General features: G+C 42.8%; 116 protein-coding genes, 2 tRNA genes and 6 riboswitches (2 of these 124 cut by a window edge). Of the genes, 32 read left to right on the top strand and 86 right to left on the bottom strand.

The genetic code is table 11. From position 1 onward, the window contains the following. On the top strand, window positions 1–449 hold the 3' portion of the coding sequence (locus QYB97_RS08085) for a hypothetical protein (RefSeq protein WP_301165474.1). It extends 7 nt beyond the left edge of the window; the window shows 449 of its 456 coding nt (coding positions 8–456); its start codon lies off the left edge, out of view; it ends in the stop codon at window positions 447–449. Between the two features lie 34 nt (window positions 450–483). Here the strand turns inward: QYB97_RS08085 and QYB97_RS08080 are convergent, their stop codons facing one another. The 14 genes from QYB97_RS08080 to QYB97_RS08015 form a co-directional block, all read right to left on the bottom strand. Continuing rightward, a complete protein-coding gene (locus tag QYB97_RS08080; protein WP_301165473.1) occupies window positions 484–720 on the bottom strand; it encodes a DUF2164 domain-containing protein in 237 nt (78 codons plus the stop codon). A 72-nt stretch (window positions 721–792) separates the two neighbouring features. Further along, a complete protein-coding gene (locus QYB97_RS08075) occupies window positions 793–2013 on the bottom strand; it encodes an ABC transporter permease (RefSeq protein WP_301165472.1) in 1221 nt (406 codons plus the stop codon). A gap of 1 nt (window position 2014) precedes the next feature. Further along, a complete protein-coding gene (locus QYB97_RS08070) occupies window positions 2015–2899 on the bottom strand; it encodes an ABC transporter ATP-binding protein (RefSeq protein ID WP_301165471.1) in 885 nt (294 codons plus the stop codon). Window positions 2900–3068: 169 nt separating this feature from the next. Then, window positions 3069–4355 (bottom strand): isocitrate lyase, encoded by a 1287-nt coding sequence (aceA, locus tag QYB97_RS08065; RefSeq protein WP_301165470.1) that lies wholly within the window; start codon window positions 4353–4355, stop codon window positions 3069–3071. A 53-nt stretch (window positions 4356–4408) separates the two neighbouring features. Further along, window positions 4409–4558: a hypothetical protein gene (locus QYB97_RS08060; RefSeq protein ID WP_301165469.1), complete on the bottom strand. Its 150-nt coding sequence runs from the start codon at window positions 4556–4558 to the stop codon at window positions 4409–4411. Window positions 4559–4728: 170 nt separating this feature from the next. Then, window positions 4729–5553 carry an aldo/keto reductase gene (locus QYB97_RS08055; RefSeq protein ID WP_425589778.1) on the bottom strand — a complete coding sequence of 275 codons (825 nt, stop codon included), beginning with the start codon at window positions 5551–5553 and terminating at the stop codon, window positions 4729–4731. Between the two features lie 87 nt (window positions 5554–5640). Then, window positions 5641–6861 (bottom strand): M20 family metallopeptidase, encoded by a 1221-nt coding sequence (locus QYB97_RS08050; protein WP_301165468.1) that lies wholly within the window; start codon window positions 6859–6861, stop codon window positions 5641–5643. A 24-nt stretch (window positions 6862–6885) separates the two neighbouring features. Continuing rightward, on the bottom strand, window positions 6886–7716 hold the full coding sequence (locus QYB97_RS08045) for a MetQ/NlpA family ABC transporter substrate-binding protein (RefSeq protein WP_301165698.1): 831 nt from the start codon (window positions 7714–7716) through the stop codon (window positions 6886–6888). Between the two features lie 24 nt (window positions 7717–7740). After that, window positions 7741–8403 carry a methionine ABC transporter permease gene (locus QYB97_RS08040; RefSeq protein WP_301165467.1) on the bottom strand — a complete coding sequence of 221 codons (663 nt, stop codon included), beginning with the start codon at window positions 8401–8403 and terminating at the stop codon, window positions 7741–7743. Further along, window positions 8393–9424 carry a methionine ABC transporter ATP-binding protein gene (locus QYB97_RS08035; protein WP_301165466.1) on the bottom strand — a complete coding sequence of 344 codons (1032 nt, stop codon included), beginning with the start codon at window positions 9422–9424 and terminating at the stop codon, window positions 8393–8395. Before QYB97_RS08035 ends, QYB97_RS08040 begins: the two co-directional genes overlap by 11 nt. An 88-nt stretch (window positions 9425–9512) precedes the next feature. Further along, window positions 9513–9623, bottom strand: a riboswitch (SAM riboswitch). 80 nt (window positions 9624–9703) lie between these two features. Continuing rightward, window positions 9704–9825, bottom strand: a riboswitch (SAM riboswitch). Window positions 9826–9929: 104 nt separating this feature from the next. After that, window positions 9930–10373: a YflT domain-containing protein gene (locus QYB97_RS08030; protein ID WP_301165465.1), complete on the bottom strand. Its 444-nt coding sequence runs from the start codon at window positions 10371–10373 to the stop codon at window positions 9930–9932. A gap of 107 nt (window positions 10374–10480) precedes the next feature. Next, the gene (locus tag QYB97_RS08025) at window positions 10481–11680 is read right to left on the bottom strand and encodes an ATP-grasp domain-containing protein (protein ID WP_301165464.1); all 1200 of its coding nucleotides are present in this window, start codon (window positions 11678–11680) and stop codon (window positions 10481–10483) included. Between the two features lie 177 nt (window positions 11681–11857). Further along, window positions 11858–12757: a heme o synthase gene (gene cyoE / locus QYB97_RS08020; protein ID WP_301165463.1), complete on the bottom strand. Its 900-nt coding sequence runs from the start codon at window positions 12755–12757 to the stop codon at window positions 11858–11860. Window positions 12758–12930: 173 nt separating this feature from the next. Next, a tRNA-Arg gene (locus QYB97_RS08015) sits at window positions 12931–13006 on the bottom strand. A gap of 108 nt (window positions 13007–13114) precedes the next feature. Between QYB97_RS08015 and QYB97_RS08010 the strand changes: the two genes are divergently transcribed. After that, window positions 13115–13960 carry a hypothetical protein gene (locus QYB97_RS08010; protein WP_301165462.1) on the top strand — a complete coding sequence of 282 codons (846 nt, stop codon included), beginning with the start codon at window positions 13115–13117 and terminating at the stop codon, window positions 13958–13960. Between the two features lie 151 nt (window positions 13961–14111). On the opposite strand, the gene QYB97_RS08005 is transcribed toward QYB97_RS08010, so the two are convergent. The 7 genes from QYB97_RS08005 to QYB97_RS07975 form a co-directional block, all read right to left on the bottom strand. Beyond that, window positions 14112–15470, bottom strand: coding sequence for an RNA-dependent RNA polymerase family protein (locus tag QYB97_RS08005; RefSeq protein ID WP_301165461.1), 1359 nt, complete (start codon window positions 15468–15470; stop codon window positions 14112–14114). A 699-nt stretch (window positions 15471–16169) separates the two neighbouring features. Beyond that, window positions 16170–17567: a restriction endonuclease subunit S gene (locus QYB97_RS08000; RefSeq protein WP_301165460.1), complete on the bottom strand. Its 1398-nt coding sequence runs from the start codon at window positions 17565–17567 to the stop codon at window positions 16170–16172. Beyond that, window positions 17564–18994, bottom strand: a complete 1431-nt coding sequence (locus QYB97_RS07995; protein WP_301165459.1) for a class I SAM-dependent DNA methyltransferase — start codon at window positions 18992–18994, stop codon at window positions 17564–17566. The genes QYB97_RS08000 and QYB97_RS07995 overlap by 4 nt, the downstream gene beginning before the upstream one ends. A 110-nt stretch (window positions 18995–19104) precedes the next feature. Further along, the gene (gene hsdR, locus QYB97_RS07990; protein WP_301165458.1) at window positions 19105–22314 is read right to left on the bottom strand and encodes a type I restriction-modification system endonuclease; all 3210 of its coding nucleotides are present in this window, start codon (window positions 22312–22314) and stop codon (window positions 19105–19107) included. 731 nt (window positions 22315–23045) lie between these two features. Next, a complete protein-coding gene (locus QYB97_RS07985) occupies window positions 23046–23600 on the bottom strand; it encodes a recombinase family protein (protein ID WP_301165457.1) in 555 nt (184 codons plus the stop codon). A 164-nt stretch (window positions 23601–23764) separates the two neighbouring features. Next, window positions 23765–24793, bottom strand: coding sequence for a hypothetical protein (locus QYB97_RS07980; protein ID WP_301165456.1), 1029 nt, complete (start codon window positions 24791–24793; stop codon window positions 23765–23767). Next, a complete protein-coding gene (locus tag QYB97_RS07975) occupies window positions 24786–25991 on the bottom strand; it encodes an HNH endonuclease (RefSeq protein ID WP_301165455.1) in 1206 nt (401 codons plus the stop codon). Before QYB97_RS07975 ends, QYB97_RS07980 begins: the two co-directional genes overlap by 8 nt. A gap of 213 nt (window positions 25992–26204) precedes the next feature. Here QYB97_RS07975 and QYB97_RS07970 point away from each other — a divergent pair, with 213 nt between their 5' ends. After that, window positions 26205–27491 (top strand): recombinase family protein, encoded by a 1287-nt coding sequence (locus tag QYB97_RS07970; RefSeq protein WP_301165454.1) that lies wholly within the window; start codon window positions 26205–26207, stop codon window positions 27489–27491. A gap of 46 nt (window positions 27492–27537) precedes the next feature. Here the strand turns inward: QYB97_RS07970 and QYB97_RS07965 are convergent, their stop codons facing one another. The 7 genes from QYB97_RS07965 to QYB97_RS07935 all read right to left on the bottom strand — a co-directional run bounded on the left by QYB97_RS07965 (window position 27538) and on the right by QYB97_RS07935 (window position 32850). Then, on the bottom strand, window positions 27538–27720 hold the full coding sequence (locus QYB97_RS07965; RefSeq protein ID WP_301165453.1) for a hypothetical protein: 183 nt from the start codon (window positions 27718–27720) through the stop codon (window positions 27538–27540). A gap of 32 nt (window positions 27721–27752) precedes the next feature. After that, window positions 27753–28370 carry a hypothetical protein gene (locus tag QYB97_RS07960; RefSeq protein WP_301165452.1) on the bottom strand — a complete coding sequence of 206 codons (618 nt, stop codon included), beginning with the start codon at window positions 28368–28370 and terminating at the stop codon, window positions 27753–27755. A 541-nt stretch (window positions 28371–28911) separates the two neighbouring features. Then, window positions 28912–29307, bottom strand: a complete 396-nt coding sequence (locus QYB97_RS07955) for a type II toxin-antitoxin system death-on-curing family toxin (protein ID WP_301165451.1) — start codon at window positions 29305–29307, stop codon at window positions 28912–28914. Next, complete coding sequence (locus tag QYB97_RS07950; protein ID WP_301165450.1) at window positions 29307–29450, bottom strand: hypothetical protein; 144 nt, start codon at window positions 29448–29450, stop codon at window positions 29307–29309. The genes QYB97_RS07955 and QYB97_RS07950 overlap by 1 nt, the downstream gene beginning before the upstream one ends. Before the next feature lie 369 nt (window positions 29451–29819). Further along, a complete protein-coding gene (locus QYB97_RS07945; RefSeq protein ID WP_301165449.1) occupies window positions 29820–31064 on the bottom strand; it encodes a PIN domain-containing protein in 1245 nt (414 codons plus the stop codon). Between the two features lie 157 nt (window positions 31065–31221). Continuing rightward, complete coding sequence (locus QYB97_RS07940; protein WP_301165448.1) at window positions 31222–31998, bottom strand: hypothetical protein; 777 nt, start codon at window positions 31996–31998, stop codon at window positions 31222–31224. 300 nt (window positions 31999–32298) lie between these two features. Further along, complete coding sequence (locus QYB97_RS07935; RefSeq protein WP_301165447.1) at window positions 32299–32850, bottom strand: hypothetical protein; 552 nt, start codon at window positions 32848–32850, stop codon at window positions 32299–32301. Window positions 32851–33320: 470 nt separating this feature from the next. Between QYB97_RS07935 and QYB97_RS25180 the strand changes: the two genes are divergently transcribed. Next, window positions 33321–33545: a hypothetical protein gene (locus tag QYB97_RS25180; protein ID WP_356948169.1), complete on the top strand. Its 225-nt coding sequence runs from the start codon at window positions 33321–33323 to the stop codon at window positions 33543–33545. Between the two features lie 411 nt (window positions 33546–33956). Here QYB97_RS25180 and QYB97_RS07925 read toward each other — a convergent pair whose 3' ends face one another. Together QYB97_RS07925 and QYB97_RS07920 are read right to left on the bottom strand one after the other, a co-directional pair. After that, window positions 33957–34937: a tyrosine-type recombinase/integrase gene (locus tag QYB97_RS07925; RefSeq protein WP_301165446.1), complete on the bottom strand. Its 981-nt coding sequence runs from the start codon at window positions 34935–34937 to the stop codon at window positions 33957–33959. A gap of 127 nt (window positions 34938–35064) precedes the next feature. Continuing rightward, window positions 35065–35140 (bottom strand) — tRNA-Arg (locus tag QYB97_RS07920). Between the two features lie 184 nt (window positions 35141–35324). Between QYB97_RS07920 and QYB97_RS07915 the strand changes: the two genes are divergently transcribed. Both QYB97_RS07915 and QYB97_RS07910 read left to right on the top strand, forming a co-directional pair. Then, on the top strand, window positions 35325–36794 hold the full coding sequence (locus tag QYB97_RS07915; protein ID WP_301165445.1) for an aminoacyl-histidine dipeptidase: 1470 nt from the start codon (window positions 35325–35327) through the stop codon (window positions 36792–36794). 227 nt (window positions 36795–37021) lie between these two features. After that, window positions 37022–37210 carry a hypothetical protein gene (locus tag QYB97_RS07910; protein WP_301165444.1) on the top strand — a complete coding sequence of 63 codons (189 nt, stop codon included), beginning with the start codon at window positions 37022–37024 and terminating at the stop codon, window positions 37208–37210. Here the strand turns inward: QYB97_RS07910 and QYB97_RS07905 are convergent. After that, the gene (locus tag QYB97_RS07905; RefSeq protein WP_301165443.1) at window positions 37207–37374 is read right to left on the bottom strand and encodes an aspartyl-phosphate phosphatase Spo0E family protein; all 168 of its coding nucleotides are present in this window, start codon (window positions 37372–37374) and stop codon (window positions 37207–37209) included. The genes QYB97_RS07910 and QYB97_RS07905 overlap by 4 nt on opposite strands. Window positions 37375–37711: 337 nt before the next feature. Next, the gene (locus QYB97_RS07900) at window positions 37712–38257 is read right to left on the bottom strand and encodes an NADPH-dependent FMN reductase (protein WP_301165442.1); all 546 of its coding nucleotides are present in this window, start codon (window positions 38255–38257) and stop codon (window positions 37712–37714) included. Between the two features lie 94 nt (window positions 38258–38351). Between QYB97_RS07900 and QYB97_RS07895 the strand changes: the two genes are divergently transcribed. Continuing rightward, window positions 38352–38861, top strand: coding sequence for a hypothetical protein (locus QYB97_RS07895; RefSeq protein ID WP_301165441.1), 510 nt, complete (start codon window positions 38352–38354; stop codon window positions 38859–38861). 110 nt (window positions 38862–38971) lie between these two features. Here the strand turns inward: QYB97_RS07895 and QYB97_RS07890 are convergent, their stop codons facing one another. Together QYB97_RS07890 and QYB97_RS07885 are read right to left on the bottom strand one after the other, a co-directional pair. Next, complete coding sequence (locus QYB97_RS07890) at window positions 38972–39352, bottom strand: hypothetical protein (protein ID WP_301165440.1); 381 nt, start codon at window positions 39350–39352, stop codon at window positions 38972–38974. Between the two features lie 107 nt (window positions 39353–39459). Next, window positions 39460–39723, bottom strand: a complete 264-nt coding sequence (locus QYB97_RS07885) for a hypothetical protein (protein ID WP_301165439.1) — start codon at window positions 39721–39723, stop codon at window positions 39460–39462. A 153-nt stretch (window positions 39724–39876) separates the two neighbouring features. On the opposite strand from QYB97_RS07885, the gene QYB97_RS07880 reads away from it, so the two are divergent. Further along, entirely contained in the window at window positions 39877–40665 is a 789-nt protein-coding gene (locus tag QYB97_RS07880; protein ID WP_301165438.1) for a hypothetical protein, read from the top strand. 48 nt (window positions 40666–40713) lie between these two features. Here QYB97_RS07880 and QYB97_RS07875 read toward each other — a convergent pair whose 3' ends face one another. Next, a complete protein-coding gene (locus tag QYB97_RS07875) occupies window positions 40714–41448 on the bottom strand; it encodes an MBL fold metallo-hydrolase (protein WP_301165437.1) in 735 nt (244 codons plus the stop codon). A 138-nt stretch (window positions 41449–41586) separates the two neighbouring features. On the opposite strand from QYB97_RS07875, the gene QYB97_RS07870 reads away from it, so the two are divergent. The 3 genes from QYB97_RS07870 to QYB97_RS07860 all read left to right on the top strand — a co-directional run bounded on the left by QYB97_RS07870 (window position 41587) and on the right by QYB97_RS07860 (window position 44656). After that, window positions 41587–42348 carry a tryptophan-rich sensory protein gene (locus QYB97_RS07870; protein WP_301165436.1) on the top strand — a complete coding sequence of 254 codons (762 nt, stop codon included), beginning with the start codon at window positions 41587–41589 and terminating at the stop codon, window positions 42346–42348. Window positions 42349–42475: 127 nt separating this feature from the next. Continuing rightward, the gene (locus QYB97_RS07865; protein ID WP_301165435.1) at window positions 42476–43390 is read left to right on the top strand and encodes a DMT family transporter; all 915 of its coding nucleotides are present in this window, start codon (window positions 42476–42478) and stop codon (window positions 43388–43390) included. A gap of 96 nt (window positions 43391–43486) precedes the next feature. After that, window positions 43487–44656, top strand: coding sequence for an MFS transporter (locus QYB97_RS07860; RefSeq protein ID WP_301165434.1), 1170 nt, complete (start codon window positions 43487–43489; stop codon window positions 44654–44656). Between the two features lie 39 nt (window positions 44657–44695). On the opposite strand, the gene QYB97_RS07855 is transcribed toward QYB97_RS07860, so the two are convergent. Next, the gene (locus QYB97_RS07855; protein ID WP_301165433.1) at window positions 44696–47086 is read right to left on the bottom strand and encodes a M14 family metallopeptidase; all 2391 of its coding nucleotides are present in this window, start codon (window positions 47084–47086) and stop codon (window positions 44696–44698) included. 242 nt (window positions 47087–47328) lie between these two features. On the opposite strand from QYB97_RS07855, the gene QYB97_RS07850 reads away from it, so the two are divergent. Both QYB97_RS07850 and yjcZ read left to right on the top strand, forming a co-directional pair. Further along, window positions 47329–47811: a glutathione peroxidase gene (locus tag QYB97_RS07850; protein ID WP_301165432.1), complete on the top strand. Its 483-nt coding sequence runs from the start codon at window positions 47329–47331 to the stop codon at window positions 47809–47811. A gap of 184 nt (window positions 47812–47995) precedes the next feature. Next, on the top strand, window positions 47996–48205 hold the full coding sequence (gene yjcZ / locus QYB97_RS07845; protein ID WP_301165697.1) for a sporulation protein YjcZ: 210 nt from the start codon (window positions 47996–47998) through the stop codon (window positions 48203–48205). A 57-nt stretch (window positions 48206–48262) separates the two neighbouring features. Here yjcZ and QYB97_RS07840 read toward each other — a convergent pair whose 3' ends face one another. The 16 genes from QYB97_RS07840 to QYB97_RS07765 form a co-directional block, all read right to left on the bottom strand. After that, window positions 48263–49498 (bottom strand): homoserine dehydrogenase, encoded by a 1236-nt coding sequence (locus QYB97_RS07840; RefSeq protein WP_301165431.1) that lies wholly within the window; start codon window positions 49496–49498, stop codon window positions 48263–48265. A gap of 95 nt (window positions 49499–49593) precedes the next feature. Then, window positions 49594–49701: riboswitch (SAM riboswitch) on the bottom strand. Between the two features lie 94 nt (window positions 49702–49795). Then, window positions 49796–49906, bottom strand: a riboswitch (SAM riboswitch). 42 nt (window positions 49907–49948) lie between these two features. Beyond that, a complete protein-coding gene (locus QYB97_RS07835) occupies window positions 49949–50137 on the bottom strand; it encodes a hypothetical protein (protein WP_301165430.1) in 189 nt (62 codons plus the stop codon). A gap of 94 nt (window positions 50138–50231) precedes the next feature. Then, window positions 50232–50486 carry an HPr family phosphocarrier protein gene (locus QYB97_RS07830; protein WP_301165429.1) on the bottom strand — a complete coding sequence of 85 codons (255 nt, stop codon included), beginning with the start codon at window positions 50484–50486 and terminating at the stop codon, window positions 50232–50234. A gap of 282 nt (window positions 50487–50768) precedes the next feature. Continuing rightward, a complete protein-coding gene (locus QYB97_RS07825; protein ID WP_301165428.1) occupies window positions 50769–50909 on the bottom strand; it encodes a hypothetical protein in 141 nt (46 codons plus the stop codon). Between the two features lie 56 nt (window positions 50910–50965). Next, window positions 50966–51976, bottom strand: coding sequence for an ABC transporter substrate-binding protein (locus tag QYB97_RS07820; RefSeq protein ID WP_301165427.1), 1011 nt, complete (start codon window positions 51974–51976; stop codon window positions 50966–50968). After that, entirely contained in the window at window positions 51951–52751 is an 801-nt protein-coding gene (locus QYB97_RS07815; protein ID WP_301165426.1) for an ABC transporter permease, read from the bottom strand. The genes QYB97_RS07820 and QYB97_RS07815 overlap by 26 nt, the downstream gene beginning before the upstream one ends. Further along, window positions 52726–53475, bottom strand: a complete 750-nt coding sequence (locus tag QYB97_RS07810) for an ABC transporter ATP-binding protein (protein WP_301165425.1) — start codon at window positions 53473–53475, stop codon at window positions 52726–52728. Before QYB97_RS07810 ends, QYB97_RS07815 begins: the two co-directional genes overlap by 26 nt. 26 nt (window positions 53476–53501) lie before the next feature. Further along, window positions 53502–54179 carry a thiaminase II gene (gene tenA, locus QYB97_RS07805; protein ID WP_301165424.1) on the bottom strand — a complete coding sequence of 226 codons (678 nt, stop codon included), beginning with the start codon at window positions 54177–54179 and terminating at the stop codon, window positions 53502–53504. Then, window positions 54172–55461 carry an acetylornithine deacetylase gene (locus QYB97_RS07800; protein WP_301165423.1) on the bottom strand — a complete coding sequence of 430 codons (1290 nt, stop codon included), beginning with the start codon at window positions 55459–55461 and terminating at the stop codon, window positions 54172–54174. Before QYB97_RS07800 ends, tenA begins: the two co-directional genes overlap by 8 nt. 361 nt (window positions 55462–55822) lie before the next feature. Beyond that, window positions 55823–55928: riboswitch (TPP riboswitch) on the bottom strand. Between the two features lie 7 nt (window positions 55929–55935). Then, window positions 55936–56958 carry a thiazole biosynthesis adenylyltransferase ThiF gene (locus tag QYB97_RS07795; protein WP_301165422.1) on the bottom strand — a complete coding sequence of 341 codons (1023 nt, stop codon included), beginning with the start codon at window positions 56956–56958 and terminating at the stop codon, window positions 55936–55938. After that, the gene (locus tag QYB97_RS07790) at window positions 56958–57722 is read right to left on the bottom strand and encodes a thiazole synthase (protein ID WP_301165421.1); all 765 of its coding nucleotides are present in this window, start codon (window positions 57720–57722) and stop codon (window positions 56958–56960) included. The genes QYB97_RS07795 and QYB97_RS07790 overlap by 1 nt, the downstream gene beginning before the upstream one ends. A 5-nt stretch (window positions 57723–57727) precedes the next feature. Beyond that, on the bottom strand, window positions 57728–57928 hold the full coding sequence (thiS, locus tag QYB97_RS07785) for a sulfur carrier protein ThiS (protein WP_301165420.1): 201 nt from the start codon (window positions 57926–57928) through the stop codon (window positions 57728–57730). 6 nt (window positions 57929–57934) lie between these two features. Beyond that, window positions 57935–59065 (bottom strand): glycine oxidase ThiO, encoded by a 1131-nt coding sequence (thiO, locus tag QYB97_RS07780; protein WP_301165419.1) that lies wholly within the window; start codon window positions 59063–59065, stop codon window positions 57935–57937. Beyond that, window positions 59049–59681 carry a thiamine phosphate synthase gene (locus QYB97_RS07775; protein WP_301165418.1) on the bottom strand — a complete coding sequence of 211 codons (633 nt, stop codon included), beginning with the start codon at window positions 59679–59681 and terminating at the stop codon, window positions 59049–59051. Before QYB97_RS07775 ends, thiO begins: the two co-directional genes overlap by 17 nt. Before the next feature lie 93 nt (window positions 59682–59774). After that, window positions 59775–59879: riboswitch (TPP riboswitch) on the bottom strand. Between the two features lie 51 nt (window positions 59880–59930). Next, the gene (locus QYB97_RS07770) at window positions 59931–61313 is read right to left on the bottom strand and encodes a glycine--tRNA ligase (protein ID WP_301165417.1); all 1383 of its coding nucleotides are present in this window, start codon (window positions 61311–61313) and stop codon (window positions 59931–59933) included. A 409-nt stretch (window positions 61314–61722) separates the two neighbouring features. Beyond that, window positions 61723–62091, bottom strand: a complete 369-nt coding sequence (locus QYB97_RS07765; protein WP_301165416.1) for an LSm family protein — start codon at window positions 62089–62091, stop codon at window positions 61723–61725. Window positions 62092–62241: 150 nt separating this feature from the next. Between QYB97_RS07765 and QYB97_RS07760 the strand changes: the two genes are divergently transcribed. Then, window positions 62242–63096 carry a DUF1206 domain-containing protein gene (locus QYB97_RS07760; protein WP_301165415.1) on the top strand — a complete coding sequence of 285 codons (855 nt, stop codon included), beginning with the start codon at window positions 62242–62244 and terminating at the stop codon, window positions 63094–63096. A gap of 38 nt (window positions 63097–63134) precedes the next feature. Here QYB97_RS07760 and QYB97_RS07755 read toward each other — a convergent pair whose 3' ends face one another. Next, on the bottom strand, window positions 63135–65537 hold the full coding sequence (locus tag QYB97_RS07755; protein WP_301165414.1) for a penicillin acylase family protein: 2403 nt from the start codon (window positions 65535–65537) through the stop codon (window positions 63135–63137). A gap of 156 nt (window positions 65538–65693) precedes the next feature. Here QYB97_RS07755 and QYB97_RS07750 point away from each other — a divergent pair, with 156 nt between their 5' ends. Beyond that, the gene (locus QYB97_RS07750; protein WP_301165413.1) at window positions 65694–66521 is read left to right on the top strand and encodes a GDSL-type esterase/lipase family protein; all 828 of its coding nucleotides are present in this window, start codon (window positions 65694–65696) and stop codon (window positions 66519–66521) included. Between the two features lie 185 nt (window positions 66522–66706). Here QYB97_RS07750 and QYB97_RS07745 read toward each other — a convergent pair whose 3' ends face one another. Beyond that, window positions 66707–67336, bottom strand: coding sequence for a hypothetical protein (locus QYB97_RS07745; protein WP_301165412.1), 630 nt, complete (start codon window positions 67334–67336; stop codon window positions 66707–66709). 13 nt (window positions 67337–67349) lie between these two features. Further along, window positions 67350–67616 (bottom strand): hypothetical protein, encoded by a 267-nt coding sequence (locus QYB97_RS07740; protein ID WP_301165411.1) that lies wholly within the window; start codon window positions 67614–67616, stop codon window positions 67350–67352. Window positions 67617–67926: 310 nt separating this feature from the next. Between QYB97_RS07740 and QYB97_RS25175 the strand changes: the two genes are divergently transcribed. Further along, entirely contained in the window at window positions 67927–68010 is an 84-nt protein-coding gene (locus tag QYB97_RS25175) for a putative holin-like toxin (RefSeq protein ID WP_353051312.1), read from the top strand. A 54-nt stretch (window positions 68011–68064) separates the two neighbouring features. On the opposite strand, the gene QYB97_RS07735 is transcribed toward QYB97_RS25175, so the two are convergent. Both QYB97_RS07735 and QYB97_RS07730 read right to left on the bottom strand, forming a co-directional pair. Then, window positions 68065–70215, bottom strand: a complete 2151-nt coding sequence (locus QYB97_RS07735) for an ATP-dependent Clp protease ATP-binding subunit (protein ID WP_301165410.1) — start codon at window positions 70213–70215, stop codon at window positions 68065–68067. Between the two features lie 233 nt (window positions 70216–70448). Further along, on the bottom strand, window positions 70449–70961 hold the full coding sequence (locus QYB97_RS07730; RefSeq protein ID WP_301165409.1) for a BsuPI-related putative proteinase inhibitor: 513 nt from the start codon (window positions 70959–70961) through the stop codon (window positions 70449–70451). A 129-nt stretch (window positions 70962–71090) separates the two neighbouring features. On the opposite strand from QYB97_RS07730, the gene QYB97_RS07725 reads away from it, so the two are divergent. Beyond that, window positions 71091–72467, top strand: a complete 1377-nt coding sequence (locus QYB97_RS07725) for an FAD-binding oxidoreductase (protein ID WP_301165408.1) — start codon at window positions 71091–71093, stop codon at window positions 72465–72467. A gap of 191 nt (window positions 72468–72658) precedes the next feature. Here QYB97_RS07725 and QYB97_RS07720 read toward each other — a convergent pair whose 3' ends face one another. The 7 genes from QYB97_RS07720 to QYB97_RS07690 all read right to left on the bottom strand — a co-directional run bounded on the left by QYB97_RS07720 (window position 72659) and on the right by QYB97_RS07690 (window position 79144). Further along, on the bottom strand, window positions 72659–73294 hold the full coding sequence (locus QYB97_RS07720; RefSeq protein WP_301165407.1) for an HlyD family secretion protein: 636 nt from the start codon (window positions 73292–73294) through the stop codon (window positions 72659–72661). 21 nt (window positions 73295–73315) lie between these two features. Beyond that, window positions 73316–74929, bottom strand: coding sequence for an MFS transporter (locus QYB97_RS07715; RefSeq protein ID WP_301165406.1), 1614 nt, complete (start codon window positions 74927–74929; stop codon window positions 73316–73318). A gap of 139 nt (window positions 74930–75068) precedes the next feature. Then, on the bottom strand, window positions 75069–75497 hold the full coding sequence (locus QYB97_RS07710) for a MarR family winged helix-turn-helix transcriptional regulator (RefSeq protein ID WP_301165405.1): 429 nt from the start codon (window positions 75495–75497) through the stop codon (window positions 75069–75071). A gap of 129 nt (window positions 75498–75626) precedes the next feature. Further along, window positions 75627–75887, bottom strand: coding sequence for a hypothetical protein (locus QYB97_RS07705; RefSeq protein WP_301165404.1), 261 nt, complete (start codon window positions 75885–75887; stop codon window positions 75627–75629). Between the two features lie 48 nt (window positions 75888–75935). After that, the gene (locus QYB97_RS07700) at window positions 75936–77786 is read right to left on the bottom strand and encodes a PAS domain-containing sensor histidine kinase (protein ID WP_301165403.1); all 1851 of its coding nucleotides are present in this window, start codon (window positions 77784–77786) and stop codon (window positions 75936–75938) included. A gap of 160 nt (window positions 77787–77946) precedes the next feature. Next, window positions 77947–78225 carry an HU family DNA-binding protein gene (locus QYB97_RS07695; RefSeq protein ID WP_301165402.1) on the bottom strand — a complete coding sequence of 93 codons (279 nt, stop codon included), beginning with the start codon at window positions 78223–78225 and terminating at the stop codon, window positions 77947–77949. Window positions 78226–78373: 148 nt separating this feature from the next. Next, on the bottom strand, window positions 78374–79144 hold the full coding sequence (locus tag QYB97_RS07690; RefSeq protein ID WP_301165401.1) for an SDR family NAD(P)-dependent oxidoreductase: 771 nt from the start codon (window positions 79142–79144) through the stop codon (window positions 78374–78376). A gap of 192 nt (window positions 79145–79336) precedes the next feature. Between QYB97_RS07690 and sigY the strand changes: the two genes are divergently transcribed. Next, a complete protein-coding gene (gene sigY / locus QYB97_RS07685; RefSeq protein WP_301165400.1) occupies window positions 79337–79864 on the top strand; it encodes an RNA polymerase sigma factor SigY in 528 nt (175 codons plus the stop codon). Next, on the top strand, window positions 79839–80156 hold the full coding sequence (locus QYB97_RS07680) for a YxlC family protein (protein ID WP_301165399.1): 318 nt from the start codon (window positions 79839–79841) through the stop codon (window positions 80154–80156). Before sigY ends, QYB97_RS07680 begins: the two co-directional genes overlap by 26 nt. Before the next feature lie 244 nt (window positions 80157–80400). Here the strand turns inward: QYB97_RS07680 and QYB97_RS07675 are convergent, their stop codons facing one another. The 4 genes from QYB97_RS07675 to QYB97_RS07660 all read right to left on the bottom strand — a co-directional run bounded on the left by QYB97_RS07675 (window position 80401) and on the right by QYB97_RS07660 (window position 86843). Continuing rightward, complete coding sequence (locus QYB97_RS07675) at window positions 80401–83175, bottom strand: DEAD/DEAH box helicase (RefSeq protein WP_301165398.1); 2775 nt, start codon at window positions 83173–83175, stop codon at window positions 80401–80403. After that, on the bottom strand, window positions 83168–84838 hold the full coding sequence (locus tag QYB97_RS07670; protein WP_301165397.1) for an SWIM zinc finger family protein: 1671 nt from the start codon (window positions 84836–84838) through the stop codon (window positions 83168–83170). Before QYB97_RS07670 ends, QYB97_RS07675 begins: the two co-directional genes overlap by 8 nt. Before the next feature lie 114 nt (window positions 84839–84952). After that, window positions 84953–85204 (bottom strand): phage holin family protein, encoded by a 252-nt coding sequence (locus QYB97_RS07665; protein WP_301165696.1) that lies wholly within the window; start codon window positions 85202–85204, stop codon window positions 84953–84955. Between the two features lie 79 nt (window positions 85205–85283). Further along, window positions 85284–86843, bottom strand: coding sequence for a cation:proton antiporter (locus tag QYB97_RS07660; protein WP_301165396.1), 1560 nt, complete (start codon window positions 86841–86843; stop codon window positions 85284–85286). A 197-nt stretch (window positions 86844–87040) separates the two neighbouring features. Here QYB97_RS07660 and QYB97_RS07655 point away from each other — a divergent pair, with 197 nt between their 5' ends. Further along, entirely contained in the window at window positions 87041–87205 is a 165-nt protein-coding gene (locus QYB97_RS07655) for an aspartyl-phosphate phosphatase Spo0E family protein (RefSeq protein WP_301165395.1), read from the top strand. A 79-nt stretch (window positions 87206–87284) separates the two neighbouring features. Here QYB97_RS07655 and QYB97_RS07650 read toward each other — a convergent pair whose 3' ends face one another. After that, window positions 87285–88235 (bottom strand): aldo/keto reductase family protein, encoded by a 951-nt coding sequence (locus QYB97_RS07650; RefSeq protein WP_301165394.1) that lies wholly within the window; start codon window positions 88233–88235, stop codon window positions 87285–87287. Between the two features lie 295 nt (window positions 88236–88530). On the opposite strand from QYB97_RS07650, the gene QYB97_RS07645 reads away from it, so the two are divergent. Together QYB97_RS07645 and bacA are read left to right on the top strand one after the other, a co-directional pair. After that, window positions 88531–89436 (top strand): peptidoglycan-binding protein, encoded by a 906-nt coding sequence (locus tag QYB97_RS07645; RefSeq protein ID WP_301165393.1) that lies wholly within the window; start codon window positions 88531–88533, stop codon window positions 89434–89436. Window positions 89437–89636: 200 nt separating this feature from the next. Beyond that, complete coding sequence (bacA, locus tag QYB97_RS07640) at window positions 89637–90440, top strand: undecaprenyl-diphosphate phosphatase (RefSeq protein WP_301165695.1); 804 nt, start codon at window positions 89637–89639, stop codon at window positions 90438–90440. A gap of 53 nt (window positions 90441–90493) precedes the next feature. Here bacA and QYB97_RS07635 read toward each other — a convergent pair whose 3' ends face one another. The 5 genes from QYB97_RS07635 to QYB97_RS07615 form a co-directional block, all read right to left on the bottom strand. Next, window positions 90494–91066, bottom strand: a complete 573-nt coding sequence (locus tag QYB97_RS07635; RefSeq protein WP_301165392.1) for a GNAT family N-acetyltransferase — start codon at window positions 91064–91066, stop codon at window positions 90494–90496. A gap of 5 nt (window positions 91067–91071) precedes the next feature. Next, window positions 91072–91488, bottom strand: a complete 417-nt coding sequence (locus QYB97_RS07630; RefSeq protein WP_301165391.1) for a CBS domain-containing protein — start codon at window positions 91486–91488, stop codon at window positions 91072–91074. A 20-nt stretch (window positions 91489–91508) separates the two neighbouring features. After that, window positions 91509–92435 carry a DNA-3-methyladenine glycosylase family protein gene (locus QYB97_RS07625; RefSeq protein WP_301165390.1) on the bottom strand — a complete coding sequence of 309 codons (927 nt, stop codon included), beginning with the start codon at window positions 92433–92435 and terminating at the stop codon, window positions 91509–91511. A 183-nt stretch (window positions 92436–92618) separates the two neighbouring features. Beyond that, the gene (ytzI, locus tag QYB97_RS07620; protein ID WP_301165389.1) at window positions 92619–92783 is read right to left on the bottom strand and encodes a YtzI protein; all 165 of its coding nucleotides are present in this window, start codon (window positions 92781–92783) and stop codon (window positions 92619–92621) included. Between the two features lie 72 nt (window positions 92784–92855). Continuing rightward, complete coding sequence (locus tag QYB97_RS07615; protein ID WP_301165388.1) at window positions 92856–93407, bottom strand: DJ-1/PfpI family protein; 552 nt, start codon at window positions 93405–93407, stop codon at window positions 92856–92858. A gap of 325 nt (window positions 93408–93732) precedes the next feature. Here QYB97_RS07615 and QYB97_RS07610 point away from each other — a divergent pair, with 325 nt between their 5' ends. From QYB97_RS07610 to QYB97_RS07600, 3 genes are all read left to right on the top strand, one after another. After that, the gene (locus QYB97_RS07610) at window positions 93733–95052 is read left to right on the top strand and encodes an ABC transporter substrate-binding protein (RefSeq protein ID WP_301165387.1); all 1320 of its coding nucleotides are present in this window, start codon (window positions 93733–93735) and stop codon (window positions 95050–95052) included. A gap of 121 nt (window positions 95053–95173) precedes the next feature. Then, the gene (locus tag QYB97_RS07605; RefSeq protein ID WP_301165386.1) at window positions 95174–96157 is read left to right on the top strand and encodes a carbohydrate ABC transporter permease; all 984 of its coding nucleotides are present in this window, start codon (window positions 95174–95176) and stop codon (window positions 96155–96157) included. Further along, window positions 96154–97026 (top strand): carbohydrate ABC transporter permease, encoded by an 873-nt coding sequence (locus QYB97_RS07600; protein ID WP_301165385.1) that lies wholly within the window; start codon window positions 96154–96156, stop codon window positions 97024–97026. The genes QYB97_RS07605 and QYB97_RS07600 overlap by 4 nt, the downstream gene beginning before the upstream one ends. 70 nt (window positions 97027–97096) lie before the next feature. Here the strand turns inward: QYB97_RS07600 and QYB97_RS07595 are convergent, their stop codons facing one another. From QYB97_RS07595 to QYB97_RS07565, 7 genes are all read right to left on the bottom strand, one after another. Beyond that, window positions 97097–97933 (bottom strand): carbohydrate ABC transporter permease, encoded by an 837-nt coding sequence (locus QYB97_RS07595; RefSeq protein WP_301165384.1) that lies wholly within the window; start codon window positions 97931–97933, stop codon window positions 97097–97099. 11 nt (window positions 97934–97944) lie between these two features. Continuing rightward, window positions 97945–98877: a carbohydrate ABC transporter permease gene (locus QYB97_RS07590; protein WP_301165383.1), complete on the bottom strand. Its 933-nt coding sequence runs from the start codon at window positions 98875–98877 to the stop codon at window positions 97945–97947. Between the two features lie 62 nt (window positions 98878–98939). Next, entirely contained in the window at window positions 98940–100223 is a 1284-nt protein-coding gene (locus tag QYB97_RS07585) for an ABC transporter substrate-binding protein (protein ID WP_301165382.1), read from the bottom strand. An 18-nt stretch (window positions 100224–100241) separates the two neighbouring features. Further along, window positions 100242–102500 (bottom strand): glycoside hydrolase family 2 protein, encoded by a 2259-nt coding sequence (locus QYB97_RS07580; RefSeq protein ID WP_301165381.1) that lies wholly within the window; start codon window positions 102498–102500, stop codon window positions 100242–100244. Window positions 102501–102715: 215 nt separating this feature from the next. Beyond that, window positions 102716–102937, bottom strand: coding sequence for a hypothetical protein (locus tag QYB97_RS07575; protein ID WP_301165380.1), 222 nt, complete (start codon window positions 102935–102937; stop codon window positions 102716–102718). Window positions 102938–103018: 81 nt separating this feature from the next. After that, window positions 103019–103240, bottom strand: a complete 222-nt coding sequence (locus QYB97_RS07570; protein WP_301165379.1) for a hypothetical protein — start codon at window positions 103238–103240, stop codon at window positions 103019–103021. A 143-nt stretch (window positions 103241–103383) separates the two neighbouring features. After that, window positions 103384–104052, bottom strand: coding sequence for a C40 family peptidase (locus tag QYB97_RS07565; RefSeq protein WP_301165378.1), 669 nt, complete (start codon window positions 104050–104052; stop codon window positions 103384–103386). Window positions 104053–104570: 518 nt separating this feature from the next. Here QYB97_RS07565 and QYB97_RS07560 point away from each other — a divergent pair. Further along, window positions 104571–105233: a phosphatase PAP2 family protein gene (locus tag QYB97_RS07560; protein ID WP_301165377.1), complete on the top strand. Its 663-nt coding sequence runs from the start codon at window positions 104571–104573 to the stop codon at window positions 105231–105233. 42 nt (window positions 105234–105275) lie between these two features. On the opposite strand, the gene QYB97_RS07555 is transcribed toward QYB97_RS07560, so the two are convergent. The 3 genes from QYB97_RS07555 to QYB97_RS07545 all read right to left on the bottom strand — a co-directional run bounded on the left by QYB97_RS07555 (window position 105276) and on the right by QYB97_RS07545 (window position 108015). Continuing rightward, window positions 105276–105785, bottom strand: a complete 510-nt coding sequence (locus QYB97_RS07555) for a TraR/DksA C4-type zinc finger protein (RefSeq protein WP_301165376.1) — start codon at window positions 105783–105785, stop codon at window positions 105276–105278. Between the two features lie 130 nt (window positions 105786–105915). Continuing rightward, window positions 105916–106830, bottom strand: a complete 915-nt coding sequence (locus QYB97_RS07550; RefSeq protein WP_301165375.1) for a formate/nitrite transporter family protein — start codon at window positions 106828–106830, stop codon at window positions 105916–105918. A 792-nt stretch (window positions 106831–107622) separates the two neighbouring features. Next, window positions 107623–108015, bottom strand: coding sequence for a hypothetical protein (locus tag QYB97_RS07545; RefSeq protein ID WP_301165374.1), 393 nt, complete (start codon window positions 108013–108015; stop codon window positions 107623–107625). 206 nt (window positions 108016–108221) lie between these two features. On the opposite strand from QYB97_RS07545, the gene QYB97_RS07540 reads away from it, so the two are divergent. From QYB97_RS07540 to QYB97_RS07530, 3 genes are read left to right on the top strand one after another with little or no spacing between them, the layout of a single operon-like run. Beyond that, window positions 108222–109037: a GDSL-type esterase/lipase family protein gene (locus tag QYB97_RS07540; RefSeq protein WP_301165373.1), complete on the top strand. Its 816-nt coding sequence runs from the start codon at window positions 108222–108224 to the stop codon at window positions 109035–109037. Further along, a complete protein-coding gene (locus tag QYB97_RS07535) occupies window positions 109034–109945 on the top strand; it encodes an ABC transporter ATP-binding protein (protein WP_301165372.1) in 912 nt (303 codons plus the stop codon). The genes QYB97_RS07540 and QYB97_RS07535 overlap by 4 nt, the downstream gene beginning before the upstream one ends. Then, window positions 109938–110918 carry an ABC transporter permease gene (locus tag QYB97_RS07530; RefSeq protein ID WP_301165371.1) on the top strand — a complete coding sequence of 327 codons (981 nt, stop codon included), beginning with the start codon at window positions 109938–109940 and terminating at the stop codon, window positions 110916–110918. The genes QYB97_RS07535 and QYB97_RS07530 overlap by 8 nt, the downstream gene beginning before the upstream one ends. A gap of 46 nt (window positions 110919–110964) precedes the next feature. Here the strand turns inward: QYB97_RS07530 and QYB97_RS07525 are convergent, their stop codons facing one another. Beyond that, the gene (locus QYB97_RS07525; protein WP_301165370.1) at window positions 110965–111666 is read right to left on the bottom strand and encodes a TerC family protein; all 702 of its coding nucleotides are present in this window, start codon (window positions 111664–111666) and stop codon (window positions 110965–110967) included. A gap of 302 nt (window positions 111667–111968) precedes the next feature. Between QYB97_RS07525 and QYB97_RS07520 the strand changes: the two genes are divergently transcribed. The 3 genes from QYB97_RS07520 to QYB97_RS07510 all read left to right on the top strand — a co-directional run bounded on the left by QYB97_RS07520 (window position 111969) and on the right by QYB97_RS07510 (window position 115121). Then, the gene (locus QYB97_RS07520) at window positions 111969–112781 is read left to right on the top strand and encodes a YihY/virulence factor BrkB family protein (protein WP_301165369.1); all 813 of its coding nucleotides are present in this window, start codon (window positions 111969–111971) and stop codon (window positions 112779–112781) included. Window positions 112782–112882: 101 nt separating this feature from the next. Next, a complete protein-coding gene (ytvI, locus tag QYB97_RS07515) occupies window positions 112883–113914 on the top strand; it encodes a sporulation integral membrane protein YtvI (RefSeq protein WP_301165368.1) in 1032 nt (343 codons plus the stop codon). A gap of 184 nt (window positions 113915–114098) precedes the next feature. Beyond that, on the top strand, window positions 114099–115121 hold the full coding sequence (locus QYB97_RS07510; RefSeq protein WP_301165367.1) for an acyltransferase family protein: 1023 nt from the start codon (window positions 114099–114101) through the stop codon (window positions 115119–115121). 14 nt (window positions 115122–115135) lie between these two features. On the opposite strand, the gene hutG is transcribed toward QYB97_RS07510, so the two are convergent. Then, window positions 115136–115343 carry the end of a formimidoylglutamase gene (gene hutG / locus QYB97_RS07505; RefSeq protein ID WP_301165366.1) on the bottom strand. The gene runs 770 nt beyond the window's last position, so the window shows 208 of its 978 coding nt (coding positions 771–978); its start codon lies off the right edge, out of view; its stop codon occupies window positions 115136–115138.

Below are 115343 nucleotides of genomic sequence, written 5' to 3'. Positions count from 1 at the left end.
TTACCTTCGGAAATAAAACCACCGATGCGAAACGGTACAGCACATTTCAGAAAAAACTAGCTATTACCAAAGAAGCTGAATTAAACAGCCCCAGTGATATTCTGCCTCCCAATGAGGAAATTCCCCTTCTCTCCCTGTATTTTACACAGTTGTCGAAAGGCGACAAGGTGGAAATCGAAGCGTCCGCCGGCTGGACGGCGGGCTTCCCTTGTGAACCCGCAGCCATCAAGCTCACAGTAAGGCGCAATCCAGATATACTGGTCACAGAAGCAGAGGAATCCACCCAGGACCTTCAGATGCAGAAGACAACAACACTTACGGGTTTTGAGACCTTGAGCGATAATGTCGAACTGGCTCTTTACACCTTGTACGCATCAACCTTACAGGCACAAAGAATCCGAATGAGCGGCAGCTTCCGTCTCCGTGCGGTTGTAAGGCTTAGCAACTAAAAAAGCAGCATGGCCTCCGCCATGCTGCTTTCACTCATTTTCGCTCAAGAGCATACAAATCATCTTCCACTGCCCCAAGCCTGTCTCTGACCACATTCAATGAATCCTTGATTCCCTGATTATAAAAGTGCTGTCCCAACTGTGATGAAAAGAAATCCAAAACATTTTCTGCCGCGATCGCTCCGATTTCCTCTCCTCTTTCATCATAAAAAAACTGCTGGATATCCCGGATTGCCTGATCCTTATGTTCTTTTTTCCATTGTAAAAGCATGATACCGCCTCCTTATTCTCTATTAGTTTATCATTCTTCCTATAGGCATAATAAGAGAAAGCCGGCTTTTTCTTACTTACTTTTTGCAAGCTGAATCATGTCCCTGAATTTCACCTTTCCGCCGTAATGCATGACGCCATGCACATAAATTCGTCCTGCCAGCCGGTTAATGAATAACAGGGAAATCAACAGGATGGCGATCGTTATCACTATTTCAAGGGTTCCTGCCTCTCCGGCAACAATTCGTGAAAAGGTAACAATGGGTGAGAAAAAGGGAATGTATGAGCTCACCACAACAAGCGTTGTCGAAGGGTCAAAGAGCGACCGCATTCCGATGAAGAACGCGCCCATAATAAGCATGATAATTGGAAACTGTGAGGAACCGAGGTCCTCTGTGCGGCTGACCATCGATCCGACTGCCGCATACATCATCGCATACAGGAGATACCCCAGAACGAAATACGTGATAAATGCAGCAATGACTCCAGGAGTCAGGTTTGACAGATCGATTCCCGATCCAAAAATGGAAAGCTCGTTGGTATCGAGCCAGCCGATGGCATAAGCGATTAACCCCGCTGCTGCAATAATAGCAATCTGCACGATGGCTCCGGTTAAAATGGCGGCTATTTTGGCATACATCATTAAAATGGGCTTCACCTTGGGAATCATAATTTCCATGACTCTTGAGGACTTTTCCGCAGCCACAGCGGTTGCGATCATTTGCCCGAACGCTATAATAAACAAATACATAAAGAAAACAAACACATAGACGATTCCAAATGTATTGCTCGTATCTTTTAGAACCTCATCCTTCACCTGAACGGTTGAAAGAAGAGATGCCGCAGTTTTTGAATCAATTTTATTCTGGGCAATCGTGTCCGCAATATAGGATTGCTGCAGTGCTTGTGAAACCACAGGTGCCGCTTCATTATTCGGGAAGTTTTTATAAATATAGGTCAGTGCCGGCACCCCTTTTTGGGCGCGGACAAGGATTAATCCATCCACGTTTCCATTCTCTACCTTTTCGCGGAATTTCTTTTCCTCATTCTTTTTAGCGGATTCCAGCTTTGTTTCTTCCAAGCCTTTATTCAGGGATTGAATGTTTACATTGCTTTCCGTCGTATTGATTATGGCAATGGAATCTTTATTGCCGCTGTCATTCTGATTCGCCCAATTGGAATAGCCAAAGAAAGCCAATATGGCGACAAAGATGATTGCTGTCGATATTTTAAAAGCCTTGGATGTTAAATTTTCTTTTAAATGGAATTTGTAGATGGCCGCAAATTTTTTCATCTTACTTCACCTTCTCCAAGAAGATTTCGTTCAATGTGGGCTCAAGCATTTTAAAATAACGAATCGGAACGCGGTCTGAATGGAGCCTGCTGAACAGTTCAAACGCCTCGGATTCATCCCGCACTTTAAGTCTTACCTCATTGAGTTTTTTCTCAAAAACCATATTCCACTCCTGGAGCTTGTTTTCAACTTCTCCATCGTTATGAAGGGTGAGATTTCGGTAGCCGTAATTCTGCTTGATTTCACTAAGGTTGCCCTGGATTACCGTCTTGCCGTCCTTCATCAGACAAACCTTTTCACAAAATGTCTCAATTTGTTCCATGCGGTGAGAGGATAAGATCACTGTTTTCTTCATCTTTACCTGTTCTTCAATAATGGAGGCCAGCATGTTGGCGTTCACTGGATCCAGGCCGCTGAAGGGCTCATCAAGTATGAGCAGCTCCGGGTCATGGATAAGGGTGGCGATCAGCTGGATTTTCTGCTGATTGCCTTTTGATAAGTCGGAGGCCTTTTTGTCTTTATGCTCAGGGATTTGAAGTTTTTCAAGCCAATAGTCGATTGCCTGATTAGCGCTTTGTCTGTCCATTCCTTCCAGCTCTGCAAAATAGCGAAGCTGGTCGGATACTTTGCTTTTTTGGTACAAGCCCCTCTCTTCCGGCAAATATCCGATTGATATCTTTTCTCTGTCCAATGGAGCCCCTTCCCATAGAATTTCCCCGGCGTCCGGGATAAGAAGCCCCAATATCATTTTAATCGTGGTGGTCTTTCCTGCTCCATTCCGGCCAAGCAGACCCAGCACCTGCCCCTTGGGCAGATTCACTGTAAAATCGGCAACGGCGTGTGTTTTTCCGAATGACTTGTTTACCTTCATCAGATCCAGCGACAAAAAACATTCCCCCCTTATGTATTTAAAAAATTAACATTCTAGCATACTGGCAAAATACGTCTTATATTCTCTCATACAAAAATGGAAATATCAAACAGCCCTTTGTTCAAAAATCGTTTCGCATAAAAAAACCTGCCCTCCCATTAAGGAAAGCAGGTTTCTTTTATTTTCAATTGGTAATCGTAAATTGTTCTTCTTCGGTTGATCCTTTTAATGCTGTGGTAGAAGAAAGCCCCCCTGAAATGGCCTGTGCCACTTCATCAAAGTAGCCTGTCCCCACTTCTCGTTGATGACGGGTCGCAGTATAGCCGTCCTTTTCACTGGCAAACTCTTTCTGCTGCAATTCCGAGTAGGCGGCCATCCCCCTCGTTTTATACTCTTTGGCCAGTTCAAACATGCCATGGTTAAGGGCATGAAAGCCTGCAAGAGTAACAAACTGAAACTTGTATCCCATTTCTGCAATCTTCTGCTGAAAGGTCGCGATGGTTTCATCATCAAGTTTCTTTCTCCAGTTAAAGGACGGCGAGCAATTGTAAGCGAGCATTTTGCCTGGAAAACGCTCATGAATCGCATCCGCAAACTTTTGTGCCTCTTCAAGGCTTGGTTCCGAGGTTTCGCACCAGATGAGATCTGCATATGGAGCATAGGCCAGTCCCCTCGCAATGGCCTGGTCTATTCCGGCATGCGTCCGGTAGAAGCCTTCCGCTGTGCGGTCCCCTGTTAAAAATGGATGGTCATATGAATCAATGTCACTTGTAATCAGGTTTGCAGCATTGGCATCCGTTCGTGCGATAAGGATGGTGTCGACACCCATTACATCAGCTGCAAGCCGTGCTGAAATCAGGTGGCGTACGGCCTGCTGTGTCGGCAGCAGCACCTTGCCTCCAAGGTGCCCGCATTTTTTTTCTGAGGACAGCTGATCTTCAAAGTGAACACCCGAAGCTCCTGCTTCAATCATCGCCTTCATCATTTCAAAAACATTAAGTGCGCCTCCAAACCCCGCTTCCGCATCGGCAACGATCGGTACAAACCAGTCGGTGTCTGTTTTTCCTTCGGAGAACTCAATCTGGTCGGCACGATGCAAGGCCTGATTAATCTTTTTAACCACATTGGGCACACTGTTCGCCGGGTACAGGCTTTGATCGGGATACATGTGGCCTGAAAGGTTGGCATCTGCAGCTACCTGCCAGCCACTCAAGTAAATGGCCTTCAGCCCTGCCTTTACCTGCTGAACGGCCTGGTTTCCCGTCAATGCACCCAACGCATGGACATAATCTTCCTCCTGCAGTGATTCCCACAGCCTCTTCGCCCCTCTTTTTGCAAGAGTATGCTCAATTTGAACCGATCCTCTTAATCTTGCAACCTCTTCTGCACCGTACGTTCTTTCTATCCCTTCCCATCGTTTACCGCTCCAGCTTTCCTCGATTTGTGCAGCCGCTTCCTTTTGATTCATCATGTACCACTCCTTATTTAAAATGATGTAACAGTGACAAACACCCGATATGCTCTTTAATCAATGATTCCGTTTCCATTGCAGCGTCTGCAGCATACGCATCCTTCACCCTGGCAATCCGGGCAATTTCCGTTTCTGTGCTTGCCTGTACCGTTGCATTCCTTGCAAGTTTCCTCGCCGTGTCCCTGGCATCCTTTGCAATCCATTTTAAATTCCTCCTTTAGAATGTTGAACTGTTATAAAACAGTTTATTATCTTGTACAATAATATATAACACACCAAGGGATATGTGCAACAGTTTTTTATAACAAAATGAAAAATAGGCCCTCTGTTCTATAACAGAGGGCCTTCTGCGACAAACTTACTGTATTTGCTGTTAAAAGTCGTTCGGATTGGGTCCATTTCTGTGATTCAGATTTAATGCGTCAATCTTTCCCATGTCTTCCCTGCTTAATTCAAAATCAAAGATGTTGCTGTTTTGCTGAATTCTGTCCTTATTCACCGACTTTGGTATCGTGATGACGCCGTTTTGCAGGTCCCAGCGGAGAATGACCTGTGCCACTGTCTTTTCATATTTCTTTGCCAGCTCCACTAAAACAGGCTCATCAAAGATTTCTCCCTTTAACAATGGACGCCATGCTTCAAGCTGAATGTTTTTGTCCTTGCAGTAAGACAGCAAATCTTTTTGTGTCAGGCGGGGATGAAACTCCACCTGATTGACCATTGGCACAATTTCGCAGTCGCCGAGCAAATCTTCCAGATGGTGAATTTCAAAATTGCAGACACCAATCGCCTTTACTTTTCCCTCTTTATAGAGGTGCTCCAGCGCTCGCCAAGTATCTTTATACTTGCCGGAAACCGGCCAATGGATCAGGAACAAATCAACGTAATCCAGAGCGAGCTTCTTTATGCTTTCTTCGAATGACTGGAGTGTTGTCTCGTAGCCCTGCTCCGTATTCCATACTTTTGTGGTAATAAAAAGGTCTTCCCGCGCAAGATTGGACGTCTTCAGCGCCTGCCCCACACCTTCTTCATTTTTGTAAAACGAAGCTGTATCAATGCTTCTGTATCCCGCTTCAAGCGCATAATGTATGGCATTAACGACTTCCTGGCCGTCCTCTGCTTTATAGACACCAAGTCCGAGCCACGGCATTCGTACACCGTTGTGCAGCACGGCTGTGTCTGAAATGCTTTTTATCATATGTACCGCCTCCTTGAGATTATCCTACCACTCTGGATGTGAAAAAGAAAAACCTCCCGTTTTATCCGGGAGGCTAAACAACAGATCTTAAACGGAAGCAAGTTCCTTTAGTTTATTCACTTCAAATTCCTGCTTAATGCCGGCAAGCACGTCTTTATCCGTGAAAAGCTTCAATGCGGTTAACGCCAGTGCCTTTGCTCCGAGAATGAGTGCACGGTCTCCTGCCGGTGAAATGGCTGCCTCGCGAAACTCATCCGTATGTCCTACAAGGCTCTCAGGCCCAATTTGCAAGTAAGGATGAATAGTTGGAACCACCTGGCTGATATTGCCGGCATCCGTGGATCCAAGCCCGCTGCGGTGCGAGCTGTCAACTTGAGCACCAAGGCTTTCGAGCTGTTCCTGAAATACTTTGTCAAAGGAACGGTTCAATAAAAGGTTATCGACCTGATTTTGAAAAGCAATGACATTCAATGTTGCGCCTGTGGCAAGAGCAGCACCTTCCGCAATCCCTTTTACCTTTTTCGTTACCTCGTTCAGCTTGGCGCGTGTGGCGGCCCGGATGTAAAAACGGGCTTTTGCATACTCCGGAACAATGTTCGGCGCATCTCCGCCATGGGTAATGATCCCGTGAATTTTCACGTCATCCGGTACATGCTGCCTGAGTGCATTGATTCCGACAAACAGCTGAATGACCGCATCCAGGGCATTGATGCCCTTTTCCGGTGCCGATGCCGCATGGGCCGGTTTTCCGATATACTCAAAATCGAGCGGATCAACCGCGAGAGATGTTCCTGTAATACGGTTGGCATTCCCCGGGTGGAACATCAGGGCCGCATCGGTGTCTTCAAGCAGCCCGTGTTTTACAAAGCTGCCCTTGGCGCTTCCATTCTCCCCGCCTTCTTCAGCAGGCGTGCCAAACACTCTGACTTCACCGCCAATTTCATCAATTACAGATCCGAGAGCAATTGCCGCAGCCGTACTTGAGGTTCCAATAATGTTATGGCCGCAGGCATGGCCTAGTCCCGGCAGCGCATCGTATTCAGCCAGAAGCGCAATCGCGGGGCCGTCCAGTGCGGATTTTTTGCTGGCAACAAACGCTGTTTCATGGCCTGCTACACCACGTTCCACCTTGAATCCCTCTCGTTCGAGCAATGAGGTCAGAAGTCTGGATGCTAAAATTTCCTCATTACCGATTTCCGGATTTGCATGAATTTCATGTGAGGTCTCAATGTATGATGCTGCATTCTCCTCTACATTCACAGTGATAAGCTCTTGAATTTCCTCTACAGTACGGCTGATAACAGTCATTTTCTCAGATCCTTTCTCTCTCTTTTATTCTCCTATTTCACTTAGTGGGACGAACGTTGGGATGGTTGCGCCCTTATAGATTTCATTGATTTTCTTTGCAGTATCCTTGGATTGGTAAATTTTCGCGATTTTCTTTAACGTCTTATTGTTCTTATCTTCTGTTCGGACAGCAATAATGTTGATATATGGCTTGGCTGTCTTGCTTTCCAGATAAATGGCATCCTTCTTTGGATTCATTCCGGCATCAACTGCTACCCCATTATTGATAATGGAAGCTGCCACATCAGGAAGCACACGCGGAGTCTGACCGGCAACCACAGGTTTAAGCTTTAAATGCTTCTTGTTCTCAACGACTTTCTTCAAATCTCCATTGCCGTCAAAGTTTTTCTCCAGTTTGATGAGACCGGCGCTTTGAAGGAGAAGCAGTCCACGGCCCATGTTTGTGGCTTCATTCGGAAGGGCAATAGTCGCTCCATCCGGAATTTTCTTGATGTCTTTGTATTTTTCAGAATAGACGCCCATCGGCGCGATTACAGTAGTGGCAATCGGTGCCAAATCCAGCTTGTGTTCCTTTTTAAAGGAATTAAAGTAGGAAATGGTCTGGAATGAGTTTGCATCAATATCTCCGTCTGCCAGTGCCTGGTTCGGACGAACATAATCGGAGAACTCCACAATCTCAAGATCGATTCCTTCTTTCTTAGCTTTTTCTGCAATGTATTTCCAGACATCGCTATCCGATCCGCTGATGCCCATTTTTACTTTTTCCTGTCCCTCTTTGCTTCCGCCGCTGCATCCGCTTAAGAAAGCCGACAACAGCACCCCGACGACTAAAATGATAAGTGAATATTTTTTCATCATGTATCTCTCCCTTTTCTATCGCTATCTTCTTCTTAATCTTCTTGAAATCACGTTTCCTGAGCTTTGAAGCCCTTGTACCAGGACAATGAGCAGAACGACCGTTACAATCATGACGTCCGTATCAAACCGCTGATATCCGTAAGCAATGGCCAAGTCACCAAGACCGCCTCCCCCTACTGCACCAGCCATCGCTGATGCACCAACCAATCCGATGGTTGCAGTCGTCAACGACAGGATCAATGAACTGAAAGCTTCCGGAAGCAGAATACGGAAAATGGTTTGCCATGGCGTTGCACCCATGGCTTCTGCCGCCTCCACGATTCCCGGATCGATTTCCAGCAGGCTGTTTTCCACCAGCCTGGCGATATAGGGTCCCGCATAAACAATTAGCGGAACGATCGCTGCCGCTGTTCCGATGGACGTTCCCACAACCAGACGTGTAAACGGAATGATGGCTACCATAAGAATGATAAACGGTATGGAACGGAGAACGTTCACAATGGCATTCAGCACATTAAAAACAGGCAGATTTTCAAGAATGTGTCCTTTTCTCGTTACGACAAGGATAACGCCAAGCAGAACACCGATCACTGCTGATGCCAATAACGAAATACCGACCATGATCAATGTATCACCGGTGGCATCAAGGATATCGACCCAGAATGTACCCCAATCAACTTGCATGTTCAATAACCTCCCTTACTTCCACTTCACCCTGTCCGGCAAAAATGACTGCCCTGCGGATTTCGTGTTCGTCCCCAATCAGCTGAACAACGAGATTTCCGAATGGAACATCCTGCAGTTCGGTAACATGCCCATACAGCACACTGACATCAACATCAAATTTTTTCGCGATTTGTGATAAAAGCGGCTGCCCGGTTGAAGCTCCTGTAAACACAATCCGGAACACCTGATGATTTTTGTCCTGGTTCCTCAGGATGTTTTTAAGTGAATCAGGAAGTTCATCCTGAAGGACGGAGCTCACAAACCGGCGGGCGGTTTCTGTTTTCGGACGGGAAAAGACCTCGAAAACGCTCCCCTTCTCAATCACTTTCCCTTTCTCCATCACCGCGACCGAGCTGCATATTTCACGGATGACATTCATTTCATGGGTGATCAGCAGGATGGTGATGTTGTATTCCTTGTTAATTTTTTTTAACAGCTCAAGGATGCTGGAGGTGGTCTGCGGATCAAGCGCCGAGGTCGCCTCGTCACAGAGCAGAACCTCGGGATCCGTGGAAAGGGCCCGTGCAATGCCCACCCGCTGCTTTTGGCCGCCTGACAGCTGATCCGGGTATTTATGACCGTGTTCGGAAAGACCGACAAATTCAAGCAGATTGTTTACTTTTTCTTTAATCACGTTCTTTTTTTCACCCTGAAGGTAAAGAGGTGTTGCTATGTTATCAAACACCGTTTTTGCATTGAGCAGATTGAAATGCTGAAAAATCATCCCGATGTTTTTTCGCTTTTTCCGGAGCTCCTTCGATGAAAGTCCAGCCATGTTTTCCCCGTCTACCAGCACCCGTCCGGAGGTAGGCTTTTCAAGCAGGTTGACACACCGCAGCAGCGAGCTTTTTCCTGCACCGCTGTACCCAACCACTCCGTAAATCTCTCCTTTTTCTATTTCAAAGCTCACGCTGTTAAGTGCTTTGACTTCATTTTTACCGCTCTCGTAAATCTTCGTAACTTCTTCAAATCGAATCAATCGTGTGTTCCCCCTTTGTACTGCTCCAACAAAAAAACCTCTTCTTGTGAACACAAGAAGAGGCCAATAAAAGTTATTTAAGCTTCTCTTCTTATCTCCCAAGCATCATGCTTGCCGGAATTGGCACAGTATTTCCGTTTGCCGGAAACCCGCTGCCGAGGTTTCAAAGGGCCAGTCCCTCCACCTCTCTGGATAAGAAAACATTCAGTTTTTTTGCAATAAAAAATTCTCTTCCAAGACAAGAAGAGAATGTTAATTCCAAAATAAAGAATTTTGCTCTTCTTATCTTCCAGGTCTTGTTTGGGTACCTGGTGGAATTGGCACAGTGTTTTTTCAACTAAATGAAAAACCCGCTGCCGAGGTTTCAAAGGGCCATGTCCCTCCACCTCTCTGGATAAGAAATACGTCATATTTACTTGATGTGCTCTATCATATACCCGGAATTTCTATTTGTCAACTGTTTTCCGAGCTGTCCGCTTGGAATTTAACTATGTACTGCTTGATCTTAAAGCTTTATGGCTTCCTTTTCGAGAAAAACCATAATACTTCCCTCTTCGATTTTCTGAACATAACGGTCTGCTGTTCGTTCGGACAAATCAAGGGACATTAAGAGTTCTTTTAAATCCTCCTCAGAATCATCCGAAAACATGGATGCAAACGGTCCTGCTGCCAGAAGTGGTCCTATTCCCGGTACGCCAAGACCTGGAACCGCAATGGCTCCTCCAATGCCGGAAAGGAACCCGGCGATCGTGCCATAGGCTGCGTTATTTACATCTTCGTCCAGATGTTCTTCCGAAACATTGGTTTTCTCTGCAACCCGGTCCATTGGCTCGTCATCTTTAGCAAGAATGGAGATATCCTTCGCTCTGTAGCCCTGATCAACCAATGCCTGAATGCGTTCAATCGCTTCCCGTTCTGAATCATATACACCGATTACCATTTTACTCATTGCATATCCTCCTTTATTCCGTATAGCTCTCTATCTAGTAATTACCCTAACCCTTCTTCACTAAACAATCACAAAAAAAACTCCTGGAAGGAGTTTTTTTGCCGGAATCAGGAGATGCCTGCCCGCTGAAAAATATGTTCTTTTTGATCGGCCTCATAACGGCTGTCTCCGAGGACCAATCCCTGAATCAGGGTATCCGCATCTTCATAGGGGCTGTCGCTCCCGTCATAGATGGAGAGGGGCACAAAATATCCATCTTCAATAGCCTGCTTTACCATATCATATAACGGTTCAATTCCGCCGGCTGATTTCCAGGATACATATTTGACCACCTTTTTCCCGAGCTGCTCAGTGATGCTGTCTTTTAATAGCAGAGCGGCTGTTGAACCATTGACTCGGTAATTCAAATCAAATGCAATCATCCTGCCATCCGCTGTAACAGCAATATCAAAGCCGGCAATTCCCCTGTAGCCTCTCTTACAGCCCTCTTCCATAATGCGGCGGCCGATTTTAATCACTTCGCTGTCAGGCTCGGAGTCTTCGTCCACCCAGTTTCCTTTATATTTTGCGTTTTCATCAATATTTTGAACAGTGCTGCCAAGATAAATTAATTTTTCATCAAACGTGCAGGCAAACTGAACGCAGTAATTGTGCTCAATCTCCAGATATTCCTCGATTACGATGCCTTCGCAGGTTTCAAAAAACTTTTCTGCCTTTTCGATATCTTCATCCGTTCTGCAGATAAATACATCAAATCCTGCGGCATTTGCTTCATTGGTCGCTGCTTTCACAACACATGGGAAAGGAAAAGCCTCAAGGTGCTCATGCATCTGGGCAGCGGTGGTGCTCACTCGCTTGGGAGCATGTCCCTCCGGCACCAGTTCTTCAAGATTGGCTTTATTGTTCAAAAACTGAACAAGCTTTGGATCGATCCAGTAGTTTACAGATGACATTTCTTCCTCTGGATGGATATGCTGGATCACCATCCGTTTCCGTTCGTCTTCCAGCCGTTTGAATAAGTTTCGGTAATCCGTTTCAGTGGAGTAATAATGCATGGGAAAACGAAGCTGCAATCCGGCCCTCTCATACAAATCAGCCGCCTGCCTGGTGGTCACGGACCGGCTGCAAATGACCGGCATATCTCCCATCACGGCAAACTGGCTGCCAGTGAGTAAATCGAGCTTAACCGGACAATCAGGAATCCATTTATTATGGGCAAACGATGGCCTGGGATTAAAAATTAAATCAGGCCCGTAAATTTCTGAAAAGGTGTAACGCGGAACGATGATGGGTTTACTTTTCTGCATGCATTTGTACCTCCTGATCATGCCTTCAATTACATGTTAAATACCTTTTTTATCATGCCCTTAAACTTATAAAAGCTTCCAATTCAGCCAGTAAGCAAAATAACCATTTATTGTACTTTACCATAAAAAAACCCCTGCTCCGGTTTTTTTGCCGAAACAGGGGTTTTTATTCTTTTTTTATCCAAAAATCGGAGCAAACATCATGGTCACAAACATTAAGGTTAAATACATAATGGAAAACTTGAACATCTTACCGGACCAGACCAGTTCACTTTCTTTTTCTTTAAATTTAAAGGACTGGATCGCTCGGAACAGGAAGACTGCTCCCAAAATGCCTGCAACAATCAGATACCAGAGGCCCAAAACATTAAAGAAATACAGAAGCAGTGAAGCGGCAACGGCAAACACGGTATAGATTAAAATATGAACCTTTGTTTGCTTAAAGCCCACCTTGTTTGGCAGCATAGGAACGTTGACACTCTTATATTCTTCCGCACGCTTCATGGCAAGAGCAAAGAAATGAGGAGGCTGCCATGCAAACATAAACACAAACAGAAGCAATGCAATTAAATCAAAGTTCCCGGTGACAGCCGTATATCCGATAATCGGCGGGGTAGCGCCTGAAATACAGCCAATTTCCGTGTTCACCACGGTTACACGCTTGGACATCGTGTATACAAAACCGTAAAACACAAATCCTATAAAGCCTATCAATGCTGCAATCGGATTAACAAACAAGCCCAAAATCAGCTCGCCGATCACAATCATTGCAACGGAAAGCAAAATAGCATTCCGTTTTGGAATTCTTCCATTGGTAATCGGGCGGTTTTTTGTCCGTTCCATGTGCTTATCGATATCCGCATCGTAAACATTGTTAACGATGGCAGATGACCCGATAACAAAAACAGTTCCAAGAACCGTCCAAAAGAACAGCTCCCATAAACTGAGACTGGAAGACAAGTTTCTCGCACCGATACAAAAGCCTGCTATGGTTCCCAATAAGTTTGAAGTGATAATACCAGGCTTTGTAATTTCTATATAGTCTTTAAAAATGCTTTGTTGAGCATTTTCACCCATAAGATCACCATCTTTTCATATCTATCATTAGTATGACTCTATTCTAACAGAACTAACACATGTTTGTGATAAATGTCACATTAAGTTCTTACAGTGTTCAGAAAACGTTCATATTATGCCGGTAAAAGCATAAAAAAAGACAGCACCGAGCTGCCAGTTATTAATTGATCTAGTGGCGGCCCCGGCAGGAATCGAACCTGCGACGCACGGTTTAGGAAACCGACGCTCTATCCACTGAGCTACGGAGCCAGCCTAAAACACTGTCGTATCAGCATTTGTCATTTTTCTTGGTTCGCTTTTGTATTATACAGGATAACGGTCTATATTAAAAGCATCTTTAACTAAAGGAGAAAGAAATTGAATAACGAATCTAAAAAGGGAGAAAAAGCAACATACCTGATTAGTTTGGGAGCAGAAATAGCGGGAGGTGCTGCAGGGGCTGCTATAGGGTTAATAGCTGCCAATCCAATATTAGCAGTTACACTAGGAGCGGTGAGAGCAGGAATATCCAAAGGTTTAGTTGATGCAACTGAAAAATATCTATCTAATCGTGAAAAAGTAAGGACTGGAGCTGCTGCTGCACAAACAATTGTAAATATCAGCGAAAGAATGAAAAGTGGTCAACCTCTTCGAGATGATGATTTTTTTGATTTGAAAATGAATTCCAGATCTTATTCTGAAGAACTCTTTGAAGGTGTATTGTTAAGATCTAAAAACGAGCATGAAGAAAAGAAAGTAGTGTATATTGCTAATATCTTCAGTAATTCTGTATTTCTTCCAATTTCACTTGGCGAAGCTAACCACATCTTAAGAATTGCACATCATCTATCTTACAGACAACTGTGTGTATTAGGTTTAGTTAATGCAGATAAATCATTATTAGGGATTATATTAGGTGACATTCGACTAAGAGATAACCAAGAGCTAATACGAAAACTTCCCGTTGAATCGATCTCATTAAGACAAGAAATTGTGGACCTCCAAAGCCAAGGATTAATTGAATGTGGGGTAGTTAAGCAAAGTGAAGGGAATTGGAGCAGTACAAGACAAGAAGATCACAATCTGTTTATGCTAGCCTGGTATGACGTTATTCCTGCAGGATTAAAGTTAACTGTACTAGGGGATTTATGTTTAAACCTAATGACATTAAATGCGATACCAAATTCAGATTTATTGGAGGTAGCACGACTGTTAGTAATTTAATCATCCCATTTTTATGAAAAAGGTAAAACCGTATACAAAAATGAAGCTCAACTTGGCGGTTTTTTACTCCTTGAATTATTGTGGAAAGATAGAACCAAATTAAAAGACAGTAACTAGTCATTCCTTGTAGTTACTGTCTTTTAATGATTAATTAGTTATAATTTTCATTAGGGTTTTTCAACCGACGTCCAATATACTTCCAGTGATTTACTACTTGTTGTTCCATTAAATTAGTTGTGCTTTTGTTTTCATCAAAAATACGTTGCGCTCTTGAAACATAACTTAAAAAATTGCCATGTCCTTTTCTTCTCTTTCCTAGATGAGAGTATGTTTTATACAAGCTTCTCCTATAAACTTTCCTTTTTTGTTCTTTTGCCATCCAATTACAGAGCTTAATTTTTTTATAAGCTCTACTGTAAAACTTGAAAAGACTTTTTTCTCGAATTTTCACATTATTCCCATCAAAACAAAAACCTAGATAATCTAATACAGCTGGTTCTAGTAGTTCATCATGTATCTTATCATTCATGTAAATATACTTACCTGTCTTTTCTTCTTGGATTATTAAATTGGGCGTTTTATCCTTAATGCTATCAATAAACAACACATGATTGTCCAAGACTTCTTGTTGCAATCTTTCTTTAATAGGTATAACTATGATCAAATCGTCACTGTATCTTCTATAAATTCCTTTATTGCGGCTAACATAATCGTTTATTTCCTTGTCAAAGTCTAAAAGGTATATATTAGAACAAACCGAACTTATTCCTGCACCCTGAGGAATCCCAAATCCTTCTTTGTTGACGTGGACCTTATTCTTTTTAAACTCTCTGAATTCCCTATCGCCAAAATACCTACTTAACCTCTTCCTCTCGTCATGAACAGGATATTTTTCCGTTATTGCGGCATCAATATCCTCTCGCTCTATCCAACTAAATTTTGTAATGTTTTTAAAGACATTGTAATAGTCTGGAGGCAAAACCTTCACATTCAAAACATCTTTCATTTTCTTCTTCAAATGTTTATGGTCTAAATGATCGAAAAAGGATGTGAAGTCAGCAACGTAAATAAATGCTTTTTCACAGCTTTTTATAAAATCAATCACTTCTTTAGCGAAATGAATATTACTCATTCCACTAAAGTTATTCCTATAGGCCGTGGATACAGCGTTTATTCCTAACTCATTTACCACAGTATTATAGTGATCATTCAGCATATCACCATAGTATTTATATATATAACTATCTATGTGGGATGCGTAATATATATCCCGAACCTTTGGTTTTTTTTGTCGACTTTTCTTACTATATTTGAAAAAGCTCATTTGATAATGTATAAACGGGAAAAAACCATGCCTTTGGATCCAACTCGGGTTCATAACATCTTTTTCAATTGTTTCAAATTTTTTCTTGTTGTCAAAATGAGTATATCTTTTGATGGAATACTTCTTTTTATCAATTATGGCAGAGCCAGCGAGGGTTTGTAATCGTAGTCTATTACTCTGAACCAAATTCAGTCACCCCTCACCAGCATACTCAAAAAATTTCGAATGCATCTCTCGACACATTAGGACTACTAATTTCACTTATAGGTTATACTATAGAATATATAGTAGATTGGGTAATGAATACAAATGGAGGTGTTGATGTCCATATGCATTGTTGCTTAGCATTAGCCATAGCGTTAACCTGCTGGGTGGTTACAGCAAGAAGCCATCAATGGGTTCAGCTTGACAACAGTTCACCAATCTCCCTCACAGCACATTCTGTGAGACAATTTAATCATACCATAAATTCATTAATTTCCCAAGGATAAATATGGTTTAAGTTGACATCATATCTATTTAAGTCCTCTTGCGAATTTACATAATATACACTAAGAACACAAATAACAATAATACAACCTAAATTTTATTAAGTTAAATGATTCGAATTACTTTTTCGTTTTGGTATACCTACCTAGTAGCCTACCGTTGCTAACAACTTGAAAAATTTAGAAAATGGGGATCCGTGCCTACCGTCTGTTACTGCTGTTGTCTTATTCTTTCTTGGTCTTCCTTATCTGCTGCTTTTTTAGCAAGAGCCTTCCCTTCTTGTATACGTTCTACAATCATATAAAGTTCAAACTCTGCGATAAATAAGTGGTGTTTTTATTATTATTTAAATCTCAGAAAAAAGACATCCAATAAATTCGGATGTCTTTTTTAGCATTATATCACTTGTTCTCTGATAACTTTTTTCAACAATTCCAGGGCATTCTCTTCACTAAGATCATTTGTACCAATTTTACCTTTATATGCTTTGGATAGAATAGAAATTTTTAATTCCTCACATACATTTAGGGTTTTATTTAAACTTTTCTCGACTACCTCAAACTTATTAAAAGCACTTTTTATCTTACGAACTATTTCATATTGTTCATCTAATAGTGGAATTGGTATCCATACACTTTTGATATCATTAAGTCCTAAACCTGCTTTTGTAGCACCTCTTTGAAGCCTATCAAATTGAAGTCTTCCTCCATTCCTAGATGATAAAAACCATGCAACATATTCAATACAGTAGCCACTAGAAGGTCTTGCTAAAGCAATGTGCTGATTAATATAAGCTTTTGGAAATTTTTTTGGAACTACAGCAATTCTACCAACATCAGCAGTTATAGATACTAAGATATCACCTTCTTGGACGAGTGTTCTAGTCCCTTCAGTTCCTTCAGGTAAATTCACCTTTTGCTGACCAGTCAAATCGATATCTATTGTTTCGTGATTTAGATTACCTACCCTAAGAAACAAATCACCTTCATCACTATAATATTTAGCCCAGCCTCTAGAACCGCTAGTTACAAAAGAAAATAGTACATTAGATAATACCCATTCCCAAGTATCTGGTATACTTATATCAGACATTTGGCTATTAAGTTTTATACTTTTTTTATTAGCGATTACTGCACTTCTTGGTTCAGATCCCCTTAAAATACCTCCAAGATTTTCCTCTCTCCATTTCCTAGTTAATCCCCCCCGAAATGCCTTATCTAAAATAGCCGCTCGACGAAGTTCAAAAGTTTTCTTCGCTTCCTCTACCAATTGCTCTGCTTCTTCAATTTTATTTAACAGCCGCTCGACTTTTTCAATAATTCGTTTTTGTTCATTTATTGGTGGTAGGGCAATATTTTGATCATACGCATCTTCTCTGTTTAATCCTGGAATTGCTGTGGATCTATTTAGTCCCTTTAAATTCACAGTTAAAAGCAAATAATAAATGAATTTGTATGAAACTTTCTTATTAACTTTGACGTAGTAAGTTGTATCAATTGGCCATCCTGATTGTTCATACCAATTAACTTCTCCATGTGATCCTTTTCGTCCAATAACTATTACTGGGCCTTCTATTAAGTAATCTTCATGGTATCCAACTACCCCATTAGAACCATAGACCGGAAATCCTTCACCACTTCGCTTGGTATTAGGCAAGGACTTACCATATGCTAATTCTATTATACTACCAAGCTTAACCCATACCCAATTCTCAGGAATTTCATAAGGTTGGTCTTCTTCTGAAACTAAAGAACTTTCCAACACCTCATCAAAAGTCTTATATTTCTTAGTCATAGTATAACTCCCTGGTCTCCATCCATTTCTCGAAGTTCAACCACAACTTCACTTAACAATTCTATTGCTTGTTGCAATTTTGAAATTACTTCTTCTGCTGATTCAATTGGATCTGGTAAGTTTTCATATGACGATAACGATTCATCAACAATAAGACCAATATCCAAGTTATCGTTCTTTTTTGCAATTTCTTCTCTTGTGAACTTGTTCCAACGTTTATCATCTATTTTAGAGCGGTCTTCAGCCAAATAGGCTTTCATGAAGTTTTCAAAGTGAGCCATAGTTAATGGATTACGTTTCCCAAATGAAGACATATTTGTACGAAGATCATAAACCCAAACGTCGCTCGTGTTATCTTTGTCTGTTGTTCCCCTTGTGATGAATAAGACATTTGTTTTAACACCTTGTGCATAAAAAATGCCTGTTGGTAATCGTAATATAGTGTGTAGATGGCATTTGTTCATTAAATCACGGCGTATTTGTGTACCGACACCACTTTCAAATAAAACATTATCTGGTAATACAACTGCCGCCCGTGCCTTCCCATTAGCTTTTAACGCATTATAAATAAGCTGTAGGAAATTCAGCTGTTTATTTGATGTTTCGAAAGTTAAATCATCTCGTGAAACTCTTTCTCCTCCTTTTTTCATTCCAAAGGGAGGGTTTGTTAAAATAACATCAAAGTCCTTCATCCACTTTCCGTTATTTGAAAGTGAATCACCATGTTCCATACGCCCTTCCATATTATGAAGGAGCGCATTCATTAGAGCGAGACGATGTGTATCCTTTACCAATTCCATTCCTGTAAATGCTTCTTTCTTTTGAAATTCAGCATCTTTAGGATCAAGATCAAAATAGTCATCTGTTTTGTTTTTTAGATAGCGATCTGCAGCAATCATGAACCCGAATGTTCCTGCTGCAGGGTCATTACAGCGTTCTCCTACCTTAGGATCTACAAGCTGCACGATAGCATCAATAAGCACCCTTGGAGTAAAGTATTGTCCTGCTCCAGATTTAGTTTCACTTGCATTCTTTTCCAGAAGACCCTCGTATAAATCACCCAGCCCTTCTTCCTTGGCATTATACCAATCAAGAGCATCTATAGACTTAATAATTTTCTCCATATTTTTAGGCTCCGAAATGCTAGTAGATGAGTCTGCATAAATAAGCCTTAATCTATCGTTTTCGTTGCTTCCTAGTTCTAACAGCAAGTGCTGATAAAACGTTTTAAGCTCTAATCCTTCCTTTTCAAGTAAATTGTCCCAGCGGTACCCTTCTGGAATAACTGCCTCACTTTGCTGTTCCTTCATCATTTTTAAAAACAATAAATATGTTAATTCCGTTACATATTGGTGATATGTAATACCGTCATCTCGCAATACGTTACATAAACTCCATAATTTCTGTACAATTTCTTGGTTGTTCATTCTCCATCCTCCAGATCTTTTCCAAAAATATCTATAGTTCATTATTAACATTTAATATAGTAGCCGAATTCCCATTATAACAAATAAAAGCCTCCCAAAAGAGGCAAACTTCAACTAATGTATAGGTTCTGATTTATTGTATTTACTACTTTATCTATGGAGTCCCCAAATTCCCTTTTAAGAACCTTGTAACCTCCCTGACTTAGGAATGGTTCTTCAGAAAATGCATCTTGTGAATTTGGAGCTAGTACTGGTATTTGTATTAGTTGCTTTTCAATTCGCTCCAGCCATTTCTTTTGTCTTGGTGTCCAGTCGTTCAATGAATATACCTTTTGCATTGCTTGTCTTATACGAGTGCCGTGATCAACTAGAGCTTCGCCCAATGCAGCTTGACGAATAAAACTAATAATATCTGCGGCAATGTCTTCATTTTTCGTTTGTTTCCAAGCAGATTGTAAATGAGACTGTTTATAGCCTTTTGTCTCAAGTATGGAAATCAACTCTCTCAAGTCTTTTCTGGTCAGATCTCTGGGACGTGAACAAACAAGTTGAAGAGCAGGTATTTCATTTAGATTCTCCTGAATGAAACGAACAAAACCATCCAAATAATCTTCAGGGCGATTATTCCCTTCCCCATAGCCACGTATAACGTCATATATCTTATCTTGTTTATTGGAAATGTAACGTTTATCTCCTTTTACTCGATATGTTTCAAGGTATTCAAACAGTATATTATTTTCTTTTGCTTCTTTTGGAGAATAATTTTGGACTTCTTTCACCCATTCATCGATAGGTTTACCTTTTGATAATTCTTCAAATTTCTGCTTTCCCTCTTCATTCAACTTTTGTTTACGACGCTGAATTTTAGCCACCAGTTGCTCCCTAAAATATGAAGATTCTTCTTCTGTTGAAGATTGGGTCAGTGAGTGATACAGGTCAGTGATAGTATAACTTTGTTGCTTAACAACAGGTTTCATCTCTGTATATTTTTTCAGCTTATCATAAATACTTACTGCATCATAAATGTTAAAGTGGGTTTTTCCTATCTCAGGACACAATCGTGTTGCTCGTCCTAGCATTTGATCATACAGTATTCGAGATTGAATTCTCCTCAAAAAAACAAGATTTGTTATCGCAGGAACATCTATACCAGTAGTCAGTAAATCTACTGTCACCACTATATTTGGGAGACGTTCATTTTTCAACCTTTTAATCGCTTCAAGAGGCTTATAGATATACCCTGTGATTTTCATTATAGCGTCGTCTTCTACCTCATCCCCACGCTCTTTGAAAGCTTCTTTTAATAACCGAACAATTAAATCTGCATGTTGATCAGTAGCTGCAAATATTAACGTCTTTTCCCTGCTTGTAGGATCAATATAATCCACTAATTTATCTAATATCGCTTTGTTAAATGGTGGAGTGATCACTCTTTTGTTAAATTGTTCTACATCAAAATGAAGGGTATCCTCCATCTTTTCTAATGTGACTTCTCCTTCATCCACATCATATACTTCTACTTCTTCATCCTTTTCAAATGTAATGCCAGCTTGTGATAGTTCTGTCTTAAATAGATATGGAGGTTCATGGTCTACCAAAAATCCTTCTAGAACCGCTTCACTATAAGAATATTTGTATATAGGCATTCCAAAAATATCTGTTGTGTGGAGCGCAGGCGTTGCCGTTAACCCCAAACAAGCAGCATCGAAATAATCAATTACCCGCCTATACTGGCTAATATAGTCATCTTGGTCTCTAAATTCGAATTCTTCATCGGACATTTCCCGGTCACTTGTGTAGCCTCGATGAGCTTCATCAACGATAATAAAATCATATTGTCCTACGCTTGGCATATTTGAGTTGTTATTGTAGAAGAGTCGTTTAACCATTCCTTGAATAGTAGCAATATGAACTTTAGTAGAAACTTCTGGCTCTAAATCATCCAAAGATTTTACGTCATATATATCTGTAAACGATAATCCCTCAATCTTTGTGTCTTTGAGTGCATCCTGAGTTTGTTTTCCTAATGAATTACGGTCTACTAAAAAAAGAATTCGACGACATTTTTTAGTTTTTATTAGACGATACATTAATGCTATAGCGGTTCGAGTCTTACCAGTTCCTGTTGCCATAGCAATTAGCATTCTTCTCTTCTTTCCTTCAATCAAAACCTCTTCAGCAGAAAGCACAGCCCTTTGTTGATAAGGTCTTAAACCAAACTTGGTAATATCCTCTTCTTGGAGGTTTTTGTTTGCATCCTGGTCAGCTTGACTTAGTAATAGCTCTAAATCCTCTGGAGAGTGCCAACCCTCTAATGGCCGAGCATACTCCAATGGCTTACGAGAATCCCAGAACCAAATTCCCGATTCTTCTTGTAGCTGTTTTAAATACCGTCTTCCATTTGTTGCGTAAAGAAACGGGACTTTATAGTCACCACTCGTTTCCGTGATAACTTCATCCTTTATCTGCTTAATATTTTTAGCATATACCTTAGTTTGGCTTTCTAACGCACTTGGTATCGTTTTGTGCTTAGCTTTAGCTTCGATCAACCCGACTAATTTCAAGCCTATAAATAGAGCATAATCAGCTCTTCCGCCCTCAACTTTCCATTCAGCAATAGCCATTTTACGATTCTTAACTGGCATAGTTCCATGTTTTTGGCTATTTAACATTAATGTGTCGGCTTCCCATCCAGCAGCACGTAATTTCTCATCAATAATTGACCTGGTCTCGGCCTCAGTTAACCTATTGTTCCTGACAAATTTTTTGGTTATCTTTTTACGTTTTGCCTTTGCTTCTGCTCCTTCAGTTTCTGCTTTTGCACGAAGAGTTTCTAGTTCCTTTTCAAGTTGGGTAACTTTCATTTCATATTCTTGTTGGAGCTTATGAATGTCATGACTTTCCTTTTCTTCAGGTTCTTGATATGTTGGTGCTTGAAAATTCCAATTACCGTAAACCTCCATAAACCAAACAGATAAGCGAAAAGCCAAATGCAACAATGATTTAGCTTCTTCCGTTTTTTCATAACCCGCTTCATGCATGGCAATATTACCCTCCAGACGAAGCGTTTCAAATATATCAATAAGTTCAGCTTCAATTAAGCCTTCTCTCCGCATCGTATTAATACGATTTACCTGAGAAGTACCATAGACTTCAATAATATTATCAGATGCTAAAACAAACTTCGCTACTGTTTCAGCGAACAATCGGAGTTTCATCACAGTAGTATGGGGGTCTTGATATAGATTTTTTTCTGCTGTCTCACCTAAATTCGCAAGTACATCCCATTTCCCTCGAAAAAAAGCAAAATTACTCTCCAATTTTCATCACCATTTTCCAATAGTTTAGATGCGTTCATTATACTATACTCATACAAAAATTGGTTAAAGGGAACGGTTATTTCTTAGGTATTACTTGTTTGGATCGAAAAGTAGTTTTTTGTTTAACAAAAATACCAGAGATGATTATATTATTTGCACATTGACATTGTTCATTACACTATTTTCGATTTATTGTTAAGATAATTAATAAAATCGTTATATTATTAAGTATTAAGCATGAAGCATTGATCATAATGTTTGGAATAACTATTTGAATCGGCGAAAAAATCAAAATGTGGATCTGTGCCTACTACGTACCTATCCGGTAGATAGGGGGACTTAAAATGTGGGAATTAGCCCCCCTATGTATTACTATATAAAAACAATAGTTTTGCAGGCTTGTCTGGTCTATCGTCCATTACCTTATCACGGTGGTACTTAGTTCTAAATTACAGTTTTATCGTAAATCAATGACACGTTTAATGGATGACTGAATCTTTAGCTATATTGCCTTACAACAACCTGAAATACCTCATACACTTCTAAAAACTTCGTAATGTATTTGGCACGTTATGTATTCTTCAGTACCTTCCTCTATTTCCTTTATTGAAGCAAACCCCATTTCCTCACAATATTAAATAAAATCAATCAGTAAGAATGACCGCTTGTTTCTTTAACTCAAGTTCAAAAATTCTTTTCATCCCTTTATTGTTCAATTCTCACCCTCACTCCTAACTTTTTAATTCACTTTTCCTTCGCATTAACGTTCTTTTGTTCATGCCAGTCATAGATTCCACTTGCTTGTATGTATGGGTCTCAAGCAGTTTTAAAGCGTGTTCTACCTGTTGCTTTGAGTGCTTTCTCGGTCTTCCTTCCCTATAATCACTTCTCTTTTTAGCTAAAGCTTTACCTTCTTGTGTACGTTCTATGATCAAGTTACGTTCCATCTGAGCTATAGCCAACAAAGTAGTTAAGAAAAAGCGACCCATTGTTGTATCCTCTAACAGACCTACATTCAGTACATGCACCTTAATGCCTTTTTCAAACAGACTCTCAATAACTTCAATACCCTCTTTAGTGTTACGAGCAAGACGATCTAACTTTGTAACCACTAACGTGTCACACTCATCTAATTTGCTAAGTAACATATTTAATTGCGGTCTATCTGTTCTTGTTCCTGTATATTTCTCTTCAACAATAACCTCGCAGCCTTCTTTCTTCAACTCCTCACGTTGTACAGCAAGATCTTGTGCTATTGTTGACACTCTAGCGTATCCATATTTCATTGTTTTTCCCCTTCTTTTTTGTCGTTAAGTTTTGTCACCTTCTGATACACTGATTTTACTAGTCACTTAACATTACGTCAATTCTATTAAGTTTTGTCACTTCTACAATAAAAAAAGGCAATGAGATGTAACTCACTGACCTTTAATCTTGATAAGACTCTAGTTTACCTTTTTGAGACATTGAATTGCTTATTTAAAATAGCTGCATAAGCTAGTGGCTTTCGCTCAAGTTCTATCAATTTTTCTTTACCCAAAGCAGCACAGAAAGCCCCCATAAGCCCGAATGATGAGGATGCAACATCTACTACATCTTGTTCAATAATTCCTTTACCCAATGTTAACGCCGAAGATCCTAATGAACAAATTGAAGCAAAATCAAGCATTCTCCACCTATAGTCCTTCATTCTATCCGTTATATAACTTATTTCATCCTTTGCCTGTTCTGTAAACAGTTCTAATCTTTTTCCCTGTTGATTTTCTGATAAATGTTCAAGGTCCTGAATAAAACTTTCAACAAAACGACGAAATCCTTTCAGACTATCATAGTATTTTTCCTTAAAACGATATATATCGTAAGGATCTTCAATAAATTTTGGTATGGGTAACACGTTATTAATAATTTTTGACTTTAACTGTTCCTTCAAAACATGTGGCAAATCACCTTCCTCCAGCGGAAGAAAATGGTACATTTGATGGTAACTATCTGTTATGGGCATATAATCAGTTAAAGTGCCTAAAACTGTGGCTAGGTATGTCATGAAATTTGATGCAGTGTAACCTTCTACTTTATACCAGGAACGCTGCTTGATAGCCAATCCTCTTTGAACTAACTCTTGTCCTATACTATCCAATTTTCCCATGTGTATATTGAATGAAGGGTAGACTTCATCTTTTCCATTTAGCACTGTTCCTCTTCGGAGCATACGAACTTTCTTGCTAATAATCTCATTTTTATCAATGAAATCCATAAAGGATTTTTCAAAGTTATTGATTTCCCAGATATAATTTTCTGGTACCACTTGTTCAATTAATTGTACCTCAACTAACATCCTCATATGGTCATCTAATAATTCTGGTCTTTCTAAGAATTCTATCGGTACTATTGACCCTATTTTATCCCAGTAAAATAAAGAACCCATTAGCCAATTACTTTTCACAATATTTATTGTCGGAAAATAAAGAATCTTATCCATACGTTTCTCCTTTGCTTTGGAAGCTCTTTTCAAAAACATTTTCCCTATGCCATTCTAGATAATATCTACGCTTAGCCGCCATTTCAATTTTCATATTTTCATTAATATTTAACAAGAACCTGGTTTTCTCATTGAGCGAACCAGAAATCAATATTTGACCTTCGCTATCAAAAGTTATAAACCCTTTATCAAACAAAGCATCGTGGTTAGGACACAGTAACAATCCGTTGGCATAATCAAGCCTTTCTAAATGGTTTGATTTGCTCCAGGGCTTTATATGACTAGCTATCAAAAATCTCCTATCGGAGATTTCACATAAACAACATTTGCTATCTTTACTTAAGAGAGCCTTCTTAAAAATAGATTGACCATATCTAGCCATTACAAGACGTTGTCTCTCAGTATTTAAGACAGTTTGTTCCCCAAGAGTATCCTCATTTGAATAGCCATCAATTTCTAGCTTGCATCTCAATAAGCAAGCTATTAGTATCTCAAAATCGTTTTGTTGATTCTCTAGCAGATTGATTGCTTTTTCAATGGTAAAACAACTAAATATGCCCTTATGTTTTTCTCTTATCCCAATGAAATGAAGTATACTCATAGATTGATAACCACGGCTTTCTGCTGGGTTAAAACCTAGGACAAACTCATCTAACCAACGATGTGTACGGGAGTTGAATAGGTACTCATAAACTATTAAATCCCTAAAATTTTCTTCATAGGCAGCAAATTCTCTTGATCTTTTCTTTGGTTTCAATCTACTCATAATAGGAAACTTCTTAAGGTTGAATTGTATCCCGCTTCTTTCGATTAATTCCTGGACATTCTGATAGTCCCTGACCAATGCTTTTGTTGTACCTGAACTCCTATTATATGAATATGAACAAATAGCTAACCTATTATCGTCATTAAAGAATTTCACTCTATACTTTCTAAAAAAGTATTCTATGGCTGCACTTCTAGTGGACTCATTCCCCTCCATTCTTTTCATTGGTATATGTAAATGGAGAAACACTCCATTATCCTTAATGGATAGTAAATATTCACCATCCTGCACTTTAAATTCCCAAATCTGAAATTCGTTATTACTCCGGTCCTCAAAGAAGAACTTTTTATATTTTTGATATCCCTTTTCGACAGCTTCATTCTTACTAAACCAGATAATTTCAGGAAAAGTGTTATGAAATTGATATTCCACAAATTTTCACCCCTTTTACTAAAATTACTCATACAGGGAAATCATACCATATCCCCAAGATCAAAAAAGATATATTTATGTGGGTTCCTGTTAGCCTTTAGCACTTTACTCTTCTACAGATTGCAACCCTCAAAGCTGCATATATTGATGTATGAGGAAGGTTGTAAGTGCCTACCCTAGTAAGAGTCAATCTAATAAAAGTAGGAGTAGTATATGAGAAAGCGACAATACAATTTTTCAGTAAAAGAATTAGAAAAAATGAAAAACCTATATGAAGAGGGGAAAAATACTATTGAAATTGCCAAAGAGTTTCAAATAGGGGTTCAATTAGTTAACCGCCGTCTGAAAGATTTAGGCATAAAAATGCGAAAGAAGGGTAAACTAACTTATTTTTCGGAACAAACTATAAAAAATATGTGGCATGCTTATATAAATGGTCTCACAATTGCAGAAATTGCGAAGGAACACCGAGTTAGCCATGTTACAATATACCGCAAACTAAAGACTATTGGTCTAAATGTTAGCCATGTTGACAAAAGATCTAAATATAAGTACAACAAACACTTTTTTGATGTAATTGATACTGAACATAAGGCTTATTGGTTAGGTTTTATCTATGCGGATGGATGCGTCTCTAAAAACAGAGGCTCATATGTACTAAGTATTGCACTTGCTTCCGTTGATGTTGTTCATCTATACAATTTCAAAAAGCATATAAGCTCAAATCACCCGATCTACCATTCTACTTCGCATTTAAATGACAAACAATTTTGCAATTGCAAGATACAAATATACAGCGAAAGTTTATGCAAGCAACTTATTTTGAAAGGGGCCATCCAAAGAAAATCTCTAGTATTAAAGTTCCCCTCAACGGAAACTGTACCTAATGATCTATTGCCGCACTTTATAAGAGGATTCTTTGATGGAGACGGTTGCATAAGCTTCCCAAAACGGGGGAAGTACAGCACATTAAGCGATTTAATTCCAGTTGTTTCATTTACCTCTACTAAGGAAATGCTTGAAGAGCTTAAGTTACATCTACCTGCTTCAAAAGATACGAAGGTCAAAAAAAAGCTCAATCACTATGAATTAAGATTCTCTGGAATTCGGCAAGCAAAAGCAATCCTAGATATCATGTATAAGGATGCGACAATTTATCTACAGAGAAAATATGATAACTACCATAAATTAATAGACATAACAAATGAAATAGATCAAAAGCTTAAATACAGACAACTTAATGAGTTACAGGCAAAAATAGTTAAGTTGTTGTTTACCAAATATATTGAGTTAAAGTCTATCCCAGCTGTAATACGATTTATGAATAAACAGGGATATACCACTCTAAGGGGGAAGCAATTTCATTACACTACTGTTTCTCATATGCTTCAACAACGGAGCTATACAAGACCCATTAGGGTAAATAACAAGATCACCCTGATAATAAAGATGGATACCTTTCAAGAAGTGCAGAGAATATTATGTGCAAAAAAACAATAAGAGACTCTCAGAAAAGTCTTAGAGTCTCTTATTTTTGCGACCATATCTATTTTAATCCAACATCTGCTAGCCAACTATCATCATTCTTTTGTTCTTCAAGCTTAACTAGTATATTGCCTATATCTTGATCATAGCTCTCCTTCACTTTCTCCTCTTCAACCCTCTTAGCATCTCTTGAAATAGGAATAACTCTTCTGACTATCCTAAGATCTCTTGTCAATTTAGACAAAATTAAAAAATCCAAGAAATGAATTCTGGATTTTAATAATCGTCACTACTCCTAACAACATTACTCCTTACAATGTTCTGTAAAATCACAATGATTTTCTGACAAGCTGTTACATACCTCATAGCCTGAGCCATTGTAGGATTAGCTCTTCGATTACTCATAGCGTTTTGTATATCTCTCAATTTCACTGCCTCAATAAAGGTATCCTCTGCAAGATAACCACTGTCTACCAGGTTTCTTAAATTTGTAACCATGTTATAACCGTCTATAGGATATTCCCCAAGTTTCCCTACTGTCCTTACTATTTCACGTTCTATGTCACCCCATGCTAATGACATTGCAGATAAAGGCGATGCTTCGGCCACTTTATAATAGTACTCATCGAGACTGTCAGACACCGTACTGTAATGATCTGAAGCCGTCATGGGAGGATCTAGGCGTTTTCCTTGTAATTGTTCATCTAGTCTCTCATTTACTTCTTCTATTTTAGGACCTAGATCAATCCCTGCACCAACACCAGGTACCGTTATACTTTTTGCTCGTTTGAGAATATCAGTAATCGGCTCCTTAAATTTGTTGGCAATCCATACAATAGCAACTGGCCAAACTAAGCTTTTTACTAAAGAAGCGATAAACTCTAATTTCGTCACACTACAATCTCCTTTGTCCGTTTTACTTTTGCTGATCCTTTTCTTATTTGCTTGCCTGACACCTACCTAAACTGCAGACATAATAAGAAACCAGAGAATTGCTACGACCACCAGTAAAAAAATACATAGATGACTATTCCTGATATGTTAAAGATAACAAACATTCCCCTTTGAATTTATTTCCATAAGTATATCAGATATAAATGGAAAATGGATATATTATGTAAAAATAGGCCTATAGTCAACGTATCGGCTGGGTCATTGCTTGATTCTCAACCAGCCACGATGTTCTTCATCGGTCTCATTATCGTACTGGTTTAATTCTCCGCCAACATAATTTTGCAGCAAACAAACTCTGAATATGTTCAACATCATTTCATTCAATTCTCTATTTGTAGTCCCTTTCCCATCATATCTCCACCAGTATTCAATGGTATGGGAACAGATTGTTTCCCTTTTCTCGACTTTACATTATCCATGTTGAATCCTCCTTATTTCTCCATTAAAAAAGGAACCCATAGTAGGGTTCCCGTTACAAAATCTATTCTTGTCGTTCCATATGTGTTCGGATCCAGTGTACCGCTTCTTCAAATGGCGGTCTGGTTTTATCGTTTGCAAGGATTAACGTCCATTCGTAAATCTCATCATCAGTTGCTACTAGTTCGTAGCCGTTCCAATCCAAAAATGTGGCTACAGCTAGATAGGATGTGCGTTTGTTTCCATCTTTGAAGGTATGACCGTCTGCTAACATATAATGATACACCGCAGCCTTCTCTTCAATAGTAGGATATCGTTCATAGGAGCCAAAGCCAGACATGGGGATAGCGAGTTTTGCCTCAAGATTTCCTGGATCACGTCCGGGGAATCCACCATAGTCTCGTAAGGCCATATCATGAAGATCTACTACGTCCTCGACTGTAAGATATTCAAATTCCATTAGTTCTTACTGAGTCGCTCCAACGCCTTACCGTTTTTCTGCTTAATCTTGTTGTAGCTGTCTTGAACTCGGCTTTTGCGATCTGTTTTTTGTTTAGGTTGAGTAGTTGCGTTCATCTCATCATCACCCTTTTTCTTTTTCATTGGACACCTCCCATATACCATTAGATATATGCAGGATGTCCAGAAATAGAATCTATTAATCTACATTTACCCTATCATACTACATTTCACACATCCTGGCTAGAGAGTCTACTGAGTCTCTTGTAAGCCCTTGTAGCCTTGCAACAGAGTCTGATATTCTTAACCCTGTAAGCCCTTGTAGCCTTGCAACAGAGTCTGATATTCTTAACCCTGTAAGCCCTTGTAGCCTTACAACTGGATCTGATATTCTTAACCCTGTTAAGTCACTATCTCTCTTCTTTCTTACCAATTGGCCCACCTCGACTTATGTTTTACAGTTAAAAATTGATTTTTGTATTGTGGTTAATCCCATATTGCTTGCTTCACCCACTACCGATGGGGTTCATCAAAGTCCTCTTCATTAAACATATCCTCATGTTCAATCGTTTCACGGCTTACAATTTGAATATCTACACTTCTAGGTTCAATGCCTTTTACATAATCCCGTAAAGAAAATTTAGCTACGTCTAATGCTTTTTTCTCATCAATAGGTAATAAAAAGATAACACTCTCTTCTATTTTAACTCTATCTGTAGCATAGTACTGATGTTTATCAATCCTATCATTATGAGCAGGATTATATAGATTAATATCGATATCTACGTCAATTTCCAATGAAACTGCTACGCTTATATCGCCTCCATAAGTCATCACTTCAATTAATTCTACGTTATCAATATCGCTAAAGTATGTAGGTTCGACATAACCACCCATATAATAATCATCGTGAATCTCTTCTGGCAAAGTATCAGACAAGTAGCTTTCAGTATATTGAGTGATCTGTTCAATTAGATGTTTTTCAACTAATACTGTAGCAAGTCCACCCTTTAATTCTTCTTCAATTTGTTCTGCAAAATCATCTGATAAGATTCGTTCGTGAAGCTGTTTATCTTTGAATAGTTCTTTGATTTCAACAGCATTGTTCGATAAAAAGTCATTAATGTCTCTATATGCAATAATGTTACTTGAGTCAGACAGATTCTCATGAAGAGTATAAGGCTGGCCTTTAGGAGTGTTCCCAGCACCAAATGCACCAAAATCTTTCGTATTATGAGAAATAAAAAAGCAATTTTCAAGGTTGTTTTTTTCGATGTATCGCTTGTATGTATACCAAATAATCGAATCCCGCACTTCTTTCTTCTTATAAGGAACAACTTCTTCTTTTTTGTTTGTTAATTTCAATCGTTTAATAAAAGGCTCTTTTTCATACATGTCCATTTCTACGACGTCTTTCAACACATCTACATCATAAGGAATTATTTTTAATTGCTCTTCTAATTCTAGTGTTTCAAAGTGGGAGATCACATCATCCACTATATCTTCAATCTTTACATCAATTTTCACATTTTCCCTTTTCGGATCGAACAAGTGCTTAATTTTAGATAGTGCTTCTACAGCAGTCTTTAACTCTTGATCAGTAAATACTTTATGTTTTCTTAGTACTTCCGAATAAACGGTTTGATTGATAAATAATTTTACGTCTTTGTGTTTTGCTAGGCGTAATAAGATCGGCTTTTTTCCTTTTGTTAGATAAGGGTCATTAAAGAAGACATTGGTATCTAAGAAAATGTTCATTCTTCCACCTCATTAAATTGATAGGTTTTTCCTATTTTACCATTTATTTAAAGAGTAGAATATTCTTTTAGAAAAAGGGGTTCTATTTCAGACAGTCAAAAGACACCGTGTTTATTTAAACTGAAGGTGGTAATGCCATTAACCAAAAAAAAGCCTCCTAAGAGGCTCCTCTTTCATCTGATACTCCTATTCCTCCACCCTTAAACTTTTTATAGTCAACCTTATATTGGAACTCTGCATCTGACGCTGCCCATACAGGAGTATGTTCTCTATGAATCCACCTTGTACAGTAGTTTTTTGTAGTTGTATTATTAATTTCAAAGTGTACAAAGTAAAGGATCTCCTCATCATGCAGTGCTTTCAGATAATTAACAACCGACTTTCGGTTAATATTTGTGTTCTTAACAATTGAATCAATTTTAATATATGAAATGGGATTATTGGTGCTGTTATAAAATAGATACCCAACCATATTAAGATAAGCGGCGAATACCTTTGGCTTATAGTCGCTTTTCATTGCAACAATTTTTTGAAGATCTTTATAAAACACCTTAGCAAAGCCATATTGTTCATCCATCCCTGTTGGTTTGATAAAGTAGTTGTTAGAAGGCTTTAAATTGATGACTTTGTTCTCCATTTCAATCTGATCATATATCTCTATATGCCCTACCTCTTGCAATCTGAGTAGGGAATTTTTTGCTCTAGCCTTTGTTGAGCTTTGCTCCGTACTTACTGCAATGAATTTCATAATATGGCTAATACCTGTATACGCAACTCCTTGGAAATTGTTTGCTAAAGATTTGATAATTGCTAAATAATAGACATCTAATTCCCCATTCTTGCCTAAATGTTTAGTTTCTATTAGCGACTTTGAAATCTTAATAAAGGATTCTTCCCTTTCTAAATGTGTGGTTGATTTTGTTTCATTACTCAATTATTCTATCTCCTTATTAATGAAGTTTTTCACTACAATAAAGCGAAAAATTAGTATGTGGCACAAAAGGAGCTTGCGACTTTTGCGCCACATACTTAATCTATTATATATTCTTCTATCTAATTATCTTCTATCTATTCCCCTTCTAAAATTGTCCGATTCCAATGAAAAAAGCTGGAGTTGTTAAAGGTATGAGGGCGCCCGATTATTAGGTGAAGTTTATCATGTATACACTCAATTTCCAGGTGCCATTTTACTATTTTAACTAAAACCCCACCTGAATTTCGTTCGCTAAAAAAGTTATGCCGATTCCTTTTTCGGTTTAAGTATTCTCTGCAAAGATACTGGTTCGCAATAGAGAGAAAGCTTACTATTCTTATTTGTTAATGCTTCCTCAATTCTCTTTGTTGCAATTTGCCCGCTATAGTAAAAAAACAAGTGTCTCATTATTTCTTCATATGTCCATTCACGTGGGCTATTATTTATGATTAAGCCAATGTGTCTTTGAATGGCTCCAATTGACCACCTTGGGTTGTATTTAGTATTTAACCATGGGCAGGCTTTCCCAATAACCCTTAGTTCCTCATTTTTGAGTAGTTCTTTATCCATTACAGAAAAAACCACTGATAATTCTAACCCAGGTTCAATTCTTTGTAATAGCCCCTCATGAACGTGTTGTTTTGCACGTCTACCTTTTAGGTAGCCGTTAACAAACCTATTCCTAAAACACTCAGTTTTGCCAATGTACCATATGTGGCGCTTAGTATGGAAAATGTATAATCCACTAACACCTTTCAAATCCTCAATAAAATCTGGTATTTCTTCAAACTTCACATTCGTATTTTTGTTCATCTTGTTCAATCTCAACTTTCTATTTATTTATTTTTGCAAGCTATAGCTATTTGCTTGATCTCCTTAAGGCAATCAAATGATCTATATTCATTATACATTTTGTGATTCTTGAAAAGCGGGACCAGAAACACTAAGGAAAAGTTACGATATAAGCAATAAAAAAAGCGAAAAGCTTGTCAAGAGTTTTTTGTTTTTTATAACATCAATACCTATCGAAAAAAGGGTAGTGTTTTACAAGTAAATATTTATTTTATGTAACCAAGGTCAATTATCTGAATATGAAAATCTCTAAATGTTTGCTTGGCTTGAGAAAATGCAATATAAACTTTGTTTATGTGAGAATCCTTTTCGTATCGGATTTTTAGAGACTGTCTTATGTGAATAGATGCGGTACACTGTTGCTATTTTGAAATGGGAGGGGGTAAATCTATATGGCAGACAAATTTTCTCCGGAAGTTTGAAGTCGCATAATGAGATCCATTAAGTCTGTCTCGAAACTAGAAGAGATAGTTAGTAAGGAATTGTGGAGACGTGGGTTTAGATTTCGAAGAAATGTAAAGGACTTATTCGGGAAGCCAGATTTTGCGATTAAAAAGTACAAAGTTGTAATATTTATCGATTCATGTTTCTGGCACAATTGCCCAGTTCATGGTCACCTACCTAAAACGAACGTAGAATACTGGCAAATTGTATAGGAACGCATGGAGGGATTACCAAGTAGATAATTATTATTTAGAACACGATTGGAATATACTACGCATATGGGAACACCAAGTAGAGAACGAGTTCGATCAGGTAATCGAGGGTATTATCACTTTTGTGGAAAAAGCTAAGACGAAGAATCTCCCTTAAGTCTCTCCAAAAAACCCAACTAATTTTACTTTTCGATTCATCCTTTTAAAATTTCACAAACACCCCTCTATATCAATAACGATTTACTACCCGAAAAGTAATACAAAAATAGAAAAGTTTTTTTCTGGCGTTTAAATTCCTCTATATACAGGTGCCTGCGTTTAACAAGCTTTTCCTAGGTTATTAACATATAGAAATAGAAAAGCTCAATTCTACAAGGAATTGAGCTTTATGACCTTAAGCTGCTATTTTAATTAAAAATTCAGTTTTCCTATAGGACTGTACTTATTGTGCTGTAGTTTAGTATCAGATTTATTCATTTGGATGTAAACACGAATCATTTGCATGGAAGAGTGACCGAGAATGAGCTGCAGAGTGAAAGGATCTCCGCCGCTCAGAATGTAATTCTTTGCGAAATAATGCCGAAATGAATGTGGCGAGACTCTCACATTCTTTATACCTGCCTTATCCTTGTACTGCTTTAGCCTCTTTTGTATACTGCGTTTTTGAAATGGCGTTCCATACACACTTAGAAAGATTTCATTGCTCACAAAATGACATTCATTAAATTTGATTAGTTCTTGGAGTAGCTTAGCAATTTTGTTTGAGAAAGGAATGTGCCTTCCTTTCCTGGTTTTCACATTCTTTGCTTGTAAATAGATGCTCTTTTGCACTAGATCAATATCTTGACTAGTTAACGTTGTAGCCTCTCCAATCCTTATACCAGTATCAATTAGTAACATGATCAGGACATAGTCTCTAAAACCCGTATACTCATCTCTGTTGATCGTTTTCAACAAACGCATAATGTGATCATCGGTTAATACGTCAATGGCATCTTCCTCGGTTTTTAAAAGCTTGATGGAAGCCGCTATATTATCTTCTATGTACCCCTCTTCAAAAACGAACTTGAGAAAGCATTTTAACGTCCTTAATCGGACATTGATTGTAACTGGAGAAAGTCCTACCTCGTTTTTCATATGGCTAACGTATTTCCTAACGAGTGTTGTGCTTATGTCTTTTATTGTTAACTGACCATATTCCTCATACCATTGCCTTAAATATCGGAAATGGTGTTGGTAATCCTGTATTGTCCGTTCCCGTAACCCTTCTGCTTCTTTCACTGTTATGAAAAGATTTTGAAGCTCGACCAGCGTCAAACTGGCTTTCCTAGTGTTGGATCTGGAAGCAGAAAACTTTACCCTTTGTTTACCCTGAAACATATTTTTAGCCACAAAAAAAGCCTCCTATTGGTTATACCAATACGAAGTGTCTTCAAAAATAAGGAGGTACGGTCTATACTTAAATTCACTAGACCGACTCGAAGGACAAAACCCTTCAAAACCCGCATTATTACTGGTGTGGCGGCCCCGGCAGGAATCGAACCTGCGACGCACGGTTTAGGAAACCGACGCTCTATCCACTGAGCTACGGAGCCAATATGCTGTTCTTGGTGTAACCACGCACAAGAAATCTTCTTTACCTGATAATTCTACAAGACGAACATGATAGAGTCAAGCAAGGATATTCATTTGTTTATGTGCAGCCCCATTGATTATTTCAGCTGCTTTCTCTACTCTAGAAATAGTAATTACAGAATATCAGGACAAAGGATGAACGGAATGAACAAGACGTTGACAGAATTAACAAACCACCCTGTATTTCATTATTTCGCAGAACTCTCTTCCATTCCCCGGGGCTCCGGCAATGAAAAAGAAGTCAGCGGCTACCTTCTCCGGTTTGCAGAGAAACGAAAGCTTGCTGTAATTCAGGATGAGGCGCTTAATATTATCATTAAAAAAGAAGCGACGGCAGGATATGAGCATGTGCCCGCGATTATTCTTCAGGGCCATATGGATATGGTCTGTGAAAAAAATAAAGGAACCGCCCATGACTTCGACAAAGACCCTCTTCAGTTACAGATCAAGGAGGACATGCTTTTCGCAAGCGGAACTACCCTTGGAGCCGACAACGGCATTGCTGTCGCTTATGCGCTCGCACTTCTTGATGCCAATGATCTTCCACACCCCGCTCTCGAAGTTGTTATTACTACAGAAGAAGAGACCACGATGAAGGGTGCCCTTGAGGTCAGTCCTGACCATTTTTCCGGAGAGGTGTTTATCAACCTGGATTCCGAAGAAGAAGGCAAGCTGCTGGTCAGCAGCGCAGGCGGCATCACAGCATCTCAAAATCTGCCCATCCAGTGGGAACCTCTGACGGGGGATACGAGCGCTTTTCTCATTCAAATCACAGGACTTTATGGCGGCCATTCGGGCATGTCCATACATAAAGGCAGAGGAAATGCCAATAAACTCCTTGGCCGCCTTCTGAATGGTCTTTCTGAAGCATTTGATTTCCGCTTGTCTTTGCTATCCGGCGGATTGAAATCAAATGCGATTCCCCGGGAAGCAGAAGCTGTTATCCATGTGCCGGAAGCGCATGCTTCCCGTGTCCCGGAACTCGCAGACATCTGGGAATCAATTTTTAAGGAGGAATTGAGAACTTCGGATTCCAGGGTTAGCGTTACAGCAGAAAAGGTCAACCTCCTGCACGAACAGGTATACTCCGCTGAAACCACCGGATCGGTCATCAACTCGATCATGCTCATTCCAAATGGGGTGCAGTCCATGAGCCAGGAGATTGAGGGTCTTACTGAAAGTTCCACCAATCTAGGGGTGATTTCCAGCAGTGCTTCGGCCATCACCTTCGTCAGTGAAATCCGAAGCTCCGTAAAAAGCTTAAAAGAACAAATCCTTAAGCAAAACGAGCGGATTGCCAGAATGACAGGTTCATCTTTCACGACACAGGCGGACTATCCCGAATGGCCATATCGCAAAGATTCCAAGGTTCAGAAGCTTTTTGAAGAAGTATACGAAAATCATTACGGAAAACGCCCTGAAATTGTAGCGATTCATGCAGGACTCGAGTGCGGGATTTTCACCGAAAAACTGCCGCATATTGACGCCATTTCTCTTGGTCCCGATATGTTTGATGTTCATACACCGGAAGAACACCTCAGCATTCCATCAACCATCCGTACATGGGAGTACCTTCTTTCAGCTCTCAGGGAAATGAAAGCTTTCTACAGCTGATTCCATGCAAAAGAGCCGCCTGTGTAACCCCTGGCGGCTCTTTTTACTGTTTTCCGTTTCTTAAAAATCAAATGGGTCAGGTATCGCCCGGTACTCAGTGCCGCAGTCTGTCATCCATAGAGACGGAAGTTTCGTTATTCAAAACATTTACAATTTCATGCAGGTATGTTGTTATCTTTATGGAATGTATATATGCAAATAGAAGTATGTATAGCGGAGGTGTTTTGATGAAAAATAATGTCATTAACTTCCCCAGGCAAGTAAACCCCGTTGCTTTTATTGAAAGCGAGATGGATTTAGTAGCTGAAATCCGGGGATTGCTCAGCGAATTCAGAAATGATCACCCGGTCTTGATTAAACGGGCGATCCTGACACGGGTTGATATTTTAACCCAGCAGCTAGTCAGTCTCTCCTAACAGCCGTTTCTTTGGTATTCGTTCAACAGCCCATCCAGCTCCTGGCTGCATTGAACCGTCTCATGATTGGTAAACCCTCTGAGAAAAGCCAGCCTGATCAGTTCTTCCTTCTTTGCTCCAATAGATTCCAATAGTCCTTTTAAGCGATATTCCGCAGTACTCATGCACAATGCTCTCCTTTTCTATCAATTCCAACATCATTATTCGATACACAAGAGATATTATCTATAAAAACCAAGCATTTGAGAAGGGATTCAACAAAAGAAGTGATAAAGTTACAAAACTATACAAAGTTCCCCGCCTCCTCTTTTTTTATCATCCGGTTTTATAGGACATACTGATTAAAAAAGACAGGAGAATCTTTGTGAAATTCATCAAGTACATTGTTTTGTCGCTAGGGTTCCTTTTTCTTGGCGTCATCTGGTATTTCGAATTTGCCAGCTGGTTCAAATGATCGCAACAAAAAAGGCAGTTCCTTGAGGAAGCTGCCTTTTGTAGCTTTTAGTTCTTGGAATTGGATAATACCAATTTTGTCAGATCCACCAGCTGATCGATCAGCGCATTCACACGAAGTGTTGCAAGCTCTTCCGTTAGCTCGCGTTCATCATTAAAATGAAGCGGATCAGCGACAAACTGGTCAGCGATTACCAATGAATAAAGACCTCTCAATACAGTACGGAGGTTATTCAAGGCATTGATTCCGCCTTTTCCCCCACCTGCAGCAGCTGTAATCACGGCAGGCTTATTTTTAAACTGTGCTCCTGTGAGGAAATCAAGAGCATTTTTAAGCGCCCCGCTCATACCGTTGTGGTATTCGGGTGTACAAACGAAAAAGCCCTGTGCTTCATCTGCTGCCTTTACCAGCTTTCGGACCGCTTCGTTTTCTTGTTCCGCTGTATCTCCTGTATACAATGGAAGACGATCCTTGCCAACGTCGAAAAATGTGACTTCAACGCCTTTTTCCTGCAAAACGTTTGCTGCATATTCAGCTATACCTCTTGTTCTTGATTCAGCCGTCGGGCTGCCGTTCATGACTAAAATTTTCATTCAGCTTTCCCTGCCTTTGTGCTCAAATTATCGTACCCCACCTATTATACTTAAAATCAACCGCAGTTAAAATATTCTGCATTAATGTGGTTTCATGGAAAAACCTTCATGCCCGCACCGTTTAGTAGGCGTTGGCATACACTACAATGTCGTGAAGGCTATTTACAAAAGAGGTGAACCGAACGTGATGCCTTATCCATATCCACCTTATCCCGGTGTCATGCCCTTTCCCGGAATGCCGCCTGGGGGAATGACTGGAGCCATGCCAGGAGCTATGCCTGGGGCTATGCCCGGAGCCATGCCCGGAGTTATGCCTGGGGCTATGCCCGGAGCCATGCCTGGGGCTGGCGCAGGATATCCTGGGATGCCGGGAGGAAATTATTACACACCTTACAACAATCCCTTGAAATTATCTACCATGACGTCGGTCGAATGGTTTGTTCAACGAGGCTTGGCAGAGGCGCCAAAGACCTCCTATGAACATGCTTTGCGGGAGACGGCGGCCATGGCTTATTTGTACGGGATGGGCTATCCGCAGCAAGCAGCCTACAAGCTTGTAGAGTCATGGGAACTGGGTGAAAAATTTTACCCGGGAGAAAGATGACGGACTGGAGAATACAGTGATGTATTCTCTTTCTTATGTGGACTTCTTGAAAAAACAAAAAAGGGAAGCAAAAGTCTTCAGACTTTTGCTTCCCTTTTTTCTAAGTATCCTCATTGCAAAAATGAGCTGGCTTTATAATTGACCGCAATGCCACTGCCGCCTGCTTTTCCAGAATCTACTACTTTAAGATAATAATTACCGGAATCCTCAAGATTAAAAACTTTTTGGTAGCCAACTCCATTACTGCTCACCCATGCCGACTGTCCCACTTTTTCATCCTTGAAGAATAAGTGCTTCTTCCAAAGCTCCAGCTTAATTTTCCCACTTCCCGAAGTCTTTTTTATAGAAATCGTAGCATAGGAATCATCAAACGCAGCAGAAGAAGACATTTTATCTCCGCCCGTTGATTTCAAGCTGATGGATTCAGCTGCATACGCCGTGCAAGTGACCAGCAAAAGAACTGCGGTTAAGATAAAAATTTTTGCTTTCATGTAAATCACCCCATCGGTACGTTATTTCAACATAATATAACATACCGATGGGGTGAACTTAGCCGATGTCATGATGCTGTAATAAAACGTAATGGTTTTGTCCCATTTCACTGCTTCTTTTCATTAAAGTAATGGACCCCATAAGCGGAGCCTTCGGAAACCATTTTTGAATCCTCATAGTCACTGGGATCCGGGTGGCCGCCTTTTTCAACTGGCAGTACATTGCTTTTTTCAGGTCTTATTTTTCTTTTGATGTTAGTAAATGCTAATTTTGTACGGATTCTGTTCGGCTTGGATGATAACCAAACCGCTGCTGCAGAGGTGCCCATTCCAACTAGTATCCACGGTTTCATACTGGCTGTTTGTTTCATTGTTATAACCTCCTTACGATTCTATACCCGGATCAAACTTCGGTTAACCGATAAAAACATTTCATTTTTTTTACATAATGCGACTCATCCCGGTATGATATGCCAATGTTTTCCGCATATTAAAGCCAAGAATGCCAAAAGGAGGCAATACACGTGAAGTCGATCTTTTTTAATATGCTTCTTTTCCTTATCCTGCTGATGACTGCCGGATCTCCCATACACGCCACTCCGCTCGATCCAGAGACAAATGTGGAGAGTAAGAGCGGTTCATCCATTTTCGTAATCGATCAGCGGAAAATGGATGTGACGGGTGACAAACGGCCCGATATGGTTACGTTAATGGGCCAGAAGGAAAAGCAGGAAAATATATATTCGGAAAATCTTTTCCTGATTTTCCAGGATGGGGCCACGCGCCGTTTTACCACGTTGAATCTAAATGACGGGGGATATCATCCCAACATACAATTTTTTGATTTTAATGGCGACCGTATTCCCGAAACTTATATTTCTGCTGAAACGGGCGGCCGGGGAGGCACCTCTGTTTTCCATCTGGTTTCATCAAAGAACAATCATGTAGTGGAAATTCCCGTACCTTCTTCACTCGGTATCAGCGGACGATTTACGGACGGTTATCATGCTACAATTTTGGTTAAAAACACAGGCCAAATTACGTCCATCAATCTGGCTGAACGACGACAGAAATATGAAACTTCCGAGGTATATAAAAACGGAACGCTTATTAAACCCATCCGAGTTTCGGCGAATAAATTCAGCATGCTGACCCCTGTGGATGTTAATGGTGACGGTATATTTGAACTGCGGGGCGTCCAGCGCATATCCGGAATTGCGAATGGAGACTCTGTAGCCTTTGCCGACTCGATCTGGAAATATAAATTTATGCACTGGGAGCTTGTAAGCAGCAGTGTCCACAAAGCGAATTAACGAATTAACAAAAGAGCAGTCCAGGACCATCGCCCTGGCTGCTCTTTTTCATGCTTCACTGGTGTGATTCAACAATCGTTGAAGCTGGTTCCCCGCATTTTCACCGCACAGCCCGCCATGATAACAAACAACCTGTTCCACATTATAATCAGCGTAGCGTTGTATGGATCTCTCTGCCTCTTCAAAATCAAGCGTCGTTTCCTTATGGGGGCCATACAGTACTCCATTCATACTGTACATGGAATCGCCTGCGACCAGTAACTTGCTTTGCTTCAGGTAGAGGCTGATATGACCAGGTGTATGACCCGGAGTGAAAATAACGGATATGCCTCCTGCCAACTCGAGCTCCTCTCCTCCTTTTAACGGAATGTGCACCTTTGAGACTGGTGCCGGAACTTCATAGAATGCCTTGGCCATCTCGGGAAGAGCCTCGAATTCTTCATCACTCAGCGAACTTCGATCCGTTTTTATTAAAGGCTTTTCACCTTGTATAAACGGTTGATCGATCTTGTGCGCGTAAACGGTAAGAGTATGTCCAGAGGCCTCCTGAAGTTCCGGAAGGCTGCCTGTATGGTCAATGTCCTGGTGGGTCAGAATTACATGCGTGAGACTTCGGAATGGAACACCAGCCGCCTCCATTTCGCTTTGAAGGCTTTGAAGCTGTCCCGGCACACCTGTATCAATCAGAACTGCCGCTTGTTCGTCCCACACAAGGACCGGATGGATCAGCATGCCGTTCACATTTACATCAAGCATGGCTGCACCGCTTGCGAGTTTTCTCATACGTTTACCTCCTGCCATTTATTTTTCAATCTAAGCTTAACTATTCTCTTTTGGCTGCTTTATTCCTTGAATCAGCTTGAACCTTTTCGCAAAAGGGTACTACTAAGAACAAGACCAGCGAACTGAAAGGAGGCAATGATGAAATCAGCTAAAGTACGTTCCTTTTTTAATGCGGCAGGACTGGCTCTCGTTCTGGCAGTCAATTACCTGGCCAATGCGCTTCCACTGAATGGGAAAACGACCGGCCAGCTCTCGGATCAATACAACGTCCTCTACACCCCGGCGGGCTACGTATTTTCGATTTGGGGGCTCATCTACACGCTGTTAAGCGTATGGGTGATCTACCAGCTCTTTCCCAAAAACTGCGATAAGCCTGTTTTCCGGCGGATCGGCTATTGGTTTGTTCTTAATTGTCTTTTTAATTCAGCCTGGATTTTCGCCTGGCATTACGAGCAGGTCGGCTTGTCTCTGTTAATCATGTTTGGCCTTTTGTCCACGTTGATCGTTATTTATAAAAAAATTACGGAGACAAAAGAAACTTCCGCTTTCATCCGGATTCCCTTTTCCATTTATATTGGCTGGGTGTCTGTTGCCACGATCGTCAATACAGGTGTGTTTCTGGTTTCACATAATTGGAACGGATGGGGCTTAAGCCATGTGACCTGGACCGTTATCATGCTCATCGTCGGCACAGTTTTAGCCTTTTACTTCACTTCCAAAAACAAGGATATCTTTTATTCACTCGTATTTGTGTGGGCGTTCATTGGAATTGCAATAAAGCGGGCAGAGCTTCAGGACATTTGGCTTTCTGCCCTGCTGGTGGCGGGCGTGCTTGCGATTCATGTGATCTACCGGCTGCTTTTCAATAAAACCACTTCCTATAACCAGCGGACACAATAGCTCACATAAAACCGGCTCCACGTTTGGGGCCGGTTTTTATTTGTATATTAAGGAAATTTTTTAGGTTTTCCGGCAGAAATCTTGTATACTTTCTTATAGATAAATTGAGTATTTGCTGGAGGCTTCCATGGAAAAAACAAAATGTCCCGTTCCGGTTTTCATACCGCTCATTGTTGGCATTATCGCCGTATCGTTCTCTTCTATTTTTGTAAAACTCTCTGATGCTCCTGTCTCTGTTCAGGGCATGTACCGCTTGTTGATCACGATCCTCTTCATGCTTCCCTTTTCAGGTAATCAGTGGAAGAATGCGAAACAGATACAGCCCAGGCAGTGGCTGCTTCTTTTTTTGTCGGGAACCTTTCTCGCCCTGCATTTCCTTTTGTGGATGGGCTCGCTCAAGCTGACTACAGTGGCCAGTTCTACCATCATTCTGGCGCTGCAGCCTGTGTTTGTATTAATCGGAGCTTTTTTCCTGTTTAAGGAGCGAACCTCCTCTGCCTCGCTTATCGGAATGGCGATTGCTATTTGCGGTGCCGCCCTTATCGGATGGGGGGATATTGGAATTTCACCAGAAAATTTGCTTGGGGATTTACTTTCGCTTTTCGGCACACTTGCCGTGGCCGTACATATGCTCATCGGACAACATTTATTGCGTCATATTCCTTCTTTTTTCTACAGTCTTGTTGTATTTGTTTCAGCCGTCTTTGTGTTTGCCCTGTACAATGGGGCCGCCGGTATTCCCATGACCGGCTACCCGGGCCACGACTGGCTCATCTTCTTTCTGCTTGCCATCATTCCTACTGTATTCGGGCATGTCCTGTTCAATTGGCTGATGAAGTATGTCAGTGCAACCACCATTTCCGTCAACATCCTTGGAGAGCCGGTAGGCGCAAGCATCCTGGCGTATTTTATGCTGAAGGAAAGCATCTCCCTCTTTCAGGGAACCGGCGGTTTTCTGGTTTGTACCGGCTTGTATCTTTTCTTAAAAACAAGCAGGGTGCCCAAACCGTTTAAAGAAGCCCCCGCTGCCCAAAACGTATAGGCTGTCAGTTGATTAAAAGAAATAAAAGAGGTACGTTAATAGAGTTAATAAAAGATTAGAGAGAGATTGCTGATCTCATCAGGGGGGATTCTGAGATTGGAAAATAAAAAAGCGCTGCCAATCTTATTTTTAGTGATGTTTTTAGTAATGGTCGGATTCGGAATCATTATTCCTGTCCTGCCTTTTTTTGCGGAAAAGGTCGGTGCAAGTCCTGCACAGCTCGGCCTTTTGATGGCCGTTTATTCGTTGATGCAGCTGTTGTTTGCGCCCGTCTGGGGCCGGATTTCCGACCGGATCGGCCGAAAGCCGGTCATGCTGATCGGAATTGCTGGACTCGCTGTTTCATTTTTTTTGATGGCTGTTTCCAGCCAGCTTTGGATGCTGTTCGCGGCCCGTATTGCCGGGGGGCTGCTGTCTTCTGCCAATATGCCGACAACGATGGCCTACGTAGCAGATATTACAACACCTGAAAACAGGGGGAAAGGCATGGGTATTATCGGAGCAGCCGTTGGCCTCGGTTTTATATTCGGGCCGGCGATTGGCGGTATTTTTTCCGAGTCCAGTCTGAACACTCCCTTTTACCTTGCCGGGACTTCTTCGCTCATTACGTTCTTTCTTGTTCTTTTTGTATTAAAAGAATCACTGCCAAAAGACATGAGAACAACCGGAAATGTCAAAAGCGCATCCAGGTGGGAAGCGTTCAAGGGTGCGGTTTCCATCCTTTTCGTTCTGCAGCTGTTTATTTCCCTTTCTTTGTCCGGACTTGAAGCCACATTTGCTTACTTTGCGGCAAAGAAAGCGGGACTTGATACAAATCATCTCGGGTATATCTTCATGATTATGGGCTTTGCCGGTGCTCTTGTTCAAGGCGGACTTGTTGGACGTTTAACTAAAAAGTACGGAGAAGGAAAAGTTATTCAGGGAGGAATTGTTCTTTCCGCTGTTGGATTTGGCTTAATTCTTCTTGTCCATAACTTCACGACGGCTGCTATTTTCCTTTCCATTTTCGGAATCGGAAACGGAGTCATCCGGCCAAGCGTGTCTGCCCTGCTGACGAAGACGTCCACCTCGGGTCACGGCAGTGTTACCGGCCTGCTGTCTTCCTTCGATTCACTCGGACGGATTATCGGTCCCCCTCTCGGAGGGTGGCTGTTTGCTATAGCCGCCGGGCTGCCTTATATCACGGGCATCGTGTTATCCATCATTGCTCTTGTGCTTTATCAGGTTTATCGTTCGAGAGCGGAAACTTTTTCAAAAGCAGGCTAAAAAAAGGCAGTGCACATAACGTGCACTGCCTTTTCCATGCTATTTGACTTTTACAAGCTGGGAACGGTAATTGTCTTTTCTTCCCTCTGGCTTATAATGATTTTCGATATTGCCGCTCGCGTCCATGGCAAACCATTTGACTGTAGCGGTTTGCTCAAGAACTGGTTTTTCCGCGCCTTCACGAATGCCGCTGATCTGTATTTTTTTCGATGAGAATGTGGGACGCTTGTTATTGGTGGTATAGTAAATTGTTGCCGGCTCGGACGTTGAAAATTCGAGCGTTGATTTTTCCATTCCGCGTTTCACATGCAGGGAGGAAGTTGGCGCTTGTTTGTCATGCTCGTAGTCATAAGCAACATCCAGCATCCCGATCAGGCCGTTGGCGAACTCCATGGCTTCTTCATGCCCTTCTTCATAAGGCGGCTGAAATCCGACCAGCTCCCAACTTTTCTCCTGAGCGTTCCATAGATCTGCCCCAACTTCAAAATCCCAGGCATAAATGCCATTGTTATACCACAAGGCATCTGCTGAGTTTCCGGCTGCGGAATACAGCACATCAGGCACAGGACCCGTGCGTCCCGGCAGAATGGTTGTACCGCGGTACTCTTTAATTTGCTGAAGGATCCGTTCCGACGCACTCCAGAAGAAGGCCTCCTGCCCTGCAGTCGGACGCGGCAATGTTTCTCTGCCAAGTGCTTTATATGCTCCCGGAGGCCACATGAAATAGCCGCCATAGCTGTGTACATTCATGGCAAACTTCACATTCGGATTCTCATCTGCCAGCCAGATTAAGTTTTTGGCTTCCGGCTCGGACTGCTCTGTAGGGCCTCCGTAAACCGAGCTTTGACAGTCGGTGGAAGAACCCAGATATCCGTCATACACCGAACCGACTCCATGATTTCGGTTCAAATCGACACCCCATGCATTACGAAGAGCCGGGTCCGATTTCTCAGGGCCGCAATAATTGGTCATGTTCTTTCTCTGCCAGTTATAATCGTAAAAAGAATAGGTAGCACCATCCGGATTCATGGACGGGACGATAAAAATATCAAGATTATTCACCAATTTGCGTGTTGCTTTGTCTGTACTGTAGTTTCGAAGCAGCCGTTCCGCAGTCTCTACAGTTACGAGCGGTGTAACCCACTCACGGGCATGCTCTTGCGAATAGAGAAGAACTCCGGCTTTCGAGCCATCCCGATGTTTTCCGATCCGAATCGCTTTCATGGTATGTGGTTCGCGTGAAATCGACTCCGGTGCTTTTAAGCTATCAGTCAGCTTCATTTTTTCGGTTGGTGCAACAAGCCCTTCCCCGCTGTTTCCTCTAAAAGGTGTGGCGGTAACCAAACTCCCCGCCTCTGCATTTATTTTCTGGATAACGTCTTTTGCTTTGCTCGAACTTTGTCCTTCGGCGTCGGTTGCGAGCTTCACTACAATCGTATTATCCTTTGTCTCAATGGAAAGCGGAAGATTGGCACCTTCCTGTTTCATTGCCTGAAGGCTGATGCTGTTTCCGCCTTCATTGCCCCATTTTTTCGAGGTAATGACAACAGCTGAGGACGGGTTCCCCTGATCTCCAATCATCGTTTGTGCCTTTCTGCGATAACCGTTGGTCTCATATGGCAGTTCTACAATTTCTGCAATATTGGAAAATTGCTTTGCCAGCTTGGTGATCCGCTGGTCAAGCTCAGTTGGCGTCATGTAATGGTCTGTAAAATCCGATACATAGTGTTTGCCTGGTGCCGGCTTCTTGCCTCCAATCCAGTCTGTTACCTTTGCTTCCAGGGTGCCGCCAAGACTGCTCGTGATTTTAACTTTTGAAGGCCGGGTATCCACCGGCAGCAGCATGGAATGATACATGTAAACACCCGCATCCTCTATGCGTTCAAGCGCAGCTGTCCCACCCGATTCCGGTGCTGTATTCTTTCCTTTGTCCCATGTTGCGGTAAGCACGGTCGAATTGAGAGAGCCTGCATCCGTCTTTGCTTCTACATACAGGAACTTGCCGCCCTGGCTTGTAAAATAGTTGGCTCGCAGAATGGTAACCTTGTCCTTGACGGCTGCCAGATCTTTTTCCTGCTGAACCGTAAATTGGCGCTCCTGCCTCAGGGTTTGGATTTGCTGCTGGGTAGAAATAACGTCTGTCTTGTATCCTTTTAATTGCAAAATCTTCATTTCTTCCCTGGTCAGGATAGCATCTGCTTCCATTCCCTGGCCTGCATGCTGGTCGATGTTTTCCGTAAGATCAATTCCATAGCTTAGCAGTTTGTCCAGATCCGCACGGTTCTTCAAATGGATCTTCACCAGCATAGGGTCATTCTTTACCGTTGCAGGTGGGCTTGCCGCATAGGTTGATGCCAGCGGCAAAGGCAGCAGAATGGCAGCAGCCATCGACACAGCCATGAGTTTTTTCTTCGTCTTTCGACTTTTCAATTTTATCGCCTCCAATAATCGACTATTATGCAAAATATGTAAGTTGATTACAGTATAAGATAAATTAAGTGAATATTTTGTCTCTTCTTGTTTGTTGACCATAAAATGATTCCAAGTAACTAAATCAATACCCGGGGCCCATGCTATAAGTCCCTGAAAATAAAGCGTTATATTTTCTTTTCGGCAGCAAACCTACTACACTGTTACTATGGTAAGTTACTACGTACATATGGGAGGATGTTATGTCTGTTTACGAGTATCATGCGAAGACGATCATGGGCGAGGAAAAAGCACTTCAGGAGTATGAAGGAAAAGTCTTGGTTATTGTCAATACAGCCAGTAAGTGCGGATTTACTCCGCAATATAAGGAGCTTCAGGCACTTTATGATGAATTCAAGGATCGGGGCCTTGAAATATTGGGGTTCCCGTGCAATCAGTTTGCCGGACAGGAGCCTGGAGATGAAGAAGAAATCCAGGAATTTTGCGAGTTGAATTATGGAGTCGCCTTTCCGATGTTTGCCAAGGTGGATGTAAAAGGCGATCATACACACCCTCTCTTTACCTATTTAACCCATGAAGCACCCGGGATTTTAGGGTCCAAAGCCATCAAATGGAACTTCACCAAATTTGTGGTGAACAAGCAGGGAGAAGTTGTATCCCGCCATTCTCCTCAAACCTCACCGAAGGATATGAAAAAGGAAATAGAAGCACTGCTCGCGCAGTAATCTGTCCGCACGCTTTAGGGGAAACCTAAAAGCGTGCGTTTTTCAATACACAGTAATTAGGCTTGTCGGCAAGGCAAACGTCCAGACCGAGTGATTCCTCCTACATATACTGTATCGAGAATGTTGGAATTGGATATTAAAGGAGGAATTTTAAATGTATGCAAACTCACCGATTAATGCACCAATCAATGCTCCGTTAAACGTACCTGTATCGACGGCTTCTTATGGGTATGGTTATGGCGGCGGATGCGGCGGAGGTTACGGCGGATACGGGTATGGCGGCGGAAGAGGATTCGCGATTATCATCGTATTGTTCATCCTCTTGATCATCATCGGCTGCGCATGCTGGTCCGGCCACGGCCACGGCGGATGCGAAAGCAGCAGCAGCTGCTAGTAGCTCATGGAGCAAATAAAGATCCAGGCGGTTATCCGCCTGGATCTTTTTGTTTTTTTAAAGAAGAACTTCCTCCGCAACCTCGCTTGCAGCCGATAGTCTCACAGGGTAAATGCTCGTGAACGGCAAGGGACTTTCCGGCAAATCTCCAGCGTAAAGAAGTGCAACGAGAGAGGCCTCCGGCAGAGAAACGGTATCCAGCACTGCTCCTTGCAGTTGAAGGGCAGAAATCGCTTCTCCCGAGATGTGCTCTTTTTCACCAATAAGAAGATAGGTTGTTCCCTCCTTGGCCTGTTTTCTTTGCGCCACTTCTGAGACTGCCGGTTTATCCTGGTAAACGCTGCCCGATTCATAGAGCGACAGGAAGTCTTCGACGATGGCACTTGCAGTTGCTTCAGCCCCGGCGCCCGGTCCCTGCAAGGTTAAACAGCCAAGCAGATCCGTCTGAATCCGGACTGCATTGTCCACTCCCTCCACTCCGTAAAGCGGATGTTCACTGTCCACCAAGACCGGTTTTACCTTCAGCCCGAGGCTGTCATCAAGAAGCACAAGGTGCTTGAGGCGCAGTCCAAGCTGCTCTGCCAGCTGTATTTCCTCCAGACGAACCGTTCCAATTCCCTTTACCTCCGCTTCCTCCCATAAAGGCTGTACACCATATATCCATTGACTCAGCACCATGGCTTTATAAAAAGCATCCAGCCCTTCAATATCATTCGTCGGGTCAGGTTCTGCATAACCTTTTTGCTGGGCGAGTTCCAGAGCTTCCGGAAACGTGGATCCTGTTGTTCTCATATGGGAAAGAATAAAATTGGAGGTGCCGTTCAAGATCCCTTCCACATGCTGTACTTTATTAATTCTCAGAAGCTCTCTCAGTGTCCTTAACACCGGAATGCCGCCCCCTACACTTGCTTCAAATACAAAGCGCGCTCCTTTTGCTTTCGCAAGATTTATAAGTTCTTCCCCATGGCGGGCGATCAGGTCTTTATTGGCAGAAATCACATGGCATCCTGCTTCGAGTGACCGGGTAATATACGTTCTGGCTGGTTCAATTCCTCCGATGGCTTCAATGATTACATCCGGCGCCTCTTTATCCAAAATTTTTTCAAACTCTGAATATAATGGCGCTTTCTGATATTCGGACCTTGATTTTGCAGGATTTTTAATCAATATTCCCGATACACGGATCTTTTTCCCCAGCAGCTGTTCAATCTCCGGTTTTCTTTTTAAGAGTGAGGAATAAACTCCGGTTCCCACAGTTCCCAGTCCAAGCAATGCAATTTTGATTTCGCTCAATGATATCTCTCCTTTTTTTGAATGGTTCAGCTTAACCTTGAACAAAGCTTAGAAAATGAAAAAACCCTCTTCCTAAGAAGAGGGCTTCCGGCCTCCTCTTATCAACCAGGATTTCTCCTGCAGGTAGTAGCACCTTTTCAGACAATATGCCTGAAGGTTGCCGGGCTTCATCGGGCCTTTCCCTCCGCCGCTCTGGATAAGAGTACATATGAAATTAAAACATGTTATGCAGCAATTGATTATTTCAGCACAAAAAACTCCCTTATCAAAGATAAGAGAGTTACATTCCGGTTTCATCTCTTATCTCTCAAAGTGTTACCTTTGAAGGACTTGGCACCTTTTCAGACAAATATGTCTGAAGGTTGCCGGGTTTCATCGGGCCTTTCCCTCCACCGCTCTGGATAAGCTATATTTAAATTAGTATTACTTTATCATGGAGGAAGAAGAGCGTCAACTGCTCCTGGACCTATTTTTCCGTTCGAGATAAAACATGATCAGCAGAGAAGGCGCCAGAGCTATCATAAATGATTTTGTGATAACCGCTCCATTGAAACGTTCATTCGCTGCGATATGAAAGGCAAAATCTGTAAATGTGATAGCCAACGCCATTAAAAGGGCACCAGGAATTACGTTTTTCATAACCAATCCTCCTGCCAAACGAAATTGAATTACCTTTAGTTTACAAAATTCCGGTAATGAAATCCATTGTTTCAGGAGGTATTTACGACAATATTCAGTTAACCACTTTCCCGGCGCAAATCAGGCGCAATCCTTCAAGGGCATCCTGCTGGTCCTGTCCTAGCGCCGTTATGCAGCATAACCCTGCGATTCCTGACAGCTTGCTCATGCTTAGCATGCTTTTGGCATTCATCTGGCAATTATCAAATTCGAAATAGATCTGGCACTCTTCAAATTCGTTCGCTTTATGAACAAGCTTTGAGATCGTTCTTGAATTCATTTTATCCTGCAAAAAGCAGTATGTCTTCATATCTTTCCACTCCTATTCCTTTTCCCTGCCATTATAGCCCCCAATGATTAAGCACATATTAAGGCAGTTTAACTTTTTTGCATACCAATGAAGATATGCACGCCTGACCATCAATATGTGGATATTGGGCAGTTCAGGAAGAAAGGCTGAGCATCCGGAGCTAAAGCTGTTGTTTCTCCGGCCCGCTCTGTTCCCATGCCTGCATTCCTGCACCTCCTGGTTCTGCTTGCATACACCAAAACAAAAAAACACGCTCCTTTATTATCAGGGCGTGTTTTTTCATTATTCGCTATCCTTAACATTCTTGATTTCGGCGATATCTCCCTGATTGGCGATTGGATCAGCATACGTTCCCTTTGGAATATCCGCCTTTCGCTTTCGCTGTTCCGCATTTTGCTCACGTCTTTTTTCATTTTCGGCCATCCGGACACCTCCTTGCCTGGTACTTAACATATCCAAACGAGGTAGAAACTACTCAGTTACTTTCCGAGATTAATGTAGGCCTTTTGGGTATCTGCCTTCTTTTTGATCATGTGTGTTTCATACAGCCAATCTGAAACCTTGTCCCACGAACTCTGGTCCTGATACCCAAACGGCTTGCTTCCACTGTCCATCAGAGGCAGCAGAATTTGAAGACTTTTCTTTTCTACCTTTTGATCCAGCGGAAATTCTTTGTTTTCATGCTCAAACAAAACATTCAACGCTTTTTCCGGCTGCTTCTGTACATCTTTTTGCCCTTTGGACAGCGCCCGCCAGAACTTTTGGTACAGCTTTTTGTTCTTCTTCAGCCCATCTTCACTTGAAACAAGTACAAGTTCATAATAATCAGGTACACCGTATTTTACGGGATCAATCGACCGCACAGGGTGCCCTTCTTTTTCCAGCAGAATTTGTTCATGGTTGATGTATCCCCCCGAAACGCCATCGACTTTTTCGGAAGCCATAGCCGGAATGATATCCCAGCCGATATCCGTCATTTTTACATCATCCGGGTTTCCCCCGTCATGCTTTACCATCGTTTTGACAATAGCTTCATTTATTGGAATAGAAGGATAACCCACATTTTTCCCTTCAAGATCTTTAGGTGTATGAATGCTGCTTTTCTTTGCTACCATCAGATGATTGAGCGGATGCCTCACCAGCGCGCCCAGAGAAACTACCGGTATGTTCTCCGCCCGGGAAAGCACAACCTGCGGCTGGTAGGTTAACGCAAGATCTGTACGTCCTGCAGCCACCAGCTTTAGTGGGTCATTGGTTTCAGCTGGCATTTTCACATCTACCTCAATGCCTTCCTTTTTAAAATACCCTTTTTCAATGGCATCATAGATTCCGGCATGCACCGCATTCGGGTACCAGTCGAGCATCAACGTTACTTTCTTTAATCCGTTTTTCCCTTCCCCGCCTTCTGTAGCAGAGGAGGAACATGCGCCAAGAGCAAGAATCAAGCACCCTGCAAGCAGCCATTTACTGTGTTTCATCCACTTTTTCATGTTGTACATCCTTTCTGACTTCTTTCCATTTGAACGTTCGTTTTTCTGCAAGCGCTGCTGCTCCAAAAAAACACATGCCAAGCAGCGATAAAAGGAAAATGGCGGAAAAGACACCTTCCGCGTTCAGGCTTCCTGACATTCTCCTCGAATAGTACCCGAGCCCTTCGCTTGCTCCCAGCCATTCACCGATGGTTGCGCCGACCACCGAAAATACCGCAGCGAGTTTGATGCCCGAAAAAAACGAGGGAAGGGCCATGGGCATCTGAACTTTTTTAAAGATCTGCCATCTCCGTGCTCCCATCGACCGCAATAGGTCCACATAGTCCCGGTCATGATGATTCAGGCCGTCATATGTACTTACCACAATGGGAAAGAAAGCGATCAAAACGGTAACCGCCACCTTGCTCCAGATACTGTAGCCGAACCAAAGGACAAAGATGGGCGACAGAGCGATGATCGGTATGGTTTGGGAGATCAATACCGCGGGATACACCGTTCTTTGCACCGATTTGAAAAAAAACATGGATACCGCAAGTGAAACACCCGCCAACGCCGCAATCAAAAAGCCGATGGTGGTTTCCTTGAATGTCGCCCATGTATGCATAAGCAAGATGTCCCTGTTCTCAACAAGTGACAAAAGGATTCCCGACGGCGCCGGCAATATAAAAGGCGGCAGTCTGCCTGTATCAACAAGCCATTCCCATACACCAAGCAGGATGGCGGCTGCCATCAAAAATAAATAATAATCCTTAAGAAATGCCTTGATACGATTCATGTGTAATTCTGCTCTCCAATGTATTGATCAATCCAGTTATTTCAGGGGTTAAAAACGCCTCTCGCGGTCTCGGCAGCTGAACCATGATTTCCTCGGTTTCACCTGACGGGTGAAGCACAATAATCCGATCACTTAAAAAAACCGCCTCGTGAAGGTCATGGGTGACCAGGACGATCGTTTTATTCAGCTCTCTCCAAAGAGCAGCCATCCATTGGTGCATATCCTTTTTTGTCATCGCATCAAGAGCGCCAAATGGTTCGTCCAGAAAAAGCACATCTTTTCCCGTCAGCAGTGTACGCAAAAAGGCAATTCTTTGACGCATTCCACCTGACAGCTCATGAGGGTAGGCTTCCTGACAGGCCGACAGCCCCACCCTTTCCAGAAGGGCTTCCGCCTCTTTTTTCTTTTCTTTTTTCTCCTTTTGAAGTTCTGGTGACAAAAGCAGGTTATCCATGACCGTACGCCATGGAAGAAGGAGATCTTTTTGAGGCATATAGCCTGCTGAACCCGGGACAGACGGCATGTTTTGAATCATGATTTCCCCTTCATCCGGTTTCTCCAGACCGCATGCAAGTTTAAGCAGTGTACTTTTTCCTGTACCGCTTTTGCCGATAATCGAGACGAATTCCCCCGCTGCTGCTTCCAGGTTTATGTTCCTTAAAATAGATTTGCGCTCTCCGTTGTTTTTAATGCTGTAAGAAACATTCTTCATCATGAACGTCATTTCCATTCACCTCCCGTTCTGCCTCGTTATACAGGCCATTCGTGCCCGTAATAGACCATGTCCCAAAACATGAACTCAAATCGTGATGTCGTCAGAAAGTGGTTCTGCAAACCCTCGAGCTCCTGATTTGTTTTTCCTTCTGCCCATTCATCAAGCTTCTCCTTCAGCCAATGGGAAAGACTGCCGAATTCTTCAGAGGCGTACATTTCAATCCAAGGTTGGTACGGATGACCGTCCAGGTTCTTCACTTCTTTTTTCAGCATGGTTCCGATCTCATGATAGCTCCACATGCATGGCAAAAGACATGAAACCAATTCCGCGAGGCTCCCCTGCTGGGATGCCGTCAGCATGTACCTTGTATATGCGAGATTAATAGGCGTCGCTTTTTCATTTTCCAGTTCTTCCTCACCAATGCCGATTTCCTTGCAATACCCCCGGTGAAGATCCATTTCCGTATGCAGGGTTTCATGCAGAAGACTGGAAAACCATTTAATCGTTTCCGTATCCTCTGCTTTTACCACGCCAAGTGCAAACAGCTTGGCATAATCCTTCAGGAATACGTAATCCTGTTTCATATAAAACATAAAACGCTCCATCGGCAGGGAGCCGTCCTTTATTCCCTGAACAAATGGATGGCGGTGGATATGCTCCCATACCGGCAATACCCGTTCATGCAGCTGGCTGGTAAAGCGGTCCTTAGTCATTTGTACTGCTCCTTTCTGTATTGCACCATTTTTCGATAAACCCGGCGAGAACTTTGGCATGCTCAACCAGCTGCCCAAGCTCAACCTTCTCGTTTAGAGAATGAGCCTCTTCCAGTTTGCCGGGACCGTAGATTACTGTTGGTACACCGGCCTGTCCCAACCAGCCCGCGTCTGTTACTGTTGGTGACATGGACACCGCTGCTTCCCTGCGGGATACCTCCCGATGCTGGTTCTTTAGCATGACAAGCCCTTGATGGCTTTCATCAATATCTATAGCGGGAAAGATTTCTCCTCTGTCTTCAATCATCGATTTTCCGCCCCATTCAAACAAAGGAGGATGGTGTTTCAGCCACGGATCTCCCAGGGCGACGGCAAGGATGTGCTGCTCGATTTCCTCTGCAACATCTTCATAAGTCTCATTCGGGTAAAAATGGACGGTAATCCAAAGCCTGCACTCATCTGCGATATACGCCGCATTCCTTCCCCCCTCAATTACCGAAGGATTGATCGTTGTGCTTCCCGGAGGAAAACCCGGGTAGGCTTTCGTTACGGCCCAGTGCCGTTCAAGCTCCTGAAGCCCTTGTATGACTTTCATCATCTTCTCTATAGCACTTGCACCCACAATCCCACCGCCGGCATGAATCATCCGGGAACGAAGGCCATCATGATGGGTGGTTTTGCTTTTTACCGTGATCCAGCCTGTAATCACACCGCCCTGGCCATGAATCTCCAGATCGGATGTATCCGCCACAATAGCAAAATCGGTATGCATGCCGCGGTCGACACATGATTTTGTTCCAGCCTCACCGGCTTCTTCTCCAGTTACGGATTGAAAAAATATATCGCCCTTCAGTTCAATTCCGAGTTCACACAGAAGCTGCAGCGCAAAAAGAGAGGAGGCCATTCCTCCTTTCATATCAGCTGTGCCTCTTCCATACAAAAAATCTCTCTCTTTTCTCAGTTCAAACGGCGGATGCTCCCACTCTGCTTCATCTCCCGCCGCCACCACGTCAATATGTCCATTAAGAATGAGACTTTGATACCGTTCTCTGTTTTTTCCGAATTTGGTGCCACACACTATCCTGTCACCGGGAAACAGCTCCCACTCCTCCGTCTCAAACCCAAGTTCCTGTAACAGATCATTGATATAGCCCTGGGCATCCCCGGTATTCCTGGCCGGAGGACTTTCCGTCCGGCAGGCGACAAGCGACCGAAGAATCCCAATCAAATCCTCTTTTCTTTCCTCTGCCAATCTATCAATCTTCTCCTTAATGCTGCTCATGCTCACCCTCCTTTAAGCTTTGTTGCTCTTAAAAGCAGTTGATTTCCGTTCCAGGATGCTCGCTTTTTACCGGCGTAAACGCCTACTTTCGCAGGGCGTGCGCTGAGCCCTACCGGCGTAAACGCCTCCTTATCGGCGCAAGCGCCTCCTGGTCTCACCTGTCACGCTACTCCCGCAGGACAAGGAACGCTACGGCAGCGAAACATCGCACGAAGAAAATGTGATCTTCATTTTCGAGGAGTCTCGCACCTTGCACTACAATCAACGTATCAACGAAGATTTCTTTCGCTTATCCCTTATGCATAAAAAAACCGCCTTCCCCGGATGAGGAAGGCGGCTGTATGATCGATTTGTCTTAAACCGTTTCGCAAGCCTGCTTCCCTACGCTGGCATCATCCAGATCAGGTTCCAAGGGTGTAGAACAAACCGTTCAGTCTCAGCCGTTTCCGGCTCCCCTAGCAGAGTGCTATTCAATTATCCTATTAAGCTGTAATACAAATTTTTGGCTTCTGCTATATCTTTCGTGCCATGGATTAAAACCCGTCCGTCCTTGAAAAAAACAAGCCGGTGCTGCTCGTTTGCCCTATAGGAGAGCAAATAAGGGTTTTGTTCAACCCTGCCTCCCAATCGTGACAGCACTCCGGAAAGCTCCTCCAGATCCCTCTCCCCGTGTTCAGATGGGCGGATTTGCACAGTATCTCTCCCGCAGAGGACGGCTGTCTTTGTCTGGTTTTCAGGATTCAAGTAAGGATATGATGGGTGGTTTCCGCAGGAAGGACAATCCTGTTTTTTAAGCTTCCTGACATCCATCGCCATGTAATGATTATTCCAAAGGTCAAAGGATACCAGTTTGTTTCTCAGTGCATCCTTGTTTCCGGTCAACAGCTTCAATGCCTCCGCTGTCTGATGGGCGACAACCATCTGTACAGCAGGAGCTATAATTCCCGCGGTATCACATGTCGCTCCGCCCATGGGCACTTTCTCAAGCAGACAGCTGAGGCAAGGAGTCTCTCCCGGTATAATAGAATAGCTAAGGCCATAGCTTCCCACACAGGCACCATAAATCCATGGGATTTTGGTTTCCTGAGAAATATCATTCATCAAAAGCCTTGTATCAAAGTTATCAGTGGCATCTATAATGAGGTGGACAAATTCCGTCAGCTGCCTCAGCTCTTCGGCACCCGCATCCATAACAAGCCCCTCAACCTCGATATCAGAGTTGAGCTGTTCCAGCCGTTCTCTTGCCGCCACCGCTTTTGGCATTCGATATTTTGCATCTTCCTCGCTGAACAGCTGCTGCCGCTGCAGGTTGCTCCATTCCACATAATCCCGGTCGACAATTGTGATTTTTCCAACGCCCGCCCGGGCAAGAATTTCAGCATTTCCTGTTCCCAGCGCCCCTGCACCAATGATCAGCACATGCTTATTGGCCAGGAGCTCCTGGCCTTCTTCTCCGATCGAATCAAATAAGATCTGCCTGGAGTAGCGATCGTTCATTAAACACTCATTCCCTCCAGCGGGCTGCTTGCCGTGGCATACCGTTTCTTTGGAATCCGTCCCGCTTCAAAACCAAGCCTGCCTGCTTCAATAGCCAGCTTCATCGCTTTTGCCATTTTCACCGGGTCTTCTGCGCCCGAGACGGCTGTGTTCAGCAACACGCCATCAGCGCCGAGCTCCATTGCAAAAGCGGCATCCGCCGGTGATCCGATTCCGGCGTCAACAATAACCGGTATCGTTGCCTGTTCAACAATAAGGCTGATATTCAGTGGGTTAATGATCCCAAGGCCCGAACCAATGGGTGAAGCTCCGGGCATGATGGCATGCACGCCAAGGTCCTCTAATTTCTTTGCAAGAAGTACATCATCAGAAGCATAAGGCAGAACCGTAAATCCTTCATTCAACAGTATCTCCGACGCTCTCAGCGTTTCTACCGGATCAGGCAGAAGGGTCTTGAAATCTCCTATTACTTCCACCTTAATCATATCACATAAACCGGAGGCTTTTGCCAGCTTTGCAATCCTGACTGCTTCTTCGGCTGTTTTGGCTCCCGCCGTATTGGGAAGCAGGGTATACTTCGACGCATCCAGCTTTTCCAGAAAGTTCGGCTGGTCGGGTTCAAATATATTCATTCTTCTGACCGCAAAGGTAAGGATTTCTGTGCCCGATACGTTAACTGCCTCTTTTTGCACATCAAAATTCGGAAATTTTCCTGTTCCCAAAAGAAGACGTGAAGAAAATTCATGGTTTCCAATTTTAAGCATTTCGCTCATCCTCCTCCTACAAAATGGACAATCTCTACTTTGTCTCCATTGGCCAATACCGCTTCGGCATGCTCACTTTTGCTCAAAATTTCTTCATTGAGCTCAACAATCGCTCCCTTGCCAGCCAGCTTCAGCTCTTTGATCAAATCACCAACCGTTTGAACACCTGCGACTTCCATCGTATTTCCGTTCACGACCAGCTTCATGTCCCCTCATCCTTTCATTTGTTCAAGTACAAACCGTTCGGGAGCAAATTCACACAGGCTTTGCTCCTCCTTCCTGCCGCAAATCAATTCGGTCATCCACTGTCCGGTAATCGGACTTAACAGAATTCCGTTTCTGAAATGCCCGGCCGCAAAATAGATGTTGGGATAACGGGGATGTTTCCCCATATATGGAAGGCCGTCCGGTGTTTGCGGCCGGAAGCCGCTCCACGCTTTCTCCCATTCTCCATTCCGGATCCCGGGAACCACTTTTATGGCTCCTTCAAGCAATTGCTGAATACCTTCGGCAGTTACTTTCCGGTCATACGTTCCAGTGTGCATCGTAGCACCGATGACGAGTCGTCCACCCTGCTTCGGCACAAGGTAGCAGTCTTCGGAAATGATGCTTGCCGTAATGACAGGCTCCATAAAGTTCAGCGACAGGCACTCCCCTTTCACGGGAAAGACCGGCATATGAAGACCTGTCTGAGCCGCGAGCCGACCTGTCCATACACCTGAAGCCAGCACAAGTTTTTCTCCGTAAAACGTTCCTGCGCTGGTTTGCACGCCTGTTCCCATCTCGGCAAACTCGAAGCCTGCCGCCTCGGTATACTCCATAAAGTCAGCACCCAGCTTTACAGCGGCCTGGGCATAGGCCTGAGTCAGCTTGGGAGCGTTCACCTGCCCGTCCCTCGGCAAAAACAGCCCGCCTGCCAGCTTTGTTGATATATTTGGTTCTTTTTTCCGAAGTTCATCCGCGTCCATCCACTCGGCAGGCTGGCCATTAACCCTGTGAAAGGCAGCCAATTCCTTCAGTCTTTCTGCTTCTGCGCCGTCTTTGGCCGTTTTCAGGAGTCCTTTATCGACCCATTCCATATCCACACCGCTGATTTCTTTCAGTTCATGGCTCAAGTCAGGAAACAGCTCCCTGCTCTGCCTGGCCATCTTATACATCGGGCCAGCTTCATGAATCTCAGCCTGGGCACCCAGCATGCCGGCTGCCGCTGATGATGCTTCACTTCCAATTTTGTTTCGTTCCAATACAAGGACGGTGTAAGGGGTATGACGGCGAAGAAAGTAAGCGATGGAACTGCCAATGACGCCTCCGCCGACGATAATGACATCATAATGTTTGCGCATCCTGATCACTTCCTTTCATTAAAGCGGTTTTGTACTGTTTAGCGATTGAAACAGGATCATCTGCATTCCAGATTCCTGACATGACAGCAATGCCTGATGCACCTGCACAGAGAACTGAGCTCACCTTCTCAGGAGAAATTCCTCCAATGGCGAAAACCGGAACGCTGACCGCTTTAGCGACATCCCTCAATTGATGAAGTCCCTTCGGCTCTTTATCCTTTTTGCTTTTGGTGGAAAAAACGTGTCCAAAAAAAAGATAGTCCGCCCCCTTCTGTTCCGCGTGGATGGCCCCCTCACTTGAATGAACGGACCGCCCGATTCTAAGAGGGGGAAAATGTTTCCTGACCACATCCGGCGCCAGGCTGCTTTCCTTTAAATGAACGCCTCCGAGTCCTGCAGCTGCCGCAACATCCACACGATCATTCATATAAATCGCTTCACTCTTTACCCCACGCTGCTTCAGCTTTTCGGACAAATTGTAAATGCTCCCTGCACTTTGGCTGTTTTCTCTGATATGTATAGCTGTTACATAAGGGACAAGAGTGGATGCCACTGCAAGAATCCGGTCGTCGCTCTGTTTGCCGTCCGTGATGACGTGGAACTCCAATTGCTCCATTTCCACTCCTCATTTCCATACAAAAAAGCCACTCTTTTCGTAGAAAGAGTGGCTGATTGATTGTTTTTTCAAATCAGATGCAGCAGCTGTCAAAGCTGTGCGGTCGCACTTCCCTACGCTGGCATCATCCAGATCAGGTTCAAAGGGTTTAGAACAATGCGTTCAGTCTCAGCCCGGAAGGCTCCCCCAGTGTTGCTTAAAATATGAAGTTATTTTTATCTTACCACGAGCGGAAAAAATGTAAAGTGATTAGAAGCTGATTTTCCCCTCAAGGAATGTACGCAATTCAGTTACTGGCATACGCACCTGTTCCATTGTATCACGGTCACGGACGGTCACTTGCTGGTCTTCCTTCGAATCGAAGTCATACGTGATACAGAAAGGGGTTCCGATCTCATCCTGTCTGCGGTATCGTTTTCCGATGGATCCGGTTTCGTCGTAGTCGATCATAAAGTCTTTGGCAAGGCTTCCGAACACTTCACGCGCTTCTTCGGATAATTTTTTAGAAAGCGGAAGTACCGCTGCTTTAAATGGCGCAAGGGCCGGGTGAAGATGAAGCACATTTCGTGTGTCTCCGCCTTCCAGCTCTTCCTCTTCATAAGCATCAATCAAGAAGGCAAGCGTTACACGATCCGCACCCAGCGATGGTTCGATGCAGTATGGAATATAGCGGTCATTTGTTTCCTGATCAATATAATTAAAATCTTCTCCGGAATGCTCGCTGTGACGCTTCAAGTCAAAGTCGGTGCGGGATGCAATCCCCCACAGCTCGCCCCAGCCAAATGGGAACTGGTACTCGAAATCCGTCGTCGCATTGCTGTAGTGGGAAAGCTCTTCGGATTCATGATCACGAAGGCGAAGCTTATCCTGCTTCATGCCAAGGTTCAACAGAAAATCGTGGGCATATTGCTTCCAGAAATCAAACCATTTCAGTTCCTCACCAGGCTTACAGAAGAATTCAAGCTCCATTTGTTCAAATTCCCGCGTACGGAATGTAAAGTTTCCTGGCGTAATTTCGTTTCGAAAGCTTTTGCCTACCTGGGCAATACCGAACGGCAGCTTTTTCCTCATCGTACGCTGAACGTTTTTAAAATTCACAAAGATCCCTTGTGCTGTTTCAGGACGAAGATAAATTTCGTTAGTGCTGGATTCCGTCACTCCCTGGAATGTTTTGAACATCAAATTAAACTGGCGGATGGAAGTAAAATCATGTGCTTCGCATTCGGGACAGGCAATATTATGCTCTTCAATCAACTTTTCCATTTCGTCAAACGATAATCCGTCCACGATCTTTTCAATGCCTTTTTCTGAAAGTGCATCCTCAATCAATTTGTCTGCACGGTGGCGTGTTTTACACTGTTTGCAGTCGATCATCGGGTCATTGAAGTTTCCAATATGACCAGAAGCCACCCATGTTTGTGGATTCATAAGGATTGCAGCATCAAGCCCTACATTGTATGGGGATTCCTGAACAAACTTTTTCCACCAGGCTTTTTTCACATTATTTTTCAGTTCCACACCGAGCGGGCCATAATCCCATGTATTCGAAAGTCCTCCGTAAATTTCAGAACCCGGAAAAATAAATCCGCGCTGCTTCGCCATGTTAACGACTTGCTCCATTGTTACACTCATGTCATTCTCTCCTTTAGTAGTGCTTTTAGTAATCAAAAAAGCCCCTAAGCTTTTTGTAAAACAAAAAGCCCCCATCCATAGACAAATCCTGTTTGTCCAGGGACGAGAGCTGTACTCACGCGGTTCCACCCTAATTGATGCAATCATCCTTGCATCCACTTTGGTCAATTAATGGCTCGAGACTTCCGTTTCTCTGAACATTTGTCCGGGCTTTCACCATCCCCGGTTCGCTTCTGCTAAAGAGGCTCAGATACTATTGGTCTGTCATTGCGTTATGATCTTCTATTATGGAAAAAATAGTACAATTTTTCCGCCATAATGTCAAGTCTGCACCTATTCTTACAGATTTATTCCCCAATATTCAAAAGCAAAAAACTCACCCTTTTGGATGAGTTTTTGTTACAAACGTTTAGAAGCCTCCAAAGCCGGCACCGGGAAATCCGCCATAATAACCAGGGTAGCCGCCGTATCCTCCTGGAAAGCCTCCATAAGCGCCAGGGAATGGAGCGACCCCGCCGTATCCATAACCGTATCCGAATGCGACCGGCGGACGGGGAGCGAGTGCAAAACCTGCAATCGTACCAAGACCAAGACCAACTAGCCCTGCACCCAGCAGCGGAAAGAATCTTCCTGTTCCATCGTCCTGATGGGGAAGCAAATAAACATTTTCCGCATCAACGCTTTGGATGGTTCCTACGTACCGATTGCCATCCTGGGTAGTGATTTCAACATCCTGCCCCATATGTTGACAGCATAAGCCATAATAATGTTCTTTCATGTATAACCCTCCCTTTTTGTTGAAATTACATAAAAGTTTCTATATATGGTATGCAATTTATGGAATATGGGTGTGGACAGCTGTCTGCTAGTTTGATGAATTGGAGAAAATGGGTACTAAGTATATAGAACCTTTGAAAGGGGTACCCATATGGATAAAGATTTGTCACAGCACAAAGAACATGCTGAAAGAAAAGCAAACGAATACAAAGAAGAAGCTGAACCATGGATTGTCCGCATGGCCCGGTTTGGCCACCTGTCGAAAGGTGCAGTTTATATTCTCATTGGAGTACTCGCCGTCATGACTGCATTTGGTTTAAGCGGCAAATTGACTACTTCCTCAGGAGCTCTTTACACCGTCGCCAAGCAGCCGTTTGGTTCAGTGATCCTTGCAGTCCTTGCTCTGGGGCTTGCCGGGTATGCGCTGTGGCAAATCATTATGGCAATCTTTGATCCTGAGCACAAAGGCAAGGATGCAAAGGGCTGGATGTCCCGGATCAGCTATCTTATTATCGCCGGTATCTATATCGGCCTTTGTGTCAGTGCAGTCAAAATCATATTCAGAGCAAGCTCAGGTTCATCAAGCGCGAAATACCAGACAATTTCAGCGAAAGTTCTTGCCCAGCCTTTTGGCCAGTTCATCATCGGGCTCCTTGGCGCCATCATTATTGGTGTAGGTTTATTTAATTTTTATAAAGCCTATAAAGAAAAGTATTTAAACAAACTGAAGCGCGAGGAAATGAATCAAAAGGAATGGAAGACTGTACGCTATATCGGAAAGTTCGGCATTAGTGCACATGGTGTGGTTTTTGCTATTATGGGAATCTTTCTTATCCGCGCCGCCGTTCAGGCAGACCCTAAAGAGACGAAAGGACTCGACGGGGCACTCGCAGAGCTTGTTAAACAGCCCTATGGGCAGGTTTTATTGACCGTAGTCGCCCTCGGTCTCGTTGCATATGGGGTATACCTGCTTTTTGAAGCACGCTTCAGAAGAATCGACCCTTAAAACCAAAAACATCCCGGCTCATGAGCCGGGATGTTTTTTTATTGATCGGGTGTCAGGACAAGTTTGTCTTCCCCCTTAAACGATGCTTCGTTTGTATAGGTTACGTGATAGTTACCTGTGGTCCAATCCTTAATCTGGTTGTCGTACCACTTGCTCAGCACATGTCCTGATTGCCCGGGCCCGACCACATTATAGGATTTGGACAAGTCGGAAAGATCTACGACCGTCCGCCATGCTGCACCGTGATTTACCTTTCCTGTCACCGTATCCCAACCTGCCGCTCCTACGGTTACCCGACTTCCGCCCATCTCCGTTTCTTTGGGGTTAAACAGCAGATTGAGCGGTTTAACTGCTGCGAGCGGGTGCTCAAACGGCAGCGTGTGATAAGCCCCCCATCTCCAATTTTTTGGATTTTCTCCCTGGAGAGTTTCAACTTCCTTTACCGTTCGTGAAAATGATCGTTTGGAGACAGCCTTAAGTCCGCCCGCTTCCGTTATCCAGGGTCCTTCCTGTCCCTTGGATGCACGGCGTATTAGCTGATCCACAACTTGTGCTTTTCCGTCAAAAAGGGCCATCATTTTTTCATCAATCTTTTTTTCAAACAGCACGCTGCTGAATTCCTGCATCCATAAATGAAACAGTAAAGGTGCGGCAAGTTCCTTATTATCCTCATAATTCCAGTCCTTCAATATCTGCAGGGCTTTCTTTTCGTTTGTATTCAGCTTGCCCTTTTCAACTTGCGGCAACAGAATGGGAAGCATCTCCTCGGCCTGAAGATTTTTTCTGTCAAACTGAAGTTTCTTCATATCATTCACTGACAGCTTTGCCTTCGAAGAGAGCACATCCTTAATCCGCTGTTCACGGTAGGGCTGGGCCCAGGAATCGGTAATATGGTATGGGTAATCCTCCCCAATGACTTTATTGTTTGCGGTAGCGATGAAGCCTTCCTTCGGATTCACAACTGTCGGCAGTTTTTCCCATGGAATGTACCCTTTCCACTCATACTTCTTTTCCCAGCCCGGAACTGGTACGGAAGCGTATTTCTCGCCGCGGATGGGAATATGTCCATTTGCACGGTAGGCGATGGTTCCATCCTCGGAAGCAAAGACAAAATTTTGGGCTGGTGTATGAAAATACGTAAGCGCCTTCTTGAATTGCTTCCAGTTTTCTGCTTTATTAAACATCAATACGGCCTGAAGCTCGGTGGAGGGTTCAAGTGCTGTCCACTTCAGAGATAAGGCGGTATCTTCTTTTTTATCGAGAGCAAATTCCGACATGACTGGCCCATGCCGGGTAACCGTTACTTTGTATGGAACTGTTTTGTGATCTTTTACTTTTATATTTTCCTGAATAACCTTCGCTTTTTCCCATTTGCCTTCATAAAGAAATTCCTCAGCATTTTTTGGGTTTCTTTTTTCTATATATAAATCCTGTACATCGGGGCCAACATTCGTCACTCCCCACGCCACCTTTTCGTTATGGCCGACGATAATACCCGGAACGCCTGCAAATACCACCCCGCTTACATTCATTCCAGGTGCCTTGAGCTGTGTTTCATACCATATGGAAGGCGTGGCGAGTCCGAGATGCGGATCGTCAGCCAAATAAGGTTTGCCCGATTTCGTTTTTTCCCCTGCAACGACCCAGTCATTCGAGCCGTTATATTCGTTTGGTACGACCGCGCCGGCGAGGCGGCTTTTGATGTCAATTTTCGCTTCCATGGCCTTATTTATGATTTCTGCCCCGTTTTCCGGATAAGACGGGAAAAGATCCAGTGCCTTTTCTTTTGGAAATTGCTGAATCAGATAGTGGCGGAAAGCCTGTCCTTCCCAATGGCCGCCAAGATCAAAAGCCATGTATTTTCCAATGGTGAGCGAATCGACGGGTGTCCATTTCTTCGGTTCATAACCGGCAAGCATAAATTCGACCGGAAGGTTTTTTTTCTTTTTCGCTTCCTTCAGATAGGCATTCACCCCATCTGCATACCACTGCAACACTTTTCTTGCCTCCGGAGAATAGACGTTGAACGAGGCTTCTGCTGCCCTGCGCAAACCCAGTGCTCTAAAAAAACGGTCTTTCTCAATTGTTTTTTCACCAATTACTTCACTTAACTGCCCTGAAGCCTGACGTCTGCTTAAATCCATCTGAAACATCCGGTCCTGAGCGGTTACATAACCTTGAGCCATATACATGTCCTTTACGGTTTTGGCCACGATGTGCGGTACGCCATTTTTATCCCGGTAGGCTTTCACTTCGGATGTCAGTGAGGATATTGTTTCGGTCCCGCTCGTCTCCGGCAGACTTTTTTGCATGACCCAATAAGCAGCAGCTCCTGAAAGTAAAAGAATGATTACAAATCCGGTTATTACGATAATGGCTGTTTTCTTCCAGCGGCGCCTTTTAGGCTGCTGTTTTTCAATTTGAACGGCAGTTTCCACCATCACTCCCCCTTTTTTTAATCCATTCTGTATCGCTGGCTGTTATCCTTCTCCTGGATTTACCAATTCCAAACCGCTCTCATATGTTTCTTTCATGCTAATATATTGATAGAAGAGTGAGAAATGGTTTAAAATGGGTACCTTGAAAGGAGGCAGCATATGAAGAATTGGCTATGGCTGGCGCTCATCCTTTTAGGTTTGATAGTTGTCACAGTCGGGGGATGGTATTATTATCCACAGTTTAAAATCGATCGTCTAAAAGCACAAAGTACCGCTTTACAGGACTCAGCCGGTAAACCTGAATCCCATAAAGTTTCCTATATCGGCCATTTAAGAAACCTTCCAGGAAAAACAATTCATCACCTTGCCCTGGGAGACTCTGTTATACAGGGTCGGGGGTCTGCGGAAGGCGGCTTTATCAAGATCGCCAACGATGAACTATCCTCGCTTACAGGAAAAAAAGCAATTTTGGATAACCAGGGCATCTCCGGCGCGACAAGCAGCGATCTGCTCAAGTATTTATCCACTCCTGAAATGAAAGAGAGAATTCATTCGGCAGATCTGATAACTATCAATATCGGGGGTAATGATCTCGTCAGTCTCGCATTAAAAGAAGGGCCGGTAAAAGCGCTGCAGGATTACACCGATGTTAAATCGTCCTATAAGGATAACCTTGTAAAAATTTTCTCCATTATCCGAGAAGAAAACCCTGACGCCATCCTTGTGTACAACGAATTGTACAATGCGGTGGATTCAGAGGAAAAATTCTTTCCTGCCACGAAGAAGTTATTGAATGACTGGAATCTTATTGCTTATGAAACCACTGCCGACCATAAACCATCAATTGTTATCCCGAGCAGTGAGGTGCTCAAACCCGAAAACAGAAAAGAATGGATTTACGATGCCATTCATCCGAATGATGAAGGCCATAAAATGATCGCAAAACAAATGATTAAAACACTAGAAGCCCCTTATCAGCAAAAATAAAAGCACCGTCCTTAAACAGGACAGTGCTTTTTGATATGGCAAAAAAATAGAGATGCCCTGGTCAAGGCATCTCATATGTATAGGGGATTACATTATCTCACCTATTCCACAGTTCTGTAAGTATCAAGAGACTTGCGTCTTGATGCCTATTTTTTCGGGTTAAACACAATAGCAGACCAATATAACTAAGACCTTTCCGCTAGTCCCGCATCCTTTTTAATCTGCTCTCTCGCTTTTGCGCTTTTAAGCCCGTTTTTCTCTTCCAGATAATCCAGAATTTCTTCAACCGTCATGCCCACGGCCTCTAATCCTTTGGCAATAGTGCGCAGATACCCGGGAGCAGGAGCCACATATTCTTCTTCACCCATGTCGTGATTGGATGTGAACGAGAAGATGGGATAGCCGTCGCAATCGCCAAGATAAACAATCGTGCCATACCATCCCTCTGTCAAAGGAAGAAAACGAGCTTCTTTAATCTTTTCAAAATCAAATTCAAGCCCTTCAATGCCGTTTTCCTGTGAGGCAACATCCATAAACTGTTCCTCGGTTACTAAATACATGCGGCCTATGGTTTTTGATGAAGCTGCCGGCTGATGGCCGATAAAAGCCACCCCGCCTGCTCCCCACTTACTTTCCTGCTTAGAAAAATAAAGCGGATATTCAATTTCAATCAGGCGATCCTCCAGTGGGGGGTTACAGTTTCTGCATCCCTTTTCCGCCTCAGAACTCCCTTCTGCCTGCGTTCCTTCTATGTAACAGGAAAACCTGTCTTTATTCATGTTCGATCCGTAGCTTGCATACCATACATACTTCATGCTTAACTCCTTCCTACAAATACCGCACCTGCTGTTTAATATAGCGGCGCAAATAACTGACAAAATCCATAAAACTGTTTTTATCGTCAAAAATTCCTTTTATCGTGTCCAACAGCGGGAAGATGCCATGCCTGTTAAACCTGACAGCTGTTGTTCCCCGGTAAAAATCGCTTCCATCTTCATTCAAAATCACTGTATCGATGTGTACTTCCTTTGTTCCTTCAATATAATGCTCGTTTACCTCAAAAACATCCAATACATTCAGCTTATATTTCAGCATATGGATTCCTCCCCGTCTCATTGTAACAAATGGCCGTCCGGAATTCCCGCCAGCCGAATGACAGCAGGATGAGCCATCTGTCAGTAATGGTACAAAAGCCCTTATTTTATTTTTGTTTTATAATATGTCAGAATTTACTGATAAATAAGTTGGTAAATAGCTACTATTGTACTATTGGGAATGTTTTGAAATAGTCTTAACGATTCTTGTTATATATTGGCAATCGGGATAAAATAGGAATATACAAGACAGGGACTGCGGCTTATTCGAATGAAACGTTCTAGCCCAATACTCAGGGGGAGGGAATGGTATGACAGTATTCGAAGCAATGTCGTTGATGATTGGTTTTTCCATGCTAGTGCTGACCATTATTCGCTCCAAGGACAACGATTAAGTTTTGCCCACATAATTATACAAAAAAGCCATGCGCTGAACGCATGGCTCTTTTTTATTCTACGACTAATTCATTTTCACGAACATCCACTCTTAACTCTTTGCTGTCTTCTTGATCCAATAACAAATCTGCGACGGCATCTTCTACTTTTTCCTGAATCACCCTGCGCAAAGGTCTTGCACCGAATGCTGGGTGATAGCCCAATTCAGCAATTTTCTTCTTCGCTTCATCCGTAAACTCAATTGTAATTCCCTGTTCCACAAGATTTTCTTTGAGATCGGCAAGCATGAGATCAACAATTTGTACCAGATCGCCTTCTTTTAGAGACTGGAACTGTACAATGCTGTCAAAACGGTTCAGGAATTCCGGCTTAAAGTAGGAACCAATCGCATCAAGAATACTGGTTTCTTTTTGTACTTCCGCGATTTCGTTGGTAAATCCTAATTTCTTGGTTTGCTTTACACCGCTGCCGGCATTGCTTGTCATGATGATGACTGTATCTTTAAAGGATACGGTACGGCCCTGGCTGTCAGTTAAGCGGCCATCCTCAAGGATTTGCAGGAACATGTGCTGTACATCGGGATGCGCCTTTTCGATTTCATCCAGCAAAATGATGCTGTAAGGCTTGCGGCGGACCATTTCAGTTAATTGTCCTGCTTCATCGTGACCGACATATCCAGGAGGTGAACCGATAAGCTTGGACACGGCATGTTTCTCCATGTATTCACTCATATCCAGACGGATCATGGCTTCCCTGTCACCAAATAATTCTTCTGCGAGTGACTTGGTCAATTCAGTTTTACCCACCCCAGTCGGACCGACGAAGAGGAAGGATCCGATTGGACGGTTCTTCGCTTTCAGACCTGCACGGCTTCGGCGGATCGCTTTGGATACTTTTTCAACTGCTTCTTGCTGGCCGATGACTTTTTGGGAAAGGTTCTTCGCCAAATCCTTCATTTTTGCCTGTTCGTCTTCCTGAAGCTTTCTAACAGGAATACCTGTTTTTTGCTCAACGATAGACTGGATGTCTTCAAGTGTAACGGCAGCTTTTTCTTTGCCTTCGTTTTCGGTTAATTTCCCCTGCAATTGAAGCTCTTCCTGTCTAAGTTTTGCAGCAAGCTCATAGTTTTCATTCATTGCTGCCTGTTCTTTTTCTTTTGAAATTTCTTCTAAGCGTTCTTCAATGGAAGAAATTTCATTGCCTGAGTGCAGCAAATTGATTTTAGAGCCTGCTTCGTCCATAAGATCGATCGCTTTATCCGGAAGGAAACGATCCTGGATATAGCGGTGGGACAAGTTAACACATGCTTTTAATACATCTTCTGAAAACGTTACTTCATGGTACTGCTCATATTTTGGAGCAAGACCTTTAAGAATTTCAAATGCTTTTTCAGGAGTTGGCTCATTTACGATGACCGGCTGGAACCGGCGCTCCAGTGCTGCGTCTTTTTCAATTTTGCGGTACTCTTTCAGTGTGGTTGCCCCTACAAGCTGAAGTTCACCGCGGGCAAGTGCCGGTTTTAAGATGTTGCCGGCGTCCATGGATCCCTCGGCTGAACCCGCACCGACAATTTGGTGGATCTCGTCAATGAACAAAATGATATTTTTACGTTTTTGAAGCTCTGCAATCAGCTGCTTCATCCGCTCTTCAAATTGTCCGCGAATGCCTGTATCCGCAACAAGAGAAGCTACATCAAGCAAGTAGACTTCCTTGGATTGAAGTTTAGCCGGAACCGCACCTTCGGCAATTTTTAATGCCAATCCTTCAGCTATGGCTGTCTTACCAACCCCCGGTTCCCCAATAAGAACAGGATTGTTCTTATTTCTTCGGTTCAAAATTTCGATCACACGGTTTATTTCTTCCTGACGGCCAATCACAGGGTCAACGAGGCCGGCTTTTGCAGCCTGGCTGATGTTGCGGCCGAATTGATCAAGGAAGCCTCCACCCCTGCCCCCGCCTTGCTGCTGGGCTTGCTGGGACTGCTTGCCGGAAAATCCGGAGTTCATGCCGTTGTTCATCATTTGTTTAAAGAAATCATCGAAGGATGAAAATTGGTTCATAGGATTCATACCCCCTGTTGTATTCATGGATTGAGTAATTTTATGATAGCAATCTGCACATAGTGTTAATTGTTGTTTATGTTGGTTAAAAGAAACGTTCATTTGAATTGTCGCAGGATTCACTTTACATTGTTCACATTTCATAAAGCATGTCCTCCTTTAAAATAGTTGGCCTTTGTTTGACTTTGACTATCTTTGACCTTATGTCTATATTATACTTTGACCTTCTTTGACTTTCAAGTCCTTTGCTCAAAAAAATGATATTTGCTTATTTAAAGTTCGTTGTTTTTATGAGTGTACTGCGGAAGAAATAAAAAATCAATCAATCTGCACTGCTCTGTGCGGCATAAAAAAATCCGCTCATAAAGAGCGGATCCTCACTGTATTTCAAACATCTTTTTCTGTCTGTAGTTGTTCTCTTCATTTTTCGCAGTCAGCCATATTTCTATGGTGTAGGTCCCTGCCGGCAAGTTTTTCACCATAATGTCCTGCGTAAATACTTCTCCCTGTTTCAGGGTGATTTTTGAAAGGGACTGGGTAAACATGTGATCCTGTGAATACTGATAAACCTTTTTCCCGTTTTTATCTGTAATGATGTAATCAAACTTTTTCCCGCTTGTAAATTCAAAGATTTTTACTTGCTCCGTCTGATTCTTCAGCTCGTAACGCATGAGCGTGCTGCCTGTTTTTTGCTCCATTACCGACAGCTTTAGTTCAATGGATCCTGCAACGATTCCCCCGCTATGGTCCCTGCCGGGCTTGTTCTGGTGCTGCTCCTGTTTATTTCCGTCTCCCATGACTGGCTCCCCCTTGTCCGCTTCCTTTTTTTCCGATGTCCCGCATGCGGTTAAAAGCAGTGTAAAACTAAGTATGAACAGCCATTTTTTCATGTCATCACCTCACCTAATAGTGTTGGCTGATTTTTGTCTTTTTAACAGAATAAAAAGGATTTTGGCTTTTCATCTCTAAATTACCCTAAGAAGAGAATAATCAACATACACCTAAGGGAGGATTTTTACATGCAGGCAACACATGAGGATTTACTTATGGAAATGAAAAAACTAACGGATGAAAAAAGGGCCACATGCAATGAAACCATTCTTCGCCAGCACAGCAAGGATGAATCTCATCATTCTCCTGTGCTTCCAGAAGTCGTTGTGTTTCCAAACTCAGCCGAAGAAGTTTCTTCTATAGTAACATTCGCCAATGAACATAAAATTCCTGTCGTTCCGTTTGGCGTCGGGTCCAGTCTTGAAGGTCACTGCATTCCTTTGCAAGGCGGCATCTCCATTAACTTTCAAAATATGAACAAGGTGCTGGAGGTCAGGCCCGAAGATTTTCTGGTCAAGGTTCAGCCGGGAGTAACCCGGACACAGCTGAATCAGGCTTTAAAGAAATACGGGCTGTTCTTTCCGGTAGACCCCGGAGCAGATGCAACTCTTGGCGGAATGGCAGCCACCAATGCAAGCGGCACTACAAGCGTCCGCTACGGCATCATGCGTCCCCAGGTCAGAGACCTCGAAGTCGTTCTTGCCGATGGTACCATCATTCATACAGGAGGTTTGGCGGCGAAATCTTCATCAGGCTACCATCTCACTGGCCTTTTCGTTGGATCTGAGGGAACACTTGGTGTGTTTACAGAACTCACCCTGAAGATATACGGCATTCCTGAGACAACTGTGGCTGGCAGAGCCGTTTTTCCGAGTGTGAAAGAAGCAGTTGACGGAGCTGTATCGTTATTGTCTTCAGGAAATTCTTTATCGCGCGTGGAGCTGGTGGACGAACCCTCCATTCGCCAGGTGAACAGTCACAGCGATACCTCCTATCCCGAGAAACCCACCCTTTTTCTTGAATTTCATGGCAATGAAGGCGGAATTGCCCAGGATGTTGCTTTTGCAGAAGAACTGCTTTCAGCCAATGGTTCTGAAGAACTGGTTTTCGAAACCGATTCCATCAAAAAGGCAAAGCTCTGGGAAGCGCGTCATAACCTGGCTTATGCGTTTAAGCACGGCTTTTCCGGAAGGGAAATGATGCTGACGGATGTAGTTGTGCCCCTTTCAGAATTAACCGGTGCCGTCGTCTATGCGCGTGAGCTGATTGAAAATGAGGGCTTGCCTGGCGGTGTGCTCGGCCACGTAGGAGACGGCAATTTCCATTCCATTATCATGTTTGATAAAAACAGCGACGAAGAAACGAAAAAAGCAAACCGGATCAACGAAAGAATTGTGGAATATGCACTTTCCAAAAAAGGAAGCTGTTCCGGCGAACACGGAATCGGCATTGGAAAAATGAAATATCTTCGGCAGGAGCACAGCGACACATTGCCGCTGATGAAAATGATCAAGCAGCAGTTTGACCCGAACAATATCATGAATCCAGGGAAGGTTTTATTTTAAAGGTTAAAGAGAAGGCACGCAGGGTAAAGATAGAGTAGAAATCATTGTGAAAAAGAAAGGACTCTATACGTGAAAACTCTGATCATTCTCATACTCGTCGTCATTCTCATTTACCTGTTTGTAAAAAGAAGAAGATAATTTTAAAGACCCCTTCCGTCCAGGAGGGGGTCTTTCTAAATCAAGCAATATAATTAAATGGATAATTTAACCTCAGCGTTCATGCCAGGGAGTACTTTGTCTGAAGGATTTTCAATAGAGATTTTAACTGCAACTTTTTGCGTTACCTTTGTATAGTTGCCACCTGAATTTTGTGAAGGCAATTGTGAGAACACAGAGTTGGCTGCATAGCCGATTTTCTCCACTTTCCCTTCAAACTTCACATCCGAATCGCCGTCTACGGTGATATCCACTTTATCTCCCTTTTTAATATCCGCTAATTCGGTTTCCTTAATATTGGCTGTGACAAATAAATGGTTCCGGTCTGCAGTTTGTGCCAATACTTCTCCAGCTTGTACCATCTGTTGATCTTTCACTGCGCTTTTTATTATGGTACCGCCTTGTTCAGCGGTAACCGGAAGATATTTTTCCTCTCCTGAAACACTGGCCAGCTGCTTGCCCATTTCCACCTTGTCTCCTTCTTCTTCTTTCCAGCCGTTCAGTTTTCCTGTTACGGGTGAGACAATTTGGGTAAAATCGGTGGTTACGGTTGCTTCATCTGTTTTTACATAGTTTTGACCCTGATAGTAGTAGTAGAAGCAAACTGCGATTAAGGCTAAAACAACTACAATCCCAACTGTGTTGGCAAAAATCAAACGCCCTTTTTTCATTCCTGTCATCTCCCTTTTTCTTTATGATGCATCCCGGGACTGCTGGTCCTCACGGGGTGAGGGAAGAAGCAGCCGTTTTTCTTTTTTCACAAGAGACCGGCCTTTTCCCGTCACTGTCTTACCAACGGAAGCCGCCAGCATGATGAATCCCAGACACACAAAAATGGTAAACAAATCATGATAGGCGCCTAATATGGCCGATCGTTTGGCATTGGCAATAAGTGAGTATGCGGCCATGCTTTTTGCCTCCGCAGCTGACATGCCCTGTTGGATAAAGGTACGAATCATCCGGGCCAGTTCTGAATTGACTTCCGGATTCATGCCATCCACCTGTTCACGAACCGTTTCATAGTGAACGGCATTTTTCATATAGGCATACCATCCCAGAAATGGAGCTGTAAGTGCACCAAGGAAATTTCGGATAAAGTGCAGTGAAACGGAACGCATAGACGCCTGATGCAGATCACCAGCGAGAGCCGTACCCAGTGCCCCTGATACAAGCACCATACTCACTCCACTTCCGAGGCATGCCACCTGGAAATACTGTGTATGGATGGAGACAGAAGGATTAAGGTTCCGCCACTCCATACCAATATAAATGACGAGAAGTGAACCAATAATTCCGAGAATGCCCGCTCCCCATTTGTCGTAAAAGAAGGTGCTGAAGAGAGCAGTTGCCACAATACCGATAAAGAACCATCCATAAACCAGGGACAAATAAGAAAATGGAAGATCCATATTATTACGGAGAATACCGTTGATGCCCGCCAGCGCAACAATCAACGAAATATGTGCTGACACAGCCATTAAGGTTCCGGAAATCGGTTTTGCATTCCAAAGCGCCCTGAAAGGAACAAGAGGGTTCTCCACCTGCCAGTCAATTGTGATAAATAAAACCAGCAAGAATAAAGCAGCCAGTAAAAATGGCCATACCAGATAGGAAGAAAAACCTTCTTCCTGCAGGTGAATCAGCGGAATCGCCAGGACTGCCATTGTGAGCGTCAAAATAAATACGCCGGTCTTGTCAATATGATAGGGTTCCTGCTGATCCTCTTCAGGCTTTGGCAAACTTGACGCTCCAACAAGCAGACATACTATTGAAGAAAATATATTTAATACAAACAGCCAGCGCCAGGCATCTGCATTTAATGACAATGCTCCAAACAAGGCACCAACCGCAGATGAACCGAAAAGCCCGCTGATCACGAAAAACAAAAACCAGTGGCGGACATGATTGGGAAACGACCGCAGCTTTACCGGCAGAATCGTCAGAAAAAGTATACCTGCACTTAACCCCTGGACCGTTCTCCCCACGATCAGTGTATCAAGGCCAGCAGAAAAAATATCGGTCATGGACCCAGCCAAAAAGATAAAAATAAACAGCAAATAAATTCTCCGCACCCCGTATTTCAGGGATAGCACACGTCCAACGGGCACGCCCAGCGCAAACGCAAGGTTGGACAAAATGGATGGAACCGCCATCTGATTGGTACTCAGGTTCAATCCATTCTGAATAATCATTTGGTTTACGGTATACGATAAATTAAGAAAATATTGCGGCCCGATCGCGAGAATGGTCAAAAGAGAAATAATCAAGTGTCTCGGTACACTGATTCTTTTTTTATCCTGTTGCATCTTTCTCTCCTCCTCCCGATTTTTTACAACTTGTATAATACAAGTTGTAAAACACAAGTTATATTATATAAGCAGCCGCCCAAAAAAAGCAACTAATCAAGAGCAAAAAAAAGACAATGGCCTGCCTTGCCATTGTCTTTTATCTTTTCCAATTTTTAAAATCGCGGTTTAATCGCTTCAAATTCCCTTCCAGCGCTTTCAATTCATCAGCCTGCCACTCACTGAGCACTTCCTCATAAGCATTATATCTTGCTTGCTGAACCTTTCTGAGAGATTTCAAACCTGTTTCAGTCACTTCGAGCCTGCTGATCCTTCCATTTTGCGGGTCAGGAAAACGCCTTATGTAATTTTTTCTCTCAAGTGACGCTACCTGCCTGCTGGCTGTGGAAAGATTCAATTTTAATTCTTCTGCCAATATATTAATAGCCAGCGTACCGTTTTTGTCCAGTTCGCTTAATATAAGATATTCAGAACGGTCCAAATCCCCGAGTCTTGGACTGTGTGCAGTAGTCAGCCTTACCAGAAGCGCAATTTCTTGTTCAATGATTCGAAGCGAGTCCTCTTCCATGGTGGTTCCCCCTCATAAATCGGCAATAAAGCTATTATAAATGAAAAAACCATTCAAGAAAAATGAGTCACAAAAAACCAAAAGCGCCTTTCAACAAGGTGCTTTTGGTTTTCCAAATGAGCTTAGCCTTTAATGAAGTTGTTCATTGTACGATTGATATTCCCACTGGGCCAAATCATAATATCCCTGATTAATTCTGGTCTTTTCCTCCTCCAGCACAGACAGGAGGTCTGCCGGCAAATGGCTGGTCTGAACGGAAAGATCAATGGAATCGTTCGGTGAATAGATGAGAACAGTAAACAGCTTCTTGGAGCCCATTTCCATTCCGTGTACATGAAGATAATTTAAATCATGAATGCGGTAAACGAAAAAAATTCGGTAAGGAGACATACAAAGTTCCTGCCTTTTTAGCAACCAGTATGTCCTCTTTAGCCTTTTTTAAACGACGGAAAGGGGATAAATGGGCAGCTTGACTTGAACCTTCGTTCCTTTTCCTTCTTCACTTTCAAAGTGGATTTGTCCAAAATGTTCTTTAACGATTTTATAGCATACCATTAATCCAAGACCTGTTCCTTTTTCCTTTGTGGTATAAAAGGGCTCACCCAGTTTTTCAAGCCGGTCCCTCGGGATTCCCGAACCCTGGTCCACCATTTCCACAATCACATTTCCTTTGCTTCTTGTAAGGGTCAGCTTGATGAGTCCCCCCTTGTCCATGGCTTCGATTGAATTTTTTAAGAGGTTAATAAAAAGCTGCTTCAATTGATTTTCCACACAATAAACAGGTGGGATTTCCCCAAATGTGTTCAGCTTAATTTGGACATTTTTTATAATGGCCTGTGTATCCAGGAGCCGCACCACGCTCTCGAGCATGTCTTTCAGGGAACTGTTTTCAAAATGAACGGCCTGGGGCTTGGCAACGAGCATCAGCTCACCGACAATATCATTGATCCGCTTTAATTCAGTCAGCATAATTCCAATATATCGATCCTTCATTTCCTCATCAGATTCCTTTAGCAGCTGGGCAAAGCCGATAAGCGATGTAAGAGGATTGCGGATTTCGTGAGCGACACCTGCCGCGAGCTCGCCCAGAACAGACAGCTTCTCTGATTTCCTTATAAGCTCTTCGGTCTCTTTGGTTGCCGTTATATCCCGAGCAATGGTTACATAACTCTCAATCTCATCCCATTCGTTTAAAACCGGGACGGCGTTGGTTTCCATAACCACCCAGTCCCCACTGTATATTTTCAGCCGGAATTCAAACGTAAAGGGTTTCTTCCGGCTTCTCGCTTTGGCAAACGTGGCACGCAGGAATTCCCAATCATCCGGATGAATTCTTGAATAAAGAACCTCATTCAATTCATCCAGCCCATCTGTCAGCCCAAGCAATCCTTCATGTGAAGGTGAGCAGTACAGAAGTTTGCCCGATGGATCAGCCACAGCAATCAAATCTTTGGAATGCTCAGCAATCACCCGGTACTTGGCTTCACTTTCCCGCAGCGCCCTCTCTGCTTTCTTTTGGGGTGTAATATCCCGGTAAATTAAACAAAAGCCGATAACTTTTCCCTGCATATTTCGAATGGCCGAGAAAGAAATGGAAACATCGATCCTTGTTCCTTCTTTGCACACCCGCTGGGTTTCAAAGGAAGGGACAGTGCTTCCTTCCGCCAGCAGGGTCATAATACTTTTTGACTCGGGTTTATATTCAGATGGGATAATCACATCTATATCTACTCTGCCAGAGATCAGATCTTCTTCTTTCCAGCCAAATAAATGTTCAAAAGAATGGTTCACTTTGATCGGATTTTCCTTTGTATCCACAATCAGTATCGCATCGGTCGTTCCTTCAAGAACCGATTCCAATAATTCAAGGGCCACACTGAGTTCTTCTTCCTTCTCTTTATGCTGGGTGATATCGCGTCCCGTTACAAACAAATACAGAGGATTGCCCTCATCATCAAAGGTTGCTTGTTTAATCAATTCAAGAATAATACAGGAACCATCCTTTTGGAGCACTTCCTCCTGGATTTTAATCGGCTGGCCCGTTTCCCATGCTTTTTGGTCTGTTTCCCGGCAGCGCCGGATGGTATCCGGCTTAAGGAAGCAGGAAGTTTCTTCAGCTCGCAAGCCTTTATATGAACACCGGTCGACACCGCACACTTGTAATGCAAATTCATTGGCTTCAAGCCATTCGCCTTCCTGGTTTTTCAAACAGATGAACTCAGGAATAACATCAATTAACTTTTTCAATACGCCAAGCTTTGGGAGAAGCTCATTACCCGTCAGTATCATATAGGTCCACACCCTCAACTATCAGTCTGTCGTTTTCTGTCTCTAACCTCCTCTATATTAGATAAAAAGGGACCGTATTCCTTCATGAATCGACCGACAAAATGAGGAACAAATCGCTCTTTTATGACAAAAAAAAACCCCCTTGAGCGGGGGTTCTCTCTTATACTGCCTTTACAGCTTCTTTTAATGACTTGCCAGGCTTGAATGCCGGCACACTGCTTGCAGCAATCATAATTTCTTCGCCTGTCAAAGGGTTACGTCCTTTACGGGCGTTCCGGTTGCGAGTTTCAAAGGTTCCAAACCCAATCAGCTGAACGCTTTCTCCCTGCTTCAATGCATTGGTAATGGATTCAAGTACAGCTTCCACCGCAAGGGTTGATTCCTTTTTATTCATGCTTGTAGCCATTTTTACTGCGTCAACTAAATCTTGCTTTCTCATAATAAAAGACCTCCTAAAATAGCAATTTAATGTGTTGCATTTGCTACCATTATTAACCGTTCTGCATGTTTTATACCTATGTCCCTGTTTTTTTCGCAAACAAAAAAACCTTGAGACTATTATGCTCAAGGTTCGTGGATTCTTACTTCTAAAATCCGTATACGGTCATACCGCCATCGACGAACAACGTTTGGCCCGTGCAATAGGATCCCGCGTCCGAAGCGAGGAAAACAGCCGGCCCAACCAGCTCCTGCAGCTCGCCGACCCTGTTGAGCGGAGTACGGGACAGGATATCGTTGAGATAGGCTTCATCTGCGAGCAGCTTTTCGGTCAGCGGGGTTTTGAAATACCAGGGACCGATCGCATTTACATTAATTCCATACTTTCCCCATTCCAGTGCAAGGTTTTTGGTCATTTGGATCAGCGCGGCTTTAGTGGAAGCATAGACTACCCCGGTGCGCAGTGCCACATGGCCCCCTACTGATGAAATATTCAGGATTCGGCCATATCCTGCTTCCTTCATCCGCTTTCCGGCTTCTTGGGAAAAATAAAAAGCAGATCGGAGGTTTGTGTTGATAATGGTTTCCCATTCTTCCTCTGTCACATCAAGCGCCTTGCTCCTGATATTCATGCCGGCATTATTCACCAAAATATGTAAAGGAATGTGATCTGTATCCAGAGAATGATACAAAGACTGTATTTCTTGCTTTTGTGTGACATCTGCAGCGTACGTATACGCTTTTCTGCCCATCTCCTGAACGAGCCCTGCCACCTCGTCCAGATCCTTCCGGGTACGCGAAACCAAAATAACATCAGCTCCGGCTTCTGCAAAGCCGATGGCCAGCGCCCGGCCGATTCCCCGGCCCGCACCAGTAATCATTGCTGTTTTTCCTGCCAATGAAAAGGATGGCAAATACATTAGAATCTTCCTCTCTGATCAATACTTAAGCATTATTTTTTCAATAATCAAACCATTATCATTTTAGCATATTCAAATGAAACTGCATTTTTTTATGGCTCCGGTGAACGAAACGAGTGCAATAAACGTCATAGTATTGATTCTTGAATCTTGAGCGGCAAGGAGGAATGTGCAGTAATGGAGGAAAAGGACTTGATTCAACAAGCAAAAAAAGGGGACCAGCACGCTCTTTCTCTTTTGCTGCAGCAAAATTATTCGATTCTTTTTCATTACCTTTTAAAAATCACCATGAACCGGCCGCTGACCGAAGATCTTGTGCAGGAAACCATGCTAAAATGCATACAAAAAATCGGCATGTATCAGGAAAAAGCAAAATTCTCTTCCTGGCTGATTTCCATCGCTTCTCACCTGTATATGGATCAGATCAGAAAACAGAAGACGGAGAAAAAATACAACGAACAGTTCAAACAGGCACGGAATTTAAAATGGAAAGCTAAAACCAGCAACGAAGAATGGTCTGAATTGCTGGACGCCCTATCTTTATTAAACGAGGAAATTCGGATTCCGTTAGTTCTGAAGCATTATTACGGGTACACCTACGACGAAATCGGCACGTTGCTGAAGATCCCGACAGGAACCGTGAAATCAAGAACCCACAACGGGTTGAAATTTATAAGGGAGGAGTTGGGAGACCATGAAAGAAAACGAGGAGATGCTTGAACAGCAGCTTGCAGACGAGCTTTCAAAAATAGAAAAATGGGTCAATGCCCCTGTACCTGACATCGTCTTTTTTGAACAGCTTGTTGCTGAAGAAAAAAAGCGAAACCGTCAGCAGCTTATAAAGGAGCTGTTCTATTTCGCCCTGACGGCGGCAGTAATTCTTTGCTGTGTAGCGGTTATGCTCATACGCCTTCCTGTTTTCTTCTTGCTGCTGCAAATTCCGGTTATGGCTGCTGCCGTATTCTTTCTCTTTTATCATCAAAAAAAGGATGGTGAATGGAATGACATCTGATATCCATAATCTGCCCCTGTGGTCTCTCGTTCTGTTAATCCTCGTTTTGCTGTGTCAGAGCACCTGGCTTTTTCTAGATGGAAGAAAACGGGGATACCGCTATTGGCTTTGGTCTTTATGGGGCCTGATCCAATGCCCGCTCCCGATTCTTTTTTACCTGATTTTCGCGAGAAAGGTATTCCGCAGAACCCCTTCAAAAATTTAAAAAGAGGAGCTTATACGGCGGTATAGGCTCCTCTTTTTCTTATTCTTTTTCCACCCATTCCTTCCGCAATACAAATAGTTCACGTAATTCCCGTGTGGACAGTTCAGTGATCCAATTTTCACTGGTAATGACTTTTTCGCTTAATTCTTTTTTGCTTTCAAGCATTTCGTCAATACGCTCTTCCAGCGTTCCAAGCGTAATCATTTTGTGTACTGTCACAAATTTTTTCTGACCGATCCGGTGGGCACGGTCCGTTGCCTGGTTTTCCACCGCCGGATTCCACCACCGGTCATAGTGGATAACGTGGTTGGCTTCTGTAAGATTCAGCCCTGTCCCTCCTGCTTTCAATGAAAGAACAAAAACGTTGTGCTTTTTGTCCTGAAACTGTTCAATCATCTCATCGCGTTTTCCTTTTGGAATTCCGCCATGCAGGAATGGCACTTCCTCATCCCACCGCTTTTCAATATAATCCTTTATCATGTTTCCCATAAACAGGAATTGCGTAAAGATCAGGCAGCGTTCATCCTTCTCCTTGATGGCCTCCAAAAGCTCGATCAGTTTCGAGAATTTGCCTGATCGTTCTTCCAGCCTGGTTTTCTTTTCTTCTTTTAAATAGAGGACGGGGTGATCACAAATTTGCTTCAATTTGCCGAGGAGTGCCAATATCAGCCCTCTTCTCTTCATTCCTTTCTCTTGTTCCAGCTGCTGAAAAGTATCCTGGATGATCCGTTCATACAGTGTAGCCTGTTCCGTTGTGAGGTGCACATACTCTTTAATCTCCTGTTTATCCGGCAGGTTCAGCTGAACATGGGGATCCTGCTTTGTCCTTCTCAGCAGAAAAGGCTGAACGAGACTTTGGAGCTGCTTAAGCCTTTCATTGTCATGCTCCCTTTCAACAGGAATAACGAATCTCTTGCGAAAGGCGGTTTCACTTCCAAGGTAACCGGGATTAAGAAAGTCAAAGATTGCCCATAGCTCCAGAAGACGGTTTTCTACCGGTGTCCCGGTCAGCGCAATTTTATGGCGGCCGGACAAACGCCGGATGCTTCTGGACTGCTTGGTAAAACTGTTTTTGATGTTTTGCGCTTCATCGAGAATGATAGCATCCCACATCACAGGCTGAAATTCTTCCTGATCAAGCTGTGCTGTCGTATAGGAGGTTAAAACCACATCAGCATCCCTGATCGCCTCCATAAATTCTTCTCCCCTGATTCGTGAAGAACCATAATGAAGAAAAACGTTCAGGCTCGGTGAAAAGTGCTGCAGCTCTTTTTGCCAATTCCCGATAACAGACGTGGGACAGATCAAAAGCACAGGGAGCTGACCGCTTCCTTTCCCTTGTCGGGTACTAAGGAGGTAATCAATGGTCTGAATGGTCTTTCCAAGCCCCATATCGTCAGCAAGGCATCCGCCCAGTCCAAACTTCCTTAAAAACTGAAGCCAGGAAGTGCCTACTTGTTGATACTCACGAAGACTGCCTTTAAACCCGGGTGCCAGGGGCTGAATCGGAATTTCCCTTACTTCGGACAGCTGCTCCACCATTTGCGAAAGATCACTGTTCAGTTCAATATTGACATAGCGCAGCATGGAGGGCTCTGCTTCACTGCCCGCTTTTTCATTTTGAAGAAGATGCTGCTCCAGAATATCCTTCAGCTGCAAGCCCTTTTTGTTGACACTTTTCATGACTTGCCGCACTTCACGGATGAAAGCAGGATCCAGCTTAAACCATTTGCCCTTGATTTTGACCAGACGCCTTCTGCTGTCGACCAGCTTCATGAATTCGTCCTCGCTTAATTCAATATCACCAGTAGACACCTTCCAGTCAAATTGAACAATAGCATCCAGCCCCAAAAAGGACGGCGCATAACCGGATGTATTTTTCACCTTGGCTTTAATGTCGGGCTGGAGGTCTTTCAATGCTTCCCACCATGACGGAAGAAGAATCTTAAATCCTCCCTCTTCGAGCCATTCGCCTTTCTCATTTAAAAAATCCCAGGCTTCATTTTCTGTCAATTTGTTTTTAAAAGAGCCATCCTTCTTTTTTAAAAAAGGCACCAACGTTCCCGCAAACGCCAAATCTTCGCCGATCCGGTCTTTATAGGCATCCCAGCCGTCCTTTGGAAGTGACCCATCATCCTTCCATTCAAAGGCCGAACCGTCCTCTTTGTCCTCCAGCATCACCAATACATTCCAAAACCGGTCATCTTCCGCAGGTTCCTGAAGCTCAAAGAGCAAATCAAACGGTTTTTCATCTTTTTTCCATCCTAATTTAACGAGCCATGACTCTTCCGAAAGATTTTCGTACAAAGCGTTCTTTTCCAAAAGATGCTCAAACGGAAAACGGTCAAAAAAGGCAGGATCCGCATCCAGCCTTTCAGGTTCTGTTAACGCAAGCCCGTCGATGGCGGTATTGGCCCAATCAGACAGTTCTCTTGAAGTGCCCTCGATCTCCCATCGCCAAAGTCCCGTCTTCCAGGCAGCAAAGCTCGGCTTTACCACATCATTTTTCAATGAACAAGTGACCCATTCGGCTTCCTCCATCATCGCTTGTGCATCTTGCGTCCAATTGCTCTTCTTGAGGAAAAATCGTGGATGATTGGTGAACAGGCGAAAAGCATCCTCCGCAGAGACATAGATATTCTGTTCATCATCCCTGTCAACAAAGGTGCCGTAGTAGGATTCTTGATGCCAGGCAAACAACAAAGGCATCCAGTCATCAATATGAATCCGGCTTCCCTTCTTTTCACACCAGAACATCATTCTTTTTTCTTCCAGCCATTTTGTATGAATAACAATGGCAGTCACATCAATCATGTATGAATTTTCCTTTCCTCAGCTCTTCCTGTAATGCACGAAGCCGCCCATATTGGGCAGACAGCTTTTCAATGTACTCATTAAACTGCCAGGTACGGTCCGATTTTTGATAAATGGACTGCAGCTTCTTCAAAAAGCGAATAGCCAATTTGTAGGATTTACGGTTTTTTTCCCGGATAAGCCGGTCGACGGATTGGTGGTAAATCGGCAGCAGAGCATCCATTTCCAGCTGCTCCACATCTTTCAAGTCAGCAGAATTGATCAGGGAAGGAGAATAGCCCATTAACAGCTGAAGCTCCGTCCAGCGCTTGAAATCCTGCTGAACATGCAAAAACTCGTTATATTCATAAAATGTGACAGGGAGGCAATCCACGAGCATCTGTTCATATTCTTGTTCTTCGCCCGTATACTGGGCATACTTCCAAAAGAATTCGATATACTGATGAAATTCTTCCCGTACCGAAGCGTCCTTATAATAATCCTGGGTCTTGCGGTAAAATTCCGGCTTCAGGGCAAGAAGCCATTTCAGGAGGGTTTCCCACTTCTCCCAATGAAAAAGGAGCTCAAGCCAAATTAATGCATGGCGGGATGAAAATTGCTCAGTGCTTTCCATCCTCTTGAATGCCTCCTTAAGATCATCTCTCAAAAAGGCAAAATGAACGAGCGCCATATCAAGGAATTGGGCCCGTGATCCTTTTTCTTTCTCGGCAAGCAGCTGTTTCTCATAGGACACTACCCATTTCTCTACATGGTAAATGGTCGCCCAGCCGACCTGAAATACCCTAAATATGGTATCAAAGTATCGGGAGGGGAGCTTAAAGATATTCTGGAATTCTCGTAAACTTTCTTCAATCAGATCAAGGTGCTCACTCCTCAGACGCTCTCCATCTATCTCCATGGCTGTCTTAAACATGCCATCCACCAGCTGTTTGAGATTAAGTCGAAAGTGAGAGTGTAAATAATCGGGAATGCCAAATTGTTTTTCATATTCCGTCAGTCTGAGAAATGTTTCAAGCTGGGCATGGAAACGGTACAGCCTTCCTATATCGTCATCCAAAAAGGTCGCAGAATTTAACAAGCCGGGATAGAATTCCCTGTAAATATGGGTAAATGTATATCCTTCTCCCTTTTCCAGCTCTTTAAAGGTCATATTCTGCATTTTGGTACGTTCAAAATCTTCAAAGCGCTGATCAAAAACTGTTTTCCATTCTTCCACCGAATGTACGTTTTGAATCAATCGCCTTTTTGGCAGGTCTCCGGTATTTTGCAGACTGTCTGTTATCCCGGCATGCCGGGCCAAGCCGCTCTTCTCCTTATCTTTCGGTTTTCCACGCTGGCTTTTCCACTCCAGTATCAGTTGATATGGCGGGCCAAAGGAAGCATACATTTGAAAGAACACAGCCATAATGTGAGTACAAGGTTTAGGTTCCCGGCAAGTACAGCTGCTCTCGAGGAAATGGTCAAGATTGAGGCTTACCTCCTCACGCTCTCCTTCCCCCGTAACACTCCCGCTCACCACATTTTCTTTTTTTACATTAATATTATATACAGCGCCTTTCTGATAGAGCGCATAACCATCCTGGATCGCTTCACTGCTAAAATGAAACAGCACTGTTTTTCCAATGTTCAACACAACGTCTTTAGGGATTTGCTTACTTAACATGTGAGCCTCCGATATATAGTATCCTCCATTATATCAAATTTCAGGAGGTTCCATTCAATGTTGTGCCTGTTTCTTCTTAAAAACAAAAAAACAATGGACACTTCTGTCCATTTTCTAAAGGTTGAATTTTTTTATCAGTGATAATGCCCCGTGAACGGCACCGGCATTTATGATTCCATTGGCAAACGAATGTATGTTTACCCCAAAATTCCAGAAGGAGAGGAGCACCGAAATCCCCAGAAACACCCAAAATACGTATTCCTTTTTTAAAAAAGGTGCCCGCCTGAGTCCAAAGCCAATGACCAGCAATGCCGGAATTAAAAATAAAGAGTGCTGATTCAGATACTGAAGCAAAAAAGTTAACATATCCACTCTATCACCGCCTTTCATCAAAGCTGTAATAATATATGGAAGTTTACTAGATTTGCTTCTTCATTTGCCTGTATTAATCCAGATCCTTTTTTCCCATTCTATTTAAAATTTTATCTTTTTCTATTTCAGCCAATTCTTCTGAAATAAGCAGCCTTCTGGCTAATATATCTACCGCTTCATGTTCAGCTGCCAATGCCTCTGCTTCCGCCTTTTCTTCCATTTCCTTCTCGAGTTCAGGATAGTCACGCAGCAGCTCCTCCATGCCGCTTTTGGCTTCATTAATTGCCTGTTCATAGCTTTCTTTGATCTTTCTGAAGGTTACAGGAGTAATAACCGCATCTTCCTGGAGACGGTAAAGGTGTTTCAGTGCACGTCGTGAACGATGATAACTTGTAAACAATATTTCGTTTCTCTGAACAGCTTCAGCCTTTTTGCGTATACCCAAAATATTAATTAAATAGCTGATCGTTGTTCCCTGAACAAGGAGAGAAAAGAATACAATAGAAAAGGACAAAACGATAATATCATCCCTTCCTTTAAAATTCTGGCCCAGACTTAATGCAAGCGCAATAGAAAGTGATCCGCGCAAGCCGCCCCAATTGATCACGTGTTTCCATTTGGAAGGAATATCTTTAACAAAGACCAGCATCCCATAAACAACCACAGCTCTTGAAACCAGCACGATTAAGATTCCAATTCCTATAATTCCCCATTTATCGTGAAGATCAATGTTGGCAATCTCAAGCCCGACCAGCAGGAAAACGATCGAATTGGCCAAAAGGGAGGTTACGTCCCAAAATGAATTAATATTCATCTTTGTAATCGGGCTCATCCCAATCTTAGCTCCGTAGTTCCCCAATACAAGTCCACTGGTAACGACCGCAATAACACCGGAAAAGCCAAAAACTTCCGAGAGCAAGTAGCTTCCATAGAAAAGGAGAACCGAGAACAGAATTTCCAACGGATAGTCATCGTAAAAACTGGTGAGCTTTGAAAAGATATAACCCATTAACGCCCCGATCGCGATGCCGCCAAGGGCCACTTTAATAAAAATACCAAAGGCGTACAATCCACCTGTTGCCCCCATATCCAGATAAGCAGGCAGATAGGCAGAAGCAATCGTAAATAAAACAACAGCCATTCCATCATTAAACAAACTTTCACCCTCTACAATAATAGAGAGTTTTCGGTTAACACCCGTTGATTTAAAAATACTCAAAACTGAAACCGGGTCTGTCGCACTCATCAAGGCACCGAATACAAATGCCGCCTGAATGCCGAGGCCCAGCCATAAATAAGAACTGAAACCTACAATAATACATGTGAGCAGAGTGCCAACCAGGGCCAGCAGCATAATAGCAGCTTTATTTTTAAGCAGATGGGTAAAAGGCAGCTTTAAGGAAGCTTCCCCCAATAGAGTAGGAAGCAGAAGGGAAATAATGATAAATTGAAAGACCTCTCCTTCCTGGGTTAAGTTTTTGATTGGTTCCAAATTCTCAATGGGAATTAGCCCTATTAGCGCACCTACCACCACCAGTGCAATGGGATAAGGCCTTTTTAGTTTTTTGGCAAGTGCCGTCACCACCACCGAAATACCCAAGAGAATGACAATTATATGTAACATTTCCTCCATGCTGTTTTTCCTCTTTTCCTGTAAAAGCTTTTATTTCTATCCATTTACTTTTTCACAGCGAGTTAAACGGATTGAACTGCAGGGAACAGGTATTTTGTAACTTTTTGACTATTTTTAGCAAAGCTCTTTTCTTCAACGTTGTTTTGCTTCATACTTGTTTTTGTGACAAAATCCCTCATGAAAGTCGTGAATGAAAGATGTTATTACAAATGATTGAAAAAAAGCGGGAAGTTTTGCTATGTCTTGGTAAGACCTATGGCTTGACGGCAGAGGTTACTGTAAAATGCAGCCAAGAACTAGATCATTTGCTAAATCTGCTTTCCCGAACAGAGGAAAAACCGAAAACTTTGATGAAACAATAACGGACAAGCTCAGAAATGAAATTTAAAACGAAAAAAAACGGCAGGGAATCACTCCCGGCCGTTTTTAAATGAACCCCTATTAATTTTGAAGGATTTCCTCTATGCGCTCTAGTGATTCGGCAGCGAGTTTGACCCCTGATGCCTTTACGGTCTCTTCCAGCTGATCCGGTGAACTTGCGCCCACAATCGCACTTGACACATTCTCCTGACGTAAAACCCAGGATAGTGCAAGCTGAGCCACTGTAATTCCGTTCTCTTCTGCCACTCCTTTTAGCCGCTCTACCTTCTGAAGATTTTCGTCCGTCAAATGGCCGGATATCATCTTCTTGCTGTTCTCATCTGCGGCCCGGCTTCCTTTTGGGGCATCCTCCCCGATTTTATACTTTCCAGTCAGGACTCCCTGTGCCAGCGGCGACCATACCACCTGCCCGATGCCGTGCTTTTCACTCACCGGAATGACTTCTTTTTCAATGTAACGTTCCAACATACTGTATTGAGGCTGGCTGACAACAATGCGGTCCAGTAATTTTTTATCTGCAAGGTTTACCGCTTCTGTAATTTGTTCTGCTGTCCATTCACTGACTCCGGCATAAAGCACTTTGCCATGCCGAATCAAATCATCGATGGCTCGCAGCGTTTCTTCCAGGGGTGTTTCCTTATCATATCGGTGGCAATAAAAAATATCGACGTAATCCAGCCCGAGACGTTCGAGACTGGCATTGCACTGTTCAATTACATGCTTGCGCGAAAGCCCTCTGTCATTGGGACCCTCCCCCATTGGCCAAAACGCTTTAGTAGCCAGTACATAGGAATCCCGCTGGTAACCTTTCAAAACGTTTCCCACCACTTTTTCTGCTTCGCCGCGCATATATACATTGGCGGTATCAAAGAAGTTAATTCCAAGATCAAATGCTTTATGTATGCTGGCTTCTGCATTCTCGCGGGCCACATAGCCTGCAGTGGTCAACCAGCTTCCAAGGGAAATCTCGCTGACTTTTAATCCAGTACTCCCAAGACGACGGTATTCCATAATCATTTTCCACCTTTCGATTTAGAAAAATAGGTACGATACAAGTTTACCAGTTTTCTAAATATTATAAAGAATTACAGCTTGAAATATCCAAAATATCCCCTATTAGTAGGACAAACAGCCGATATATCTCTCATTAATGGATGAATTTACTACTATTTTGAAATAATTATGTAACGGTTTTGTTACCTCCCTCTAACCTGCCTGTCATACTCTACCTGTACAATGGCTATTGTGGCTATCAAGGAAATCATATCCTTTTTAACTAAAACTTTTCGTACTTTAGGAGGTACATATGTTAAAAAAAGTAATTGCAACAGGAGCGATCACTGGAGTAATCATGAGTTCTCCAATAGTAGGGGAAGCCGCGTTAGGGGACCATACATTAAAACAAGGTATGTGGGATAAAGACGTACACCAATTACAGCAATCGCTTAAAGATAAAGGGTATTTCCATTACACGGATACAACAGGTTACTATGGAGATATCACAACGGCTTCCGTGAAGGATTTTCAAAAGAAAAACGGACTAAAAGTAGATGGTATTACAGGAAAGCAAACAGCAGAAGCTCTTCTTCAATCTTCTCTAAGTAAATCCAATTTGCTTAAGCAAGGCAGTAAAGGCTATGCTGTTTCGGGATTGCAAAGTGAATTAAAGGATCAAGGATTCTACAACTATACAGTTGATGGAATTTACGGACCAGTTACAGTAAGAGCGGTAACAGCTTTCCAGAAGGCTAAAGGCATTGCTGTCGACGGCATTACTGGACCTCAAACCATCAAATCGCTTTACAGCGATAATGGTGTCAGTGTAAAAACAGAGGTTCAATCTGCTGCTCCGGCGCCAAAAGCTGCGCCAGCACCAAAAGCTGCAGCACAAGAAACAAAGGCACCAGCACAGGAAAAGCAGGGTAAAACGATTTCTGTGGAATCAACAGCTTACACAGCAAACTGCAACGGCTGCAGTGGCGTAACTGCAAATGGGACAAACCTTAAATCTAATCCAAATGCAAAAGTCATTGCCGTTGACCCTGATGTTATTCCTTTAAACTCAAAAGTATATGTTGAAGGATATGGCTATGCAACAGCAGCTGACACTGGCGGCGCGATCAATGGCAACCGAATTGATGTATTCTATTCTTCCCTTGATACTGCCAACCAATGGGGAAGAAAAACAGTTAAAGTTACTGTTCTTGATTAATCAGAATAGACTTTAGTTAAAAGAGGCGGCCGCGTGCCGCCTCTTTTTTTGATGACCTGTCGAAAAGTTTAACGTGAGCCCGAACAGCTAACCGGCTTGCTCCGTTCTTCTTTGTCACACAATCTTTATATGTTTTTTAGCTATTTTCTTTTATAATAGGTAAGTGTTTGATTAATTTAGTGAACAGGCTGGTGAATGTATTGTTTCTTTGGATTGCCATTATTATGGGTTTGGTTGAGGGACTGACAGAATTTCTTCCGGTTTCCTCCACTGGACATTTAATTATCGCAGGGCACTTTTTAGGATTTACAGGAGATAAAGCAAAAACATTTGAAATTGTAATTCAGCTCGGTTCCATTCTTGCTGTTGTTGTCCTTTACTGGAAAAGGCTGTGGAGTCTTCTCGGTGTGGGCAAAATCGAATCTGAGGATGGGCAAAAGGGCCATCTAAATCTGATTCATATCTTTTGCGGCATGCTGCCTGCCGTTGTGATTGGACTTCTTGTTCACGATGCCGTAAAAAAATATTTATTTTCAACAAGTACGGTTGTATTCAGCCTGATTGTCGGCGGACTGTTGATGATTTACGCTGAAAAAAAGAAAAAGAAGATTACCGCAGCTACTCTTGACCAGATTACGTACAAGCAGGCATTTATTATCGGCTTGTTTCAGTGCCTTGCGCTATGGCCGGGCTTTTCACGTTCGGGTGCAACCATTTCCGGTGGTGTGCTGATGGGCTTAAGCCATAGAACAGCGGCTGATTTCACGTTTATTCTTGCGGTTCCGATTATGATCGCGGCCAGCGGACTTGACCTCTATAAAAGCTGGGATTATTTAAGCGCAAGCGACCTGCCGTTTTTTATTACAGGATTTATTACGGCCTTTATCGTAGCGGTCGTTGCCATCTTGTTCTTTATCCGTTTGATTGCAAAAGTAAAACTGACACCCTTTGCTTATTACCGCTTTATCCTGGCAGCTGTACTTGCTGCCATCATCTGGCTGTAATCTTAAAGCATCAAAAAAGATGGCATATGCGCCATCTTTTTTTGATGTAAACATTATAAGGCGAGCCATTTTGTATCTTTTTTCAGCATACTGTACATTATCAAGTCTTGAAATTCTCCGTCTACGAACTGGTAATCTCTCAGACGTCCTTCTGCCTGGAAGCCTAATTTTTCTGCCAGTTTGCCAGAACCGTGATTATCCGGATGTATAAGCGCTCCAATGCGGTTAAGCCCCATTGTATGAAAGCCATAGGGCAAAATCACGCTTAAAATCTCAGACATTACACCCTTTCGCCACTCACTCCGCCTTATTTCATACCCAACTTCCGCTCGCCATTTCTTCTTGGCCCAATTGTGGTAACCGCATGTTCCAATTAACCTTCCACTTGCTTTTTCGGCAATCCCCCAGCGAATGGTTCTCCCTAAACTGAATCCGTTCTGAAAATCATTAATTAGTGAAGCCGTCTGTTCGATGCTCTCAAACGGAACCGCTCCCCAGTACTTTACCACTTCGAAATCAGAATATACTTTATGAAGATCCTCTGCATCTCCCTCTTTGATTTCTCTTAACTGAAATCGTTTAGTAAAAAGTTCGGGAAATGCAGGAACTGAAGATTCTCTTTCCATACTCATCAGCTCCCTTTTATCGCAAACAGCTGATTTGAACAATATTCAATAATATCACTGCGGCGGACGATGCCGATAAAAACATCGTTATCATCTACCACAGGAACAAAATTTTGGGTCGCTATCAAACTCAGGAGATCCTCCATTTGAGCATTAATGTAAACAGATTTAATTAACCGCTCCTTTTTTATACCCGAAATGGAAAACCGGTGGCTTGTTTCAAAGTTCAGCCCCGGTGTGTTTTTAATTGTCCACAGGAGATCCCCCTCTGTGACCGTTTCAGAATACCTTCCTTTTTCATCAAGCACCGGGACTGCGGTGTATCGATGGTGTTCGAGTTTTTCCAGCGCCTGTCGGACGGTTGAATTTGTCTTCAGAAAAGCAACCTGTTCTTTCGGCAAAAGAAAAAAAGCTATGTTCACGATACCTTCCTCCTAGCTATCTAAATCTGCAAATCGTTTACTACGGGCTCTGCCGCAAGGCTCTCCCACAGATAATAGGTAATATACGTGCCCCACGGATGCCAGTCTGCCGCAAGCGTCCGGACATCTTCTTCCGTTGGCTGGTAATCCAGTACCCATGCCTTTCGAACTCCATTCCTTAAGCCAATATCGGCAGCGGGAAGCACATCCGCTCTCCCCATGGCAAAAATAAGGAGGCATTCAATGGTCCACCGTCCAATCCCCCTGATCGGCAGCAGCGTTTCTGTTACCTCGTCATCACTCATCCCCCAGAGCGCATCCACATCAAGTTTCCCCGTTGCTATCATCCTGGCAAAATCAATAATATATTCTGCTTTTCTTTGGCTGAACTGCAGTTCTCTCAGCTCCTGGTAATCAAGCGCAGCAATCTTTTCGGCCGTCGGAAAAATGGAGAACGACTCACCATTTACTTCCAGATGCTCACCGGCAAGATCAATGATACGGTCGATCAAAACACCTGCGAACGTTAGATTCACCTGTTGGCCAATGATAATTTTCACCATAGATTCAAACAAATCGGGATCCGTCATCAGGCGCAGCCCGTAAAATGATGTGATTAGAGGGGCTATTTGCCTGTGCCCGGAAAACTGTGAATAAAATTGTTTAAGATCAATGTCCGTTGAAAACATCCGTCTGACAGTAACATCCAGCACATCTTTTTCCTCCTGGCTGAGGCCATTCGGATAATCAATCAAAAGTTCCGCTTTTTCAACGCTTCCGCTGGACTTTACATGAAGCAGTACAGGCCGGCTTCCCACATGGACCATCCGTTTGTACGATTGATTCTCCAGGTCAGCATGGACAATGTTATTTTTCCCATGACTCTTCACCCTGCGCAGCATTTTAGAGAAATCAAAGGGTGAAGCAGGTTTAATTACTTTTATCATAATTTCTCCTTTATCTTTCTACTTTGTAAAAAAACACACATCATGTATGCGTTCTCATATTTATTATCCCTTCTTGCCCGCAAACTTTCCAGTCCCAATTTTAACTCCTTGTGATCCACCGAAAATTGAGCGCAAAAAAAACGCTGCCGAATCCTTCAGCAGCGCTCATTTACAGCAGTCCGGTCATGCATCTCCCGATTTTTCTCGTTTTTTAAGATGAGGGTTATCATCAAGGCTGTCCACTGTATGTTTATACGCATACCCTTTCGAGATCGCCAAAACGAATACCACAAGAACAAATAAAATAATAATAACGGAAATCAAAATAGAAATAAGAAGAGTTGACACGACGTACAGCTCCTTTTATTTGATAATCCTTATTTTAACATGGACAGATACGGAATCCCATGGACTGTTCCTCTATAATGTGCCCTTATATAGATTATAATCATCAATACTTGAAAAGCACCCCAGCCGGTCCCCGATCAGCAGCCCAAAATCAATATATGCATTGTTCTTTGCTGTTATTATATTTTTGTCTTCAACCACCTGCCGGTTCACAGCGCGCCCCCTCAGCCACTCCTTCATTTTTCTGTTCTCCTCTTCCATAAGAGGAGCGGTATAACTTTTATTTTCCAATACCCCGGCTTTTCCGGCAATGAACACTCCTGAACCAATAGCCCCAATTCGCACTCCATCTCTGTCGAATGCCTTGATCAGCCGGATCAGGCGCGGATCTGACTGGCTTGCTGCCTGCCGTCCGCCAGGAATCAGCAGCAAGTCGTATTCCAAAGGGTTAATATTTTTCATTTTAATGGTAGGTTGCACGAGCAATCCGCATTCACTCGTAATTCCCCCATGTGGTAATGAAAAGCTTAGAATTTCGTAATATCGGCTGAGGGCGGATAACGCCACCATAATTTCTACTTCCCTGAATTGGGGATAGAGATAAACCAGCACTCTCTTTTTCATGTGTCCACATCCATTTCTGTGGTACAAATGTCATACCATTTTTTGTCGAACCTTGTATTAATTTCATTGTATCAATACAAAAGAAGGGTGTGTATTGGGAAAATTGATGATTAAGTTGTGAAAATAACTCACTATTTAACCGTCTATTTTCCCAAATTCTACATTCTTCGCTATGAAATCTAAGAAAAAATAAAAATTTTATCAAAAACACGGACTTTTTTTAATATTTTGTAGAAAAAAGGTTTGACTCCTAAACCATTTGGGTATTTATAATGGTCGGCTTTTTGCGAGAAGAAGCTGTTACTTATTTACTAGGAGGTACTACATGAAAAGGGTTACTGTCTTATTTATCTCTGTTTTAATCATGCTGGGGATGCTTGCCGGCTGCTCGGGAAGTTCAGGAGGGCCGCAGGAGAAAAGCTCTGGCGACAGTTCTGATCAAAAGGGCAAAGTGACGTTGAATTTCTGGACATTCTGGGGATCCGAAACAAGACGTCCTGTTATTGAAAAAATGATCAATGATTTTAACAAATCGCAGGATGATATTTATGTAAAGCATACCTTCTTGCCATTTGGCGATATCTGGACAAAGAACCTTGCCGCTATTTCTGCCGGAAATCCTCCCGATGTCATCATTAATGATATTAACTCTGTACAGCATCGCGCCAAAAACAATCAATCTACCAATTTATCTAAATACATAAAGGATGACTCCTTTAAAGATAATTTCTATCCGCGATTGTGGGATACTGTCCTATATAAAGACCAACCGTATGCCGTGCCATTCAACACCGATACCCGCCTTCTTTTCTATAACAAAAAGGCTTTTAAAGAAGCAGGCCTTGATCCCAATAAGCCGCCGAAGACATGGGATGAGCTTGAAGCATATGCCAAAAAACTTGATAAAAAAAGCGGCGACCGCTACGAGAGAATTGGTTTTTACCCGCTTTGGGGCTCATTCGGGGCTCCAAGCTGGCTGATGAATGCCGATAACGGGCAAGGATTTCTGTCCAAAGACGACAAGGTACAAATCAACACACCTGAAAAACTGGAAGGACTAAAATGGCTTAAAAGCTGGAATGACCGAATCGGCCAGGAAAATGTAAATGCGTTCAAGGCGGAATTCGGAAGCGAACAATCCAATCCTTTCATTGCAGGCAAAGTGGGCATGTGGGTGGACGTTGCCACCTTCTATACGCAAATCAGGGACTTTGGAAAAGACATGGATTTCGGTGTAGCCCCTATGCCTGCCAAAACTGAGGGTGCAAAACACTGGAGCGACGGCGGCGGCTTTGTTGCTGAAGTTCCGAAGGGTGCCAAACATCCGAAAGAATCCTTTGAATTCATCAAATATTTAACAGGAGAAAAAGCTCAATCATATTGGGCAGCCAAAAACTTTGATAATGTGGCAAACAAAAAAGCTTCTGAAGATGCACTTTCAAAATTAAGCGGCAACGACGAAATGGTTTATAAACAGGCCGTTGACAATTTACAAGTAACCACCATGAATCCGGTTCCGGCAGATGCCCCTGATTATCAGAACAAGATCAATCCATTAATTGATGCGGTTCTTTTAGGAAAAGAAACACCCGAAAAAGCACTGAAAAAAGCACAGTCAGAAGTAGAAAAATCAATAAACAAATAACCCAGTCTCTTATTTGCAAAAAGAAACGGCCTGTCGCCAAAAAGACAGGCCGTTTATGCAACCATATGAGGCTAAGCGGCGAGACTGCTGAAAAATAATGAGTGAAGGGCGGGATGTTACGATGGAAACAGCTTATGAATCTGCAAAAAAGAATAAACAGGCTGCCCAAAAGGAAGTTGCAGAACCTGTAAAAAAGTACAGGATAAAATCCTTAAGAAAACGTGAAGAACTATCAGGATTTTTATTTATTTCGCCATGGCTGATCGGGTTTGTGGCATTAACATTGGGTCCCCTTCTTTTTTCCCTGTATGTCAGTTTTACCAATTACAATATCACATCGAAAATGGATTTTGTGGGAACACAAAATTATCAAAATATGTTTTTTAACGATGGATTGTTCTGGACCTCACTTTGGAATACCCTGTATTTTGTCGCCTTTTCTGTACCATTGACGACAGCAGGCGCCATCCTTCTTGCAGTGCTCCTTAATCAAAAGATTCCCGGAATAAAAGTGTTCCGTACGATCTATTATCTCCCTGCTGTTCTATCCGGTGTAGCTGTCTACTTACTATGGATGCAGCTCCTCAGTCCATCAACAGGTTTAGTAAACACTGCATTGAGCTGGTTTGGCGTAAGGGGTCCTGCCTGGCTGTTTGATCCTGAGTGGACTAAACCGGCATTGATTGTCATGAAAATGTGGAGTGTAGGCGGCGGTATGCTCTTGTACCTTGCGAGTCTGCAGGGCGTATCAAAAGCCATGTACGAAGCAGCGGATATCGATGGTGCCAGCGCGTTCCGCAAGTTTTTTCATATTACGCTGCCCATGATTACACCTGTCATCTTTTTTGATATTGTGACAAGTCTGATAGGAGGATTCCAGATCTTCCAGGAAGCTTACGTCATGACGGAAAATGGTGATGGAGGACCTGTAAATTCCCTCCTGTTCTATAATTTGCATATGTGGAATAAAGCATTTGAAGTCTTTGACATGGGCTATGCTTCAGCGATGGCATGGTTCCTGTTTGTAATCGTCCTCGTTTTAACAGTAATCAATCTGAAATTCGGAAAACGCTGGGTTCATTATGGTGGGGGTGATGAAAAATGAGTACACAGGAACACTCGCCAAAGTTCTATGAAACGATGTCCTTTAAGCGCAGAATGAAAAAAATGTTTGTTCTTTTGCTTTTGATTCTTGGCAGTATCGTTATCCTGTCACCCGTTTGGTGGATGATCTCTACTTCTTTGAAAACTCCGGGAGAGATCGCCCAATATCCGCCTTCATTTCTGCCTGATTCCTTTCAATGGAGCAACTATGTAAAGGCCTGGCAAACAGCCCCCTTCACCCGGTGGGCGCTTAACACCCTTTTTATTACGGTATGTGTAGTAATTGGAAACGTAGTGGTGAACTCCTTTGTCGCCTACGGCTTTGCTAAGATCCGGTTCAGGGGCAAGAATTTACTGTTTACACTCGTACTTTCCACTATGCTGATACCAGGGTTTGTCATGATGATCCCTCAATATATGCTTTTTTCCAAGCTGCACTGGATCAATACCTATTTGCCTTTGATTGTTCCCGCCTTTTTCGGTAATGCATTTTTCATTTTTCTGCTTCGTCAGTTTTTCAAGACCATACCTGATGAAATGATTGAAGCAGCAAAAATTGACGGAGCGAACCACTTTCAGATCTGGTGGAAGCTGGCGATGCCTCTTATGAAGCCTGCGGTCATCACTGTAGCCATTCTTTCGTTTAATGGTGCATGGAATGATTTCCTTGGGCCATTGCTGTACATCAATGATGAGAAGCTCTATACCCTGCAGATCGGGCTGCAGACTTTCAAAGGAACAGTCCAGACTCAATGGCATTATTTGATGTCGGCATCAGTGCTTGTTCTGCTTCCTGTTATTCTCATTTTCTTCTTTTTCCAACGGTACTTTATCGAAGGCTCCAACATTACGACCGGAACTAAAGGATAAAACAAAAAAACGGGTATACCGCTGCGGTATACCCGTTTTTTTTGTTTTGAAAGTGATATAGCATTACCTATTAGTTCTTCATGCCGGCAGAAGCGATACCCTGTACATAATACTTTTGGAAGAATACAAAAATAATCAAAAGCGGTATGGTAGCCATCGTCAGGGCTGCCATAACATGTCCATATCTTACAGGCGGCTGGTGGAAAAAGAATTGCATACCCACCTGCAATGGCCTGACACTTTCATCTGTAGTGGCAATCAGCGGCCACATAAAGTCTCCCCAGTGGGTAATGAAGGTCAGCAGAGCCACCGTGATAAAAACAGGTTTTGACAACGGAATGACTATCTGAAAAAAGATTCTTATCGTGGATGCTCCGTCCATCCTGGCCGATTCCTCAAGCTCCTTCGGCAGATTCAGGAAAAATTGGCGGAACATAAAAATGTTAAAGGCGTTGGCAATAAAGGGGATTATGAGCGCTTGGTACGTATTCAGCCAGTCAAACTCGTCGATGATCAAATACAGCGGCAGCAGGATGCTCTCAAATGGAATGATAATCAAGGCTACCACTATTGAAAACAGAAGATCCCTGCCCTTGAATTGCATGCGGGCAAACGCGTATGCGGCGAGCGAGTTTACAAACAGTCCGAGAAGAACGATTACGGATACATACAGAGTGCTTGTAAGCAAATAACGGATAAAAGGAATCCGTTCAAAAACCCCTGTATAGTTGTCCAGTGAAAACGTATAAGGAACGAAGGCTCTAAATGATTTCAAGTCGGCAAAAATTTCCGGTTCCGTTTTAAACGAGGAAACTACCATCCATACTAGAGGAAATAAAAAGAGAATGGCCAGTAAAATGAGAACAACATACAATCCGATTTGTGCAATGATACGGTTCTTTTTCATACATTCTCCTCCTATTCTGTATTTTCTTTAATGAACTTTCTCTGAAGAATGGAAATGATCAATACAATAACAAAGAACAAGATGGCGATCGCGGAGGAATAACCCACATCCCGGAATTTAAAGCCGGTCTCGTACACCATATAGACAAGCGTTTTCGTAGAATCGAGAGGCCCCCCCTGCGTCATGACGAATGGCTGTATAAACAATTTCGTCGCTGCAATCATCGTCACGATGGCAATAAAGGCCAGGATATTGCGAATTCCCGGAATGGTAATATGGATCAGCTTCTGCCATGCATTGGCTCCGTCAATGGATGCTGCTTCATATTGATGATCTGGAATATCCTGAAGTCCCGCAAGAAAAATCATCATTTGATAACCGGCACCCTGCCAGATACTCATAAAAATAATAGAATACATTGCCTGGTCTTTATCAGTCAGAAACTGAAATGGGCCCAGACCGACAATATTTAAAATGGAATTTGCCAGTCCATTGTCCGGATTATAAATAAAGGTCCAGAGGATGGATACGATAACCATCGACGTTACAACAGGAGCAAAAAAGGCCATCCTGAAAAACTTTATACCCATTAATTTTTGATTGACTAAAAGGGCCAGGGCCAGGGCTACGAGCGTTTGCACAGGGACAACGATAACAACAAAAAGGGCTGTATTGCCCAGCGATTTAAGGAATAGAGTATCCTCTGCAAGCCGCTTGTAGTTTTCAAATGCGACGAATTTCGTTTTTTCCGGAGTTAGAAGATAATAGTTTGTAAAGCTGTAATACAACGCCAGAATAGCCGGTAGGATTAAAAATACAAAGAGCAGGATCATCGCCGGAGCTGCAAAACCATAACTTGTAAACAAATTTTTTCTTTTTCTTTGCTTGGGGCTTACGGTGGGCAGCGGATTGTTCAGTTTTGTTTTTTGGGTAACTGGTTCCATTCTTTTCTCCTTTCCGAGCAAAAATATATGAAAAGGAGTGACATGATCACTCCTCTCTTTTCTTATTTTTTAAAGCGCTCCAACTCCCGGTCGGTATCCTTTGCTGCTTTATCCAGTTCCTTTTTGACATCCTGTCCCAGCGTAGCCGCTTGGAAGGCTTCTGCAAATTTAGCGCTCAGTACTGGATATGCAGGTGTAGCCGGACGGGCTTTAGCCGTATTCAGAACCTGGTCTTTGATTATTTTTTTTGGAAGCTTATCATACTCCGTCAGTTCCTTAAACGCCGATTCTCTTGCTGGCGGCATTCCAGTAATCTTTGAGATTTCAACAACGGAATCCTTATTGCTCATCCACTTAGCAACTTCTGCCGCTTCTTTTGGATGCTGGGACTGACTGGAAACGCCGAATGCCCAAGAGCCTGAAGGCGAAACTTTCTTTTTGCTATAAGGGAAATAGGTCATCCCCCAATCCAGATCTTTATATTCTTCAAAACCAGGAATCAACCATACTCCTCCAATCATCATGGCTGCTTTGCCCTCTTCAAAATCTGCAGGTCCGTTGGAAACACTTACAACCTTAGATTTAAACAGATCCTTCACGTAATCCAATGCTTCTACTGATTCAGGACTGTTTAAATAGCCTTCTGCTTTGGTCCTGTCCTTATTGAGCATGAGCCCGTCATTCGACCAGACAAATACCGAACCCATATATGTGAGCCATTCTCCGACCCCAAGATCCATATGCATAGTAAGTCCCTTTACATCGCCTTTTGTCAATTTCTTGGATGCTTCCATGAATTGATCCCACGTCCATGCTTTATCAAGAGTTTCAGGGGCCTGAATCCCTGCTTCTTTTAACAGCTTTTTGTTATAAAAGACTGCGATGGATGACTCCATTGCTCCCAGCGCATAAAGCTTGCCGTCATATGTACCTTGCTGGATGATGGATTTGGCAAAATCCTGTTTGTCCTTTTTATCTACATAATCATCAATCGGAGCAAGGATACCGGTAGCTGCATAGTTTCCGACAAACGGCCCATCCATATCGAGGACATCCGGCAGTCCATTGGAGGTGGCAGCTGCATTGATTTTGTCTTCGTATGCGTGACCTGCCCCGCTTGGAATGATATCAAGTTTTACATTAATTTTACCTTTATGTTCCTTGTTAAACTCATCAATCCTTTTTTTATAAAAATCGACTTCCTTCGGCTGGCCCTGGTGCGCCCACATCTTGAGCTGAACCTCTCCGCCTTTCTCTGTTCCTGATGCTCCCTGCTTGTCGTTGGAACAGCCAGCCATTGAAAACGCAAATATCAGGCAAAATAGCAGCAATACTCCCTTTTTCATAGAATTGCCTCCTCATTTTTATAATCGTATGGGTGATTTAAATGGATCCTGCACTTCATCTTGGGATGGAAGCGAGCGGATCACTTTGTCATTCTCCATGATTAATACACCGTTCATATCCTTCAGTTGTCCTTTTACGATTACGGTTTCCCCTTTGGCTACAGGAACCGTTAAGGATTCAAACGGCCGGACGGAATCCTTCTCGATTAATGGAACGCAAAACTTTTGCTGATCAACCAGTGTTCCATCTTCCTGGAACACTTTGTAAGTCACTTCATAATTTTCAAAGATTACATTATAGTCATTAATGATCCAGGGCACAATTGTCGCAGTGCGCCCGAGTTCACCTTCTGTTATATCCCCGTTGAATGACAGATGGAGAGGTTCAAAAGCTTTTGCCATTGCAAAGTACGCTTTTTTAGGCTGGCGGTAATAGTCGATAATGGACCAGTCAATGGATGGACCGGTATTTACAAAGTGAAATTGCAGCAGTCCGCCGACCTGGTTGTATTTTTTTCTTCTTAATGCCTCTGTATGCTCCTTGTAAAATTGCACCTGGTAATCCTGGGTGATATCGATCAGATCCTGAAGTGACTGTGTCATCACAGATCCCATCATCGTCTGGTAGATGTTAGTCTGGAAACCCCATGTCCGGTAAATCTCCCAGTTAACCGGCCAGAGTGACTCCTGATTCATAAATTTCTTCAGGGAATCCTCATTCGGTATGGACTGGGTTCCATATTCTGTTACAAACATTGGGTTATAGAACTCTGCATCCTCAATTTTCCCCCAGTACCATCCGACCCAATGAACACTTAAATGCGTACCGATGTAATTTGTAAAATCATCAAGTGTTTCAAAATAGTGTGGAAGCTCTTCATCAGAGACAAGGACTGAATTTTTTATTACAGGGCGCAGGCTGTCCAGCTCTTTGACCACGCGCAGCAGCATATTATCCAGCTTGTTGTAATCATGATAGCGGGATTCACTGTGGCAGGACCAAAGAATAATGGAGGGATGGTTGTACAGCATCCTGATAAACCGGCGGGCTACATCTTCCGCTCTTTTTATAAAAAGCCCTGTCGATTCATAGCCCCATTGAAAGGGAAGATCTTGAAATACCATAATTCCCTTTTCATTGCACAGCTGGTAGAACTCTTCCTGTTCTGCATGGGCAAATAAGCGGGTGGTGTTCATGTTGGCATCCAGCATCATCTGGACGTCGAGCTGGTAGGACTCCTTTGTCATGAGGGAAAGGAACTGGTCTGACAAGTAATTGTTACCTTTGATGAAAACCCTTGTTCCATTGAGATAAAAGATCCACTTATCATCCATTTTGATTTCTTTAATTCCAAATATTTGAATCTTTTTATCCACCAGTACTCCGTTTGCCCAGACCTCAATCACTGCTTTATATAGGTGTGGAAAGCCAAGCTCCCATGTCCACCACAACTTTGGTTGAGACAGCTGGTCAGTCATGGAATAACTGCTTGTTCCAGGTCTCTGGAAATAACTCTGCCGTTTCCACCTGTAAATTTTCCCCCTGAAATTATGCGGCAAAAAGGAGACCTCTACATCAATTTTTGCTTCCTTGCTGTTATTATTGTTTAATTCAACGTCCAGATAGATGGTCGCTTTCTTATAGTCATCCTTCAAGTAAGGAGTAATCTGGATATGTTCAATATGTACCTTGCCTCGTTCCTCCAGATAAACATCCTTCCAAATGCCGCCCGGGTTTATGAGTGGATTCGGATAATGGGCGTTGACAGAAGACGGGACCTCGGGACAATCGGTGAGCCCTTCCTGGTTAACCGGCAGGCAGTCCCAATGATAAAGTCCTCCCTTGGCAATCTTTTTCCTCTCTGGCCTTGTATCCAATTCAGAGGTAACCTTTATAACCAAAACGTTTTCTTCGCCATTATGCAGAAAATCGGAAACATTGAATTCAAAAGCATCAAAATCGCCTTCATGTGTTCCCAAATACACACCGTTCAGCCAAACTTCCGAATAATAATCTACCGCGTCAAAGCAAATATAAAACATCTTATCCGACTTTTTAGGCGGCGCCCTGAATGTCGTCTTATACCACATCACCCCCTGAAAATCTTCATAACCCGCTTTCTGCCAATGAGCTGGAACAAGGATGTCGGTCCATGTTAATTCTTCAGCATGATAAACCGGCTTATTTCGGATATTCCCTTCCAGCAGGTCATTTTCGTCCTGCACACATTTCCATATTCCATTTAAACTCAGTTTTTCTCTGCACTCTCTGCTCATTTTTATCACCTGACTTTTTGGATATATGTGTATGGTTTCTATTACTTTATGGGCCAGAGCCAAAGAACTTCACACTATTCTGAACATTTCCCTTGTAGGTGGCTGTGTAAACCATTTTATTGCCATTATCCTCCATATATATAAAAAGAAGCACTGCTTCATCCCCGATAGAATCTGGCCAATTTTGAGATGAAGCGATGCCGTGCAATACCTTTTTATTTTGTTCCCTTTCCTTTTGTCAGATGGCAAGGGACTCCATGGCCAACTGCTCCCGGACAATTCATTTTTTCAATATATGCCAGTCCTCTTGCACACTGGGTTTTGCATGAAATGCACGTTGAGCTTGTTACCATTTTTACAGTATGCGCATACTTGTTAACCGCCTGATCATACTTGGATGTCTTTTTTGCCGTTTTCTTCGCTGGTTTTTTCGCCATTGTTCTTCCTCCTTGCCTCACATCTTTCATATGATATGAAGCGGGCAAAGAGGATGACACCCGGCAAAAACAAAAAACCACTTACAGCAATAAGTGGTTTTCATCATATTTTAACTGATACTCCAATGCGTTCTGATTCGCAAGGGATAGTATATAATCGCTGTCTCTTCTGTCATAGGAAGCCAAAAAGTCTTTTAGCGGCATGTGGTATTTGTTCCACACAATGTCCATTAGCCACTGCTGGCTCACCTCAAAATATTCTCCGTCAAATCGATCAATTTTGACAGTTTCACCTAAATACATGCCTAACACTCCTTTCTCAGGATGGTAAACTGCATTAAGGTCCTACAATATCTCTTAAATTATACTATAGTATTCAGAAAAGTGAAACAATATTACAAATCGCCAATAAAAAAACAGACATACCAGGTATGCCTGTTTTCCTGCTATATTTTCTTTGCTCCAAGATATTTAGGAGCCCAGTAAGGATTTTTCATAGAAGCAATACTTACACCTTTTGAGGATGAACTGTGAATGAACTCGTTGTTGCCAATATAAATACCCGCATGTGATGCTCCGCTCTTATACGTATGGAAGAATACAACATCGCCTGCTTTTGGCTTGCTCACACGCGTCCCTTTCAAATAAATACCTGAAACCGTACGTGGCAAGTCCACTCGCTTGGCTTTTTCATAGACATAGTTAATATAGCCGCTGCAGTCAAAACCTTTTGGTGTCGTTCCGCCCCAGCGGTATGGAACACCTTTATAGCGTTTCGCCACGCTTACTACGCTTGCAGAGCTGCTTGAAGAACTTTTCTTAACAACTTTTTTTACACCCAGTGCTTTAAATGTGTTTGCGCCTGCAACTCCATCAGCTTTTAGTCGTTTTGCTTTTTGAAACTTTTTAACTGCTGAAGTCGTATATGTACCATAATAAGTCGTTGTCTTTTTATATGTGAAATATCCTTTTTTCTTTAGTACTGTTTGTAATTGCTGTACGTCTTTACTGGTCATACCTTGTTTTAAAGTGTGATCGCCAAGCGCTGCTTTCCCTACAATCGGATTGAAGGCCATCATTCCTACCAGTGCCGCTGCCGCTACCATTTTTTTCAAAGCATGTATCCCCCTAAAATCTGTATTACCAATGTTGGTATTTTCTTCTTGCTAACTTACTTAGATTCTACCAACAAAATATGACATACGTGTTTTAGGAAGATTACAGTAATATTACAAAAAGAGATAATTCCCGCTTTTTCATGACATTAAACCTAAATAATCACTCAATATTTGTCAATACCAGTTAAAATATGGAGAAGGGTTTCCGTCATTTGCTCTACCCGCTATCTTGCGTGGTTCTTTAGACCTATATAACTGTAAAGTATAGTGACATATAGCATTCTTTCCTAAAAATCCTTCTTTTAAAGAGTGCCAGCGGCCTATTTTTACGCTATGATGGACAAGAACCTTCACAATATCGAACATCCTTTCCTGCTTTTGGAAAAGCCGGCATTTCCAGAAATATGGTATAATGTGGTATTCTCCTGCATGTGACATAAAGTGTTCAACCGGGCAGAATAGGGTAATACATAGTTAGCAAGTACTTTTTTATCACGGCTAAAGGAGTAGTGACTTTGAGTAAATTAAAACTTCATTTCTTTCCTTTGTGCTTAATGCTCTCTATTCCGCTTTTGCACTCTTTTTATGAGTTGCTCAATAATGGAGCCCGTGGAGCCAGGAGCCTTAGCACATCGTTCGACCAGCAAATTCCTTTTATTGAAGCCTTCATCATACCGTATGTCTTTTGGTACATCTTCATCTTTGGCATGCTGTTTTATTTTTTTGTTTATGACCGGTCTCTCTATTATAAGACGTTGCTGAGCCTTACCGTCGGAATGGCCATCTGTTATGTTATTTACTTCTTTTTTCAGACTACTGTTCCAAGACCGCACCTTGAAGGAAACAGCCTGTTTACGTCCATGATCCGTTATGTGTATTCGGCAGATGAACCGTACAATTGTTTTCCAAGCATACACGTGCTGAGCAGCTATCTTATGGTCATTGCGTCCCGCCATTGTAAAACAAAAACTCCCGTTTTTGTTGCTGCGGTGGCATTGATCGGATATTTGATTATTTTATCCACTCTTTTTGTTAAACAGCATGTCATTCTCGATGCATTTGCAGGTATCCTGCTCGGAAACATTTTGTTTCACTCCATCTTTTACTTTAAGGCCATCCTGGAATACGCGAACAGCAAAAAGTATGCCAAAGACAAAAAAGCAGCAGAACCCCGTTAAAGGGCACTGCTGCTTTTTTATTGTAAAAAAATAAGGAGCGGCTCAAGCGTCCTCTCCTTTGTTTGAAGCATTTCCATGTGTGTCCATAATTTCGTCTACTGTTCTCATCCTGCTGTCTTCGAGATTCCCTTCTCCCTTACGAACAAACGAGGGCTCTTCGATTTCGTACTCGTCACTCACTTTACCTTCCCTGTCCGCTACTTCCTGGGCTGCAACGGTCCGTTTGGCATAAGGAAGGACCTTTAATCTTTCATAAGGTATTTCCTCTCCCGTGTCAACGCATTTCCCGTAGGTACCCTCTTCGATACGCTGGAGCGCCTGGTTAATGTCTTCAAGAATTTCCTCTTGATTTTCATCAAGCGCCATTGCCAATTCGCGGTCATATAATTCACTCCCCATATCACCAAAGTGGCTGTCAACTGAGCTAATTTCCCCTGTAGACTCTTGCAGGCTTTCGTCGTTCTCCCTTAATTCCTGCTGTTCCTCAAGTTGTTTCTTCATCCCCAGCAATGATTGTTCGAGTTCGTTGATTTGTTGTTTAGTTAAGCTCATGATGGTCCTCCTCATACTTGTTAGTGATTAGTATTTACCCTGTTTTACCGAAAATAACACGCACTAACCCTCCGAACAGGCATAAACTTTATTCTTCTGTAAAAAAAGCCTCCCGTTTGAACGGGCGGCTTTATTCTTTGGCATGTTTGTCTTTATGCTCCATTTCATCAATTGCCTCTTCTTCTTCCCCCAGTACTCCTTCATCAATTTCTTCTTTATACGCATAGGATAAAAGAAGGGATACGAGGATTCCGCCCCCGATTAAATTACCAATGGTTGCGGGAATCAGATTTAAAAGAATGAACTTGTACCAGCTGATATCAAAGCCTTCAAGTACAGAAATGCTGAAATACCCCATATTCGCTACGGCATGCTGAAAGTTTCCGGCTTCAAAGATAATGACAGGAAGCATGATGCCGAGGATTTTCCCTACGACATCTCTTGCAGCAGTAGCCAGGATTGCTGCCGCTCCAATCAGCCAGTTGGCAAGAATGCCTGAGAAAAGGACCTGGAACCAGCCCCATGTTCCGCGATGTGTGAATTCCATTTTCTTTTCCATGAATGTGAGCAGGTGTTCATAAAATTCACCATGCAGCGATCCTGAAAAATTAAGCAGGAAGCCGACAAACAACGCACCAAGAAAGTTTCCTATGTAACAGATAAGCCAAAAATAGAGCAATTTTTTGCTGATCCAGTAATTGCTTTGCATGATATAGCTGGGCAGGAGTATGTTTACCTCAGTAAAGAGGATAGAGCCTGATAAAAAGACCATGGCATAGCCGATCGTAAAACCGACACCTGCAAGCAGATTCATTACACCCTGGCTGTCCACTTGCATGGTCAGCAATACTGAACCGAGAGCTCCAAAGGCGATGAACGCTCCAGCCAGGCTCGAGAGAATAAACTGGGCCATGTAAGACGTTTGCAGGGATTCCTTTCCTTTTTCAATAAAGCTTTCCACAATCTGAGCAGGAAAAAAATATTGACGCTCCGGTTTTATGGGTTTTGATGCTTTTTTAGTTTCGCTATTGGTACCTGCGCTCATTCATACCCCTCCATTTCCCTGCTAGGATTCCCCGCCGCAGTAAGCCTCAAACAAAAGTGGAATAAAATTGCTCATAGCGTTCCCGAAAACATCCTGCATTATGTTGATTTTTATAAATGAAGACACAAAAATAAGGCGCTGTTTATGTGAATGAACATAAACCTGCGCCTCATTTAATGTACTTGCTATTCACTTATTGATTTTCCTTTCTTTACTTTCAAACACATGTCTTGCATTGCTTGCAGACTTGCATCTTTCAGTTTATTTTCCTTCTTTGGATTCCCACATGCCCACATGATGCGAAAATAGTTTTCACGGACTATTTTCTGTTGCGCCATGATTCTAGCATGTTTCGCTTACTGTTGTCATTGGAATCACGTCCTCTGAAATTGATGCGTACCCGTCATCTGGTTTCCCACACGTCCACATATCGCAAAACCAGTTTTCACGGGCTGGTTTTTTGTTGGATATGATCCTGACATGCTTCGCTAACATTTTTCATTGGAATCACGCCTTTAACAGATGATGTGATATTAAATAGACTTCTTTGAAGACCCACATGCTAAGCTTTTTTAAGGCCTTATCAGCATGCTTCGCTTTCGTTCTTCATTGGAATCTACTCCCTTCCTTTGTTACGTTTATAATACTGTATTCTATTCATAATTAAAATATTCAGAATAATCTATTTTGTCTGATATTAACCCTTTTTGCTTACTTCACCTCCGCCCTATGAGTTTTTTTATAAAATTCCTTCTTTTTTCTTCATATTTCAACAAAAACTAAATAAAATCTTTAGAAACCGCCTTTTCCTGAATCTTTTACCGGGTATGTCCGTGTGTAAGGAATGCCGGCATATTTGTAAACAATTACAATTTGCTTGACCGGTAAGTCATGGAGAATGCCGATATTCTTTTTTTGTCCTGCAGAAACTTTTTGCCCGCGCACCGGTCTCCATGAATCTTTTATATTCATTAAGGCTTCAGGAGGAACTTCATTATTATTAATATAAAAAGCTTCTATTTTCATGGAAAGGAATCCCGTATTTTCTGCGGACAGCATCGTGTGAACCGCAGATGTTTTTTGGATTTGCAATTCAAGCGGCGGCACCAGGCTGCTGTAGAAATAGGCGGCAAACCCAGCAATCACAACCAAACCGGCCACCCTGCTTCTTATCTTTTTCTTCATGAATATAATCACCTTGTTGCCTTTCCACTTTTTTCTCTATTGTCTCTTTCTTTACCAGCGAATATCAATAAAAAAAAGCAAAAATTCTAATGTGACAGATTTCAAAACATTTGAAAAATAAATGTTGCAATTCCCATGCATAATAGTAAGAGATTTTTCCATTGTCTGCTATGCTTTTAATAATCAGGATATGAAAGGATGGTCTTGTGAGAAAAAAAGGTCTATCTCTCATCACAGCTCTTTCCATTTTATCCGCATTGGTCTGGCTGGTGGGTCTTGCATGGGTCCTTCAGGATCAATTTTTTGCGGATGGCAAAAGCCGGCAGGCAGAAACGATGCAGCCGGATACCCCTCAAAAACAAAAGGACAATTCATCATCAGCAAAAAAGCTGCAAATCGCGGCAATTGGTGATTCATTGACAAGAGGAACAGGAGATCCTGATGGCAAGGGATACATCGGTTACCTCAAGGAAGAATTGGCAAAGAAAACAAAAAAGGAAATTGAATTGACCAATTCTGCGATAAAAGGGCAGACCTCTTCCCAGCTTATTAAGCAAATCCAGCAGCCTCAGATTCAGCGGCAAATCAAAAATGCGGATGTGATTCTGCTTACCATTGGCGGCAATGATTTATTCCGTGGAGGACAAGCACTGGAGGAGCTGGATTCACAAAATATCAATAAAACCGAAGACGCCTATCTTTCAAATTTAAAAGCGATTTATAAAGAAGTCCGTTCGCTGAACAAAAGCGGTATAGTCTATCATGTGGGGCTTTATAATCCCTTCAGTGACATGAAGGATTCGAAAACGACCTCCGGCATCGTCAGAAAGTGGAATTATGATTCAGCAAACGCTGCTGCGGCCCAGCCCAATATCATCTATGTACCTACATTTGACCTTTTCGAACTGAATGTGAATGATTACTTGTACAGTGACCACTTTCATCCAAACAAACAGGGATACCAATTAATCGGAGAGCGCACCGCTTCCCTCATCCGTTTTAGCGAGGAGGACCAGAAATGAGCCAATCCCCTGCTCTATCCGTAAAAAACCTTCGTAAGACAATCGGTAAAAAAGACATCATTAAAGGCATATCCTTTGACCTGTATCCTGGTGAAGTTTTTGGGTTTTTAGGTCCAAACGGTGCCGGAAAAACGACAACTATCCGTATGATTGTCGGTTTGATTAAACCCTCTTCCGGCACTGTCTTGATTGGAGGTAAAAACATTCAGACCCACTTTGGCGATGCGATGAAAGACTTGGGCTGTATCGTGGAAAATCCTGAGCTGTATCCTTATTTGACCGGCTGGGAAAACCTTGAGCATTTCGCCCGGATGGATTCTTCCATTCCGCTTAAGCGTCTTTATGAAGTGGTCGATCTTGTGGATATGGGTAACCGTATTCATGACAGAGTGGGAACCTACTCCCTGGGTATGAGGCAGAGGCTTGGAATCGCCCAGGCCTTGCTTGGCAATCCCAAGTTGCTGATCCTTGATGAACCTACCAACGGACTCGATCCGGCGGGGATCCGTGAAATGAGGGAGTTCATTCGATTCCTCGCTGAAAAAGAGAAGTTATGTGTCATGGTTTCTTCCCATTTACTTAGTGAGATCCAGCTCATGTGCGACCGGGTCGCCATTATTTCCAAGGGAAGCATCATCCGTGTAGATTCTGTTCATGCCTTGCTGGCAGAACAAGAACGGGTGGTGTGGAAGGCCGAACCGCAGGAAAAAGCAGAGTCCCTGCTCAGGGAAGTCACAAATGTTACACGTTCAGAAGAATTTCTTATTACCTTATATGATGAAAGCCAAATCGGGAATTGGAATCGAATGCTCGTTACTGCAGGAGTGGAAGTGAAAGAGATGCGGACAAAGCTGCCTGCCCTCGAAGATCTTTTCCTGGAACTGACAGGAGGCGAGCATATTGAATAAACTTGTTCATAATGAATTGCTTAAGCTATTCAGAAAAAGGCGTTTGTTCGTTATTATCCTTATCATCGCCGCCCTTGTTCCTCTTTTTACGTATGCACAGTATCAGGAAGTAAAAACAACCCGCGAAAAATTGGGGAACGTGGATTGGAGAACACAGCTCCAGCAGGAAATTGTGGATACACAAAATCGGCTGAGCTCAAGCAGGATGCAGGATGACTGGAGAAAATATCTGAAAATCCGTCTGGCTCAGCAGCAATACTACCTGGACCACAATATCAACCCGCAGGCTCCCGGTGCTCCCACCTTCATGAGAGTGTTTGTCGAAAACTCCATTGATTTGCTGCTTCCACTGCTCGTTATGGTTGTCGCTGCAGATCTCGTTTCTTCTGAAGCGAGTGGAGGAACCATCAAGCTTCTGCTTACCCGTCCAGTCAAACGATGGCGGATTTTATTGAGTAAATATTTAGCTTTGATTCTATCCGTCTCTTTTATTGTGACAGCATCCGCGGTGTTATCCTATGGCATATCCGGCGTAGTGTTCGGTTATGGCGGATGGGGCATGCCGCTCCTCACCGGTTTTAGCACAAGCGGAGAGGAATTAGTTACAAACAATGTTCATCTCATACCGCAATGGCAGTACATTCTTATGGAGTTTGGTTTAGTCTGGTTTGTATGCCTGGTTGTCGGAACATTGACCTTCATGCTTTCCGTTTTGCTCAGAAGCACCGCGGCTGTCATGGGAATCATGCTGGCCGCACTTATCGCCGGAGCGATTCTTTCCAACATGGTATCGTCTTGGGAAAGTGCGAAATATTTGTTTATGGTTAACCTCAGCCTGACCGATTACATCAGTGGAATGGCCACACCAATAGAAGGAATGTCCCTTGGCTTTTCACTCATCGTCCTTTTAGTCTGGGCAATAGCTGGACTTGTTGTTTCCTTTACAGTGTTTACAAAAAAAGATGTGTACTAAATAAAAAAGCTGAAGCAGAGAAATATCTGCTTCAGCTTTTTTTATTTTAGACACCACTCTCAGGATGTTCGGCAGGCTTTGTTGTGTTCCCTTTGTTTGAACGTTTCTTCATCAAGCCAATCAGGACGACGGCAGCAATGACAATGATCTCAAAACCGTACTTAATGAACGGATTGCTGAAATACTCCTTCATAAACGGCTCGCCGACGATCATTTTTGCAGCTGTCCAGGCGAGAATGGCAGCCCCGATGGTAATAATGAACGGAAACTTGTCGATCAGTTTCAAGAAAAGTGTACTGCCCCAAACAACGATAGGAACAGAAATCAATAATCCAAGAATAACGAGCAAAAAGTCTCCATGAGCTGCTCCAGCCACAGCCAGCACATTATCAAGACCCATCACCGCATCGGCGATAATAATGGTCCGGATTGCTCCCCAAATACTATTCTGTGCCTTAATGTCATGGTCTTTCTCCTCCACCATAAGCTTATAGGCAATATAGATCAGAATCAGGCCCCCTGCCAGCAGCAGGCCAGGTACTTTAAGCAGCCAGACAACAGCCATCGTTGCGACTGCACGGATGACGATAGCTCCTACTGTCCCCCAGATAATAACCTTTTTTTGCTGTTCTTTCTTAAGGTTTCTCGCTGCAAGCCCTATAACAATCGCATTGTCGCCTGCAAGTACCAGGTCAATGATGACAATGGATAAAAGTGCAGACAGAAATTCAGTTGATAAAAAATCCATCAGTAAATATCCTCCTTGATTTCCAGTTCATACACCGTTTGATGTCAAAACCATATAAAATAATTTCAAATTCCTTACTATCATTTCTTAAAAAGCCTGGTGACATGCATCGTCAATTTCTCAATCCTAACTTTGTCCTTCACCTCTCAATCCTGCTTTTTAAGAATTTTGGCACGTTAAAGTATACGGTTTGTCACCCATAAGGTTTCACTCATTTTTAGGCAGCGAAAAAATTGGGCTTCCACGTCTCTATTGCAGAAACAAGGGGAATACTGGATTTAGCAAGGCAAAAGGAGTTTATTATGATTGTATTTCTGAAAGAACTGAAATTGCGTTTTTTTGAAGATAAAGTGTTTGATTTGTCGGCACAACTGGCTTATTACTTTTTGGTTTCGCTGTTTCCATTCTCATTTCTGGTTTTCTCCATACTGGGCTTTCTGCCGATTTCTTCATCCTCCGTACTGGAGCTCATCCGCCCGTTTGCCCCAGTTCAGGCATTTAACCTGCTGGAATATAATTTGATTTCGGTTCTGGATCAAAGCCGCGGAGATATTTTTTCAATCAGTCTGGTGGTCACACTCTGGCTGTCATCGATCGGCATTCTTGCCATTATCCGTGTGTTCAATCAAGCCTATCATGTAGAAGAAAACCGGCCGTTTATCAGGGAACTGCTGGTGGGAATTCTTTTGACCATCGGCCTGGTAATTGCGATTGTTTCCTCCCTGCTGCTTCCCGTTTTTGGAAGCTCAATCGGCCTCTTTTTAGCCAATCACCTTGGATACAGTCATCCGGCTTTTCATTTCTGGACCACGACCCGTTGGTCATTGGGCTTTGTGATCCTCATGGTTATGTTTGTTTCTCTGTATCTCATCGCCCCGAATGTCCGCCTGAGATTAAAACATGTGCTCCCTGGCGCATTTTTTTCAACCGTTGGATGGCAGCTGATTTCGCTTGGATTTTCCTACTACGTGACTTTGTTTGATTACCGTCAGATTTATGGAAACCTGGGAGCTTTGCTTACGCTTATGATCTGGTTCTACCTGTCCGCCATGATCCTGATCCTCGGCGGGCAGCTCAATGCAATTTTGGTCACCATGCATCAAAGGAAAACATGAAAAATTCATGAAGTTACCAACATTACAGATTGACTTTTTACCCGTTCCAGTTAATCATTTAATAAGAGATAGTTATTTTACATAGAGGATGATGGCCAGAAATGCGTTTAAAGAATGTAATTATTATTATTGTGCTGCTGGCAGCAGCCATTTTTCTTATTCCTTATAGCATTCCATTGATTTTAGCGCTTATGACCGCTTTGGTGCTTGAGCCTGCGATCAAACTTTGCATAAACCACTTTAAAATTAGAAGGCTGCTGTCCGTAACGATTGTGTTTATCTTATTTCTTGCCGGATTCGGCATTTTCACCTACTGGCTGACAACAACACTGGTTGTTCAGACCATTGATTTTCTTACAATGGTTCCAAAGTATGCTGTAAAAGTATTCAGCCTGATCGAAAAAGATTTATATAAAGTAGAAAAGCTCTATGCATCCCTCCCTCCAGAAGTCCTTTCGACTGTCCAGAATGCCTTGGACGGATTTAAGAATTATGCCGGGAACTTTGCAACCAAACTGACAAATGGAATAATCTCGGTAGCCGCAGCCATACCTCAGCTGCTTCTCTACCTTATTATTTATTTGGTTGCTTTATTTTTGATTTCACTCGATTTGCCCCGGCTGTTTGCCAACTTTCTCAATCTGTTTACTACCTCTGCCCGGGAAAAGGTCGAGCTCGTCTTTACCCAGCTGTCCAGAGCAACGGTAGGATTTATCCGCGCCCAGCTGATCTTAAGCTTCATTACCTATGTGCTTGCATTAATCGGCCTTTTAATCCTGGATGTCAAATATGCCGTCCTGATTGCTTTGTTTATCATTCTTGTAGATATCCTTCCCATACTGGGTACGGGATCATTTATCGTCCCCTGGGCGGTCTATAATTTTGTTGTAGGCGATGACTTCCTTGCGATCGGTTTGATCATCATGTTTGTTCTTCTTACTGTTATCCGGCGTATTATCGAGCCCAAAATCCTGGGATCCAGCCTTGGAATTTCAGCGCTTGCAGCACTGATCAGCCTCTATCTTGGCTTCCAGCTCCTCGGTTTCATCGGATTGATCGTCGGGCCGGCTCTTGTTATCATCTATGAAGCACTGCGCAGTGCAGGCTTCATAAAAATTAAAATTGATTTTTAAGCTCTTTTTAAGAAAAGCATGATATGGTTAAAGTACAAACCTCCGTTTGTACTTTTTTTTATTTTCAGGTTAGATTACCAGTGATTTATGGGAATTATAGAAGAAGATACAAAAAAAACGGACCCTGCTATTAAAGAAGAAACGAATAACTATATTTGCACGTCTTGTAGAAGTTGGAGGAATTATGGCAACCCAAGTGAAGGAACGAGATTATTATTTTGACAATGCACGCTTTATTTTAATTTTTTTGGTAGTGTTCGGACACTTTATTTCTCCGATTAAAAGCCAAAGTGATTGGCTATACACTATCTATAATTTCATTTATACCTTTCACATGCCGGCATTTATTTTAATCTCCGGATTTTTCACCAAGGGAGTACTCAAAGATGGATACCTTTCCAAAATCTTCAAGAAGATTCTTATCCCATACATCATCTTCCAGTTGATTTATTCATTTTTTTATTACGATTTATACAATAAAAGTGAAATGAAGCTTAACTTTTTCGATCCGCATTGGGCACTGTGGTTTCTATTAAGCCTCGTATTTTGGAACGTCCTTTTAAAAGTCTTTGTGAAAATGAAATACCCGCTGCTCCTGGCAATCGGCATCGGAATTGCTGTTGGCTACATAACAGAAATCGGTACGTACCTGAGCCTTCTGCGAACCTTTGTCTTTTTCCCGGTCTTTCTTCTGGGACACTATTTGACCAAAAGGGATTTCAAACAAATTTTAAAGCCATCAATACGCATCGCTTCAGGTATTTTCCTTGTACTGATGTTTTTGGCCTATCATTTCTTTATTCCGGATCATGCCAAGGACTGGCTCCTCTCCTCTTCTTCCTATGCGGATATATTGGGGCACAATGAATGGTATGGCGGAGTAATACGTCTCGCCTTGTATGCGGTCATGTTTTTGTCAACGTTCAGCTTTCTGGCCATCATACCAAAACGGAGATTTTTCTTTACCGAATTTGGAGAACGGACGTTATATATCTATCTGCTGCATGGTTTTGTGTTGAAATATTTGTTTACAACCGATTTGTTTTCATCGATTGAGGACAACAATTATTATGTCATGCTCCTTATTCTCGCGGTAATCATTACGATGTTCTTGGCCAGCAAGCCGGTAATCGCTCTTGCGCAGCCGCTGATCGAGCTCCGCTGGTCCAAGCTTAACCGAATGCTGAAAAAAGAAGAAAAATCATAAAAACCATCCAGAAATCATTCTTCTGGATGGTTTTTTTCTTTGTATGAAGCGCGATGCAGAAGAAACTGAAGGATAAGATAAGCCGAAAGCCGGCTGGTCATATCCCTGAAATCAAGGGTCGGGTCCACCTCTACAATATCCATACCTTTAACTTCCGGGCAGGCGGAGAGGTATTGTATCCCCTGAATAAGTGCTTCACTGGTCATTCCCCCCGGCCCGATA

This window comes from Fictibacillus fluitans (assembly GCF_030418125.1).
Lineage (GTDB): Bacteria > Bacillota > Bacilli > Bacillales > Fictibacillaceae > Fictibacillus_C > Fictibacillus_C fluitans.
This window is presented reverse-complemented; position numbering and strand designations above follow the sequence as displayed.

Excerpts from the sequence above, each read along its gene's own strand:
- QYB97_RS08080 (WP_301165473.1), bottom strand. The coding sequence starts at position 720 with ATGCTTTTACAATGGAAAAAAGAACATAAGGATCAGGCAATCCGGGAT.
- QYB97_RS08075 (WP_301165472.1), bottom strand. The coding sequence starts at position 2,013 with ATGAAAAAATTTGCGGCCATCTACAAATTCCATTTAAAAGAAAATTTA.
- aceA (WP_301165470.1), bottom strand. The coding sequence starts at position 4,355 with ATGATGAATCAAAAGGAAGCGGCTGCACAAATCGAGGAAAGCTGGAGC.
- QYB97_RS08060 (WP_301165469.1), bottom strand. The coding sequence starts at position 4,558 with ATGGATTGCAAAGGATGCCAGGGACACGGCGAGGAAACTTGCAAGGAA.
- QYB97_RS08055 (WP_425589778.1), bottom strand. The coding sequence starts at position 5,553 with ATGATAAAAAGCATTTCAGACACAGCCGTGCTGCACAACGGTGTACGA.
- QYB97_RS08050 (WP_301165468.1), bottom strand. The coding sequence starts at position 6,861 with ATGACTGTTATCAGCCGTACTGTAGAGGAAATTCAAGAGCTTATCACT.
- QYB97_RS08045 (WP_301165698.1), bottom strand. The coding sequence starts at position 7,716 with ATGAAAAAATATTCACTTATCATTTTAGTCGTCGGGGTGCTGTTGTCG.
- QYB97_RS08040 (WP_301165467.1), bottom strand. The coding sequence starts at position 8,403 with ATGCAAGTTGATTGGGGTACATTCTGGGTCGATATCCTTGATGCCACC.
- QYB97_RS08030 (WP_301165465.1), bottom strand. The coding sequence starts at position 10,373 with ATGAGTAAAATGGTAATCGGTGTATATGATTCAGAACGGGAAGCGATT.
- QYB97_RS08025 (WP_301165464.1), bottom strand. The coding sequence starts at position 11,680 with ATGCAGAAAAGTAAACCCATCATCGTTCCGCGTTACACCTTTTCAGAA.
- cyoE (WP_301165463.1), bottom strand. The coding sequence starts at position 12,757 with ATGGGTGAAAATGCTCAACAAAGCATTTTTAAAGACTATATAGAAATT.
- QYB97_RS08000 (WP_301165460.1), bottom strand. The coding sequence starts at position 17,567 with ATGACTAAGAAATATAAGACTTTTGATGAGGTGTTGGAAAGTTCTTTA.
- QYB97_RS07995 (WP_301165459.1), bottom strand. The coding sequence starts at position 18,994 with ATGAACAACCAAGAAATTGTACAGAAATTATGGAGTTTATGTAACGTA.
- QYB97_RS07985 (WP_301165457.1), bottom strand. The coding sequence starts at position 23,600 with ATGAAATATGGATACGCTAGAGTGTCAACAATAGCACAAGATCTTGCT.
- QYB97_RS07980 (WP_301165456.1), bottom strand. The coding sequence starts at position 24,793 with ATGGATAAGATTCTTTATTTTCCGACAATAAATATTGTGAAAAGTAAT.
- QYB97_RS07970 (WP_301165454.1), top strand. The coding sequence starts at position 26,205 with ATGAGAAAGCGACAATACAATTTTTCAGTAAAAGAATTAGAAAAAATG.
- QYB97_RS07955 (WP_301165451.1), bottom strand. The coding sequence starts at position 29,307 with ATGGAATTTGAATATCTTACAGTCGAGGACGTAGTAGATCTTCATGAT.
- QYB97_RS07950 (WP_301165450.1), bottom strand. The coding sequence starts at position 29,450 with ATGAAAAAGAAAAAGGGTGATGATGAGATGAACGCAACTACTCAACCT.
- QYB97_RS07945 (WP_301165449.1), bottom strand. The coding sequence starts at position 31,064 with ATGAACATTTTCTTAGATACCAATGTCTTCTTTAATGACCCTTATCTA.
- QYB97_RS07935 (WP_301165447.1), bottom strand. The coding sequence starts at position 32,850 with ATGAACAAAAATACGAATGTGAAGTTTGAAGAAATACCAGATTTTATT.
- QYB97_RS25180 (WP_356948169.1), top strand. The coding sequence starts at position 33,321 with ATGAGATCCATTAAGTCTGTCTCGAAACTAGAAGAGATAGTTAGTAAG.
- QYB97_RS07915 (WP_301165445.1), top strand. The coding sequence starts at position 35,325 with ATGAACAAGACGTTGACAGAATTAACAAACCACCCTGTATTTCATTAT.
- QYB97_RS07910 (WP_301165444.1), top strand. The coding sequence starts at position 37,022 with ATGAAAAATAATGTCATTAACTTCCCCAGGCAAGTAAACCCCGTTGCT.
- QYB97_RS07905 (WP_301165443.1), bottom strand. The coding sequence starts at position 37,374 with ATGAGTACTGCGGAATATCGCTTAAAAGGACTATTGGAATCTATTGGA.
- QYB97_RS07900 (WP_301165442.1), bottom strand. The coding sequence starts at position 38,257 with ATGAAAATTTTAGTCATGAACGGCAGCCCGACGGCTGAATCAAGAACA.
- QYB97_RS07895 (WP_301165441.1), top strand. The coding sequence starts at position 38,352 with ATGGAAAAACCTTCATGCCCGCACCGTTTAGTAGGCGTTGGCATACAC.
- QYB97_RS07890 (WP_301165440.1), bottom strand. The coding sequence starts at position 39,352 with ATGAAAGCAAAAATTTTTATCTTAACCGCAGTTCTTTTGCTGGTCACT.
- QYB97_RS07885 (WP_301165439.1), bottom strand. The coding sequence starts at position 39,723 with ATGAAACAAACAGCCAGTATGAAACCGTGGATACTAGTTGGAATGGGC.
- QYB97_RS07875 (WP_301165437.1), bottom strand. The coding sequence starts at position 41,448 with ATGAGAAAACTCGCAAGCGGTGCAGCCATGCTTGATGTAAATGTGAAC.
- QYB97_RS07870 (WP_301165436.1), top strand. The coding sequence starts at position 41,587 with ATGAAATCAGCTAAAGTACGTTCCTTTTTTAATGCGGCAGGACTGGCT.
- QYB97_RS07865 (WP_301165435.1), top strand. The coding sequence starts at position 42,476 with ATGGAAAAAACAAAATGTCCCGTTCCGGTTTTCATACCGCTCATTGTT.
- QYB97_RS07850 (WP_301165432.1), top strand. The coding sequence starts at position 47,329 with ATGTCTGTTTACGAGTATCATGCGAAGACGATCATGGGCGAGGAAAAA.
- QYB97_RS07835 (WP_301165430.1), bottom strand. The coding sequence starts at position 50,137 with ATGAAAAACGTAATTCCTGGTGCCCTTTTAATGGCGTTGGCTATCACA.
- QYB97_RS07830 (WP_301165429.1), bottom strand. The coding sequence starts at position 50,486 with ATGAAGACATACTGCTTTTTGCAGGATAAAATGAATTCAAGAACGATC.
- QYB97_RS07825 (WP_301165428.1), bottom strand. The coding sequence starts at position 50,909 with ATGGCCGAAAATGAAAAAAGACGTGAGCAAAATGCGGAACAGCGAAAG.
- QYB97_RS07820 (WP_301165427.1), bottom strand. The coding sequence starts at position 51,976 with ATGAAAAAGTGGATGAAACACAGTAAATGGCTGCTTGCAGGGTGCTTG.
- QYB97_RS07815 (WP_301165426.1), bottom strand. The coding sequence starts at position 52,751 with ATGAATCGTATCAAGGCATTTCTTAAGGATTATTATTTATTTTTGATG.
- QYB97_RS07810 (WP_301165425.1), bottom strand. The coding sequence starts at position 53,475 with ATGACGTTCATGATGAAGAATGTTTCTTACAGCATTAAAAACAACGGA.
- tenA (WP_301165424.1), bottom strand. The coding sequence starts at position 54,179 with ATGACTAAGGACCGCTTTACCAGCCAGCTGCATGAACGGGTATTGCCG.
- QYB97_RS07800 (WP_301165423.1), bottom strand. The coding sequence starts at position 55,461 with ATGAGCAGCATTAAGGAGAAGATTGATAGATTGGCAGAGGAAAGAAAA.
- QYB97_RS07795 (WP_301165422.1), bottom strand. The coding sequence starts at position 56,958 with ATGAACGATCGCTACTCCAGGCAGATCTTATTTGATTCGATCGGAGAA.
- QYB97_RS07790 (WP_301165421.1), bottom strand. The coding sequence starts at position 57,722 with ATGCTTAAAATTGGAAACCATGAATTTTCTTCACGTCTTCTTTTGGGA.
- thiS (WP_301165420.1), bottom strand. The coding sequence starts at position 57,928 with ATGAAGCTGGTCGTGAACGGAAATACGATGGAAGTCGCAGGTGTTCAA.
- thiO (WP_301165419.1), bottom strand. The coding sequence starts at position 59,065 with ATGCGCAAACATTATGATGTCATTATCGTCGGCGGAGGCGTCATTGGC.
- QYB97_RS07775 (WP_301165418.1), bottom strand. The coding sequence starts at position 59,681 with ATGGAGCAATTGGAGTTCCACGTCATCACGGACGGCAAACAGAGCGAC.
- QYB97_RS07770 (WP_301165417.1), bottom strand. The coding sequence starts at position 61,313 with ATGAGTGTAACAATGGAGCAAGTCGTTAACATGGCGAAGCAGCGCGGA.
- QYB97_RS07765 (WP_301165416.1), bottom strand. The coding sequence starts at position 62,091 with ATGAAAGAACATTATTATGGCTTATGCTGTCAACATATGGGGCAGGAT.
- QYB97_RS07760 (WP_301165415.1), top strand. The coding sequence starts at position 62,242 with ATGGATAAAGATTTGTCACAGCACAAAGAACATGCTGAAAGAAAAGCA.
- QYB97_RS07755 (WP_301165414.1), bottom strand. The coding sequence starts at position 65,537 with ATGGTGGAAACTGCCGTTCAAATTGAAAAACAGCAGCCTAAAAGGCGC.
- QYB97_RS07750 (WP_301165413.1), top strand. The coding sequence starts at position 65,694 with ATGAAGAATTGGCTATGGCTGGCGCTCATCCTTTTAGGTTTGATAGTT.
- QYB97_RS07745 (WP_301165412.1), bottom strand. The coding sequence starts at position 67,336 with ATGAAGTATGTATGGTATGCAAGCTACGGATCGAACATGAATAAAGAC.
- QYB97_RS07740 (WP_301165411.1), bottom strand. The coding sequence starts at position 67,616 with ATGCTGAAATATAAGCTGAATGTATTGGATGTTTTTGAGGTAAACGAG.
- QYB97_RS25175 (WP_353051312.1), top strand. The coding sequence starts at position 67,927 with ATGACAGTATTCGAAGCAATGTCGTTGATGATTGGTTTTTCCATGCTA.
- QYB97_RS07735 (WP_301165410.1), bottom strand. The coding sequence starts at position 70,215 with ATGAAATGTGAACAATGTAAAGTGAATCCTGCGACAATTCAAATGAAC.
- QYB97_RS07730 (WP_301165409.1), bottom strand. The coding sequence starts at position 70,961 with ATGAAAAAATGGCTGTTCATACTTAGTTTTACACTGCTTTTAACCGCA.
- QYB97_RS07725 (WP_301165408.1), top strand. The coding sequence starts at position 71,091 with ATGCAGGCAACACATGAGGATTTACTTATGGAAATGAAAAAACTAACG.
- QYB97_RS07720 (WP_301165407.1), bottom strand. The coding sequence starts at position 73,294 with ATGAAAAAAGGGCGTTTGATTTTTGCCAACACAGTTGGGATTGTAGTT.
- QYB97_RS07715 (WP_301165406.1), bottom strand. The coding sequence starts at position 74,929 with ATGCAACAGGATAAAAAAAGAATCAGTGTACCGAGACACTTGATTATT.
- QYB97_RS07710 (WP_301165405.1), bottom strand. The coding sequence starts at position 75,497 with ATGGAAGAGGACTCGCTTCGAATCATTGAACAAGAAATTGCGCTTCTG.
- QYB97_RS07705 (WP_301165404.1), bottom strand. The coding sequence starts at position 75,887 with ATGTCTCCTTACCGAATTTTTTTCGTTTACCGCATTCATGATTTAAAT.
- QYB97_RS07700 (WP_301165403.1), bottom strand. The coding sequence starts at position 77,786 with ATGATACTGACGGGTAATGAGCTTCTCCCAAAGCTTGGCGTATTGAAA.
- QYB97_RS07695 (WP_301165402.1), bottom strand. The coding sequence starts at position 78,225 with ATGAGAAAGCAAGATTTAGTTGACGCAGTAAAAATGGCTACAAGCATG.
- QYB97_RS07690 (WP_301165401.1), bottom strand. The coding sequence starts at position 79,144 with ATGTATTTGCCATCCTTTTCATTGGCAGGAAAAACAGCAATGATTACT.
- QYB97_RS07680 (WP_301165399.1), top strand. The coding sequence starts at position 79,839 with ATGAAAGAAAACGAGGAGATGCTTGAACAGCAGCTTGCAGACGAGCTT.
- QYB97_RS07675 (WP_301165398.1), bottom strand. The coding sequence starts at position 83,175 with ATGATTGATGTGACTGCCATTGTTATTCATACAAAATGGCTGGAAGAA.
- QYB97_RS07670 (WP_301165397.1), bottom strand. The coding sequence starts at position 84,838 with ATGTTAAGTAAGCAAATCCCTAAAGACGTTGTGTTGAACATTGGAAAA.
- QYB97_RS07665 (WP_301165696.1), bottom strand. The coding sequence starts at position 85,204 with ATGTTAACTTTTTTGCTTCAGTATCTGAATCAGCACTCTTTATTTTTA.
- QYB97_RS07660 (WP_301165396.1), bottom strand. The coding sequence starts at position 86,843 with ATGGAGGAAATGTTACATATAATTGTCATTCTCTTGGGTATTTCGGTG.
- QYB97_RS07655 (WP_301165395.1), top strand. The coding sequence starts at position 87,041 with ATGTTATTACAAATGATTGAAAAAAAGCGGGAAGTTTTGCTATGTCTT.
- QYB97_RS07650 (WP_301165394.1), bottom strand. The coding sequence starts at position 88,235 with ATGGAATACCGTCGTCTTGGGAGTACTGGATTAAAAGTCAGCGAGATT.
- QYB97_RS07645 (WP_301165393.1), top strand. The coding sequence starts at position 88,531 with ATGTTAAAAAAAGTAATTGCAACAGGAGCGATCACTGGAGTAATCATG.
- QYB97_RS07635 (WP_301165392.1), bottom strand. The coding sequence starts at position 91,066 with ATGGAAAGAGAATCTTCAGTTCCTGCATTTCCCGAACTTTTTACTAAA.
- QYB97_RS07625 (WP_301165390.1), bottom strand. The coding sequence starts at position 92,435 with ATGATAAAAGTAATTAAACCTGCTTCACCCTTTGATTTCTCTAAAATG.
- QYB97_RS07615 (WP_301165388.1), bottom strand. The coding sequence starts at position 93,407 with ATGAAAAAGAGAGTGCTGGTTTATCTCTATCCCCAATTCAGGGAAGTA.
- QYB97_RS07610 (WP_301165387.1), top strand. The coding sequence starts at position 93,733 with ATGAAAAGGGTTACTGTCTTATTTATCTCTGTTTTAATCATGCTGGGG.
- QYB97_RS07605 (WP_301165386.1), top strand. The coding sequence starts at position 95,174 with ATGGAAACAGCTTATGAATCTGCAAAAAAGAATAAACAGGCTGCCCAA.
- QYB97_RS07600 (WP_301165385.1), top strand. The coding sequence starts at position 96,154 with ATGAGTACACAGGAACACTCGCCAAAGTTCTATGAAACGATGTCCTTT.
- QYB97_RS07595 (WP_301165384.1), bottom strand. The coding sequence starts at position 97,933 with ATGAAAAAGAACCGTATCATTGCACAAATCGGATTGTATGTTGTTCTC.
- QYB97_RS07590 (WP_301165383.1), bottom strand. The coding sequence starts at position 98,877 with ATGGAACCAGTTACCCAAAAAACAAAACTGAACAATCCGCTGCCCACC.
- QYB97_RS07585 (WP_301165382.1), bottom strand. The coding sequence starts at position 100,223 with ATGAAAAAGGGAGTATTGCTGCTATTTTGCCTGATATTTGCGTTTTCA.
- QYB97_RS07580 (WP_301165381.1), bottom strand. The coding sequence starts at position 102,500 with ATGAGCAGAGAGTGCAGAGAAAAACTGAGTTTAAATGGAATATGGAAA.
- QYB97_RS07575 (WP_301165380.1), bottom strand. The coding sequence starts at position 102,937 with ATGGCGAAAAAACCAGCGAAGAAAACGGCAAAAAAGACATCCAAGTAT.
- QYB97_RS07570 (WP_301165379.1), bottom strand. The coding sequence starts at position 103,240 with ATGTATTTAGGTGAAACTGTCAAAATTGATCGATTTGACGGAGAATAT.
- QYB97_RS07555 (WP_301165376.1), bottom strand. The coding sequence starts at position 105,785 with ATGAGCTTAACTAAACAACAAATCAACGAACTCGAACAATCATTGCTG.
- QYB97_RS07550 (WP_301165375.1), bottom strand. The coding sequence starts at position 106,830 with ATGAGCGCAGGTACCAATAGCGAAACTAAAAAAGCATCAAAACCCATA.
- QYB97_RS07545 (WP_301165374.1), bottom strand. The coding sequence starts at position 108,015 with ATGAAGAAAAAGATAAGAAGCAGGGTGGCCGGTTTGGTTGTGATTGCT.
- QYB97_RS07535 (WP_301165372.1), top strand. The coding sequence starts at position 109,034 with ATGAGCCAATCCCCTGCTCTATCCGTAAAAAACCTTCGTAAGACAATC.
- QYB97_RS07525 (WP_301165370.1), bottom strand. The coding sequence starts at position 111,666 with ATGGATTTTTTATCAACTGAATTTCTGTCTGCACTTTTATCCATTGTC.
- QYB97_RS07520 (WP_301165369.1), top strand. The coding sequence starts at position 111,969 with ATGATTGTATTTCTGAAAGAACTGAAATTGCGTTTTTTTGAAGATAAA.
- ytvI (WP_301165368.1), top strand. The coding sequence starts at position 112,883 with ATGCGTTTAAAGAATGTAATTATTATTATTGTGCTGCTGGCAGCAGCC.
- QYB97_RS07510 (WP_301165367.1), top strand. The coding sequence starts at position 114,099 with ATGGCAACCCAAGTGAAGGAACGAGATTATTATTTTGACAATGCACGC.